This window comes from Micromonospora palythoicola (genome assembly GCF_036689795.1).
GTDB classification, from domain to species: Bacteria; Actinomycetota; Actinomycetes; order Mycobacteriales; family Micromonosporaceae; genus Micromonospora; species Micromonospora palythoicola.
On record NZ_JBAGKI010000007.1, the window covers coordinates 56793 to 138528 of the forward strand.

Genomic DNA, 81736 nt, shown 5'->3' on the forward strand with positions numbered 1-81736 from the left:
CCTGGCTGGCGGCGACCGCCACGCCGTACCCCTCCATGGCCTCGGCCACCGCCTCCGGGTGGCGCCGGACCAGCTCGTCGGCGCTGGCGGCGGTGCCGGTGACGGTGCTGACGGTCAGCACCGGTCCGACGGTCGCGGCCGGCAGCACCCTGCGCAGGGTGGCCAGCAACTCCGGATCGGCGTCGAGGGCCGGACCGCCGCCGAGCAGTTCGGCCGGCATGCCGAGTTCGTCGATCGGCACGAAGCCGTCGGGTGACTCCGCGCCCAGATCGGCGGCGACGGCCCGGCTGCCGAGCACGGTGCCACCGACCGCGACCCGGCCGGCGAAGCCGCCGGCCACCCCCGCACTGACCACTGCCCGGTACGGGCGGCCGGCCATCTCGGCGAGCGCCAGCAGCCGGGCGGTCGCCGCACCGGCGACCGCCGGGCCCACCCCGACCGGCAGCACCGCCACGGTCGGGTCGGCCAGGCCGGCCTGGATCGCCTCCGCCTCGGCGGGAACGGCGGTCACCACGAGCAGACCGCTCACGCGAGCGAACCCGGTGAGCTGCGGCGCGTCTCGTCGTCGCCACCACCGGAACCGGTGACGGTCGAGGAGGGCCGGTAGATGTGGAAGCCGGGGGGTGCCAGCCCCGGCTCCTCCGGACCACGCCCGCCCTGGAAGGGGGCCGGAGACGTGGGGGTGGATTCAGAGCCGCTGTCCGTCTCGGCGCTCTCCGTCGCAGCGGTGTCTGTCTCGGCCGGCTTCTCGGCGGCCAGCTCGTCGTCGGTGAGTGGCCGTCCGTGCAGCTTTTCGGCCCGCAACCGCCGGGCCATCACCAGGCCCCGGGCGGCGGCGAGGGCTCCGACACCGGCGGCGACGGCGATGCCGATCCGGCCGTCGAAGGGTACGAGTCCGAGACCGCCACCGGCGACGAAGGCGAGCATCAGCACCGTCTCGGAATGGGCGAAGGAACTGGCCCGCAGCCGCTCCGGGATGCGTTCCTGGATCGAGGCGTCCACGGCCAGCTTGGCGATGCCGCTCATCATGGCCGTGACCACACAGAGCAGGGCGACCATCGGCAGCGAGAAGCTCAGCACGGTGAGCACGGCCACCCCGGCGACGATCACCATGCCGCTGGACTGGAGGGCGGCCGGACGGTGGATGCGCAGCCGGGTACCGATCGCGGTGGCCAGGAAGGTGCCGACGGCCAGCGCGCCGCCGACCAGGCCGAGTGATCCCTCGTCCCCCAGGTCACGCCCGAACACCACGGTGGTCAGGTCGCCCGCCTTGATGGTGAAGGCCAGGAACAGCAGCAGGAAACCGTAGACCGCGCGCAGCGTGGCCGCACCGACCAGGGTCGAGATCACCAACCGTCCGGCGGGTCTGCCCCGGCCCAGTGGTCGCTCGTCCGTGCCCCGCCGCAGCGCCCGCAGCGGTCGCGGTACCCGTTCCGGTGGTTCGGAGTCGGCCTTCGGTGGCAGCCGGAGGGAGATCACCATGCCGACCAGGAAGATCACCGAGGCGACCCGTAGCGGCCACTGCGGGCCGAACCAGAAGGCGGCGAGGCCGATCGGGGCGACCAGCGCTCCCGCGACCGTGCCGTAGACGCTGGCCCGGGCACCCACCTGGGACAGACCGAGCCCTTCCGGCAACAACCGGGGTACGGCCGCGGAACGGGCCACTCCGTACGCCCGGGAGAGCGCCAGCACGCCGAAGGCCGCCGGATAGAGCCCGAAGCCGTGGATGTAGTCGGAGATCAGCCAGGCCAGGAACGCCCGACCCAGCATGGTGGTGGCCAGGGCGTACCGCCGGCCGTGCCGGAAGTGGTCGAGCAGCGGACCGACCACGGGAGCGAGCATCGCGAAGGGCACCATGGTCACCAGCAGGTAGAGCGCGACCTTGCTCCGCGCCTCGCCGAGCGGCACGTTGAAGAAGATCGTCCCGGCCAGCCCGATGGCGATCAGCGTGTCACCGGCGCAGGAGATCGCGTGCAGGTCGAACAGGCGGACCATGCCGGTCTCCCCACCGGCACCCCGGGCCCGGGCCCGGGCGGCACTGCGGGTCACCCAGCGACCGCTGGTCAGTGAGCCCCGCAGCATCAGCCGGGTGGCGCGGATGCCGGTGCCGACGGTCCGCCCGAGGAGGGACCGCTCAGAGCGGGAGAACAGCGGCATGGCACCCATCCTGACCCATCGGCGCGGGCGATGCTGCGCCACCGGCGGAGAACACCTCTGGGGAGTGCCTCACAGTCGACCCACCCGATGGGGAACAATGGTCGGGTGACCAGGCCCGCCTCCGCCCGCGCCGCTCGTCTCGACCAGGTCTGCGCCGCCGCCGTCGAGGTGGCGCGCGCCGGCATCACCGAGGTGGGCCCCGACGACGTCGGCGATCACCTCCAGGTCGTCGCCGAAGGTGATCGACTCGTCACGCACTACTTCGAGTGTCGGCTGGCCGGTTACCGCGGTTGGCGGTGGGCGGTCACCGTGACGCGGGTTCCGCGCAGTCGTACGGTGACGCTCTGTGAGACGGTGCTGCTGCCCGGGCCGGACGCGCTGCTCGCCCCCGGCTGGCTGCCCTGGCAGGAGCGACTCAAGCCCGGCGACCTGGGCCCCGGCGATCTGCTGCCGACCCCGTCCGACGACGAGCGACTTCAACCCGGCTACCTGCTCTCCGACGACCCGGCGGTCGAGGAGACCGCCTGGGAGCTGGGGCTCGGCCGTCCCCGGGTGATGTCGCGGGAGGGCCGGATCGAGACGGCCCAGCGCTGGTACGACGGTGATCACGGTCCCTCGGCGCCGATCTCCGCCTCCGCGCCGCCCGCTGCCCGCTGCGGCACCTGCGGCTTCTACCTGCCACTCGCGGGCAAGCTGCGGCAGTGCTTCGGCGTCTGCGGCAACTTCTACGCGCCGGACGACGGCCGGGTGGTCAGCGCCGACCACGGCTGTGGTGCCCACTCGGAGACGCTTGTCGAGGCGGACACGGCGGTCGACGAGATGCCCACCGTCTACGACGACAGTGCGGTGGAGCCGATGGCGGTCAGCCGGGCCGCCGGGTCCGTCGAGAGCGGCGAACCGGCGGAGCCGTACGGGCACTCCTGACCGTGTCCGGCCGCCGACGGCTCAACCGGCGGCGCGACGGCGGCGGCGGTTGGCGTCGTGCCGCATCATCACCGCGAGACCGGGAAAGCCCCACAGGAACCCGGCCAGGCAGATCCAGAGCCAGTTCTCGTGGCCACTGGCGACCAGCCGGTCGCGGAAGATCAGCAGCACCAGTCCGGCGACGGCCCAGGCTGCCATCCCGGCGAGGGCGAACGGCACCATCGGCGGGTCGAGCGGCTCGGGGCGGGGTGGCGGGGTGGGCACCCGGTCAGCGTACGTGACCCTGCTTTCCGTCAGCCCGGCCATCTGCGACGATGCGCGCGACAACCCGATGATCCGCTGTGAGGTTCCTGATGGCAGTAGCGCCGCCCGACAACGGCACCCCACCCGATTCCCGCCAGCCGCGCAACGGCTTCGACCGGTACTTCGAGATCTCGGCCCGTGGTTCCACGCTCAGCCGGGAGGTGCGCGGCGGCCTGGCCACCTTCTTCACGATGGCGTACATCGTGGTGCTCAACCCGCTCATCCTGGGCAGTGCCGTCGACGGTGACGGCAACACCCTGCCGATCCCCGCGATCGCGGCGGCCACCGCCCTGATCGCGGGTCTGATGACCATCCTGATGGGCGTGGTCGGCCGCTTCCCGCTGGCGGTCGCCGCCGGCCTCGGCGTCAACGCCCTGGTGGCGTACGAGATCGCGCCCGAGATGACCTGGGCGGACGCGATGGGCCTGGTGGTGATCGAAGGTGTGATCATCGCGGTGCTGGTGCTGACCGGGCTGCGTACCGCCGTGTTCCGTTCGGTGCCGACCCAGATGAAGACCGCGATCGGCGTCGGCATCGGCCTGTTCCTCACCATCATCGGCCTGGTGGACGCCGGCTTCGTCCGGCGAATCCCGGACGAGGCGAACACCACCGTGCCGGTCGGTCTCGGCATCGGCGGCAAACTCGTCAGCTGGCCGATGCTGGTCTTCGTGGTGGGCCTGCTGGTGACCCTGGTGCTCGTGGTACGCCGGGTCAAGGGCGCCATCCTGGTCGGCATCCTCGCCTCAACGGCGCTGGCCATGCTGGTGGAGGCGGTTGGTGACATCGGTCCGTCCTTCGTCGACGGGGTGCCGAACCCGAAGGGCTGGTCGCTGAACGTTCCGACGCTGCCGAGCAACCCGTTCGACGTGCCGGACCTGTCGCTGCTCGGGCAGTTCAACGTGTTGGACTCCTGGGGGCGGGCCGGCTGGCTGGTCGTGCTGATGTTCATCTTCACGCTGCTCATCACCGACTTCTTCGACACGATGGGCACGATGGTGGCCGTCGGTCAGGAAGGCGGCATGCTCGACGAGCAGGGCACTCCGCCGCGTACCCGGGAGATCCTGCTCGTCGACTCGATCGCGGCGGCCAGCGGTGGTGCGGCGAGCGTCTCCAGCAACACGTCGTACATCGAGAGTGCCGCAGGTGTCGCGGAGGGCGCCCGGACCGGGGTGGCGAACCTGGTCACCGGCGTGCTCTTCCTGCTGGCCATGTTCCTGGCGCCGCTGGTGGTGGTCGTCCCGTTCGAGGCGGCGTCCGTCGCGCTGGTGGTGGTCGGCTTCCTGATGATGACGGCGGTCCGGACGATCGACTGGTCCGACTACGAGATCGCCATCCCGGCCTTCCTCACCATCGTGCTGATGCCGTTCACCTACTCGATCTCGAACGGGATCGGCGCGGGCCTGATCGTGTACGTGGTGATCAAACTGGCCAAGGGGAAGTCCCGGGAGATCCATCCGCTGCTGTACGCGGTGGCGGCGCTGTTCGTGGTGTACTTCCTGCGCGGTCCGATCGAGACGCTGCTCTTCTGACAGCCGCCGGGCCGGGCGCGTGTGATCCGCGTGACGTGATCGCCGTGCCCGGCCTGGAGCAGGAGAAACGTCGGGGTGAGCATGGTCATATCCGCTGCGGCTCGGTCAGCTAATTAGTTAGGCTAACTATCGTGACGGAGCGGACGGTGACGGCTCAGAGCATGCCACCGGCGCAGCTGGCCCTCCAGTTGCGTGATGCGATCACCCGGTTGAACCGGCGGGTCCGCCAGGCCCGGCCGGTTGGTGACCTCACGGTCACCCAACTGTCCGCGCTCACCAGCCTTCGGCTGGCGGGCGCGCTCACGCCGCGGGAACTCGCCGACGTCGAACGGGTGCAGCCACCGACGATGACGAAGATCGTCGCGAAGCTGGAGGAGCGCGGCCTCGTGCAGCGCACCCCGCACCCGACCGACGGCCGGCAGGTCATCCTCGCGACGACCGAGGGGGGCCGGGCCGTGCTCGACCAGTTCGAGCGGGTCCGGGACGAGTGGCTGGCCCGCCGGCTGGCCGAGCTGAGTGACACCGATCGGGAGACCCTGCACCGGGCCGCGGAGATCCTGCAACGAATCTCCCGCGCCTGACGCCGCGCACACCGGGTGTGCGCCCCGCGCCGTGCCGTCCGTCGTTGACGACGCGTACGACCGCGAGGAGGCGCACCAAGAGTGCAGGCACGACTGAGCACGATGTTCCAGTCCCTACAGGTCCGCAACTACCGGCTCTTCGCATTCGGGCAACTGGTCAAGCTGATCGGTGTCTGGATGATGTTCATCGCCCAGGACTGGCTGGTCCTCGAGCTTTCCGGCGACTCGGCCACCGCCCTCGGCGTGGTCGTCGCGCTGCAGTTCACGCCCGTGCTGCTGCTCACCCTGCTCTCCGGGCGGCTCGCCGACCGGTACGACAAACGGCTGCTGCTCTTCGTCGCCAACGCGTTCTGGACCGTGCTCTCGCTGGCCATGAGCGTGCTGGTGCTGACCGACCTGGTCCAGCTCTGGCACGTCTTCGTCTTCGCCGCCCTGCTCGGCGTCGCCAACGCGATGGAGACCCCGGTACGCCAGGCGTTCGTCTCCGAACTGGTCGGTACGGCGCTGCTGCCCAACGCGCTCTCCCTCAACGCGGCCGTGTTCAACTCGGCCCGGATCGTCGGACCGGCCGTGGCCGGCCTGGCCATCGCCGTCTTCGACGTCGGGCCGGTCTTCCTCGTCACCGCGCTCAGCTCGATCGCGCCGCTGGTCACGGTGATCCGGATGCGGTCGACCGAACTGCACCGGGAGCCGCTGCCGGCGCGTGGCGAGCGGGCCGCGGCGACCGTGCTCGACGGGCTGCGCTACGTCGCCCGCCGTCCCGACCTGCTGCTCCCGATGGTGGTGATGTCGGTGATCGGGATGTCGCTGTTCAACTTCCAGCTGACGCTGGCGGCGCTGGCCAAGACGGTCTTCAACACCGGGGCGGCCTCGTTCGGCCTGTTCAGCACCACGCTCGCGGCCGGTGCGCTGGTCGGTGCGCTGGCCGGAACCGGGCGGCGGAGCCGCCCGTCGGTGTGGCTGGTGCTGGGCGCCGCGATCGGTTGCGCCACCTTCGGCACGCTCGTCGGGTTGGCCCCGGCGTACTGGATGGTGGTCGCCCTGTTGCCGCCGACCGGCTTCTTCATGGTCTATTTCGCCCAGGCGGCGAACCAGCGGGTGCAACTCGGCACCGACGCCGCCTTCCGTGGGCGGGTGATGGCACTGTGGGTGCTGGTGTTCCTCGGCACCAACCCGGTCGGCGCCCCGATCATCGGCTGGGTCGCGGAGACCTTCGGCGCCGGTGCCAGCATCTGGGCCGGTGGCCTGCTCTCGCTGACCACCGCGCTGCTGGCGTTGGCCTGGCAGCTGCGCCGGGCGGGTGCCCGACTGCGGTTCCGCGTCCTGCCACTGCCCCGCTTCTACGTCACCGAGATCTGACGTGTTCCAATGGCCGGCCGCGCCCGCTGCCTGGTCGGTCCGACACTCAGGTGACACCGGCGGTTGGACAGCGCATCGCGACACGCGTGGAATGCGGAAAATCGGTTACCTGACGCTATGCAGCGGCATAGCTTCGATGGGTGGAGATCCTACGCTTACTGTTGCTGGCCGTGGCGCTGGCCGCCGTGGTCTTCGTCCCGGTGCTGATCGCGCTCGTCATCTGCGCCGACGAGGTCGTCGACCGGTTGACCTGCCGGTACGGCGAGTGGCGGCAGCGGCGCCGCGAACGACGTCTGATCGCCCGGCTGAACGAGGCCGCCGACGCCGTCGCGATCGCCGACCGGATCGACCTGGGCGCGCTCGACCGGCTGGACCGGCGACCGCTGGAACAGATCGCCGCCGACCTGCGGTGCCTGCGCCGGGACCGGACCGGCGGCAGCAGACCGGCGGTGTGGCACAGTGACGTGCTCGACGCGTACGACGATCGGCTCCGGCTGGCCTGCCGGGCGTTGGGCATCGCCGAGCATCTCGCCGAGTTGACCGGCCTGGACCGGCAGATCGAGCGGGTACGGGTCGAGGCCGAGTTGGACGCCGCCGGCCTACTGCTGCCGGCCACCCGCCCCGAGCAACCCGAGCGGAACCACTGACTGCCATCCTGTGACAGGTGCGGCTCTTCATCGCGATCTACCCACCGGTCGAGGCCATCGCGCACCTGAGCACCCGGTTGGCCGGGTTGCGCCTGGCGGCGGCCTCGGCCGCCGGCACGAACGTCCGGCTGGTCGACCCGGCCACGGCCCATCTCACCCTCGCCTTCCTCGGCGAGGTCGATCCCGTACGGCTGGCCGAGCTGCGGCGGCTACTCCCACGCGCCGTGCAGGCTGCCCACGGTGGTGCTGCGGCGGAGGTGCCCGCCGGGTGCAACGGCCCGCCGGTGCTGCGGCTGGGCGGCGGTGGTCGATTCGGCTGGGGCCGCAGCACCGTGCTCTGGGTCGACGTGCACGGCGACGTCAACCGTCTGGGAGCGTTGGCCGGTGCCGTCCGGACCGCGCTGACCGCCGCCGGGTTACCCGGCGACGAGAGGCCGTTCCGGCCGCACCTGACCATCGCCCGTCCGGGTGACCGGCTGCCACCCGCCGACATCGAGGCGGACCTGGCAACCCTCCACGACTACCTCGGCCCGCCCTGGCCGGCCGAGGAACTGGTGCTGGTGCAGAGCCGGCCCGGACCCCCGTCGCGCTACCACCGTCTCGCCGCCTGGCCCCTCTGAATCCGGCACCGCCCCGCTGACTCTCGCCGATCTTGCACTTCTGGTCGCTGAAACGTCCGTTATCAGACTGATGTCCCGACAGAAAGTGCAAGATCGGCGTGGCGACGGAGGTACGGCGAGGCGCGGCGTGCGGCGCGGGTGGGTCAGGAGGACTCGCGGGCTGCCGGGCCGCTGCCGAAGAGGACGTCGTCCCAGCTGGGCAGCCGCTTGCGCGGCTTGCCGCCGGTCTCGCCGGTCTCGGTGGCACCAGCGGCCGGCGCGTTGGTCCGGCGTGGACGCAGCACCGCCAACGAGGGCACGGCCGGAACCTCCTTGGGCGCGTCCGCGTCGTCGTCGAAAGCCGAGCCCTGACCGCCGCCGAGCAGCGCCGCGGCGCCCCCGCCAACCGCCCGCTGGCGTTGCGTGTCCGGACCGCCGGCGAGCGCGGCCGGCGTGCGCGGTTCGAGCCCACGGCCCGTGGTCGAACCGAGTGGCCGGTCGAGGGAGGCGAGCAGCGCGTCGCGGCCGGCGCGGATCGGGTCACGACCTGCGCGACCCGACTCGGCGGGCGAGGGCAGCCCGTGTCCACCGCGACTCGGCTCGCCGCGCGACGGGCCGGGCAGGGCGTGGCCGCCCCGCTCCGGTGCCGGCTCCTGGCCCAGGATCGGCGTCGGGCGCTCGGCGCACAGGTACTGCGCCATGTCGTCGTGCGGGGCGACCGACTGCCGGGTCTTGTCCAGATCCCAGACCGCCTGGGCGGTGGCCTTGCCGGACGGCCAGGTCGCCACGATCCGCCAGGTGCCGTCGTCGCGACGCCAGGCGTCCCAGGAGATTTTCTCGGTGTCGATCCCGTGCTGGGCGAGCCGCCCGTTGACCACCTCGGCCAGCGGCGTCGGCTTCTCGGCACCCTTGAGCCGGGTGCGCCGGGCGTGCTGGGCGAGCATCGCGCGCTCCTGGAGCACCGGCCCGGCGTAGCGGAGCACCCGATCGACCGGGACTCCGGCGATCCGGGCGACGTCCTCGGCGGACTCACCGGAGCGGATCCGGGCCTGGATGTCCCGAGGAGAAAGCGAGGGCACCGGGTCGGCGGCGGCCGGTGCCACCGCGAGCGTGGGCGTGCCCGGCTCGGCGTGCAGCGCTCCGGCGATACGCTCGTCCAACGGCAGGGCGAGCAGTCGCCCGACCTCGTCGGCGAGCACCAGGGCCTGGCCGTCCTCGGAGAGGGCGACGAAGCGTACTGGGCGCATCGCGTTGCCTCCGTCCCGCTTCGCTGGCCGTACGCCACGAGCCGGCCACCCGGGGCGTTGCGCTCCACGGTACGCCCATCCGTCCCCGGGCGGGAGACGCCACGCCCGGACAAGCGGCGGATCCGCCTGCTCCGCCGCTGTGTGACGGGTCAGCTGTCGACGGCGGACAGTGCTGTGGCGCCCGGTCCGAAGTGGTGCCGGAATCAGTCGGGTGCCGGAGGCCGGCCGAGGCATCCTACGGCGCGGACCCGACACCCCGATCGGGTGCCGGGCCCGTGGGAGGCCGGGTCGGCGGTCCTACAGCCGCTCGACGACGTAGTCGATGGACGCGGTGAGCGCCTCGACGTCGGCTGGCTCGACGGCCGGGAAGAGTGCCACCCGCAGCTGGTTGCGGCCCAGCTTGCGGTACGGCTCGGTGTCGACGATGCCGTTGGCGCGCAGCGCCTTGGCGATCGCACCGGCATCCACCCCGTCGGCGAAGTCGATGGTGGCGACCACGTTGGAGCGCAGTGCCGGGTCGGTGACGAACGGCGTGGCGACGGACGAGCGCTCGGCCCAGCCGTACACGATGGCGGCGCTCTCGGCGGTGCGCTTGGCCGCCCAGGCCAGACCACCCTGGGAGTTCATCCAGTCGGTCTGCTCCGCGGCCAGGAAGATGGTCGCCAGCGCCGGAGTGTTGTAGGTCTGCTCTAGTCGCGAGTTGTCGATCGCGGTGACCAGGTCGAGGAACGCCGGAATGTACCGCCCCGAGGCCTTGACCTCGGCGGCCCGCTCGAGCGCGGCCGGTGACATCAGGGCCAGCCAGAGCCCGCCGTCGGAGCCGAAGCACTTCTGCGGGGCGAAGTAGTACACGTCGGTCTCGCCCACGTTGACCTCCAGCCCGCCGGCACCGGAGGTGGCGTCGACCAGCAGCAGCGCGCCAGGGTCCGCGCCGGCCACCCGGCCGATCGGCACCGCCACGCCGGTCGAGGTCTCGTTGTGCGGGGTGGCGTAGACGTCCACGCCCGCCTCGGCGACCAGGGCCGGGGCGCTGCCCGCGTCCGACTTGCGGACCGTGGGCTCACCGAGGAACGGCGCGTCCTTGACGGCCTTGGCGAACTTCGCGCCGAACTCGCCGAAGCTGGCGAACTGCGCGCGGTCGCGGATCAGGCCGAACGCGGCGACCTCCCAGAAGGCGGTGGTGCCACCGTTGCCGATGATCACCTCGTAGCCCTCGGGGAGGGAGAAGAACTGGGCGATGCCGGAGCGCAACCGGGCCACCTGGTCGCGGACGGTCTTCTGCCGGTGCGAGGTGCCCAGGTAGCTGGTGGTCACCTCGGCGAGCGCGGAGACCGCCGCCGGACGGACCTTGGACGGCCCGCAGCCGAATCGGCCGTCGGCGGGCTTGATCTCGTCGGGAATCCGGATGGTCGGTGCGTCAGCCACGGTGTTCAAGATCCTTCCGCATGGGTCGGGGCCCGGGTGAGCAGAATGGGCGTGGACCGACGGCGGACGCGTGCGCGGTCGCACGGCGTTGCCGGGTCGGAGCCCGTCCGGCAGCGCTGCCGGACTTCATCCTCGCACCCGTCGCCGCCGGTCCGGGCGCTGGTCCCATGCCGAACCGTGAGGCGTCCGCCACAGCCCGCCGTCCGGCCTGCCTGCTGACCCGGCCTGCGAGGCGCAGCCCGCCGGCGGGTCGTGGCGCAGGCGACACCGGCGCTTCGCCGAGCCGGGGCATCGCGAGCCGGGGCATCGTCGAGCCGGCGCATCGCGAAGGGCCCCCGCCGGGCGGCGGGGGCCCTTCGCGGGCGACCTAGACGTCGTGCGGGACGGCGTCCCAGCCGTCGACCTCGTGCGGCTTGCGGGTGCCGGGACCGACGTAGCGGGCCGAAGGACGGACCAGCCGCTGGAGCTTCTTCTGCTCCAGGATGTGCGCACTCCAACCGCCCATCCGGGCGCAGGTGAACATGGAGGTGAACATGTGCGCCGGTACCTCGGCGAAGTCGAGCACCACGGCGGACCAGAACTCGACGTTCGTGGCGAGCACCCGGTCCGGCCGGCGGGCCTGCAACTCGGCGAGGGCCGCCTTCTCCAGGGCCTCGGCGACCTCGAAACGCGGGGCACCCAGCTCCCGGGCGGTGCGACGGAGCACCCGGGCGCGCGGATCCTCGGCCCGGTAGACCCGGTGGCCGAAGCCCATCAGCCGCTCACCCCGGTCGAGCACCCCCTTGACGTAGCCCTCCGCGTCGCCGCTGCGCTCGACCGCCTCAAGCATGGTCAGCACCCGCGACGGCGCACCGCCGTGCAACGGGCCGGAGAGTGCGCCGATGCCCGAGGAGATGCAGGCGGCGGCGTCGGCCCCGGTGGAGGCGACGATCCGGGCGGTGAAGGTGGAGGCGTTCAGGCCGTGCTCGGCGGCCGAGATGAAGTAGGCGTCGACGGCCTTGACGTGCCGAGGGTCGGGCTCCCCGCGCCACCGCTTCATGAAGCGCTCGACGACCGTCTCCGCCTTGTCGATCTCCTTCTGCGGGACCGCCGGCAGGCCGAGGCCGCGAGCCGACTGGGCGACGAAGGAGAGTGCGGTGACCGAAACCCGGGCAAGGTCCTCGCGGGCCTGCTCGTCGGAGATGTCCAGCAACTGCTGCAAACCCCAGTAGGGAGCGAGCATGGCGACGGCGGACTGCACGTCGACCCGGATGTCGCCGGAGTGCACCGGCACCGGGAACGGCTCGGCCGGCGGCAGGCCCGGGCCGAAGCGACCGTCGACAAGCAGCGCCCAGACGTTGCCGAAGGAGACCTGGCCGATCAGGTCCTCGATGTCGACCCCGCGATAGCGCAGCGCACCGCCCTCGCGGTCGGGCTCGGCGATCTCGGTTTCGAAGGCCACGACGCCCTCAAGTCCGGGTTTGAAATCGGCCATCTCACTACTCCTGGTGTGTGGTCGGTGCGCCCGCCCGGGCTCGGTGCCCCGGCCCCGGCCGGGTGAGCGCCTTAGGCGACCCTCAGGGATGTGTTCGTGACATCTTGCCTGCTGGGGGCCGGGTGCGCGAGACGCTGTCAATGTGCTGCTGGCGACATCCCGCTTGCCGGGCCCCATCCGGCATCGACGAGACTGGGCCGGACGGGCTGGTCGCCGGGTGCGTACCGGCTCCACGGGGGAGGAGCGGGAGCGTGATGGGGGACACACCGGTGCCGGCCGGGATGCGGCACGAATACGCCGCCGAGTCCGGTCTGACGGAGAGCGGACTGGCCGCCGACTGGCACGCCCAGTTCGACAGGTGGTTCGCCGACGCGGTCGCCGCCGAACTGCCGGAGCCGAACGCCATGGTGTTCGGCACCGCCGACGCCGCCGGGCGGCCGAGCGCACGGACGGTGCTGCTCAAGGGGTACGACCCGGAGGGTTTCGTCCTGTTCACCAACTACGGTTCCCGCAAGGGCGCCGAGGTGGCCGCCAACCCGTACGCCAGCCTGCTGTTCCCCTGGTTCCCGATGCAACGGCAGGTGATCGTCGCCGGCCCGGTGGAACGACTCGACCGGGCCGAGACGGAGACGTACTTCGCCAGCCGGCCGCGTGGCTCGCAGCTCGGCGCCTGGGCCAGCGCCCAGTCGTCGGTGCTGCCGGACCGGGCCACCCTCGATGAGGCGTACCGGGCCGCGGCGGAGCGCTTCGCAGACGTGGACCCGATCCCCGCGCCGCCGCACTGGGGTGGGCTGCGGGTGCGCCCGGACTCGGTGGAGTTCTGGCAGGGCCGGGCCAGCCGGCTGCACGACCGGCTGCGGTTCCGGCGTACCGAGGCGGGCTGGGTCGTGGAGCGGCTGGCACCGTGACGGTCAGCAGCACCGACCGGCCGCGCGAGCAGCGCCGCTGGGCGATCGACCTACGCCCGCTGCGGGTGCCGGCGTACCGGCGGCTCTGGCTCGGCAACGCCATCGCGATGTTCGGTTTCCAGTTCACCGCCGTCGCGGTGCCGGTGGAGATGTACGCACTGACCCAGGATTCCCTCTGGGTCGGTCTGCTCGGCGTCGCCGCCTTCGTACCGCTGCTGGTCTTCGGGCTCTGGGGCGGTGCGGTCGCCGACGCCATCGACCGGCGGCGGGTGCTGCTGGGCGGCTCCGTCCTGCTCTGGGTGGCGGTGCTGGGGCTGCTGGCCCAGGCGCTGCTCGACATCGGCAACCCGATCCTGCTGCTGGCCCTGGTGGCGCTGAGTTCGGTGGCGTTCGCCATTTCCGGGCCGGCCCGGGGTGCGCTGGTGGCCCGGCTGGTGCCGACCGACCTGGTGCCGGCGGCCACCACGTTGAACTTCACCACCGCCATGGCCACCGCGGTCCTCGGGCCGCTGGCCGCCGGCCTGATCCTGGCGATCTGGGACCTCGGGGTGGCACTGCCGGTCGCGTACGCGGTGGACGCGACGCTGCTCACCGCGCTGGTCTGGGCGGCGGTGCGGCTGCCGGCCATGCCGCCGGAGCCCGACCCCGACGGCGGGCCCCGGCAGGCGGGGTTGCGCAGCATCGTCGACGGGGTCCGGTACCTGGCCGGCAGCCCGGTGCTGCTGCTCTCCTTCGCCATCGACCTGATCGCGATGGTGTTCGCCTTCCCTCGGGCCCTCTTTCCCGAGGTGGCGACCGAGCGGTTCGGTGGCGGCGCGGCGGTGGGCTGGCTCTACAGCTCCATCGCGATCGGCTCGCTGCTCGCCGGTCTGGTGTCGGGTTGGATCGGCCAGGTCCGCCGGCAGGGGCTGGTGCTGGTGCTGGCCGTGGTGGGCTGGGGCGTCGCGGTGGCGTTGGCCGGGCTCGCCGGCCAACTCTGGCTGGTGGTCGTGCTGCTGATCCTGGCCGGCGCCGCCGACCTGGTCAGCTCGGTGGTACGGCAGTCGCTGCTGCTGGTCTACGCGCCGGACCGGATGCGCGGCCGACTCCAGGGCGTCAACACCGTGGTGGTGGCCGGCGGCCCGCGCCTGGGTGACCTACGAGCCGGTGCGATGGCGGCCGGGTTCGGCGGTGGGGTGGCCTGGGTCGGCGGCGGGGTCGCGGCGGCGGTGCTCGCGGTGCTGCTCGCCGTGGCGTTCCCGGCGCTGACCCGCTACCGGCCACCGACCGGGGACGGCGGGCACGAGCCCGACGCCGGCCGCCGACCGCGGCGAGCGGACAACGGCGTCGGCGGCTAGGGTCTGGCGACATGGACAGCCGCGATCCGCTTCCCCTCTCGGGAGCCCAGTGGAGCATCTCGGCCGCCGGTCACGAGGCGGTCATCGTCGAGGTGGGCGGCGGGCTCCGCGCCTACCGCCAGGACGGGGTCGAGCACCTCGACGGGTACGCCACCGACGAGGTGTGCCCGGGCTCGGCGGGGCAGGTGCTGGCACCCTGGCCGAACCGGATCCGCGACGGCGTCTACACCTTCGGCGGGCAGTCTCGGCAGCTGAACCTGACCGAGCCGGAGCGGCACAACGCCATCCACGGCCTGGTGAACTGGGCGTCGTGGCACCTGATCGAGCAGAAACCCGACGAGGTCACGGTCGGCTACGACCTGCTGCCGCAGCCCGGGTACCCGTGGCCGCTGCGGCTGCGTACCAGGTGGAGCGTGGGCGCCGACGGGCTGCGCGCCGAGCACGAGGTCACGAACGTCGGCACCGAGGCGGTGCCCTTCGGCTTCTCCGTGCACCCGTACCTGCGACTGCCGGGGGTGTCCGTGGAGGACATCGCCCTGCGCGTACCCGGCCGTACCCGGCTGTTGTTGGACGGTCGGCTGCTGCCGGTCGGTGCGGCCGTGGTGGCCGGCACCGAGTACGACTACACCGAGCCGCGGCGCATCGGTGACGCCGTCCTGGACCTCGCCTTCGGGCAGGTGAACCGGGACGACGACGGTGGCTCCTCGGTGACGCTGACCGGGCCGGACCCCGAGGCCGGGCTGCGGATCTGGGCCGACGAGCAGTTCGGCTGGTGGCAGGTCTTCACCGGTGACACCCTCACCGGCGAGCGGTTTCGCCGGTCGGTGGCGGTGGAGCCGATGACCTGCCCGCCGGACGCGTTCCGGTCGGGTCGGGATCTCATCACCCTGGCGCCGGGCGACACCTGGCGCGGGAGCTGGGGCATCCGGCCCGGTGTCTGACGTCCGGTCGTCGACCGGGCGGGCAAGTGAGGAGTACGGCGTGGAGTTCGCGGAGGTGGTCCGGCGACGCCGGATGGTGCGCAACTACGACCCGGACCGGCCGGTCCCGCCGGAGGTGCTGGAACGGCTGCTGGAGCACGCGGTGCGCGCCCCGTCGGCCGGGTTCTCGCAGGGCTGGGGCTTCCTGGTGCTGGAGTCGCCGGAGGACCGGGAGCGGTTCTGGGCGGCCAGCACCCCGCAGGGCGGTGGGATGCAGCGCTGGCTGACCGGGATGCGCCGGGCCCCGCTGATCGTGGTGCCGCACGCCAACCGCTCGGTCTACCTGGAGCGGTACGCGGAGCCCGACAAGGGCTGGGCGGACCGGTCGACTGATCGTTGGCCGGTGCCCTACTGGTTCGTCGACACCGGCTTCGCCGCGCTGCTGATGATGCTCACCGCGGTGGACGAGGGGCTGGGTTCCTGTTTCTTCGGCATCCCACCGCAGCGACTGGATTCCTACCGGGAGGCGTTCGGTGTGCCGGAGGCGTACCACCCGATCGGTGCCCTCACGGTCGGTTATCGAGCGGCTGACCACCGGTCACCGTCGCTGCGTCGGGGACGCCGTCCGGTGGACGAGGTCGTCCGACGGGGACGGTGGAGCTGACCCGAAGCGGTGGTTTCGTCCGGTTGAGAACCGGACGACCGGTCGCGAAACTGGCATCAGGGAACAGAACGTGGGGTGCGGGGTCCGGCTACGCTGGCACGGTCATCGGCGCCGCAGGTCGCGGCGCCGTACCGCGACCCGGCCCGGTGTCGCGGTACCGGCCCGGCCGGGGGAGGGGAGCGTCCGTCGTGATCTTCAGAGCGGTCCGGGACGGGCGTCCCTATCCGGAACACAATCTGACCCTGAAGCAGTGGGCGGAGATTCCGCCCCGCCCACTGCGCCTGGACCAGCTCATCACCACCAAGCGCGAGCTGGCGTTGGACAAGCTCCTCGCCGAGGACTCCACCTTCTACGGTGACCTGTTTCCGCACGTCGTGCAGTGGAACGGCGGTCTCTACCTGGAGGACGGCCTGCACCGGGCACTGCGGGCCGCGCTGCAGCAGCGCAACCAGATCCACGCCCGGGTGTTCGTGCTCGCCGAGGCGGTCGAGTGACCCCCGTCGACCTGCTCGACCTGGATGGGTCGCTGACCGAGGAGGAGCGACAGATCCGCGCCGTCGTGCGCCGGGTGGTCGACGATCTGGTCCGTCCGCACGTCGCCGGCTGGTACGAGGCCGGCCAGGTGCCGGCCCGCGACCTGGCCCGCGAGTTCGGCAAGCTCGGCCTGCTCGGCATGCACCTGACCGGGTACGGCTGCGCCGGCTCGACGGCCGTCGCGTACGGGTTGGCCTGTCTGGAACTGGAGGCCGGTGACTCGGGTGTCCGGTCGCTGGTCTCGGTGCAGGGTTCGCTGGCCATGTACGCGATCTGGCGCTACGGCAGCGAGGAGCAGAAGCAGCGCTGGCTGCCGGCGATGGCGGCCGGGGAGGCGATCGGCTCGTTCGGGCTGACCGAGCCCGATCACGGCTCCGACCCGGCCTCGATGGCCACCCGGGCCCGCCGCGACGGCGACGACTGGGTGCTCGACGGCAGCAAGATGTGGATCACCAACGCGCCGATCGCCGACGTGGCGGTGATCTGGGCCCGCACCGACGACGGCGTGCGGGGTTTCGTCGTACCGATGGACACCCCGGGAGTGACGGCGCGGGAGATCACCCGGAAGATGTCGCTGCGCGCCTCGTCGACCGGGGAGATCGCCCTCGACGAGGTCCGCCTGCCGGCGGACGCGCGGCTGCCCGACGCGACCGGCTTGAAGGCGCCGCTGAGCTGCCTCACCGAGGCCCGGCACGGCATCGTGTGGGGCGCGCTCGGCGCGGCGCGCGACTGCCTGGAGACCGCCCTGACGTACGCGACGACCCGTACCCAGTTCGGTCGACCGCTGGCCGGTTTCCAGCTCACTCAGGCGAAGCTCGCCGACATGGCGGTCGAGTGGAACAAGGGCTACCTGCTGGCGCTTCAGCTCGGCCGGCTGGCCGACGGCGGAAAACTGCGCCCGGAGCAGGTGAGCGTCGGCAAGCTGAACAACGTGCGGGAGGCGTTGGCGATCGCCCGGCAGTGCCGGACCATCCTCGGCGCCAACGGGGTCTCCGGGGACTATCCGGTGATGCGGCACGCCAACAACCTGGAGAGCGTGCTGACCTACGAGGGCACCTCGGAGATCCATCAGCTGGTGGTCGGGCAGAGGCTCACCGGCGTCTCGGCGTTCACCTGAACCTGGCCCGTTCATCTGACGGGCTCGGCGAGCGGCTGTCGTAGGTTGGGCTTACCGTCATCACCAGAGACGGCGTCTGACGAGGACGGTGAGGGCGATGGCACGCGACGGCGACATCAACGAGCCCACCAGCAGGTTTACCGACCACCGGTCGGGCGATGTGCTCACGGACGACCCGGACACACCACCGCCGGCTCCGCGCTCGGGCGGCGGAGCGGTCCGCGCCCTGCTCTGGGTGCTCGGCGCCGCTGCGCTCGCGGTGGTGGTGCTGCTCGGCGTGCAGACCACCGGGATCCTGCCCGAGTTCCGCAACCCGTTCGCCAAGGAACAGACCGACCGCACGCAGCCCGCGCTGCTGGAGTCGATGCAGGACCTCAGCCGCTACGTGGCCGCCGAGGGCAACTTCCAGGTCGTGGTCGACCTGCAGAACGACCGGCGCAACGTGCCGGACTGGCTGCTCAACCAGCGGACCTTGTTCGTCGGGTCGGGCAGCGTCGAGGCGTATGTCGACTTCACCACCCTCACCGAGGGGGCGATCGTGCAGTCGGCCGACGGCAAGTCGGTCGAGATCAAGCTGCCGGCGCCGCAACTCGCCGAGACCAACCTCGACCTGGAGAAGAGCTACGTCTTCGCGGAGGAGCGCGGCCTGCTCAACCGCGTCGGTGACCTGATCGGCGGTGACCCGAACCGGCAGCAGGAGGTCTACCGGCTGGCCGAGGACCGGATCACCGCGGCGGCGCGGGACAGCGGCCTGAACGCCCGCGCCGAGGAGAACACCCGCAAGATGCTGGAGGGGCTGCTCCGTTCGCTCGGCTTCGAACAGGTCACCGTCACCTACACCGCACCCTGACCCCCACCCCACCCCCCACCCCCCACCCCACCTCCACCCCCACCCCGCCGCGCGCCCGCCAGGCGGCAGCAACTTCAGGGTTGTTGTCGCCTGCCGCGCGCCGGATACAGCAACAACCCTGAAGTTGCGCTCTCGACGGCGGCGGTGGGGTGGGTGTGGGTGGGTGGGGGTCAGTGGCTGGTGGCCAGGTGGCGGTCCTCGTTGGGCATGATGATCCAGAGCGCCAGGTAGACGATCACCTGGGTGCCCGGGAGCAGTAGCGACAGCAGGAACAGCAGCCGGATCATCCCGGCCGAGGTGCCGAACCGGCGGGCCAGGCCGGCGCAGACGCCAGCGAGCATGCGCCCCTGGCGGGGCCGGACGAGTTTGCGGCTCATTTCTTGTCACTTCCCCTCTGCGGCGTTCCGCCGCTGCTGGAGTCAACGCTAGGGACGGATGGCCGCCCGGCCCTCGGTCGGGAGGAGGAAGGCCACCCCGCTGACCCGTAGGTGCTTACCCGCGTGGGTTCCACGCGACGCCTCCCGTCGGGATCAGGGGTCGCTGCGACGCCGAGGGTGGAGAGCAGATCTACTCCGGCGGACGCTGCCGAGTTGAACCTCCGCGCCGTCACGGGGGTGATTCGGCTACCCCGTCAGCTCGACAGCGCGCAGGTCGGAATGGTCGCGGACCGGGTAGTAGGCTCGCTGGTCGGACGCCCCCACCCGGGCGTTCACCAGGGCCGGACCGCACCGGAGACCGGCCACGACCGGGCCGGCTCCGCAGCACGGAGCCGACCACGACCGGCCGCTGACCGGTAACCCCGGCGACGGCGAGAAGGCACAGTAATGATCAGCGTGTTCGACCTGTTCAGTGTGGGTATCGGGCCGTCCAGCTCGCACACGGTGGGGCCGATGCGGGCGGCGCGTACCTTCGTCGCCGGACTCAAGGCCGACGGTCTGCTCACCGACACCGCCCGGATACGGGCCGAGCTGTTCGGTTCCCTCGGCGCCACCGGGCACGGGCACGGCAGCGACCGGGCGGTGCTGCTCGGCCTGGCGGGCGAGGCGCCCGAGACGGTCGACACGGACCGCGTCGAGGGGCGGGTCGGCCGGATCCGGGCGGAGCAGCGGCTGTCCCTGCTGGGTACGCACGAGATCGACTTTGACCCGGAACGGGACCTGACGCTGCACCGTCGCCGGTCGTTGCCGTACCACCCGAACGGGATGATCTTCTCGGCGTACGACGCGGGTGGGGCCGAGGTGCGGACGCGCACCTACTACTCCGTGGGTGGCGGGTTCGTGGTGGACGAGGCGGCGGCCGGGGCGGACCGGATCAAGCCGGACAGCACGCCGGTCCGGTACCCGTTCCTCACCGGCGCGCAGCTGCTCGACGTGACCGCCGCGACCGGGCTGTCCATCAGCGAGGTCATGCTCGCCAACGAGGTGTCCCGGCGGGCCGAGGCGGACGTCCGGGCCGGGCTGCTGGACATCTGGCGGGTGATGCGGGAATGCGTCGAGCGCGGCTGCAGCCGGGACGGCACCCTGCCCGGTGGCCTGAAGGTGCGTCGCCGCGCCGCCGAGCTCCGGCGCAGCCTGGAGGCCGACGCCATCGCCCCGCCCGCGGCTGCGCCCGCCGGTGCGGCGCTGACCGGTGGGGTGCTCGCCGGCCCGGTAGCCGGCGCCGGTGCCGACCCGTTGCACGTGATGGACTGGGTGACGCTGTTCGCGCTGGCGGTCAACGAGGAGAACGCGGCCGGTGGTCGGGTGGTGACCGCGCCGACCAACGGGGCGGCCGGAATCATCCCGGCGGTGCTGCACTACTACACGCGGTTCGTGCCGGGCGCCTCCGACGAGGGGGTGGTGCGGTTCCTGCTGGCGGCCGGTGCCATCGGGGTGCTGTTCAAGGAGAACGCCTCGATCTCCGGCGCGGAGGTGGGTTGCCAGGGCGAGGTCGGTTCGGCCTGCTCGATGGCCGCCGCCGGCCTGGCCGAGGCGCTCGGCGGCACGCCGGCCCAGGTGGAGAACGCCGCCGAGATCGGCATGGAGCACAACCTGGGCCTGACCTGCGACCCGGTCGGTGGCCTGGTGCAGATCCCGTGCATCGAGCGCAACGCGGTGGCTAGCATCAAGGCGATCACCGCCGCCCGGCTCGCGCTGCGCGGGGACGGCGTGCACGCCGTCTCGCTCGACAAGGTCATCAAGACCATGCGGGAGACCGGTGCCGACATGAAAATCAAGTACAAGGAGACGGCGCGCGGTGGCCTGGCCGTCAACGTGATCGAGTGCTGAGTGCTCGTCGGGCGGCGTTCACCGGCTGCTAACCTGTCGTCCGTTCAGCAGGCGGGAGGCGGCGGTGACCTCTGGCGTCGGGGCGTTGTGGTCGCACCGCGGCTCGCTGCGCATCCTGGTCCGGCGCGACCTCGCGGTGAAGTATCAGCAGTCGGTGCTGGGCTACCTCTGGTCGTTGATCGAGCCGCTGGGCATGGGCGCGATCTACTGGTTCGTCTTCGGCGTGCTCTACTCCCGCGACACCAACCGGCATCTCGGCGAGGCCGCCGGGTCGTACCCGCTGTTCCTGATCACCGGGATCTTCGCCTGGATGTGGACCAGCTCGGCGTTGAGTGAGGCCACCCACGCACTCACCGGCCAGGCCCGGCTGATCACCACGATGAACGTGCCCCGGCAGGTCTTCCCGATCGGCCGCGTGGTCGGTCGCTTCGCCGAGTACGCCGCCGGCCTGCCGATCCTCGTCGCCATCGCGATCTGGTACGCGGCACAGGGCCGGATCGAACCGGGCTGGTCGCTGCTCGCCCTGCCGCTCGCGGTGCTGGTGCAGGCGATCCTGCTGATCGGGCTGGCGTTGCTGCTGTCCGCGTTCAACGTGCTGATGCGCGACGTGGAGCGGTTCATGCGCCTGGTCATCCGGGTGCTCTTCTACGCCACGCCGATCATCTACCCGCTGAGCCTGGTCCGCGACTCCGGTCTGCCGGGCTGGCTCCGGGTGAGCTACGAACTCAACCCTCTTGTCGGCATCTTCCAGCTGCACCACGCGGTGTGGTACCCGGACGAGTTCCCGGGTGCCCGGTTGCTCGCCACCACCATCGGCACCAGCCTGCTGCTGCTCGTGGCCGGCTGGTGGGCGTTCCGCCGGCTCGAACCCGCCGTGCTCAAGGAACTCTGATGGCTGAGCCGATCATCGAGGCGGAGGGCCTCGGCATCCGGTTCGTCCGCAACCGCCGCCGGCAGCTGCGGCTGCGGGAGCTGTTCATCCACCGGGGTACGCGGGGCGCCTCCGACGGCCGGTTCTGGCCGCTGCGCGACGTCTCCTTCTCGGTCACGCCGGGGGAGACCGTCGGGGTGATCGGCCGCAACGGCACCGGCAAGAGCACCCTGCTCCGGCTGATCGCCGGGGTGCTGATCCCCGACGAGGGACGGATCCGGGTCTCGGGCGACGTCGCGCCGCTGCTGGAACTCTCCGCCGGCTTCTCCAACGACCTGACCGGGCGGGAGAACCTGTACCTGGTGGGCGGCCTGCACGGGCTGTCGTCGGGCTACCTGAAACGGCACTTCGACGAGATCGTCTCCTTCGCCGGTGAGCAGGTGGAACGCGCCATCGACACCTCGGTGCGGCACTACTCGTCCGGGATGAAGGTGCGGCTCGGTTTCGCGATCATCTCGCACCTGCCGCACCCGATCCTGCTGATGGACGAGGTGACGGCGGTCGGCGACGCCGAGTTCCGCAAGAAGTGCTACACGACCATCGACCGTCTGCTCGGGGAGGGGCGCACTCTGGTGCTGGTGTCACACAACGAAAAGGATCTGACCCGGTTCTGCCGTCGGGGGCTCTTCCTCGACGCGGGCCGGCTGAGCGTCGACGGCACGATCGCCGAGGCGCTGGCCGCGTACCACGACGCGGTTCCCCGGTGACCCTCGCGATCGTGCTCGCCGCCGCATCACCGGCCGCGAGCCTGCCGACAGGTACCGGCGAGACGATTGGTGAACGGCTGGCCAGCCAGTGGCGCCGGGCCGGCGCGAGCGAGGTACGGGTGGTCGCCGACCTCGACGAGCTGGCCGATCTGGCGGGCTCGGCCGACGGTCCGGTGGTGGTCAGCGGGGCCGACCTGGTCGCGCACACGGCCGTCCTACGGCACCTGCTGACCAGCCCGGTCGGGCCGACCGTGGCGCTGGTGCTGACCGATCCGCCCACCGAGGGTCGGACGGTGCTGCGCGAGGAGCGCGGCCAGGTGGTCGAGGCGGGCCGCGCCGAGCAGTTGGCCGGGGGCGCGGCCACCGGCACCTTCGGCGGCGCGGTGCGGGTGGGCCGGGAGGACGTACCGGCGCTGGTGGCCGCCGCCCGTGCGGTAGCCGCCGGTCGGCTACCGGCCGGAGCCGTCCCGGTCGACCTGTTCGAGCCGGCCCGGCCGGTCGACCGGCCGGACGCGGCGGCCGGGCCCGCCGTGGACCGGCTCTTCGCCGCCCTCACCGGGCAGGGTGCGCTCGTCTTCGCGCACCGGGTACGCCTGCTCGTCGCGCACCGGGTCGATGAGGCCACCGGCCTGGCCCGGGCGGAGGCGGCGGTGGCCGCGGTCGACGAGGACCGGGCCGAGCTGCGGCTGTCGGTGAAGGAGAAGGACGACTTCTTCACCACCTACTTCGTCAGCACCTGGTCGCCGTACGTCACGAAGGTCTGCGCCCGGTTGGGGTTGAGCCCGACGGCGGTGACCATGGTGTCGGTGGCCTTCGCGGTGGCCGCGGCGGCGCTGTTCGCCGCGGGTGGCCGGCCGTTGCTGGTGGTCGGTGCGGTGCTGCTCTACCTCGGGTTCGTGTTGGACTGCGTGGACGGTCAGCTGGCGCGGTACACCCGCAACTTCAGCGCCTGGGGTGGCTGGCTGGACACCATGGCCGACCGGGCCAAGGAGTACCTCGTCTACGCCGGGCTCGGCCTCGGCGCGACCCAGGCCGGGTTCCGGTACGGCTGGGCCCTCGCGATCGCCGCGATGACCATGCAGACGGTGCGGCACATGACCGACGCGTGGTACGGCGTGCTGCACGACGAGGCGGCGCGCCGGCCGAAGAGCGTCGGTGGCGGTGGCGGTGGCATCGGTGACCGGCTGAACGCGGCGTCGACCCGGGTGCAGGCGGACACCGGCTCGGTGTCGTACTGGCTCAAGCGCACGGTGGTCTTCCCGATCGGGGAGCGGTGGGCGTTGATCTCGCTGGCGGTGGCGCTCTTCGACCAGCGGATCGCGCTGTTGGCGGTGCTGACCTGGGGCGCGCTGGCGTTCGCGTACACCGGTGGGCTGCGTACGCTGCGGGCCCGGTGGATGTGGGTGCCGGTGCTGGACACCCTGGACGCGACCCTGCACCGCGACGACGGTCCGCTGGCCGCCCGGCTACCGGTGCTGCGGCGGCCGGGGCCGCTGGCGCTCGCGGTGGTGGCGGCGCTCGGCGCGGCGATCCTGCTCCTGCTCGGGCTGGTGCTCCGCCTGCCGGCGTCGTCCGTGGACCTGTTCGGGGCCGGCGGCGCGGCCGGGGAGATCGATTCGGCGGACTGGTGGCGGTGGACGGCCGTGCCGGCGGTGTCGTGGGTCGCGGTGCCGGTGGCGCTGCTGGTGCTGCTGGTCGGCGCGGCCGGGGCGCGGGCGGCACACAACGGGCCGCTGGACTGGCTGGTGCCGGCGGCGCTGCGGGCGGCCGAGTTCCTGTTCGCCATCGCGGTCGGGCTGATCGGCGGAGCGCCCCTCTGGCTGATCTTCGGGTACCTCTTCGTGCTCACCCTGCACCACTACGATCTGGTCGCCCGGCTGGAGAAGCGGCAACCGGCGCCGCCGCTGCACGCGGCCACCCTGGGCTGGGAGGGGCGATCGGTGGTGCTGGCATTGGCGACGATCGCCGGAATCGTGAGTATTGGTCTGGCTACACTCGGTTCTTACCTTCTGGTGCTCTTCGTGGCGAGCGTGGTGCTGGCCTGGTTCGTCCGGCCGGCCCGGGCCACGCGGGTGCCGGCGGGTGCCGGAGGTCGCGCGACGCGCTGAGGAGGGGCCGGGACGATGACGCTTGTCAGCTTCGTCGTCCCGGCCTTTCGGGTGCAGGGCTACCTGCGGGAATGCCTGGACTCGATCCTCGCCCAACCGGTCGCCGACATCGAGGTGATCGGGATCGACGACTGCTCGCCCGACGGCAGCGGCGACATCCTCGCCGAGTACGCCGAGCGCGACGAGCGGGTGACCGCCGTACGACTGGAGCGCAACGTCGGGCTGGGACCGGCGCGCAACGTCGGGTTGGACCGGGCGGCCGGCGAGTACGTCTGGTTCGTCGACGGCGACGACTGGCTGGCGGCGGACTGCCTGGTCGAGGTGGCCGCCCGACTCCGCCAGACCCGGCCGGACGTGCTGCTGGTCGACCACGTACGCGCGCACTGGGACGACACGGTGACCCGCAGCGCGATGGCCGAGGTCTTTCCCGTACCGCCGGGGCCGGTGACGTTCCGGCTGGTCGAGCGGCCGGAGACGGTGAACCTGCTGCACACCGCGTGGAACCGGCTGGTCCGCCGGCAGTTCCTGGCGGACGTGGGGCTGCGCTTCGCACCCGGCTGGTACGAGGACGTCTCGTTCAGCTATCCGGTGCTGCTGGCCGCCGACCGGATCGGCGTGCTGGACCAGGTCTGCGTGAACTACCGGCAGCGGCGGGCGGGGGCGATCACGAGAACCCGCGGTGAGCGTCACTTCGACGTGTTCGAGCAGTGGCACCGGGTGTTCCGGGAACTCGACCGGCTCAGGGCCGAGGAGCTGCGGCCGGCGATCTTCGAGCGGATGATGTGGCACTACCTGGTGGTGCTCGGCAACGGTGACCGGATCGGGCCGGAGCTGCGGCCGACCTTCTTCGCCCGGGTCGCCATCGAGCACGCCCGGTTCCGGCCGCTCGACGGGCATCGGGTGCCGAGCGGGGTCGAAGGGCTCAAGCACCGGCTGGTGGCGGCCGGCCGATGGCGTACGTTCAGCGCGTTGCGAGCCGCGAGCCGGGCGGGGGAAGCCACCCGCCGGCTGGCCGGCCGGACCCGCCGACGGGTGCTGCCACCGGCCCGGCTCGGCGTGCGGCGGGCCCGTGACGTGGCGCTGCGCCAGTACCAGCGGGCCGAGCGACGCCGGCCGGTCGAGGACAACCTGGCCGTCTACGCCGCGTACTGGTACCGCGGCTACGCCTGCAATCCCGCCGCGATCTACGAAGCGGCCCGCCGGCTGGCACCGCAGGTCCGGGGCGTGTGGATCGTCCGGCGGGACCGGGTGCACACCCTGCCCGAGGGGGTCGAGTACGTGGTCGCGGGCACGCCCGCGTACCACCGGACGCTGGCGCGGGCCCGATGGCTGATCAACAACGTCAACTTCCCGGACTCGGTACGCAAACGGCCCGGCACGGTGCACGTGCAGACCCACCACGGCACCCCGGTCAAGGTGATGGGGCTGGACCAGCAGCGCTATCCGCTGGGTGCGGGCGGGATGGACTTCGTCGGCCTGCTGCGCCGGGTGGACCGGTGGGACTACAGCGTCACCTCGAACAGCTTCTCCACCCAGATGTGGGAACGCGCCTATCCGGCCGGATACGCCACGCTGGAGGTGGGCTACCCGCGCAACGACCGGCTGGTCACCGCGACCGCCGAGGAGGTGCTGCGGCTGCGCGCGGAGTTCGACGCCGGCCTCGGTGAGCAGGTCGTGCTGTACGCGCCGACCCACCGGGAGCATCTGCCCCGGTACCGGCCGCCGTTCGACCCGGAGCGCTTCCTGGACGCGCTGGGCCCCGCCGGCCTGCTGCTGATGCGCAGCCACTACTTCCACGACCGGGACCGGCGGCGGCCACCCGCGGCGGCCCGTGGTCGGGTCCTGGACGTCAGTGCCCATCCCCGGGTCGAGGATCTCTACCTCGCCGCCGACGTGCTGGTCACCGACTACTCGTCGGCGATGTTCGACTACGCCGTACTGGACCGGCCGATCGTCATCTACGCGCCGGACTGGGACGCCTACCGGTTGACCCGGGGCGTCTACCTGGACATCGTCGCCGAGCCGCCCGGCCCGGTGGCCCGGAACCTCACCGAACTGCTCGACGTGTTCCGCTCGGGTGCGCTGCGCTCAGCCGACGCCGAGCGGGCCCGGGCGCGCTTCCGGGAGCGGTTCTGCGCCCTGGAGGACGGGCGCGCCGCCGACCGGGTGGTGCGCCGGGTGTTCCTCGGCGAGAACCCGGCCTGAGTTGGAAGTTCCGCACAATCGCCGCTAATCGATGGAACGTAATAGGTCTGTCACGTTTCAAACATGGCACGTTTACCCGATGTGCCATCCGCATGATCCTGGCCACAGTCATTCGGGGTTCCGTGGACGAGGTGGGGAGGAGACGGTGACCACCGTCGCACTCAAGGACGTCACAAAGGTCTTCCGAGACGGCACGGTCGCGGTCGACAGCATCAACCTGGACGTGAACGACGGTGAGTTCATGGTGCTGCTCGGGCCGTCCGGCTGTGGGAAGTCGACGGTGCTGCGGATGGTCGCGGGCCTGGAGGACCCGACCTCCGGCGCGGTGATGCTCAACGGGGAACTGGCCAACGACCTGCCGCCCCGGGAGCGGAAGATCGCCATGGTCTTCCAGGACTTCGCGCTCTACCCGCACATGAGCGTCAACGACAACATCGCCTTCCCGCTCAAGCTGGCCGGGGTCGAGTCGACCCCACGCGGCGAGCGGGTCACCGACGTGGCCAGCGCGCTGGGCATCGGTGACGTGCTGGCCCGGCGTCCCAGCCAGCTCTCCGGTGGGCAGCGGCAGCGGGTCGCGATGGGCCGGGCGATCGTCCGCCGGCCGGGGCTGTTCCTGATGGACGAGCCGCTGTCCAACCTGGACAGTGGCCTGCGGGCGGAGCTGCGGGCGGAGATCTCCGGCCTGACCCGCGAGCTTGGGGTCACCACCATCTACGTGACGCACGACCAGGCCGAGGCGCTGACCATGGCCGACCGGGTCGCCATCATGCGCAAGGGTGTGCTCCAGGACGTGGGCACACCGACCCAGGTGTACGGCCGGCCGGCGACCCTCTACGTGGCCGCGTTCCTGGGCAGCCCCCGGATGAACCTGCTGGAGGCGTCGGTCTACGTCCACCTCGATCGTTACGTCACGCTCACCCTCGGGGAACAGGCGCTCTACCTGCCCTGGGACGACATCCGCAGCCGGGCCGTGGCGCACTACCACGGCGAGCGGATCGTGGTCGGGATGCGTGCCGAGGCGCTCACCCCGGTCGCCCCGGACACCCCCGGTGACGTGCTCCAGGGCCGCATCCGCTACCTGGAGCACCACGGCCACGAGTCGCTCGCCTTCCTCGACATCGGTGCGACCGCCATCATGGTGGACGACATCGGCGCCCCGGCGGACGCGGACGCGCCGCCCGGCCAGCGCGGCCTGCGCCGGTTCGGCCAGGTGATGCAGCGGATCACCGGCCGGGCCGGCGAGTCGACGACACCGGCGACGAACGGCACCCGGGCCAGCGTGCTGCACGACCCGGGCCGGCACCACCGCCGCCCGGCCGAACTCGCGGTCCGGCTCGCCCCGTACCCCGCCGTCACCGCCGGCCACCCGCTCGCGGTCCAGGTACGCATGGACGCCCTGCACTTCTTCGACGAGCGCGGCGACCGCATCGACGTCGGCTGGCGCTGACCCCCTGCTCCGCGGATCCCCTGCTCCGCGGATCATGCAGTCGTGGCACTCGATATGCGGCAGAAATGCCCTTTGTCACGTGCCACAACCGCATGATCAGCGCGGTGCGGGGAGCGGGCGGCGGTACGGGGACCAGGCCACGAAGCGGGTGAACAATTGCCGTGGGGTGGGGCCGTCGTGGGGGTTGAGCCGGTAGAGGTCGCGGGTGGCCTCGTAGAAGAGGCCGGAGAGGTAGATCGACAGGCCGATCTCGTTGCGGCCGTACTCGACCTTGAGCAGTAGGCGGGCCATCGAGCAGGGCCACGGATGGCCGCAGGCCCGGCAGCACCACAGCGGACGCAGCGGGGTGTGCGGCGTCTCGTGGACCGGGTACGCCCGGGGGCGGTCGGGGGCTGGTCCGCCGCCTGGCTGCGGTAGTTGATGGCTGATCACCGGTCGGTTCGGCACAGGGCTGGTCATGTCCGCTCGCTCCGATCCACTGTCTCCGATTGCCGCCGTCGGGTCCGGGGTCCGTCTCGGCGGGGGAGGCCGGACGGACCCCGGGTACGGAAACCCCACAGCCTGCCGCAACTCGGGGTATCCGCTACGTGACAGTCTGGTGAGGACACCACTAGCTTCGGAAGGCGATCACCCCCGACCAGCCCGGCCGTACGACACGGCGGGCACCGACGTGCAGAGGTGTGCAGATGGATCGGATGCCCTTGCTCGATCTGTTCGCCGGCGAGTTGCGCCGGCTGCGGACGAAGGCCGGCCTCTCCCAGGAGGCGCTCGGCGAGCAGATCAACTATTCGGCGTCGCTGGTGGCCTCCGTCGAACAGTGCCGCCGCGCGCCCCGGGAGGAGTTCACCCAGCGCTGCGACGACGCGCTGCACGGCGAGGGGCTGCTGCTGCGCATCCGGGAGGCGATCCTCAAGGAGAGCCTGATGCCGTGGTTCCGGGAGTGGGTGACGATCGAGCAGGAGGCCACCGCGCTGTGCAGCTTCGAGCCGCTGGTGGTGCCCGGCCTGCTCCAGACCGAGGACTACACCCGCGCGCTCTACGAGGGTGCCAGCCACCTGGTCGGCGACCAGGTCGAGCAGCCGCTGGCCGCCCGGCTCGACCGGCAGAAGGTGCTCGACCGGCCGAGACCGCCGCTGCTGGTGGCGGTGCTCGACTACACGGTGCTGGAGCGACCGGTGGGCGGCCCGAAGGTGATGCGGGAGCAGTTGCGGCACCTGGTGGCGGTGGGCGACCGGACACGGGTGCACCTGCACGTGGTGCCCCGGGGTGTGGGCGCCTATCCCGGGCTCAACGGTGCCTTCGTGATCGCCACGCCGCCCGAGGGCGACGATCTCGCCTACCTCGACAACCAGTTGAAGGGCACCATCGTGGAGCGCACTGTGGACGTAAACTCCCTGCGGCAGCACTGGGAGTCCGTCCGGGCCGAGGCGCTGCCGCACGGGGCCACCCTCAAGATGATCTCGGAGGCGGCGGAATCATGGACCTGACCGGCGCGATCTGGCGCAAGAGCAGCCGCAGCAGCGGCAACCAGGGCAACTGCGTCGAGGTCGCCGACAACCTGCCCGGTGTGGTTGGCGTGCGCGACAGCAAGCACCCCCACGGCCCGGCGCTCACCTTCACCCCCGACACCTGGCGCTCCTTCCTGGCGTACGCCAAGCGGAGCTGACCCGATCCGTGGCAGTGCGGGTGCGCCGGAGTCGGCGTGTCGGCCGCCTGCGCTGCCACGGTTCGCTCTCCTTGCCTAGGGAAGTTACTGGCGGGTAGCTTGATGGTATGACTATCGACTCGCGGCAGGTGGCGGCCGGCATGCTCGAGGCGGTGCCCTTCGCCCGTACGCTCGGCTTCGAATTCGTCGAGGTGGCCCCGGAGGCGGAGGGTTCGGTGCGGGCGGTGGTCCGGCTGCCCGACTCGCCGGCCACCCACAACCACATCGGTGGCCCGCACGCCGGGGCCATGTTCACCCTCGGGGAGACCGCCTCCGGTGCGGTCGTGCTCGCCGCCTTCGGTCACCTGCTCGACCGGGCAACGCCGCTGGCGGTGCGGGCGGAGATCGCGTACCGCAAGCTCGCCCTGGGCCCGGTGCGGGCGACGGCGCGGCTCGGCCGCCCGCCGGCCGAGGTGGTCGCGGAGCTGGAGGCCGGCGAGCGACCCGAGTTTCCGGTACGCGTGGAGATCGCCACCGAGGAGGGCAAGCCGACCGCGGAGATGACCGTCATCTGGACCCTCCGCCCGCACTGACCCGACCCGCTGCACCCGGATTCCAGGTGCCTGGGAATGATCCAGGTCATGGCCGCACAATGCGGTAATCCGACCGACGGCTCAAGGTCTCCCATACAGGGGCCATGCCCGCACGGTGGCCGGATGCGCTTGGGGGATCTGACATGTCGGCAATGGGTCGGGAGCTGCTCGACGTCGGGCTGGTGATCGCCGCTCGGGGCGGAGATCGGCGTGCGCTCGACGAGGTCGTGGCGGCCTCGCTTCCCCTCGTCTACAACATCGTGGGCCGGGCCCTACGTGGTGACGCCGACGTGGACGATGTGGTGCAGGAGACCCTGGTACGGGTGGTTCGTCACCTGTCCGACCTGCACGACCCGGCGGCGTTCCGATCATGGCTGGTGGCGATCACCGTCCGGCAGGTGCGTGACTGGGAGCAGCGCCGCCGCATCGCGTTGGGGCGTTTCGCCGAGCTGGACGCCGCCGAGGACCTACCCGACCCCCGAGCCGACTTCGCCGGGCTGACCATCCTCCGGCTCGGCCTGACCGACCAGCGGCGGGAAGTCGCCGAGGCGACCCGATGGCTGGACGAGGGCGACCAGGAACTGTTGGCGCTCTGGTGGCTGGAGGAGACCGGCGACCTGATCCGGGCGGACCTGGCCGAGGCTCTCGGCCTGCCTGTCGGTCACGTGGCCGTGCGGGTGCACCGGATGAAGGAGCAGTTGCAGGCCGCCCGCCTGGTGGTACGTGCGCTGCGGGCGCAACCGGGGTGCTCGGACCTGCACGCGCTCACCGGAGGATGGAACGGCGTCCCGACGCCGCTGTGGCGCAAGCGTCTGATCCGACACGTCCGCGACTGCGCGTCCTGCCGGCGGGCGAGTGGCGTCCTGGTGCCGATCGACCGGCTGCTCGCCGGCCTGCCGCTGCTGCCGCTGCCTCCCGGTCTCGGTGTCGAGCTACCGACCGCAGCCGTGCCCGCCACTGGTGTCGCCGCGCATCATCCCCTCGTACCCGCCGCGCCCGGTGCCGGCGGTCACCAGCCCACCCTTGCCGGCGGGCAGGGGCTTCCGGCGGCACCGCCCGGCGGTGAGACAGGTGCGGGAATGATCGACCTGGTCACGAGTGCCCCGCGCGGACTGGTCGGGGCGATCGCCGCCGGGGTGGTGGCGTTGGTCGTCGGCACCGCCGCCGTGGTGGTCACCCGGCCGGACGAGGCACCGCCGTCGTTCGCGGCGCCACCGCCGGCACCGATCGCCGTCACCACCTCGCCGACTCCGTCCGCAGCCCCGGCGAGCCCGTCCCCCAGCCCGCGGGTCACCTCTCGAAAGCCGCCGGTGACCGTGGTGTCGTCGGCGCGTACGGGGGTGGGGGTGTGGAACTTCGAGGGTGCGGGCCAGGCGTTGGCGAATTCGGGGGCGGGTTGGTTCTACACCTGGGGCACGGGGCATCCAGGCATCACCGCACCTCGGGGGGCCGACTTCGTGCCGATGATCCGCGCCGAGGAGAACGTGACGCCGACCGAGTTGGCTCGGGCGAAGTCGGCCGGGAAGCACCTGCTGACCTTCAACGAGCCGGACATGGCGGAGCAGGCGGACATGAGTGTGGAGCGGGCGTTGGAGTTGTGGCCTCGGTTGATGGCCACGGGCAGCAGGTTGGGTAGTCCGGCGGTGGCCTGGGGTGGTGCGGATCCGGGTGGTTGGTTGGATCGTTTCATGGCCGGGGCGAAGGAGCGGGGTTACCGGGTCGATTTCATCACGCTGCACTGGTACGGCGGTGACTTCACCACGGCGAATGCGGTGGACCAGTTGCGGCGGTACGTGGAGGCGGTGCATCGGCGGTACGGCAAGCCGATCTGGTTGACCGAGTTCGCGTTGATCCGGTTCGATGGTGGTGGTCAGCAGTTTCCGTCGCAGGCGCAGCAGGCGGCGTTTCTGAGCGCGGCGACGAAGATGTTGGCCGGGTTGTCGTACGTGCAGCGTTACGCCTGGTTCGGGCTGCCGGCCACTGATCGGGATCGTTCTGGGTTGTTCCGTACCGGCACTCAGGCCACGGCGGTGGGCCGCGCCTTCCAAGCCGCCCGCTGAGGCCGACTCGCTCCAGGGGCCCGATATTACGGTTTCCGGGCGACCCGATCAGTGACATTGATTTCACCCCCCGCTCGCTATTTCGGCATCGACGGTCGCGCGGTTTCTGTAATTAAGCCAGAGATAAGTCAGGGAGGTCGAGAATCGGGTGCCGGCGGACGTATGGTCCGTTGCGGTACAAGGGAGGTGCGCCGCAAATGGCCAAGCCGGTTGTCCACCGGACCTATCGATCGCTTACCGTCGCGTTGCTGTCCAGCGCGCTACTGCTCACCGCCTGCGCGCAGTCGGCGGAGCCGCGCGGGCAGTCAGCCGCAGCACCCGTGTTGCCTGATCCGCCGGGCGCTACCGCGAGCCCGAGCATCGCCGCCCCGAACGTCTCCGCCGGTGCGGACATCTCTGCCACCTCCGCCAGCACACCCACCCCGTCGCGGGCGGACGCGTCCTCCACATCGGATGCCTCGACGGATCGGTCACCCAGCTCGCAGGCGACTCCCCGGAAGCCGGTGACCGTGGTGTCGTCGGCGCGTAAGGGGGTGGGGGTGTGGAACTTCGAAGGTGCGGGCCAGGCGTTGGCGAATTCGGGGGCGGGTTGGTTCTACACCTGGGGTACGGGGTATCCGGGTGTCACCGCGCCCCGGGGTGCCAGCTTCGTACCGATGATCTGGGGCGCGGCCAGCGTCACCACGGAGGAGTTGGCCCGTGCCAAGGCCGCCGGCCCGTACCTGCTCGGATTCAACGAGCCGGACATGGCGGAGCAGTCGAACATGAGTGTGGAGCGGGCGTTGGAGTTGTGGCCTCGGTTGATGGCCACGGGCAGCACGTTGGGCAGTCCGGCGGTGGCCTGGGGTGGTGCGGATCCGGGTGGTTGGTTGGACCGTTTCATGGCCGGGGCGAAGGAGCGGGGTTACCGGGTGGACTTCATCACGCTGCACTGGTACGGCGGTGACTTCACCACGGCGAATGCGGTGGACCAGTTGCGGCGGTACGTGGAGGCGGTGCATCGGCGGTACGGCAAGCCGATCTGGTTGACCGAGTTCGCGTTGATCCGGTTCGATGGTGGTGGTCAGCAGTTTCCGTCGCAGGCGCAGCAGGCGGCGTTTCTGAGCGCGGCGACGAAGATGTTGGCCGGGTTGTCGTACGTGCAGCGTTACGCCTGGTTCGGGCTGCCGGCCACTGATCGGGATCGTTCTGGGTTGTTCCGTACCGGCACTCAGGCCACGGCGGTGGGCCGCGCCTTCCAAGCCGCCCGCTGAGGCGCCCACTGTTCGCTGGCAGCAGTGACCGTGAGTCGGTCCACGTCAACTTTCCGGCATTCGCTGAACGCACCGAACCGTCGCTGGATTACCGATTTCGGGTGACGAAAAATCACGCTGGAAAGCCGAAGAAAGAACCGGCGCAGCCATTTCGGAAGTACTTCCTCAAGGCATAATCGTCACGCCCATCAGAAAGGTTCTACCTCGCATGCCCCTGCGTCCCCTATCGAAGAGGTTGCGCCCGGCGACCGCTGTCGTGCTGCTCGGCTCGGTGCTGTTGGCCGGTTGCCGAGAAGTGCCCTCCGTGCCGGATGCCGCCGGTCCGACCGGACAGCCGGCCTCGACCGCGCCGGAGACCACCGAAGGTCTCGGCGGTGCGTCCGACCGACAGTCGCCGAGCGCCAGCGCCGGCAGCGCCAGCCCGAGCGCGAGCGGCAGTGGGTCGGACACCACAGCGAGCACGCCACCATCGTCGTCCGGCGGCACGGAGGTGGCGGCGGCCGTGCCGCCGGTGCCGGCGGCCGGCACGAAGCCGATTCCGGGCAACGCGGTACGGATCGCCGAGTTCGTCGCGGAGTGCAAGTTCAGCCACCGGCTGCCGGACGATCCGATCGTGGTCCCCGGCCTGCCCGGCGGTTCCCACTCGCACGACTTCTTCGGCAACAACGTCACCGACGCGATGACGAACCTCGGCGACCTAAGGGGCGGCAAAACCAACTGTGCGCCGAAGGTGGACCTGTCGTCGTACTGGGCCCCCACCCTGATGGCCGACGGGAAGGCGGTGCCACCGGACAGCGCGACCTTCTACTACCTGGGTGAAGGGGTGTCGCGGGACATCACGGCGAAGATCCGGCCGATGCCGGTCGGGCTCAAGATGGTCGCCGGCAACGCCAAGGCCACCAGCGAGGCGGACAGCCGGTCCCGCTGGTCCTGCCTGCACGCGGGACACGTCGGCGCCTCGAAGGACTTCGTCAACTGCCCGGCCGGCACCAAGTTGGAGACGTACCTGGACTTCCCGCAGTGCTGGGACGGCAAGAACCTGTACCGGGTCAACTCGGCCCACATGGCGTACCCGCAGGCCGACAGGTGTCCGTCAAGTCACCCGATCGCGGTCCCGAAGATCCGGATGGTGCTGCGCTACCCGGTCTCGGGTGACCCGGCGAAACTTCGGCTCTCCTCCGGAGACGGTCTGACCATGCACGCCGACTTCATGAACGCGTGGAACGAGCAGGAGTTGACCCGGCGGGTGCGCGACTGCATCAACCGGATCGTCAAGTGCGGACCGGACGGCGAGTACTAGCCGATGAGCACCGTGGGTCGTCCGGCCACAGCCCGTACCCGGCGGGTCGCCAGCGTCGTCGTGGCTCTGACCACGACGGCGCTGGCCGTCGGCGTACTACAAGGGTTGGGCCGGGCGGACCACAGGTCGCCGCCCGCTCCGCCCGTGCCGTCGGCAGCGGTCGTGTTCAACGGCACCGACAACGCCTTCGTGCAACTGCTCATCCCGATGAACGAGGGGGCACTGGCGCTCTTCGAGCATCTCGACGCCAGGGCCGTTGGCATCGACCCGGATCTGATCGCCCTCACCAAGCGTCTCCGAGCCACCCATCGCGCGGAGTTGCGCGAGCTGCGGTCGCTGCTCGCCGCCGGCGACCTCGCCGAGGAGAACGTCCACGAAGGCCACCAGATGCCCGGCATGGTGACCGCACTCCGCCTGGTCGAACTGCGGGCCGCACCCGTCGCTGAGACAACGGCGCTGGCGACCACCCTGCTTCGCGCGCATCTGGCGCAGACCCTACTGCTGTGCCAGGGCCAGCAGAGATCCGGCCACAGCCCGCCGCTGCAGGCGCTCACCGCTCGCATGCACCGGGACCGCACGGCTGAGCTGGCGGAGCTGGACGCCCTCGTCGGTGCGCTGTCTACCGCCGCCGATGGCTGACCTGACCCAGCACGCTGTGGACATGGAACGCTCACCGGCCACGGCCCCTCCGCCGTTGAGGGCTGTCGATGTTGCCGGGAGGGGGTCAGGCGTGCTGGAATGACCTCATATCGCCGCAGCGCGGGGGCAAACGCGCTGAGCACGGCCAGCACGGGAGCAACAGCACCGGCAGCGCGCCACCCTGGGAACGCCGCGCGCCGCTTCATCGGGCCACGTCACCACGACGGTCGCACCTGTCTGGGCAGGGTGTCCCGCCGTACGTACCACCGGCACGTGTTTGCGTCACGACCGACGCAGTCGAGCGTCGACGCGCCGGAGGCGTCCCAGCGGTCCGCAACGCACAGAACCGGCGACGAGGTGAGAAGCGATCATGATTTCCCGGGAGAGTTTCGCAAGGTGGCTCCGGCACCGCTACGTGTGGGCGGCGGCGATCCTGCTGGTGGTGTCGACCGGTGCCGTCGTGCTGGTCAACTCGGCCACGTCGAAATCGCAGCCGCCGGACCTGCACGGGCAGATCATGAACTGGATGCGTACCACGCTGGAGCAGGCGGACCCGGAGCAGCACAACCACGCCGGACATGACATCCAGCAGGTGACGAACGGGGAAGAGACAAAGCCCGCGGTGATCTGCGGGGTGCACGTCTACGGCTACGAGCCGGCCGAGGTCACCGTGCTCGCCGACGTGCGGACGGTCTACGGCTTCCACCTCTGCGGGGTCGCCGAGCAGGGTCGCCCCTGGGACTGGGCGGTCAAACTGGCCGGCCCGGTGATCATCGACATGTCCACCGAACCCGCGGGCATCCAGGTGGTCGAGGCGACCGAGGACACCAGGTTCATCGACCGGCTGCACCAGATGTTCCCGGCCAAGTACGCGCAGCTGGCGGAGCGGGAGGCACTGGAGGCGTCGGAGATGGCCGATCTGCGCCGCCGGTACGACTCCGCGGCCGGACTCTGATCACCCCGGGGCCGCGTCGGTATCAGCGGAAGTACGTTTGCCGGTCCGCATCGGCGGATAGATTGATACGATGCTCGGCCTGCCTGATCATGTGACCGCTGTGCTGTTCGACCTCGACGGTGTGCTCACGCAGACCGCCCGGGTGCACAATGCCGCCTGGACCGAGACCTTCGACGACTACCTGCGCCGGCGCTCGGCCACCACCGGTGAGCCGTACCGGCCGTTCGATCCGGGGCCGGACTATCACCGATACGTCGACGGCCGCCCCCGGCTCGACGGGGTGCGCACCTTCCTCGCCTCCCGCGGCATCACGCTGCCGGAGGGGGCACCGGAGGATCCACCGGGCGCCCAGACCGTGCACGGCCTCGGCAACCAGAAGAACACCATGGTGCTGGAGCGGATCCGCACGATCGGGGTGGATGTCTATCCCGGCTCGGTCGCGTACCTCAGGGCGGTGGCTGCGGCGGGGCTGCGGCGGGCGGTCGTCACGGCCAGCGCCAACGGCCGCGAGGTGGTCGCCGCCGCCGGCCTGGAGCCGCTGTTGGAGGCACGGGTGGACGGCCTCACCGCCCGAGCCGAGGGGCTACGCGGCAAGCCGTATCCGGACACCTTCCTCGCCGGAGCGAAACTGCTCGACGTGGTGCCGGAGAAGGCAGCCGTGGTCGAGGACGCGTTGGCCGGCGTCGAAGCCGGCCGGGCCGGCGGTTTCGGGTACGTGATCGGCGTGGACCGGGCCGGCCATGCCGACGAGCTGCGCGCGCACGGTGCCGACGTGGTGGTCGACGACCTCGCCGAACTGCTCGACACCGGGCGGCCCGAGTGATCCGGGAACGGGCGTACCCGGTCGAACCGTGGCACGTCCGGGAGACCCGGCTGGACATGGACGTGCTCGCCCAGTCCGAATCGGTGTTCGCGCTGTCCAACGGACACGTCGGTCTGCGCGGAAACCTGGACGAGGGTGAGCCGCACGGGTTGCCCGGCACCTACCTCAACTCGTTCTACGAGTTGCGGCCCCTGCCGTACGCGGAGGCCGGGTTCGGCTTCCCCGAGTCCGGCCAGACCATCGTCAACGTCACGAACGGCAAGCTCATCCGACTGATGGTCGACGACGAGCCGCTCGACGTGCGCTACGGCGAGGTGCTCGCCCACGAGCGGATCCTCGACATGCGCGCCGGCACCCTGCACCGGTCGCTGCACTGGCGTTCGCCGGCCGGCCGCGAGGTCCGGGTGAACACCACCCGGCTGGTCTCCTTCCGGCAGCGCTCGGTGGCCGCGATCCGCTACGAGGTGGAGGTGGCCGACGACAAGCCGCTGCGGTTGATCATCCAGTCGGAGCTGGTGGCCAACGAGACGTTGCCGCCGCAGAGCCGCGACCCGCGCGTCGCCGCCGTGCTGGAGTCGCCGTTGCAGGCGGAGGAGGAGCTGACCACTCCCGCCGGTGGGCTGCTGATCCACCAGACCAAGGTCTCCGGGCTGCGGGTCGCCGCCGCGATGGACCACGAGGTGGCCTCGCCGGCCCGGACGTCCGTCGGCTCCGAAGGCTATGAGGACTGGGTCCGTACCACCGTGGCCTGCGTACTGGAGCCGGGGCAGAAGCTCCAGGTGGTCAAGTACCTGACCTACGGTTGGTCCAGTCGGCGTTCCCTGCCGGCACTGCGCGACCAGGTCGGTGCCGCGTTGGCCGCGGCGAAGCTGGACGGCTGGGACGGGCTGGTTCGTGAGCAGCGGGAGTACCTGGACGAGTTCTGGGACGCCGCCGACGTCGTGGTGGACGGGGATCCGGAGGTGCAGCAGGCGGTCCGGTTCGGCCTGTTCCACGTGCTCCAGGCAGGCGCGCGGGCGGAGCGCCGGCCCATCTCGGCCAAGGGGCTCACCGGTCCCGGGTACGACGGGCACGCCTTCTGGGACACCGAGATGTTCGTCCTGCCGGTGCTGACATACACCCACCCGGCCGCCGTTCGGGACGCGCTGTACTGGCGTTTCTCCACGCTGGAGCAGGCCCGGGAACGGGCGCGCACGCTGAATCTGGCCGGTGCCGCCTTTCCGTGGCGCACCATCGAGGGGCCGGAGTCGTCGGGGTACTGGCCGGCGGGCACCGCCGCGTTCCACATCGCGGCGGGCATCGCCGACGCGCTGCGGCGCTACGTGCTGGTGACCGGCGATCGGCAGCTGGAGCGGGAGATCGGGCTGGAGCTGCTGGTGGAGACCGCGCGGCTGTGGCGCTCGCTCGGGCACCACGACCGTGCCGGCAACTTCCACGTCGACGGGGTCACCGGTCCCGACGAGTACACCGCCGTCAAGAACGACAACATCTACACGAACCTGATGGCCCAGCGGAACCTGCTGACCGCCGCCGAGGCGGCGTCGCGGTACCGCGACGAGGCGTTCCACCTCCGGGTGACCGACGAGGAGGCCGCCGCGTGGCGGGACGCCGCCGCCGCCATGCACATCCCGTACGACGAGGAGTTGCGCGTCCACCAGCAGGTGGAGGGTTTCACCCGGTTGCAGGAGTGGGACTTCGAGCAGACCCCACCGGACAAGTACCCGTTGCTGTTGCACTATCCGTACTTCGACCTGTACCGCAAGCAGGTGATCAAGCAGGCCGACCTGGAGTTGGCCATGCACTGGCGGGGCGACGCCTTCACCAGCGAGGAGAAGTTGCGCAACTTCCTCTACTACGAGCGCCGTACGGTCCGCGACTCGTCGCTGTCGGCCTGCACCCAGGCGGTGCTGGCGGCGGAGGTCGGCTACGCCGATCTGGCGCACAGCTACCTGCGTGAGGCCGCGCTGATGGACCTGCACGACCTGAACGAGAACACCCGGGACGGGGTGCACATGGCCTCGCTCGCGGGTGCCTGGATCGCACTGGTCGCCGGGTTCGGCGGCCTGCGGGACCATGACGGGACGCTGTCGTTCGCGCCGTGCCTGTCCAGCCGGCTCAACGCCCTGTCCTTCTCGCTCCAGTGGTGCGGCATGCGGCTGCGGGTCGACGTACGCGGCCACGACACGACGTACGCCCTGCACCATGCCGCCCCGGACGCGGTCATCGAGTTGCGCCACCACGGCAAGCCGGTGCGCGTCACCTGCGACGAGCCGGTGACCGTACCGAATCCACCGCCGCGTACGGACCTGCCGACGCCGGAGCAGGCGCCCGGTAGGGCACCCCTGCTCCGGCTGCCGGAGAACCCGGCCTGACCCCGCTACCGCATCGTCAGATGGGCTCGCCCTGGGAAGGGCGACCGGTGGCGTCGTGGGGCGTTCTCGCCCGGGGATCGTCGGCCGAACGTGCCTGGGCCGCGTCGTCCGCCCAGTCCCGTCCGCGCCGGTCGTCCTGTTCCCGCCGGTCACGTTCGGCGGCGGACTGCACGGGCTCGCGCTGGTGATGCGCCATGACGGTCCTCGCGATCTGTCGGCGGCGCCGGTGACGCCGGTCCGTCTCTGGTCACCCGTCGGCTACCCGGCGCCCCCCGGCGCAAACCCACTCGCCGGACGCCCGGGGCGTGTTGTCGGTCGGGCCGGGTATCCGGGCCGGTGAGACAGCCCAGGGGAGGCGCGATGGACGTGCGTGGCGAAGCGGCGACGATCCCGGCGGGTGGGGTCCTGCTCCCGGCGGACCTGCTGGTGCCGGCGGAGCCGGCCGGTGCGGTGCTGTTCGCGCACGGCAGTGGCAGCTCCCGGCACAGTCCGCGCAACGCGGCGGTGGCGCACCAGCTCAACGGGGCGGGGCTCGGCACTGTCCTGGTGGATCTACTGACTCCGGCCGAGGACGAACTGGACGCGGTCACCGCCGAGCTGCGCTTCGACATCGGTCTGCTGGCCGACCGTCTCGCCGGAATCGTGGACTGGCTGACCACCGAGCGGCCGTTCGGGCCGAGCCCGGTGGGCCTCTTCGGCGCGAGCACGGGAGCCGCCGCCGCGCTTGTCGCCGCCGCGCGACGACCGGATCTGGTACGCGCGGTGGTGTCCCGCGGTGGTCGTCCCGACCTGGCCGGCTCCGCGCTGGGTCAGGTGCGGGCCGCCACCCTGCTGCTCGTCGGCGGTCTCGACGAGCAGGTGATCACGCTCAACGAACACGCGCTCGGTCAACTGACGTCCCGATCCGAGCTGCGCGTGATTCCCGGTGCGACGCACCTGTTCGAGGAGCCGGGCACGCTGGACCAGGTCGCCGAGGCGGCAACCGGCTGGTTCCACGACCACCTGCACCCGCAACCCGCCTCCGCCTGACATCCCCAGCCACCCGGTCCCCGGCCCCCTGGTCTCCCGCCACGGTGAGGGCGCGGTTTGCGGCATCTAGGGCTCTCACGTCCGTCTGATGGCACGACATGCCGCAAGTCGAGGAGGCCGACGACCGGCCGCCGTCAGGCGGGCTCGGGATCGGGTCCGGCCGGCGACGTCGACGGTCCGGAGGGCGACGATCCCGAGGGGTCGGTCGACGGGCGGGCCGGTGGTTTCTTCGATGGCGGCGAGTCGGGTGCCGGTGGGCCGGACGCCGAATCGGACGCGTTCGCGGCGGCCTGTCGTTGACGCTGGACGCTGTCGATGACCCGCCAGGCGACCGCAACGATCGGAACCGCGACGAAGGCGCCCGCGATGCCGGCGATGAGGGTGCCGGCGGTCACCGCGACCAGGATCACCACCGGATGCAGCCGTACCTGGCGCTTCATCACCAGCGGCTCCAGCAGGTTGCCCTCGATCTGCTGGACGGCGATCACAGCGGCCAGGGTGAGCAGGGCGGTGGTGGGCCCGTTGGCGGCCAGGGCCACCAGCACCGCGACCGCACCGGCCACGGTGGCACCGACGATCGGCACGAACCCGCCGATGAACGTGATCAACGCCAGCGGGAACGCCAGCGGCACCCTGAGCAGCACCAGCGCCAGGCCGATACCGATGGCGTCGATCGCCGCGATCAGCATGGTGCCCCGGCTGTACGAGCCCAGGGTGTGCCAGCCGGTGCGACCGGCCTCGGCGGCGATGTCCCGGTTGGGCCCGGCGGCCCGGCGCAACGTCCAGTGCCACATCTCCCGGCCGTCCTTGAGCAGGAAGAACAGCAGCACCAGGGCGAGCAGGATCGAGCCGACAACCTCGGCCACCGTGCGGGCGCTGGCGACCGGGTCCACCTGCTGCTGGCTGATCGCCTGGCGCAACTGGGCGAGCAGACTGTCCAGCTGCGTGTCGCTGACCGGCAGGGTGGAGGTGACGAAGTCCCGGGTGCGCTCCAGCCCCTGACGCAGTTCCTCGCCCAGTTCGCTGAACTGGTCGGCGGTCAGACTCCACACGAGCGCGCCGACGCCGCCCAGGATGCCGAGCAGGAGCAGGACGCTGAGCAGGGCGGCGAGCGCGGCCGGCAGCCGCAGGCGACGCAACGCCAGTTGCACCGGATCGAGCAGTGCGGCGAGGAAGAGGGTCGCGGCCACGGCGATGGCCAGCGGGGTGACCAGCAGCGTGATCCGGGCCAGCAGGTAGAGCCCGGCGGCGATCACCACCAGGCAGGCGCTCCACACCACCGCCGACCGGACCAGCCAGGGCAGGGCGGCCCAGGTCTGGCGCGGTCCGGCGCCCCGCACCGCCGTCTCGTCGGGCTGGTTCCCGCCATCGCTTGCGACCACGTCGGCCCTCCTCAATGTCCGGCGAGGTCCGTACCCGGTCGACGTCCTTCCGACACTAGTTGCCGGCGACCGGCCCGGAGGGCGTTCGGCTCGCGAGACCCGACTCAGTACGCCGCGACCGGTGCCCGGCCGACGACCGCCGGGATCTCCCGGGTCTGCTCGGCGGCGCCGGGTGCGGTCAGCGGCAGGACCGACTCGCGCTCCTCCACCACCGGCACCAGGGCGGCAGCCGCTTCCTCGCGCAGGGTGCGGGCCGCCGCGGCGGCGAGTTCCGCGGCCCGCCAGGTGGCCTGCTCCCGTTCCCGGGCCGCCCGTTGCCGGGCCAGGAGGTGGTCGCGTACCGCCCGGCGGAGCATCAACTCCTGCTCCACCGGGTGCAACCGGGGGTCCCAGCCGCGATGCGCGAAGACGTCGCTGAGCTGCTCCACCGACAGCTCCCGCCGCCAGTACGCGTCCAGGGCGGCCCGGTGCAGCCAGCGCTCCCGGTCGGCGTACTCGGCGGGGGTGCGGTCGGTCTGCGGCAACGGCATGCCGGCGGCGCGGGAGAGCCGGCGTACGTCCGCCTCGGCCGCCTCGTACGACCGCCACGCCCGCTCGGCCTCGTCCTGTGCGGCGAGCCACTCGTCGCGCCGGTGCCGGGCGGTGGCGTCGGCCCGGTCCGCCGCGATCGTGACCTCCTCGGCCCAGCGCTCCTGGTCACGTCGGTGCTCGGCGAGGTCGGACGGGCTCGGCAGAGCGGCCTCGCGGATGCGGACGCCGGCGTCGAAGCGGAAGAGCCGGGGTCGTAGCAGCAGGCCGGTGACGGCGAGGGTCACCACGCCGAGCAGGCCCAGCCAGATGGCCGCGGCCCGGGGCGCGTCGAGCAGGACGGAGGACAGGGCGGTACGCATCATCAACACCTCGCGGTCGGGATGAGTCGTCGACTGTGGTGGACGCGGGTCGTGACGGCGGGGCAGTTGCCCGGGACGCGGCTGATGCCGTTCCGGGCCGGCCGGATCGGGCTCGCCGGGATGGTCCCGGCATCACCGTGGCAGTGACGCGGTGAGTCGGCTGGTCGCCTGGATCCGCCTGGCGTCTGGCCAGCGCGGCGGCGTCACCTGCTCGATCGGTCGGCCGGACCGCCGTCGGTCAGCCGGTGGGTGGGCCGCGTCGGGTCGATTCGCCCGCGCGAACGGCGGGCACCGGGGCAACGGGGTGACCGACCCGGGCGGCGGCAGCGGATGTGCCGTCGGTGCCTGCGGGCCGGACCGGAGCACTGGTGGCCGGCTCTCGCCACTGGCCGGCGTCGGCCGCCCGCACGGGCTCGACGGTGGGCCGGATGGCCGGCATCGCGGTGGACGGCGAGCCGAGGGCGACGGTGGCGGTCGGTGGTGACACTGCGGTGGCCCTGGCCGGCGGATCGGCCGCGACGGCCCCGCCGAGGCCGACGGCGAGCACCAGTGACGCCAGCGCCAGTCGGGTCAGCTCGCGCAGTGCGCGCAGCGTCGCCGGCCACAGTGGACGGGCGAACGCGGGAGACGGCACGGCACCCAACCTATCCCGCCTTCGGTGGGATCGCAGCGCCGCGTTCGTCCGGGGTGGGTGAAGCACGCCACGTCGTCCGATCAGGAGGGCCGTCGACTCACCCCTCGGCGGTGCCGGTGGCCTGTTCCTTGGTGAAGAGGGCCAGCAGGTCGCCGACCTCGTGGTCGGCCTCCGCCGGGTGACGGAACCGTCCGGCGGGGTTCAGGGTGTACTCGTTGCGCCGCCCCACCCGGGTGCGGTGCAGGTAGCCGCCGGCCTCCAGGTCGGCGACGATCGCCTGGGCGGCACGCTCCGTGACGCCGACCTCGGTCGCGACGTCCCGTAGCCGGGCGGTGGGGTTACGGGCGATGGCGAGCAGGACGTGCGCGTGGTTCGTGAGAAAGGTCCAGTTCCGCGCGTTTTCCCGTGCGTCAGTGCTCGCCATGTCCGCCATCGTATGACCTGCCGTTCGGCTACCTCGGCTCGCGCCGTCGCCGACATCGGCCCGGCCGAGCGCAAGCGTCGACTGATGCATGAAATACATATCACGTATAGGTTGACGTGCGTTATGCCGCGTGTGACCGTGATGGCAGCCCGTGACCAGCGTCGGCCGGGATGACCAGGCATTCCTCCCAGAGATGAGGTGCAGCTGGATGAGTCGACCCGGAACGCCCGGTCCGCAACCAGGGCCGGACCGCGAGGCGCTCAGCGCGGATCATGCCGGTGCCCCGCAGCGCGCCCTCGCCGAACTGCTCGCCGGCAACCACCGATTCGTCACCGACGCGCTGCGGCATCCCAATCAGGACGCCGGGCGTCGGGCCGCCGTCGCGACCGGGCAGCATCCCTTCGCGGTGATCGTCGGCTGCTCCGACTCCCGGCTCGCCGCCGAGATCATCTTCGATCGCGGGCTGGGCGACCTCTTCGTGGTCCGCACCGCCGGGCACACCGTCGGGCCGGAGGTGCTGGGCAGCGTGGAGTACGCGGTGGCCGTGCTGGGCACGCCGCTGGTGGTGGTGCTGGGCCACGACTCGTGCGGTGCCGTCCAGGCGGCCCGCGAGGCACTGGCCACCGACACCACGCCCCCGGGGCATCTGGGTGCCGTGGTCGACGCGGTGGTGCCGAGCCTACGCCGAGCGCAGGACGCCGGGGTGCAGGAGCTGGACGAGATCGTGGACATCCACATCGCGCGAACCGTCGAGACGATGCTGGACTCGTCGGCGACCCTCGCGGCGGAGGTGGCTGCCGGGCGGTGCGCGGTGGTCGGCATGTCGTACCGACTGGCCGCCGGTGAGGTGCGGGCGGTCGCCGCGGAACCCGCCGAACTGGCCGGCGCGATGGCGACCGCGCCCTGATCCGCGACCGACGACGACGTCCGGAACGACGAGGGCCGTTCCGCCACGGTTGGCGGAACGGCCCTCGGTGCGTCGCGCCGGGCGATCAGAGCAGTGACACGTGCACGTGGTCGGTGTGGTTGGACGGGCCGCTGTAGGAACTCCAGCGTTCCGTCGCCGCGAACCAGATCTGGCGGTTCCAGATCACGTAGTAGACGCCCAGCCGGTCGGCGTTGCGGACCAGGAAGGCCGCCAGGTTGTTGCCGTAGATCCGGGTGTCGTTGTTGTGCCACGGGCTGAAGCCGCTGTTCTGCAACGACCAGTCACAGGCCCGACCCTTGGGGTGCTCGAACTTGTCACCCGGCCGGAAGCAGCCGACGAACCGGTTGAACCCGGCCCGCTTGACCTCCTTGTACATGTGCAGCGTCCGGGGCGTGATGCAGCCCGACGTGGTGGGGTCGTTCTGACTGCACGACTCGGGCTTCCACCCGCCGTCCGAGGAGCGGTTCGGCCCGATCCGGGCCACCGGCGAGGTGGCGTCCACCAGTCCGCCGGTCAGGCCGACGCCGCCGACCAGCCGGAGGGACTTCTCCGCCTCGCTCTTCTTGCGCGCCATGTCGTTGGTCAGCTTCTTCTGCTCGCGCACCTCGGCGTCGAGCGCGAGCTTGGCCTGCTCGGCGCGGAGCTTTATCGCGTTGACCTCGCCCAGCTTCTTGTCGTTCACCAGGTTCAGCTCGTCGAGCGCCGAGGCCCGGTTGATGAACGAGTCCGGTGCGCCGCTCTGCAACAACATGGCGATCGCGCCGACCCGGCCGGTCCGGTAGGACTGGGTGGCGATCTCGGCGACCTGGGGAGCGAGCGCGTCCAGGTCGGCCTGCGCGGCACGGACCTCGACCGCCAGCTGGAGCTGGCGCTTCTTGGACTTCTCCAGCTTGGCCTTGGCCTTGGAGTAGTCCCGGGTGGTCGCCTCGATCAGATCGTTGAGCATCGGCGGGTCGTCGTCGTGCTCCGCCGGTTTGGGGTCGTTCGGTGCGGCCGTGGCCGGCATCGGGCCGGCGAACACGGCGAACGCGGCGAACACGGCCACCACGGGTGTCAACCAGCGGCGTAGGGGTGCCGTCACTGTTTTCCCTTCCATCGACCGCCGACCGGGTTAGCTGACGGGTTCGGGACGGAAGTGGCCCCTACCGCTTTCGCGGATTCACCCCACCTACCTGGGTCCCCGGCTCGCCTGAGGGCGATTGGGCGGTGGCACCGCAGGCGCCGCTGCGCGCCTTCGGCGGTGACCGGCAGTGAGGTTACCCGACAGTCCATCTGTGCTTCTACGCCCCGAACCCGACTAGATGCGTCATTTCGTAATCGCTTTGAGTGACCAGCGACACGGTTTCGAGCCGCATCGGCAGGGGCGGTCACGTTGAGGAGTGTCACCATGTGGTGTCCGTGCTCCTGTCCGGGTCGGGCCACCCCGAGGGGGTGGCGGGGGACGTGTTTCGGGTGGGTGGGGTGCTCAGGGCGCGGAGCGCCTCGGCCCGGTCCGTCGCCGGCCGGGGGACCAGGGGGGTGGGTTCACCGGTGCGGGCACCGGCCTCGCCGCGTCCGGCGGTGGTGACGACCGCCGCCAGCGCCGTGGTCAGCGGCACCGCGGCGATCAGCCCGAGCGTGGCCACCACGCTGCGGACGATCTCCGTGGTGAGGAACTCGCTGGTCACGATCTGGCCCAGCGCGCGGGAGTCCGCGGTCAGCAGGAGCAGCAGTGGCAGCGAGGCCCCGGCGTACGCCAGCACGATGGTGTTCACCACCGAGGCGATGTGGGCCCGCCCGACCCGGGTGGCCGAGCGGTACAGCTCCCGGCGGGAGAGGTTCGGGTTGGCGTGACGCAGTTCGTTGACCGCGGCGGCCTGGGTGACCGTGACGTCGTCGAGCACGCCCAGCGAGCCGATGATGATGCCGGCCAGCAGCAGGCCGTGCAGGTCGACATCCCCCCGGAACATGGACAGGGTGGTGGCGTCCTCGCTGCCGAATCCGGTCAGGTGGGTGGCCCCGGTGGCGGCCAGCCCGAGCAGCCCGGTGAGGACCAGACTGGCGAGCGTGCCGAGCACGGCCACCGAGGTCTGCGCGGAGATGCCGTGGGTCAGATACAGCACCACGAACATGATCAACGAGGCGCCGACGATGGCGACCGCGAGCGGCGGCCGGCCGGCGCTGATGCCGGGCAGCACGAAGGTCAGCAGGATCGCGAAGCTGGCCGCCAGGCCGCCCAGCGCCGCCAGGCCCCGTAGCCGCCCGAAGGCGACGATGGCGGCGGCGAAGAGCACGGCCAGCCACACCAGCGGCTTGCCGCGCTGGTGTTCGGCGATGTTGTAGGTGCTGATCGACGGATCCTCCGGGTCGATGAGCGAGACCAGGATGATGTCGTCGCCGACGTCGACGCGGGGTGCCCCCGGCCCGGCCGGGATGGGCGTCTGCACCTCCTGGCCGGCGTCCGGGCCGGTCTGCACCCGCACGGTGACCGTGCCGCAGGGGCCCGCCGCGGTTGTCGGGGTGCCCTCGGGCACTGCCGGGTTGGACGGGCAGGGCTCGCTCACCACCCGGGTGACCGTGCCGTGGTAGCGGGGGGCGTCGTCGGTGGCCTCGGGACGTGGGGCGTCCCGGGGCCAGAGCACGATCGCGGCGACCAGGGTGGCGAGGAAGAGGGGCACCACCGTCACGACGAGGATCCGCCGCACCCCGGGCGGGGTGGGCGGAGCGGAACGGGTGTGGTCGGCGCCCATTCAGTGTCTCCCAACGATTCCAGGGCTGAGTACGTGTCGATGGGCGAGACGGTTCAGTGCCGCCGGAGGACCGTGTCGAGGGGCAGCCCGAATGGCCGGAAGGTGGCGGGGCGGCTGCGTACCGTGAGCTGGGGAGGGGTTCGCGACGGCGGCGGGGGCGGGTGCCCGCCAGCGACCTCGGGCCGCGCGGCACGGATTTCGGCTGGCCATCGTGTGCGAATGGTAACCAGCCCGACCTCCCGACGCCGCTCGCGAGGGTATGTCGGCGGGTCGGGTCAGCCGCGCTTCATGAGCCGGCCCACGGCGGCCATCATCTCGGACGCCATCTCGTCGGCGCGCCCCTCGGCGGCACCTTCGTGCATGCAGTGCCGGGCGTGCCCGTCGAGCAGGCCGAGGGCGACCTTGTCCAGCGCGGCCTGGATGGCGGAGATCTGGGTGAGCACGTCGATGCAGTAGCGATCGTCGTCGACCATCTTCTCGATGCCGCGCACCTGGCCCTCCACGCGGCGCAACCGGGCCAGGAGTTGGTCCTTGCTGGCGGTGTAGCCACGGACCGGCGCGGGTGTGCTCATGCCGACAAGAATAACCTACCCCCAGGGGGTATGGTACGGTCGATGCCGGAGATACCCCCGGTGGGTATCGGGTGGTGGCCCACCCTGGCGAACTGGTGAGGAGAGTCGCATGGTCAGCACGACGTACCAGGTGCAGGGCATGACCTGCGGGCACTGTGTCAACGCGGTCAGCACCGAGCTCGGTGCGATCGAGGGAGTCAGCGACGTCCAGGTCGACCTGGCCACCGGTCAGGTGACCGTCACCAGCGACCAACCGCTCTCCGGCGACGCGGTGCGTGCCGCCGTGGACGAGGCCGGATACGAGCTGGTCGGCGTCTGAGCCGGCCGACAGGCGGAACCGAGGAGTCGACCATGAACACGGCGACGAAGCTGAGCGGCTTCGCGCTCGGCCTGGCGGCGGTCTTCGGCGCGGCGTACGGGGTGGGGCAGCTGACCGGCCCGGTGAACGTGCTCGCCGCCGACCACGACAGTGCGGGCACCGGTCACGGGGGCGACGTCCGCGCCCAGGGCGACACCGGGCGAGCGGCGGGGACGGTCGGGGAAGGGGAGGCTGGGCACCTGCCCGGCGGCCTGCTCGTCTCCGACCGTGGCTACACCCTGGTGCCGGTCGACGCGCCGCCGGGTGAGTTCGCGTTCCGGATCACCGGCCCCGACGGCCGGCCGGTGACCGGATTCGACGTCAGCCACGACGAACGGATGCACCTCATCGTGGCCCGCCGCGACCTGTCCGGCTTCCGGCACGTGCATCCGGAGCTGGCCGGAGACGGTACCTGGCGGATCGCCTCGCCGCTGGACTCCCCGGGTGTGTGGCGGGCCTTCGCGGACTTCACCCAGACCGGCGGTGACCCCATGACGCTCGGCGTCGACGTGACCGTCCCCGGGACGTTGACCGAGCGTGAGCTGCCCGCTCCGGCGAGCAGCGCCACCGTCGACGGTTACACGGTCACCCTCGCCGGCACCCCACGGCCCGGGCACCCCACCACGCTGACGCTCACCGTCAGCCGCGACGGCACGCCGGTGACCGATCTGGAGCCGTATCTCGGCGCGTACGGTCACCTGGTCGCGCTGCGCCGGGGCGACCTGGCCTACCTGCACGTACACCCCGAGGGCACCCCGGGAGACGGGCGGACCGCCTCCGGACCTCGGGTCAGCTTCGCCACCGAGTTCCCCTCGGCCGGGGCGTACCGGCTCTACCTCGACTTCCGGCACCGGGGCGTGGTGCATACCGCCGAGTTCACGGTGCGGGTCGGTGACCCGGGCGGTGCCGCAGCGCCGACCGACGGGCACGCCACCCCCGGTCCCGAGGACGGGCACGGCAGCCCCGGGCACGGGCACGACTGACGGGACGAACCATGAGCACGAGCCGACCCCTGACCGCCGCGCCGCACCTGATCGAGCTGGCCATCGGCGGGATGACCTGCGCGTCCTGCGCCGCCCGGATCGAGAAGAAGCTCAACCGGATGGACGGCGTACGGGCCACCGTCAACTACGCCACCGAGAAGGCGACGGTCTCCTACGCCGCCCCGGTCACCCCGGACGACCTGGTCGCCACGGTCGAGAAGACCGGCTACCAGGCCAGCCTGCCGCCACCGCCCACCCCGGCCGGGCCGGCAGTCGCCGAACCGGTGGACCCGCTGCCCGCCCTGCGTACCCGGTTGTGGGTCTCGGTGGCGCTGAGCGTCCCGGTGATCGTGTTGGCCATGGTGCCGGCCTGGCAGTTCACCTACTGGCAGTGGCTGTCGCTGACCCTGGCCGCCCCGGTGGTGGTCTACGGCGGGCTGCCCTTCCACCGGGCCGCGCTGGTCAACCTGCGGCACGGCGCCGCGACCATGGACACCCTGGTGTCGCTGGGCACGCTGGCCGCCCTGGGCTGGTCGGTGTGGGCGCTGTTCCTCGGCACCGCCGGCACCCCGGGAATGACCCATCCGTTCAGTTTCGACATCGGCCGCACCGACGGCTCCGGCAACATCTATCTGGAGGCGGCCGCCGGGGTGACCACATTCATCCTCGCCGGCCGTTACTTCGAGGCGCGGGCGAAGCGAACCGCCGGGGCGGCCCTGCGGGCGCTGCTGGAACTGGGCGCCCGGGACGTGTCCGTGCTCCGTGACGGGGTGGAGACCCGGATACCGGTGGACCAGCTCGTGGTGGGCGACCGCTTCGTGGTGCGGCCCGGCGAGAAGATCGCCACCGACGGGACGGTGGAGGAGGGCTCCTCGGCGGTCGACGCCAGCCTGGTCACCGGCGAGTCGGTACCGGTCGAGGTGGCAACTGGTGACGCGGTGATCGGCGGCTGCGTCAACGCCGGTGGGCGACTGGTGGTCACCGCGACCCGGGTCGGTGCCGACACCCAGCTCGCCCAGATGGCCCGCCTGGTCGAGCAGGCGCAGAGCGGCAAGGCCGCCGCCCAGCGGCTCGCCGATCGGATCTCCGGGGTCTTCGTGCCGGTCGTGATCGCGCTGGCCGCCGGCACGCTCGGCTGGTGGCTGGGTGCCGGTGCCGGACCGGCCGCCGCGTTCACCGCCGCCGTGGCAGTGCTGATCATCGCCTGTCCGTGCGCCCTCGGTCTGGCCACACCGACCGCGTTGCTGGTCGGCACCGGCCGTGGCGCACAGCTCGGCGTACTGATCAAGGGGCCCGAGGCGCTGGAGTCCACCCGGCGGTTGGACACCGTGGTGCTCGACAAGACCGGCACCGTGACCACCGGCCGGATGAGTCTGCTCGCGGTGACCCCGGCCGGCGGCGAGCGACGCGACGAGGTGCTGCGGTTGGCCGCCGCCCTGGAGAGCGGCTCGGAGCACCCGGTCGCCCGGGCGGTGGTGGCCGGGGCCGCCGAGGTCGGCGCGCTGCCGCCGGTCACCGACTTCGCCAACGTGGCCGGACTGGGCGTCTCCGGCACCGTGGACGGCCGTCAGGTGCTGCTCGGCCGGGGCCGGCTGCTGCGCGAGCGGGGTCTGGTCGTACCGGACGACCTTGCCGGGGCGGCGACCGACGCGGAGGCGGCGGGGCGTACGGCGGTGCTGGTGGGCTGGGACGGCCGGGCCCGGGGCCTGCTCGCCGTCGCCGACCAGGTGAAGCCGACCAGTCGGGAGGCGGTACGGCGGCTGCGCGCGCTCGGCCTGTCACCGGTGCTGCTCACCGGTGACAACGCCACGGTCGCCCGGGCGGTGGCCGCCGAGGTGGGCGTCGACGAGGTGATCGCGGAGGTGCTGCCGACGGAGAAGGTCGAGGTGGTCGCCCGGTTGCAGGGCGAGGGCCGGGTGGTCGCGATGGTCGGCGACGGGGTCAACGATGCCGCCGCGCTGGCCCGGGCGGATCTCGGCCTGGCGATGGGCACCGGCACCGACGTGGCGATCGAGGCGTCCGACCTGACTCTCGTCCGGGACGACCTGCTGGCCGCGGTGGACGCCATCCGGCTGGCCCGCAACACCCTCGGCACCATCAAGGGCAACCTGTTCTGGGCGTTCGCCTACAACGTGGCGGCCCTGCCGCTGGCCGCCGCCGGGCTGCTCAACCCGATGATCGCGGGAGCGGCGATGGCGTTCTCGTCGGTGTTCGTGGTGGCCAACAGCCTCCGGCTGCGCCGGTTCCGCGCGGTTTCCTGAATTTCCGGTTGGTTACCGCCCGGCTGGGTACCTGACTGCACGTAGCGACAGGCACCCCCGGGAGGCTGACATGGGCGTCGAGGACAAGTTCAACAACACCGCCGAGAACACCGGTGGCAAGATCAAGGAAGGCGTGGGTCGCGCCACCGACGACGAGCAGCTGGAGGCCGAGGGTCGTGGCGACCAGATGAGCGCCAACCTCAAGCAGGCCGGCGAGAAGATCAAGGACGCGTTCCGCAAGTAGTCAGGTACGCGGCACGGACGCCGGGTCGGCTCACGCCGGCCCGGCGTCGCACTGTGCTCAGGCGCCCAACGGCCGGCCGCCGGTGAGTCGCAGGGTGAACCCCTCGGCGTCGCGATGGTAGGTGACGTGGTTGCAGGACTGGTGGGTGATCCACAGGCCCAACCCGCCCGGCGTCCCGTTGACCGACGGCAGCAGCCCGGCGTACGGATCCTGCGGCCCGGTACCGGCATCGCTGACGGTGGCCACGATCCGGTCCGCGCCCAGCCACAACCGGAACCGGACCGGGGGACGGCCGTGCCGCAGCCCATTGGTGACGGTTTCGCTGACGGCGACGACGAAGTCGTCGAACTCGTCGTCGGGTAGCCCGCCCTGGCCGGCCTGGTGCACGGCCGCGCGAGCCTGCGCCGCCGTCGGGTCGAGCAGATCGACAAGGGGCGGGGCCGCCTGGATCGGGTCGGGTGGCATCGGGCGCACCTGGCGGAGGAACGTCTCCGGGGCGACGTAGTCGCCACTCGGCACGTGCCGCCCGTCCGGGGTGGCGAAGCAGGGGTGGGTGGCGGCGACGTCGGCCAGCACGCCGGGTGCGGTGGTCCGGGTGTCGTACGCGCACATGCTCCACAACGGCCAGTCGTCGTATGCGCGGTTGATCGCCGACTCGTACCGGGCCCACCAGTCCCAGGTGGGGCCGAGACCGAGCGACGGCACCTCACCGATGATCCGGATCTGGGTGGCGCCGTCGGCGACCAGGTCGGCGAGGAGTTGGCGGTACATCCGGATGGCGGCGGTGGGCCGGCCGTAGACGTCACCGCCGGACAGGAACTCGACCTTCGTGTCGGCGGGCAACGCGGCGCGGACCAGGTTGCCGGTGCGTTCGCCGAGGGCGACGAACGTGGGCTCGTTCGCCTCGACGCCGCCGACCAGGAACGGCACCACGACGGCCAGCAGTTCCGCGTCGGAGCCGTAACAGACAGCCTCGTGGAGATAGCCGGTGTGCCCGGCGGCCGCACCGGTCCTCACCGGGCCACCTCCACCCGCAGGTCGGGCAGGTCCAGCAGGGCGGCGAGCCGGGCCACCCCGGGGCGGGCGGCCCGCAGCACGACGGTCGCGTGCCGGTCCCGGGCGTACTCGCTCAGGTGGATGAGCGCCCGATGGTCGAGGAAGCGGAGCCCGTGGGCGTCCAGCACCAGTTCGTTGTCGACGGGTCGCAGGTCCGCGCGGTCGAGGGCGGTGCGGAACAGGTCGTGGTTGGACGGGTCCAGCTCACCGGCGAGCGCGGTCTGTCCCTGGCTCAGCGGCACGGCGTACAACCGGAACAGCAGCTGGCCGAGGTTGTGTTCCGGGTGCAGGCAGGCCAGCTCGGCGACCGCCGGCTCACCCAGCCGCGAGCGGTCGTACGCGCACATGGCCCGGAACGCCTCGGTGCGCATCATCTCGTTCACCCGATGCTCGTAACGGGCGAACGCGTCGCGCTGAGCGGGGGTGCGGACCAGTTCGGTGGCGTCGGCGGCCACCCGCAGGCCGGTGTATCCGTCGGCCACCGCCTCCCGGGTGGCGTTGCGGTAGGCCGCGACCTGACTCGCCGGGTCGATCGTCGCCGTGCTGCCGTACGCCCCGTCGAGGGAGCGGACCTGGGCGGCACCCGTCAGCAGCGCGTCGGCGAAATCCCGGGCACCGAGCAACTGGTCCCGGACCGGCTCGGCGGGACCGGAGACGATGAGCCACACCCGCTCGCCGGCCGCCAAACCGTCGCGTAGGAACTCCACGGCATGGGTCACGAACCCGGCCGGGTCGTCATAGGCCCAGCACAGGTGCCGGTACCGCGGCTGCTGGTCAGTCAGCACGGCACTCCGCTCGCTCACGTGAGGTGCCCCATCAGTGCAGTCTACGGCGTCGTCCGAGGCGGGTCCGAACTGCGACTCCTCCGATTGTCGGTCCGGCCGGGAACCAACCGGCGGTTTCGACCGACCAATACGGCGATGACAGCCGTGACCGACGACATCAGCGAACATGCGCTTGCCGCGGGCCGGGGCGACCAAGCCGCCGCGGCGGCTTTCGTGCGGGCCACGCAGCACGACGTACGGCGGTTCCTGTCCCACCTGCCCGGCGTCCGGGAGGTCGACGACCTGGTCCAGGAGACGTACCTGCGGGCCTGGCGGGCACTGCCGTCGTTCGCGGGTCGGTCCACGGCACGGACCTGGCTGCTGGCCATCGCCCGCCGGGTCGCGGTGGACCAGGTACGCGCCGCCACCTGCCGGCCACGGACCGCGAACCTCGGCGACTGGCAGGCCGCCGCCGAGAGCACCCCGACCGGAGTGCGCGCCGGGGTGGACGAGCAGGTGGTGCTGCGTCGGCTGCTCGACGGCCTCGCGCCCGAGCGTCGGGAGGCGTTCGTGACGACCCAACTGCTCGGCCTGTCGTACGCCGAGGCCGCGAAGGTGTGTGACGTGCCGGTCGGCACCATCCGGTCCCGCGTGGCCCGGGCCCGGGAGGACCTGGTCACGGCGTTCAGGTCGGCCGAGCAGCCGACCGACCGCCCCGGTGCCGCCAGCTGAGCCGTTCGTCGTCAGGCGGCCCGCCGCTGGTCATGGCTGCCGTCGCCCCGGCCGGCACCGCTGCCGGACCAGGCCGGCCCGTGGTGCGCCTGAGCCGAGTACGGCGGCAGCAGCCGCAGCGGAGCGGGCTCGTCGATCTCGTCGAGGCGTAGCCGCCAGCGGGACCGCTCCGGTTGGTGCCGGTCGCCCGGTTCGCCGGGCTGGCGGGAGCTGCGCGCCAGCAGCACCGTGATCAGGTAACCGACCACCAGGAAACCGTGGCTCACCAGCCGTTGCACCTCGACCTGCGAGGCGACGAGGTCGTTGACCGACAGCAGCACCAGGGTCACCACGAAGGCGCCGAGCATCGGCAGCAGCCCGGACGGCGAGGTGCGGCGCAACGCGACGAAGAGGAACCCCGCGCCGACCGCGACGTTCCAGGCGGCGGACTCGTGCCACAGGTGCTGGCCGGTGGAGTGCAGGTGCTCGGCGGCCCCGGTCCGGCCGATCTGCGCCAGCCCGAGCACCAGTTGCACGGCACCGAGCAGCCCCAGGGCGGCGCGCAGCGCGTTGACCAGGGTGAGCCGCCGGCTGGCTGCCGACCACAAGCGTCCCGGCATCCCGATGCGGGCGAGCCTGCGACGCCCTCGCTCTGGCGGCGGCGCGGCGGCGAGGATCGCCTCGGTCAGATCCGGCTGCGCGGTCACCACCCGGGTACGCGCCCGGCGGGTCACTCTCGCCGCCGAGTCCAGCCAGGTCCGGCAACCGGCGCACGTCTCCAGGTGCTCGCCGACCCTGCGCTGCTCGTCCGCCGTGACCTCACCGTCCAACTCCGCCGACAGAATCTCCCGCCACTGCTCACACCGCATGTACCAATAGTCGCTCCCCGGGCCGGCATGGTTCCCGGCCGGGATCGACGGAACCGGCCGACGCCGAGGTCAGCGCCGCTCAGGTGCTGCTCGGTGCGGTGCGAGGTCTTTCGTCGACGTCATCGACCGGGCAGGCTGCCGAGCAGCACGGCCCGCGTCGACCGGTGGCTGAGACCCTCGGCGACGCTGCCGAGCAAGCGGTCACCGATCCCGTGTCCGTGTCGGCCGACCACCAGCAGGTCCACCTCTCGGTCGTCGGCGACCGTGAGCAGGGCGTCGACGGGATGGCCGGTGACGATCACGGTGGTGGGCCGAGGCAGCCCCTCGGGCAGCCCGGCGGCCCGCTCGTCGATCATGCGGCGGGCCCGCTCGTGCTCCCGCCGGGACTCGGCGTCGGACAGGTCTGGGCTGGTGACGGTGACCAGGACGAGTTCGCTGGTGCTTCCGGTGAGGGCGCGGGCGATGGCACGCAGCGCCCGGTCGGAGTGCTCGGAGCCGTCCACGCCGACCAGCACGCGCAGCCCGGTGCCGACCGCCTCGGACGGTCGGTGGCGTACGTCGACCACGTGCGGACGGGCCCGGCCCCGCTCGACGGCGATCGGCACGAACAGCGGCCCGAGCAGCGCACCCACCAGATACCAGAGCGGGCTGCGGTGCCCGCCACGAGTGACGAAGAGCGCCGCCGTGCCCAGACCGACGGCCAGCCACAACACCGCCACCAGCCCCAGATACCACCACTCAGACACGGCACACCTCGCCGAGGATTCGGCGCGTGGACGCGGTCAGGACGGCCATACCCAGGACTACCCCACCAGACCGCGGGTAAGCGCACGATTCGTCCGCCGCGAGGAGGTTGCCGGGGTGCCGCGTCCGTTCGTCAACTGGTCCGGCAGTCTGACCTTCACCCCGTCCGGCTACGCCGAGCCGGCCGACGAGGACGAGGTACGCGAGCTGGTGTTACGGGCCCGCGAGTCGGGACACACGCTGCGCCCGGTCGGCTCTGGCCACTCGTCGAGCCCGCTGGTGCGTACCGACGGCACCCTGGTCAGCCTGCATCGGATGGCCGGTGTGATCGACAAGGCCGGCGACCGGGCCACCGTCCGGGGCGGTAGCCGACTCAAGGAACTGGGCGAGGGCCTCTACAAGGCCGGGCTGGCGATGGAGAACCTCGGCGACGTGGACTACCAGTCGATCGCCGGGGCCACCGCCACCGGTACCCACGGCACCGGCCTCGGCTTCGGCAACCTCTCCACCCAGGTGTCGGAGGTACGTCTCGTCACGGGCACCGGCGAGGTGCTGAACGTCTCCGCCACGAGCAACAGTGAGCTGCTGCCCGCCGCCCGGCTCTCCCTCGGCGCACTGGGCGTGATCACCCAGCTCACCCTCGACCTGGAGGCCAGCTACGAGTTGCGCCGACGCTCCTGGTGCGCCCCGATCGAGTGGACCCTCGACCACCTGGCCGAGTTGCAGCACACCAACCGCAACATCGACTTCTACTGGTACCCGCGCAGCGACCTCACCCAGATCCGCACCATGAACCGGGTCGACGGGGTGGCCGCGCGGTCGACGTGGGCGGCCCGTCGGGTGCCGGAGTGGAACGGGTGGCAGGAGCCCAGGGAACTGGAGGTCGGACCGACCCACGACACCATCCCGCAGCACCGGGATCTGCGCTTCGAGGAGATCGAGTACATGCTCCCGTCGGAGGCGTTCCCGGCCTGCTTCGCGGAAGTCCGGCGCCGGATCCTGAACCGACACCGGCGGACCGTCGGCTGGCGGGTACTGGTCCGCAGCATCGCCGCCGACGACATCTGGCTCAGCAACGCGTACGGTCGCACCACCACCACCATCGCCTGCCTGCACAACGCCGCACTGCCGTACGAGGAGTACTTCCGGGACATGGAGGCCGTCTTCCGGCAGTACGGCGGACGACCGCACTGGGGCAAGAAGCACTGGATGACCGCCGGCGACCTGCGCCCACTCTTTCCCCGATGGGACGACTTCCAGGTGGCCCGCCGCCGCCTCGACCCGGACGGAGTGTTCCTCACCCCGGACCTGGCCCGACTGCTGGAGGAGGCGTGATGTCCCAGGTGTGGGCGGTGCCGGGTGGCCACGTGCCGTTCGGTGGCACCGGCGGCGAGCCGCAGTTCACCAGCTTCGACAAGTTGTGCGTGTTGAACACCACCGACTCGGTGGCGGAGGTGAGCCTGCACTTCTACTACGAGGACGCCGAACCGGTCGGGCCGTACCGGTTCGCCGTCGGTGCCCGACGGATCCGGCACGTACGGATCAACGACCTGATCGATCCGGAAGCCGTCCGCCTCGATCGCCCGTACGGCTGCGTGCTCACCTCACCGGTGCCGGTGGTGGTGCAGTTCCTTCGGCAGGACACCCGCTTGCCGGGCACGGTGGCCCTCACCGGGACCATGGCCCACCCCGTCGGCTAGCCGAGGAACGTCTCGGCGTCCGGTGGGCGCGCCAAGGCCGGCTGCGGCGCGGTCATCCCAGCAGGTCGCGACGGCGGTTGCCGAGCCGGCCGAGGGCGGCGGCGGCGATCGCGATCGCGATCATGACGCCCGCCGCCGTCCAGTCGGGTGACTCGGCCGGAACCGCCGCCAGGTGGGCGAACGGTGAGCTGGCGGCCACCCATCCGGGCAGGTCGACACTGTCGGCGAGCACGTGGAGCAGGAAGCCGCCGACAGCGGGTAGCACGCCGACGGCCGCGGTGGCCCGGGGCAGCCAACCGAGCGCGAGTGTCGCCGCACCGAGGCAGAGCAGTACGACCGGCAGCACGTTCCAGGTGCCGGCCAGGGCCGCGGTCAGCGGCAGCGGAGCGTTCACCAGAGCGGCACCGAGCCAGGTCGCCGTCGCCGCCACGGTGACGAGGACGGCCACCCCGGCGAAGGTGGCCAGCGTCTCGGCGGTCAGCAGCCGGTTGCGGCGGACCGGCTGTGCGTACAGCGACGTCAACCGGCCGTCCGTCTCGGCGGCCACGAACTCGGCGAGCCGGGACGCGGCGAAGACCCCGACCGGCACGGCGAGCAGGACGAACAGGGATGAGGTGTAGCCGCGTACGCTGCCCAACTCGGTGAAGCCGGCCTGGGCGGCCAGTTCGGCGAAGCGCGGATTGTCCGCCAGGAAGCGGCTCATCGACGTCGCCAGCAGCCCGATCAGCAGGAAGTACGCGCCGATGCCGGCGGACCAGCCGGCCAGCGGGCGCGCCATCCGGCGTACCGCGAAACCGTCGATCGTGCCCAGCAGCAGCGTGCGGGGCGGCCGGCCGGCCGGCGGGGCGACCAGCCCGGCCCGCACGTCGCGGCGTCCGGCCAGCGTCATCGCCGCCGCACCGAGCAGGAGCGCGGCACCGGCGAGCACGAGCAGCGGCAGCAGCCGGTCGTCGTGGTAGGGGCGGACGAGGGCGAGCAGCCCGTACGGCGACAGCCAGCGCAACCACCCCAGCGCGGCGACGCCGTCGCCGACCATCCGGGCCAGCAGCCCGACGCCGAGCACGGCCAGGGCCGACCCGCTCGCCCCGGCCCGGGTGGGCATCACCTGCGCGCTCACCAACGCGGTCGACACGGCGAACAGGGCGACCAGCACGAGACCGGCCGCGTACCGGAGAGCGCCACCCGGTGGTGTGCCGGCCGCGACGAGCACGACGCCCGCCGCGCCGCCGGCGGTCACCACGGCGGCGGCCAGGACGGCGAGGTGCCGACCGAGCACGGTCGGCACCGCCAACCGGCCGGCCAGCAGGAGGTCCCACCGGCCGCTCTCCTCCTCGCCCCGGGTGACCCGGGTGGTGGCGAGCACCCCCCACACCGAGAGCAGGACGGCCAGTACGGTGCCGGTCCGCCAGACGGTGAACCCACCGGGGGTGTCCAGCGCGAACGGTTCGCCGAAGAGAGTGCGGACCGCCGGGTTCTCGGCGAGGGTGGCCAGCGCGGCGGCGTCGAGCGCGGTGCCGGCCGTGCTCTCGTACCCGGCGACGACGACGGCGGTGACGCCGGCCGCCACCGCGGACACGACGAGCGTGGGTCGGCGGACCTGGCGCAGCGCGAGCCGGGTGACGGCGGCCCGGGCGGCACCCGCGTCACCGGCTCCGATGGCGCTCATCGGCCCTCCTCGCCGTAGTAGTCGAGGAAGATCTCCTCCAGCGTGGGCTCGCGCATGGTGAGCGTGGTGACGTCCGCCGCCGCCAGGGCCCGCAGGGCCGGGCCGGGCGGCCCGGTGAGGGTGAACCGCAGCGCGGCCCCGTCGGCCTGAACGCCGTCGACCCCTGCCACGTCGGTCAACTCGGGCACGGGACCGGCGAACCGCACCAGCACCTCGGTGCGGTGCAGCCGACGCAACTCGGGCATGGTGGCGACCTCGACGAGGCGTCCGGCCCGCAGGATGCCCACCCGGTCGCAGACGGCCTCCACCTCCGCCAGTTGATGGGAGGAGAGGAACACCGTGCTCCCGGCGTCGCGGGCCTCGACCACGGCGCGGCGGAACTCGCGCTCCATCAGCGGGTCCAGACCAGCGGTCGGTTCGTCCAGCACGAGCAGCGGCGCGCGGGTGGCGAACGCGGCGACCAGCGCCACCTTCTGCCGGTTGCCGGTGGAGTAGGCCCGCCCCGGCTTCGACAGGTCGAGTGCGAACCGCGCCACCAGTTCGTCGCGGTAGGCGACGTCGACGCCGGGGCCGGTCGAGCCGAGCAGCTCCAGGATCTCCGCGCCGGTCAGCTGCGGCCACAGCGTCACATCGGCCGGAACGTAGGCGATCCGCTGGTGTGCCGTGGCCACCGCGGCGGCGGGAGTTCCGAAGATCTGCGCCTGTCCGGCGGTCGGACGAGCCAGGCCGAGCAGCAGCCGGATGGTGGTGGACTTGCCCGCGCCGTTGGGACCCAGGAAGCCGAACACCTCGCCGGCGGTGACGGTCAGGTTCAGATCGTCGAGGGCGAGCAGCGAACCGTAGCGCTTGGTCAGGTGCTCGGTGCGGATGGCGGGCGGCTGCACGGCGGCCTCCGTGGGATGAGGGACACGACCGCCGACCAGGCTTCCCGGCACACCAGCCTCACCGTAGGGCCCGTGTCAATGCCCCGACCCGATCAGCCAGCCGACCGGACGAGGACCGGCGGCGATTCGTCACCGGTGTCCGGCGGTGGTGCCGGGGGCAGGGCAGCCGTGGGGGCGTCCGGGTGGCGCCGAGTCCTGGCCCGCCGCTCCGGGTCACCGGTCTCGCCGCGCCAGTGGGCCAGCCGACCGGCGCGGGCGACCGCCCGCAGCCGACGTTCCGCACGGTCCCGGACGTGTGGCGTGGTGACCACGAGCAACTGGTCACCACGACGTAGTCGGGTGTCCGGCTCGGGTACGAAGGCGGTGCCGTCGCGGACCACGAGGGTGATCGCGGCCGGCGGAGGCAGCCGCAGTTCGCGGATGTGCACGCCGTGCATCCGGGAGTCGGCCTCGACGGTGAGGTGCAGCAGGTCCGCGTCGATGGCGTCCAGCGGTGCGGACTCGACCTGAAGGTCCGGGCCGATCCCGGCCGAGCTGAGCCGCAGCCGCTTGGCCAGCCACGGCAGCGTCGGAGCCTGGACCAGCGTGAACACCACCACCAGCACGAACACGATGTTGAACAGCTGCCCGCTGCCACCGACCCCGGCCACGACGGGGATGGTGGCCAGCACGATGGGTACGGCACCACGCAGACCGGCCCAGGACAGCAGCACCTGTTCGCGGAGCGGGATCCGGAACGGCAGCAGGGTGATCAGCACCGACATCGGCCGGGCGAGCAGCAGCAGCACCAGGCCGACGGCGAGGGCGGGCAGGATCGCGGCGGGCAGCTCGCTGGGATTGGCCAACAGGCCGAGCATGACGAACAGCCCGATCTGCGCGATCCAGCCGAGTCCCTCGGCCACCGACACGGTGGCCCGGCGGTGCGCCAGCCGGGCGTTGCCCAGGAGCAACGCGGCGAGGTACGCGGCGAGGAAGCCACTGGCCTGAGCGAGCCCCGCGGCGGCGAAGGCCAGGATGCCGCAGGAGAAGGTGGCGATCGGGTAGAGGCCGGAGGCGGGCAGGGTGAGCCGGCGCAGGAACCACACTCCGGCGATGCCGATCACGATGCCGATCGCGCCACCGACGCCGAGCTGATAGATCATCTGGACCAGCAGTTCCAGCGGACTGGTGACGGCCAGCCCGGTGGCGCTCAGGGCGAGGACCAGGATGACGGTGGGCGCGTCGTTGAGCCCCGACTCGGCCTCGACCAGCCCGGCCAGCCGCCGGGGCAGCGGCAGGGTACGCAGCACCGAGAAGACCGCCGCCGCGTCGGTGGAGGACACCACGGCACCCAGCAGCAGGGCCAACTGCCACGAGACGTCGAGCAGCAGGTGCGCGCCGAGGGCGGTGACCCCGACGCTTATCAGCACTCCGGCGGTGGCGAGCGCGGTGGCCGGCGCCAGCACCGGCCGGATGTCGGAGAACCGGGTGGTCAGGCCACCCTCCACCAGGATCACCGCGAGCGCCGCCGTGCCCAGGGCCTGTGCCATGGCGGCGTCGTCGAAGCGGAGACCGAGCCCGTTCTCGCCGAGCAGCAGCCCGATGCCGAGGTAGGCCAGCAGCATCGGCACGCCGACCCGGGTGGCCAGCCGGGCGGCCGTGACGCTGACCAGCACCGTCGCCGCTGCGGCGATCATCAGCAGGTAGACCTGATGCAGGGTCATGCCGGAACCCGTCCCAGCCGCCGTCGACCCATGCTTCGCTCCCTCACGCTCGCGCCCGGTGCGGGGTACGACGCCGACACCCGCCCCCACGGGTCGCACAGCCGGCACGCCCTGCTCTACCAGCCGGGCCTGCCGGCTGTGCCACGGTGTGTCCCCGCGCTCACGTTACCGGGTGAGCAGCCATCGAATGCCGAGCGTGACGGTGACGCACTGCCCGGACGATCCGCGGACCACCTGTGGGGGCCGGTTCTCGACTACGCGACCATGGCCCGGTCACGCGTACGACGACGGAGCAGACGGGAGCCGGCTCATGAGCGGCGGGACAGCACCGCGGACCGATCGACTGCAGGCGTGGGAGCGGGTCAGCGCCGCGCCGCTCACCGTACTGTCGGTGGTGTTCCTGGTGGTGTACGCGGTACCGATCCTCGACCCGGACCTCAGTCCGCAGTGGCGGGCGGCCTGCGCCGCCACGACGGTCGTCGTCTGGGTGCTGTTCTGGGCCGACATCCTCGTGCGGCTGCGGCTGGCCCCGGACCGGCGGAGGTTCCTCCGGGAGCACCTGTTCGACCTGGTGGTGCTGACGTTGCCGATGCTGCGACCACTACGCGCGGTACGGCTGGTCATGGTGGTGCTGACCATCAACCGCCGCACCGAGGTGTGGGCGCGCGGCCGGCTGGCCGTCTACGTCGCCGCCACCACGGCGCTGCTCGTGCTGGTCTCCGCGCTGGCCGTGCTGGACGCCGAACGACTCGCACCGGACGCCAACATCACCGCCTTCGACGACGCGCTGTGGTGGTCGACGGTCACCATCACCACCGTCGGCTACGGCGATTTCTATCCGGTGACCACCGCGGGCCGATTCGTCGCCCTCGGTCTGATGATCGGTGGGATCGGCCTGATCGGTTTCGTCACGGGGTCGCTGGCGACCTGGATCGTCGACCGCGTGTCGGCCTCCGCCGACAAGCCGGCGGAGGTCACCGGCGACGATGTGGCGGCCCTGCGCGCCGAGATCGCCGCCCTGCGACGGCTTCTCGATCCCGACGTGGCGGAGCACACCGGTGGGCGCCCCGACCCGGCCGAGCGGCCCGCCGACTGAACGACGCCGGCCGGCGGTGCGTGATCGGGCGTTCCGGCCTGCCGGACGGAGTTCGTCCCGGAAGATGGTGGGCGCGGCGTCCGGCCGGCCGTCGGTACGCGGGCGGCGACCCGGGCCGGCGGTCGCGGATCCGGTCTTCTGATCGTCGGCGGGGTGACGGTGACGCTCGAACAGCCAGCGGGGACGTCGCGGTCCAACGAACACCACGGCATGTCCACCCACGAGGTGGTGCTGCTGCTGGAGACGGATCCGCAGCGTGGTCTCAGCGGTGCCGAGGCCGCCCGGCGGCTGGAACGCTACGGACCCAACGTGCTGCCCGCCGCCGGCGGTGACGGGCTGCTGCGCCGGATCCTGCGGCAGTTCCACAACCCGCTGATCTACGTGCTGATCGCGGCCGGCTTGGTCACCGCGGTCCTCGGCGAGTACGTCGACTCCGCGGTGATCTTCGCGGTGGTGCTGATCAACGCCGCGATCGGGTACGCCCAGGAGTCGCGGGCCGAGGCGGCCCTGGACAGTCTGCGCTCGATGGTGCGTACCGAGGCGCGCGTGATCCGCGACGGTGAACTGCGGGCGATCTCCTCCGACGACCTGGTCCCCGGTGACCTGGTGGTGCTGGAGGCCGGCGACAAGGTGCCGGTGGATCTGCGGTTGGTCCGGCTGGCCGAACTGCGGGTCGACGAGTCGGCGCTTACCGGTGAGTCCGTTCCGGTGGACAAGCTGGAGGCGGAACTGCCGGTGGGCACCCCGGTGGCCGACCGGCGCAACATGGTCTGGTCGGGCACGCTCATCGCGGCGGGCGGTGGTGCCGGTATCGCGGTGGCCACCGGAGCCGAGACCGAACTCGGCCAGATCCACCGTCTGGTCGGCACTGCGGAGGCGCTCGCCACCCCGCTGACCCGCAAGCTGGCCCGGTTCAGCAAGGTGCTGACCGTGATCATCCTGGTGCTCGCGGCGGTGACATTCGCGGTCGGCCTGCTCCGTGGCCAGGACGCGGTCGAGACGTTCACGGCGGCCGTGGCGCTCGCCGTCGGTGCGATCCCCGAGGGGCTGCCGGCGGCGGTCACCATCACCCTGGCCATCGGGGTGACCCGGATGGCCCGGCGACGGGCGGTGATCCGTCGGCTGCCGGCGATCGAGACGCTCGGCAGCACGACCGTCGTCTGCTCCGACAAGACCGGAACCCTCACCGAGAACCAGATGACGGTCCGCGCGCTGTGGACCCCGGACGCCGGGTTCGAGGTGACCGGGTCCGGCTACCGGCCGGACGGGGAGGTCCGCGACGACGGCCGGGGCGGCGAGGCACTGCGCTGGTCCCTGCTGGCCGGTGCCGGATGCAACGACGCACGGGTACGCGAGCAGGACGGCGAGTGGCTGCTGGCCGGCGATCCGACCGAGGGCGCGATGCAGGTGGTCGCGGCCAAGGTCGGGATCGATCACGGTCGGCTGTCGGCGGACTATCCGCGCCGGGACACCATCCCCTTCGACTCGAAGCGGCAGTACATGGCGACGTTGCACGACGAGCGCGCCACGGGCCGGACGGTGGTCCTGGCCAAGGGCGGCGTCGAGCGAATCGTGTCGATGTGTCGGGGTGAGATGGGCGCCGACGGGCAGATCCGCCCGCTCCGCGCCGAGGCCGCTCTGCGGGCCGCCGAGGAGCTGGCTGGTCAGGGGCTGCGGGTGCTGGCCACCGCCGTACGCCCTCCGGACGGTCCGGACGACGGCTTCGACGAGGTCGCGCTGCCCGGCACCCTGGTCCTCACCGGGTTGCAGGCCATGCTCGACCCGCCCCGCCGCGCGGCGGCCCCGGCGGTCCGGGCATGTCACACCGCGGGGATCGACGTCAAGATGATCACAGGGGATCATGCGGCGACGGCCGGCGCCATCGCCGGCCAGCTCGGGCTGCTCGACGCCGACCGACCGGACCGGGTGGTCACCGGCGCGGATCTCGAGGAGTTGCCCGCCGAGGGGTTCGCCGAGGCGGTGGACCGGGCCGCCGTCTTCGCCCGGGTCTCCCCGGAACAGAAACTCCGGCTGGTCGAGACGCTGCAGCAACGCGGTCACGTGGTCGCGGTGACCGGCGACGGGGTCAACGACGCCCCCGCGTTGCGGCAGGCGAACATCGGCATCGCCATGGCCCGCTCCGGTACCGAGGTGGCCAAGGAAGCGGCCGACATGGTCCTGACCGATGACGACTTCGCCACCATCGAGGCCGCGGTGGAGGAGGGTCGGGGGGTCTTCGACAACATCACCAAGTTCATCGTCTGGACGCTGCCGACGAATCTCGGCGAAGGACTGGTGGTGCTGGTCGCCATCGTGCTCGGGGCCACCCTGCCGCTGCTGCCCACCCAGATCCTCTGGATCAACATGACCACCGCCGTCCTGCTCGGCCTGATGCTGGCCTTCGAGCCGAAGGAACGCGGCATCATGCGTCGGCCGCCCCGTGACCCGGCCCGGCCGCTGCTGACCGGTGCGCTGGTGCTGCGGATCCTGCTGGTGGCCGCGCTGCTGGTGGCCGGCGCGTGGTGGGTGTTCCAGTGGGAGCGGTCCAACGGCGCCGACGTCGCGCAGGCGCGTACCGCCGCCATGAACGTCTTCGTCGTGGTCGAGACCTTCTACCTGTTCAGCTGCCGGTCACTGACCCGTTCGGCCTGGCGGATCGGCTTCTTCACCAACCGCCTGCTGTTGCTCGGTGTCGCCGCTCAGGCCCTCTGTCAACTCGCCATCACGTACCTGCCACCGATGAACGCGATCTTCGACACGGCGCCGATCGGGCCCGACGTGTGGTTGCGCATCCTGGCCGTCGGGGCGGTCTCCGCCGTCGTGGTCGCCGTCGACAAGCGACTGCGCCACAACCTCGGCTGAACGGTCCCACTTCGGCAAGCTCTCCGCCATCGCGGGACCGCGCCGGGTCAGGCCCACATCGTCTCGGCGAGGGTGACGCCGAGGAACGCGGCACCCAGCGCGGCGACGACGCTGACGACGGCGTTGAGCAGCGCGGGGAGACGGGCACCGTCCTCGAATAGCCGGACCGTCTCGTAGCCGAAGGTCGAGTAGGTGGTCAGCGCGCCGCACAGCCCGACGCCGAGCAGGGCGACCAGGGAACCGGGCACCGCGCCCGCCCCACCGATCAGGACACCCAGCAGCAGCGAGCCGACCACGTTGACCACGAAGGTGCCCCACGGAAAGACGGACTCGTGACGTGCCTGCACCGCCCGGTCGACGAGGTAGCGCAGCGGCGCGCCGACAGCGGCGCCGAGCGCCACCAGGAGGACGGTCATCCGGCGCTCCGGTTCCGGTGCACGCCGGTCGCAAGCCGGGTCAGGGTCACGCCCAGCCGGACGGCCACGAGGGCGGCGACGAGGGTGCCGGCGAGATACAGCAGGCCGGTGCGCGCCGCGCCGGTCGTCACCGCCTGCTGCACCTCGACCGCGTACGTCGAGAAGGTGGTGAAACCGCCGAGCACGCCGACGCCGAGGAAGGGCCGGACCAGTCGGTGCGCGGTCCACGCCTCGGTGATCAGCACCATCAGCGCCCCGATGAGCAGGCAGCCGGAGACGTTGACGGCGAAGGTGGCCCAGGGAAAGCCGTGCGGCGGGTGCGGGAAGGCCACGGTCAGCCCGTATCGTGCCAGCGCGCCGACCATCCCGCCGACGGCGATCGCGGCGAGCAGGCTGGTCGTTCCGCCCCGCAGCTCCGCGCGCTGACGCGGAACACGGAGGTCGACATCCGGATCGACGGGTGGTCGCCGCGCTCCCACGGTCACCCCCTACCGGTACGCGTGGACCCTGGCAGGACCGTTGGCGGCGGGCGCCGCGGTTGTCCCGCACGGTCCGGTGGCGGGTCCCACCGCCACCGGGCGCCTTCAACGGGCACCCTGTGCCGAGGATAACGCCGCTCGCCGCACGTCAACCGGGGTGTGCCGGCCGGCGGCGGTAGGGTGCGGCGGGTGACCGTGCTGCGTTCCGTCCTGCTGTTCGCCCTGGCCGCGATCGCCGAGATCGGCGGGGCCTGGCTGGTGTGGCAGGGCTGGCGGGAGCACCGGGGGCTGTGGTTCGTCGCCGCCGGGGTGCTCGCCCTCGGCGGGTACGGTTTCGTCGCCACCTTCCAGCCCGACCCGAACTTCGGTCGCATCCTGGCCGCGTACGGCGGGGTTTTCGTCGCCGGCTCGCTGGCCTGGGGGATGATCTTCGACGGCTTCCGTCCGGACCGCTGGGACCTCACCGGTGCCGCGATCTGCCTGCTCGGCGTCGCCGTCATCATGTACGCCCCGCGCGGTGCCTGACGTCGCGGAGCATGTCCGCCGGCTGCCGGAGTTCGCCGAGCGGCGGTGACCGGACCGGCCGGGCGGGTCGGCGCGCCGACAGGGCTGGACCTCGGTCGCATCGACGGTGACTATAGGTAGCTGGTCGAATGCTCCCGGCTACGACTGGCGGTTGCCCCGCTCCGCATCGAGGTGCCGCCGCCCGGCCGGGAGACGGCGGCCACGTGTCCCCGACCAGGAGGTGTGCCATGGCCGCCACGTCGACCCGGCGTCGTGACCGAGCGGAGCAGGCCGGGTCGACGGCCGGGGAGTCGGTGCTCCCCGAGATGCGGGCCATGTGGTGGGAGACGGGCATGCGGGCGCGGACCCAGGCCGGTCTGCTCGCCGTCTTCGCCGAACTGCCCCGGCTGATCTGGGCGGCCTTGCGGATCAGCTGGCGGGCCGACCGGCTGCGCACCTCGGTGGTCGCCGTGGCGACGGTCGGTGCCGGCGTGATGTCGGCGTTCGGGCTGCTCGCGACGCAGCGGGTGCTGGTGGAGCTGTTCGCCGGTGGGCCGACCGGGGAGAAGGTGGTGGCCGCGCTGCCGGCGCTGGCGGTGCTGGCCGCCGCGACGGCGACGCGCTCCGGCATGGCGATCGCCACCGGTTACGCCCTGAACGGGCTGACGCCCAGGGTCAGTCGCGAGGTGGAGCGCGGGCTGTTCGAGGTGACCACGGCCGTACGGCTGGAGGCCTTCGACGCCGACGCCTTCGCCGACGACATGGAGCGCGCCTCGCGGGGCACCGATTCCGCGGTCGACCTGGTGCCCGCCTCGATGAACCTGCTCGCCGGGCTGGTGGGGGTGGTCGCGGTGACCGTGGCCGTGGCGGTGATCCATCCGTTGCTGCTGCCGGCGCTGCTGGTCGCGACCGTGCCGAACGCGTGGGCGTCGCTGCGGGCGGGGCACCTGCGGTACCAGACCTACATCGCCGGCTCGGTGCGGCGACGCCGGATGTGGTTGCTGCACCGGCTGATGGCCGAACGGGCCTCGGCACCGGAACTGCGCTCGTACGGCCTGCGCCGGTTCCTGCTGGACCAGTACGACCGGGTGATGGCGGTGGAGACCGACATCGAGCTGGCCCTGGCGCGTCGGGTGACCACGACGGTCACGGTGGGCTCGATGATCGGGGGCGTCGCCACCGCCGTGGTCTACGTGCTGCTCGGGCTGCTGCTCGTCGACGGCCAGATTCCGCTCGCGGCGGCGGCCACCTGTGTGATCGCGGTGCAGGCGGCGCAGCGTTCGTTGGCCGTGGTGACCTTCCAGATGGACCGCGTCTACACCGAGGGCCAGCACTTCCGGGACTACACCGGGTTCATGACCCGCGCCGCCGCCTACCTGCCGGAGCAGTTGGTGGCGGCCGCACCCGACCGGCTGCGGGTGCTGACCGTGGAGGCGGTGAGCCTGCGTTACCCGGATCGCGACGTCCCGGCGGTGGATAGCGTGACGTTGGCCGTCGAGGCGGGGCAGACGGTGGCCTTGGTCGGGGAGAACGGATCCGGCAAGAGCAGCCTGGCCGCGATGATCGCGGCCCTGCGCACGCCCAGCGACGGGGTGATCCGCTGGAACGGGCGGCCCCTGTCCGAGCTGGACCGCGACGAGTTGCGGGGTCGCATCGCCGTGGTCACCCAGGAGTACCACAAGTGGCCGTTCACCGCCGCCACGAACATCGCCATCGGGGACATCGACACCGAGGCCCGGCAGGACCGGATCGAGGCCGCCGCCGCCCGGGCGGTCGCCGACGAGATGATCCGCGAGCTGCCGCACGGGTACGAGACGCTGCTCGACCGCACGTTCGCCAAGGGGCAGGACCTCTCCGGCGGCCAGTGGCAGCGGATCACCGCGGCCCGTGGTTTCCTCCGCGACGCCGAGCTGTTGGTGATGGACGAGCCGTCCTCGGCGCTCGACCCGCGGGCCGAGGACGCGCTGTTCCAGGCCATCCGCGACCGGCGTGGCCGGGCCACCACGATCCTGATCACGCACCGGCTGGCCAACGTCCGGCACGCCGACCGGATCTTCGTGCTGCACCACGGTCGTCTGATCGAGCAGGGCACCCACGACGAACTCGTCGCCGCCGGTGGCCGGTACGCCGACCTGTTCACCCTTCAAGCCGCCGGTTACGCGGACACCGACCGCCCACCCGCGCCCCGGCAACGTCCGCACCCGGCCGCCGGCTGACACCGGCCCCTGCGGGTCGGGCGGAGCAGCCGCACGGTCACGTTTGCCTCGTCCGACGACGGGAACGGCTGGGCCCAGGCCGTCTCCGGCAGGACTCGGGACGGGGCGGAAGCTGTGTGGCCCGACGGCAGGAGCAGTAGATGAGCGAGCCCGTGTCCGACGAGCCCGTCGGCGAGCTGGAACTCGTGCACGCCTTCACCGGGCCGATGCCCACCGGCGTCAGCGTGTCGCACACCGGCCGGATCTTCGTCAACTTTCCCCGCTGGGGCGACGAGGTGCCCGCCACCGTGGTCGAGCTGCGCGACGGCGCCGAGGTGCCGTACCCGGACGAGCGGTGGAACCGGCCGGCCGGCGACGACGACCCGGGTGCCTTCGTCTCGGTGCAGAGCGTCGTGGTGGACCCCGTCGACCGGCTCTGGGTGCTCGACACCGGCAGCCCGATGTTCCAGCCGACCCGACCGGGCGGCCCCAAACTGGTCCGGATCGACCTGGGCAGCGACACCGTCGCCCAGGTGATCACCTTTCCGCCGGACGTGGCGCTGCCCACCACGTACCTCAACGACGTGCGCTTCGACCTGCGGCGCGGCGCGGCGGGCCTCGCGTACATCACCGACTCAGCGGTCGCCGGGCCGAACGGGATCATCGTGGTCGACCTGGCCACCGGGACCTCCTGGCGACGGCTGCACGACCATCGGTCGACCAAGGCGGAGCCACTGTCCCGGTTCCGGCCGGTGGTGGAGGGCAGACCGCTTCTGCAACGGCCGGCCGACGGGCCGCCGGGTCCGTTGACGATCGGCGCCGACGGGATAGCCATCTCCGCCGACGGTGCCCGGCTGCACTACTGTCCGTTGGCCTCGCGCCAGTGGTACAGCGTCGCCACCGACGGGCTCGCCGACGTCTCGGCCAGCGCGGACGAGGTAGCCGCGACGGTGCTCCACGAGGGCGACAAGGGCACCGGCTCCGACGGCCTGGAGGCCGACGACGCCGGGCGGATCTACCTCACCGCGTACGAGCACAACGCGGTGCTGCGGCGACGTCCGGACGGCGGGTACGAGACGGTCGTCCACGATCCGCGGCTGCTCTGGCCGGACACCCTGTCGGTGGCGGTGGACGGGCACCTCTACGTCACCGCGAACCAGTTGCACCGGCAGCCCAGCTTCCAGCGGGGCCAGGATCTGCGCCGCAAGCCGTACGCGCTGTTCCGGACCCGGATCGACGCCGGACCGGTGCTGCTGCGCTGAGCCCGCCCGGGTCGCCGGCCGGCAGCCCGGTGCGGCCGCACCGCGCCGGGTCGCTGCCGGTACGGCTCACCGCGCCGGATCGCCTCCGGCGGCGGACCGGCGCCGTAGCAGCAGCACCGTTGCGGCGGCCACCAGGACCAGCACGATCCCGCCGCCGGCCAGCAGTGCCGTCGTGCCGGGACCGTCGGAGGAATCACTCGCGACCGGACTGGTCGAGGCGGTCGGTTCGGCGCTCGGGGTTGCCGACGGGGTCGGTGCCGGCTCGCTCGCGGCCGGGCTGGGGCTCGGTTCGGCGGTGGCCGTCGGGTCGGCGACGGTGAATTTGTACGACCCCTGCACCGGGTGTCCGTCTTTGGAGACCACCCGGTACGCGACGGTGTAGACGCCGTTGGCAAGCGGCGGCTCGATGGTGATCGTGCCCTTGGCGCCGCTGACTTCCGGCTCGCCGGTGGTCACCTGCTGCTTGTCGGCGTCGCTGAGGGTGATCGTGGTGAACGACGGATTCAGTGTCTGCAGGAACTCCAGGGTGATCCTGGTCGGTGCCTTCTTCAGCTTGGCGTCCTGTGCGGGAGTGGCCTTGCGCAGCACGTTGTGGGCGTACGCCGGGGAGACCGGCCCGAGCAGCAGGGCGGTGGCGGCCAGCGCGGCGGCGAGGGCGGCGGCGAGGGGCCGATGCGGGTGGCGGGACATGACGGTCATTCTCCTCGTCAGTCGAGCAGTTGCTGACCGACCCAACCACCTTCCGGGCAGCCGGGCGGGACGGCGAAGACGGCGGAGCCGATCGGGGTGGTCCACTCGTTGAGCAGGTCCCGCTCGGCGAGCCGCCGCTGGATGGGCAGGAACTGGGTGGCGATGTCGGCCTGGTACGCCGCGAAGATCAGCCCACTGTCCGCGGTGCCGTCGGCGGCGGGCACGCCGTCGTAATTGTAGGGACGGCGCAGGATCCGGAACCGGTCGTCGGTGACATGCGCCCGGGTGAGATGGGAGAAGTCCGGGATGACCGTGAGCCCGTCGGGGCCGAGGGCGGCGAAGTCGGGCTCGTCGTGTTCGCGTGTGCCGGTCAACGGGGCACCGGTGTCCAACCGCCGCCCCACGGACAGTTCCCGGTCGGTACGACCGAGCAGGTCCCAGGTCTCCAGGTTCATGCTGATCCGCCGGACCACCAGGGTGGTGCTGTCCCGCAGCCAGTCCGGCCCGTCGGTGACCCAGACCGCCGTCTCCACCGGTACGCCGGGCTTCGGGTTGGCGGTGCCGTCGAGTTGGCCGAAGAGGTTGCGCTGCGTCCGGCCCGGCTCGGCGCCGGCCGCCCGCCGGAAGCCCTGCTGGACCCAGCGCACGGTGGCGAAGGGCCGGCTGTCCTTGACCAGGACCCGCTGGGCGTGTGCCACGGTGATCGGGTCGTCGGCGCAGATCTGCACCAGCAGGTCTCCACCGGACCAGCGGGGTTGCAGCCGGTCGATGCGGAACGCGGGCAGGTCGACCACCGAGGGCGGGCGGCGGTCGTCGAGACCGGCGGCGGCGTACAGGCCCGGTCCGGAACCGAAGGTGACCGTGAGTCGGGCCGGCAGCAGCCCCAACTCGGGTTCGGTGTCGGCGAGTGCGGGTCGACCCTGGGTGAGGCGGGCGGCGTCGTCGGAGAGCAGTCGCAGCAGCCGCCCGAGGCCGGCCCGGTCGGTGCCGGGGCGCAGGGTGAAGGCGACGAACGCGGCATGTGCCTGCGGCTCGTCGACGATCCCCGCCTGCCGGACGCCGTGGAACGGTTCGACCGCCTCGCCGACCTCCGCCACCGGCGTCCGCTCCGGCGGACGTCCGACCGGCTCGCCGCGGGCGCCGGCCACCGCGGCGGCCCCGACCACCGTGCCACCGGCGGCCAGCGCGCCGCCGGTGAGCAGGCCGCGCCGGCTCACCGGCCGGCTGGTGGGCCTCACGGTGCCGGGCTGTGGCTCGTCGGCATGTCCGGCATCGGCTCGCCATGCCCGGGGGCGTAGCTCTCCTGCGCTCCGGTGAACGGCTTGGCGACCGCGCGGAACGTCTGGGTCCGCCCGTCGGCGAAGGTGAGCGTGAAGGCCAGCTCGTCACCGGCCCGCACCGGCTTGGCGAGGTCCATCAACATCAGGTGGTCGCCGCCCGGTTCCAGCTTGTACTCGCTCTTCGCCTTGATCACCACGCCATCCTGCTTGGCCCGCATCACCATCTTCCCGTCCGCCATCGCCATCTCGTGCAGCTCCATCGGCGAGACCTCGGTGGCGGCACCGGTGATCGTGACGTCGGTGTCGCTGTCGTTGACGAGCGTGGCGAACGCCGCCGTCATCCCCTCGTCCGCGGCCTTCACCCACGGATCGCGTACGCCCAGCACCCCGGCCTCGACGGTGGCTGCGGCCGACGCCGTGGCGGACGTGGTGGGCGTGGCCGACGACTCCTCGGTCGATCCGCAGGCGGCCAGGGACACGACGAGCGTGGCCCCGGCGAGCAGGACCGCCGGGCGCAGGAACCGGCGAGGCAGGGTGCTGGGCATGTAGTTCCCCTCGAAGATCGACGTCACAGGGTTTGTCGTCCGGCGCGGCCCGGAAGTTCCGCCGGCGGCAGTTGCCCCGGTCACGCGCGCTGGTGGTGGCCGCTGGCGGAGCGGTTACAGTTCCGCCGTGTCCCGGCGTCAGCAGGTACGCGTGTGGTCCCCGGCGGTCAGCGGGATCACCGAGGTGCTCCACGCGCGATTCACCGACCACGCCTACCCGATGCACACCCATGACAGCTGGGCGCTGCTCGTGGTCGACGAGGGAGTCGTCCGGTACGACCTGGATCGCCACGAGCACGGCGCGTTCCGGCGGGTGGTCACGCTGTTGCCGCCGAACGTGCCGCACAACGGCTCCCCGGTCACCGCGCAGGGGTTCCGCAAGCGGGTGCTCTATCTCGACCCCGGGCAGTTCGACGAACACCTGGCCGGTCGGGCGGTGGACCGACCGACCTTCGACGACGAAGCCCTGCGGCGGCGGATCGATCTGCTGCACGCGCGGCTGGCCGAGCCGGGTGACGAGTTCGCCGTCGAGGTGCATCTCGCACTCGTCGTCGAGCGGCTGCGGGCGCGACTGGCCCGCCGTACCCCGGCGGCGACCCCGCTGCGGGATCCACGGATCGCCCGGCGGCTACGTGACCTGCTCGACGAGCGCTTCGTGGCGGGACTCACCCTGGCGGAGGCCGCCGGCCTGGTGCACGCTCACCCGACCCACCTCGTGCGGGCCTTCTCCGCGGCCTTCGGGATCGGCCCGCACCAGTATCTGATCTCCCGCCGGGTGGATCTGGCCCGACGACTGCTGCGCGAGGGCGTACCGGCCCGGGAGGCGGCCGCGGCGGCAGGCTTCCACGACCAGTCACACCTGAGCCGGCACTTCAAGCGGATCCTCGGCTTCAATCCCGGCCAGTACACCCGTCACCGCCGGGTCACGGGTGCATCCGAGCCCCTTTGAGGATCTTGTCCACGGCGTTCTTCGGGCCGTACACGGCCAGCCCGGTGAGGTCGAGGTGGTCGCGGCCGACGGCGCGTACCGCCGCCCGGTTGTCCCGGTCGTTGCCGGTCCGGAACAGGTCCGAGGTGAAGACGGCCAGCGGCAGCCCGCGGGCCACGGCGCGCTGGTGGGCGGCGGTCACCGTCTCCTTCGTACCGGCGAACACCAGCACCGGCTGCCGGAACATGGGCAGGTAGGGCGTGTCGTCGGCGTCGGCGTACGGCTGACCGATCACCTCTGGCACGGCCTGACCGATGCCGCTGACCAGGAACGCGGTCATGTTGAGTCGCTGCCAGGTCGGCAGGTCGTCGCGGACCAGGACCGCGATCCTGGTGTCGAAGCGTACGGGCTCGGTGACGGTTTCCATGCGGCCGAGTCTGGGCCCTTGGGCGGGCCGGGGTCTTGTACGAAGCTGCCCTGACGGGTGTTCAATCCGTCGGGCGCAGCTCGACGCGGCGCAGCAGTTGGGCGTTGAGCGCGACCACGATGGTGGAGGCCGACATCAGCACGGCGGCGACCGCCGGGCTCAGCGCCACGCCGGCCCAGGCCAGAATCCCGGCGGCGAGTGGCAGCGCGACCACGTTGTAGCCGGCGGCCCAGGCCAGGTTCTGGAGCATCTTCCGGTAGGTGGCCCGGGACAACCGGATCACGCCGCTCACGCCGCGCGGGTCGGAGGAGGCGAGCACCACCCCTGCCGACTCGATGGCCACGTCGGTGCCGGCGCCGATCGCGATGCCCACGTTCGCCCGGGCCAGGGCCGGTGCGTCGTTGACCCCGTCGCCCACCATGGCGACCCGCAGCCCGCGCCGCTGCAGTCCCGTCACGGTGTCGTCCTTCTCCGCCGGTAGCACCTCGGCGAACACCTCGTCTTCCGCGGTGAATCCGAGATCGGCGGCGACCGCCTCGGCGACCGGACGCGCATCACCGGTGATCATCACGATCTTCCGGATGCCCTGCGACCGCAGGTCGGCGATGGCCTGCCGGGCCTCCGGCCGAACCTGGTCGGCCAACGCGAGGGCACCGAGGACACCAGCCTGGTCGTCGTGAAGCCGCAGCAGGTAGAGCACCGCCGCGCCCCGACGTGACCAGTCGTGCCGGTGCTCGTCGAGGTCGTCCGGCACGGCGACGTCGAGTTCCCGTAGCAGCGCCGGCCCGCCGACGGCGTAGGTCACCCCGTCCACCTCGGCGCGTACCCCGCGTCCGGTCATCGAGTGGAAGCCGGCGGCCACCCGCCTGTCGTTCTGGTCGGCGGCGGCGGTCACGATCGCCCGGGCGAGGGGGTGCTCGCTGTCGGCCTCCACCGCCGCCGCGATGGCGAGTACCTCCCGTTCGGTCGAACCGCTGGTGGCGGCGACATCGGTGAGGACGTGCTCGCCCCGGGTCAGGGTGCCGGTCTTGTCGAACAGCACCGTGTCGACCGTGCGCATCCGCTCCAGGGCCAACCGGTCCTTGACCAGGATGCCGCCCTTCGCGGCGACCGCCGTGGACAGCGCGACGACCAGCGGAATGGCCAGCCCGAGCGCGTGCGGGCAGGCGATGACCAGCACGGTCACCGTACGTACGACCGCCTCGTCCACATTGCCGAGCAGCGACCAGACCGCGAGGGTCAGCACGGCGGTCGCGGTGGCGATGTAGAACAGCCAGGCGGCGAACCGGTCGGCCAGCACCTGCGCCCGGCCGCTGGACTGCTGGGCCTCGCTCACCAGCCGTTGGATGCCGGCCAGCGCGGTGTCCTCCCCGACCGCCTCGATCCGTACCCGTAGCGCCGCGTCGGTGGCCACCGTGCCGGCCACCACGCGGTCGCCGGTGGAGCGGGCCACCGGCCGGGACTCACCCGTGATCATCGACTCGTCCATCTCGGCGCGACCGTCGACCACGGTGCCGTCGGCCGGCACCCGGGCACCCGGACGGACCAGGACCACGTCACCGACGCCCAGGTCGGTCACCGGCACCCGCTGCGGTGCCCCGTCCGGGTCGAGCCGCTCGGCGTCGTCGGGCAGCAGCGCGGCGAGCGCCGACAGGGCACCCCGGGCCTGGCCGATCGCCTTCATCTCCTGCCAGTGGCCGAGCAGCATGATGGTCACCAACGCCGCGAGTTCCCACCAGAAGTCCAGGTCGAAGGCGCCGAACGAGGTGGCCAGCGACGCCACGTAGGCAACCGTGATCGCCATCGCGATCAGCAGCATCATGCCCGGCGCCCGGTCCCGGACCTCGCGCACCGCTCCCTGGAGGAAGGGCCAGCCGCCGTAGCCGAAGACCACCGTGCCGAGCACCGGTCCGACCAGACCGATTCCGGAAAATTCGAGTTCGTAGCCGAGCCAGTCCATCACCATGTGGCTGGTGGCCACGATCGGGACGGTCAGCGCCAGGCTGATCCAGAACTTGCGGCGGAACGCCGCCGGATCGTGCCCGGCGTGCTTGTCGTGCCCGCCATGCCCGTGCTGATCCGGGTGGTCTTTCGTGCCGACGTGGGACATGTCATCGCCTCCGGACCCCACCCTATACCCCGTGGGGGTATAGATGGCTCCATAACAAGATCGAGCCGAACCGAGCCTCGCCCTTTCCGCCATTGGTCCACGACGATTGGCCGAACAAGTTTCGCTGTCGTGCTTTCGGTTCATGTCCAAGCCGTCAGTCAACCCGGGAGCGAGCGATTAGGGATCTAGAGGTGAACCGATACATCGTGGTAGGAATGGCGCTCTGACGTGGGCAGGCATGCCCACCCTCCACCATGTAGCCGGCGTGGACGCCGGTTCCTGCTGAGATCAACGTCGATGAGGCAAGGGGGCGGAGTACGCCGGTGACACGTGCTACAGCGGCAGCCGCGGTGCGTACCCATGCCGAAGCGCGCCGGGGGTGGCTGGCCCGGGGCAGCATCGTCCGCCTGCTACGGCTGCTGGTCGCCGTACCACTGATCGCCGTGGTGGCGTTCGCCGGCCTGGCCCTTGAGGGCACCGTCCGGCAGGTGCTCAACGCGGGCACCGTGCACGACGTCGTCACCCTGTCCACCCAGGCCGGTGCGCTGGCCCGCGCCCTGCAGGCCGAACGGGTGATCGCGGCGGTCGAAGTGACCACCCAGAGTCAGGCCGCCAGCGCCACCTTCGACGACCAGGTGGCGAAGACCGACGCCGAGATCGTCGAGTTCCAACGACGCCGGGCCGAGGTGTCGGCCGAGAACTCGGCCCTGCAACGGATCGACGCCGGCCTGACGGCGCTCGGCTCGGTACGCGAGCAGGTCCGGTCGAGCCCGCGGGCCACCCTGTCCGCGATCGCCTTCAGCTACCGGATCCTCGTCGCGGACCTGCTCACCTTCCGCGCGTCGGTGGCCACCGACACCTCGACGAACATCGCCGACGACGTGCGGGCCGCGGTGGCGGTCTCCGAGGCGGGTGAGGCGATCGGTCAGCTTCAGGTGATCGTGCTGCGCAGCCTCGCCGGAGGCGAACTGACCCCGGCCGGGCAGCAGGAGATCGTCGGTGCCCAGGCCCGGTACGCCGAGGCCACCAACGCCTTCCTGGCCCTCGCCGAACCAGGGTGGGCGGCCAGCTGGGAGCAGATCGGCACCGATCCTCAGGTCGTCGCAGCGCAACGGCTTCAGGATCAGGTCGGCCGGACCCTTCCCGGCGGCCGGCTCACCGTCGACGCGGACGACTGGGTCGAGGCCACCGACGGCTGGGTCAGCCAGATGTTCCGGATCCAGAGCGACGTGGATGCCGCCGTCGCCGACCGGGTGTCGACCGAGCGGGGACAACTGCTGCGCGACGCACTGCTGCAGGGCGTCGGCATCTTCCTGGTCCTGGCGCTCACCGCCGTCCTCACCGGTGTGGTGGCGCGCCGGATCACCCGCCGGCTGCGGTCCCTGCGTAACACGGTGACCAAGGTGGCGTACGACCGGCTTCCGGCGGTTGTCCGGGAACTCAGCGCGGCCCCACCGGGCAGCGTGCAGCCCGACGAGGTGGCGGACCGATCTGTCTCGGAGTTCCGGATCACCGGTTCCGACGAGATCGCCGAGGTGGCCACCGCGACCCGGGCCCTGCACCGGGAGGCGGTCCGGATCGCCGGCGAGCAGGCGGTGATGCGCGCCAACATCGCGGAGATCTTCGTCCACCTGTCCCGACGTGAGCAGCGGCTGGTGGACGCGATGCTCGCCCAGGTCGACGACGTGGAACGCGATGAGGCCGACCCCGAACGTCTCCAGCAGCTGTACCAACTGGACCATCTCGCGACCCGGATGGCCCGGATCAACCAGAGCCTGCTGGTGCTCGGTGGTTCCGGCATCTCCCGGGTACGTCAGGAACCGGTCCCGCTCGACCATGTGATCCAGGCCGCGCTGTCCCAGATCGAGCACTACACCCGGGTCCGGATCGGCACGGTGGACAAGGAGCTGGCGATCGCCGGCAACGCGGTCGACGAGATCGTGCACCTGGTCGCGGAACTGCTGGACAACGCGACCGGATACTCCCCGCCAGAGGCGGAGGTGCTGGTCACCGGGCACGCGCTCTCGGACCGGGCCATCGTGCAGGTGGTGGACCAGGGCGTCGGGCTGTCCCCGCAGCGGTGCGCGCAGTTGAACGCGGCGCTCGCCAACCCGGCGTCGGTCGACGTGTCGGGAGTGCGGGCCATGGGTCTGTCCGTGGTCGCCCGGCTCGCCGCCCGGCACGCGGTGCGGGTCGAGCTGCGGCCCGGACCGACGGGCGGCACGGTAGCCGAGATCACGCTGCCGGCACCGATCGTGGTACGCCGGCCGGCGCAGCAGTTGCCGCCGGTGGAGCCCGAACTGGGCCGAGGTCGACCCTCCGCCGCCGGGAGACGCCCGGCCGTGGCCTCGGCGAGCCGCGCCACCGTCCCGGTGGCCGGTCCCGACAACCAGGTGCCGAGCGCCGGGCGGATCCCGGCCGGTGTCGGCACGGCGGGCGCGGTACGGGCGAGCGCGCCGGCACCGAACGGCTCGGTCGCCCCACCGGTGCCGGCACCGCTGTTCCAGCCGGCAGCTCAGCCCCAGCCCGTAGGGGTCGGGATGCCGGCCGGGCCCACGGTGAACGGCTGGTTCAAGACTGCCTTCGACGGCGACTCGGTGGCCGTCATCTGGCCGGTCGACGACGGTGAGAAGTGGGCGACCGCCACTCCAGCGCCCGCCACCCAGGTCGGTCTGCCGCGCCGGGTCCCGCAGCCGCACCTCGTACCCGAGGCACAGCAACCGAGCGCGGACCCGCGGCGGAAGCTGGATCCGGCCGCCGTGTCGGCGGCGATGTCGGCCTACGCCAAGGGCGTCGCCGGACGCCGGTCCACCACCTCCTTCTGACGCTGACCGTCCACCCCTCCCCGATCTGGAGCGACGTCGTGACAAGCCCGAACGACCTGAGCTGGCTGTTGCAGAACTTCGTGAACCGCACTCCCGAGGTCAGTCATGCCCTCGCGATCTCCACCGACGGGCTGGTCCTGGCGCACAACCACAGCCTGCCCCGGGACCGGGCGGATCAGCTCGCCGCCACCGGCAGCGGACTGATCGCCCTGCTCGTCGGGGCTGCCCGGTTCTTCCAGGCGGGCTCGGTGATCTCCAATGTGACCCAGATGGACGGCGGCTTCATGTTCTGCATGTCGTTCAGCGACGGGGCCTCGCTGCTCGTGCTGGCGTCCCCGGTCTGCGACGTGGGTCAGGTCTCGTACGAGATGACCGACCTGGCGAACCGGATGGGTGAGGTGCTGACCCCGGCGGTGCGGTCCCAGTTGCTGGGGATGCTGTGACCGTCAGCCACTCCGCCCGTCGACTCGTCGCGGCCATGCTGACCGGCGTGCTGGTCGCCGCCACCGCCGCCTGTGACGGCGGGTCGGAGCCGCAACGTCAGACCATCCGGATCGGGATGATCACCGCCCTGGCCGGGTCGCTCGAGGCACCCGGCTCCGAGCTGCGCGACGGCTTCCAGCTCTACCTGGACATGCGCGGCCGGCAGTTGGGCGGCCACCCGGCCGAGCTGATCGTCGCCGACGAGGGATACGAACGCGACGTGACGGTCGAGTCCGCCACGAAACTGCTGGAGCAGGATCGCGTCTCGGCGATCACCGGCATCATCAACGGCGGCAGCGTGGCCGCCATCCTGCCGCTCATCGACAAGCACAAGGTTCCGCTCGTCGGTGCCCTGGGGCGGCCGGCGCTGACCGACGTGACGTACATCTGGCACACCAACCTGATCTCCGTGGAGCCGGGTGTGGCCATGGCGCCGTTCGTCAAGCAGGAGGTGGGGCAGGGCCGGGTCTACGCCATCGGGCCGGACTTCCAGAGCGGACGCGACGAGTTGCGCGGCTTCGTCGAGACGTTCACCGACCTCGGCGGCCGGCTGGCCAACCCCGGCGGCAAGGCCGTCTTCAGCCCGTTCCCGGTCACCGAGGACTTCGGGCCGTACCTGGACGAGATCGCCGAGTCCGGCGCCGACGCGGTCTACTGCTTCTTCGACGCGCAGAACGCCATCACCTTCGTCAAGCAGTTCGCCGCATCCCCCGTCGCCGACCTGCCGCTCTACGCGGCGGGCTTCGTGACCGAGCCGGCGAGCCTGGTCGAGCAGGGCGACGCGGCCGAGGGCATCTACAACGGCCTGAACTACTCACCCGACCTCGACAACGCGGCCAACCGGGAATTCGTCGCCGCCTGGAACGCGGCCTACCCGGGGCGGGTACCCACCTCGATCGTCATGGCGTCGTACGACGCGGCGGCCGTACTGGACCGGGCGATCGCCGCAGCGGGTGTGAACCCCACCCCGGAGCAGATCAACGCCGCGATCGCCGGCCTCGGGCAGCTCAACAGCCCCCGTGGGCCCTGGCAGTTCGCCAGGACCACGCATGCGCCGATCCAGAAGTGGTATCTGCGCCAGGTCCGCCGCGACGGCCGGGCACTGACGAACGTGGTCGTGTCGGAACTGGCCACCCTCGGCGGCTGATCCCGGCGGTTCCCGTCGTGGGGGGGGGGGGGGGGGCGGCGCCCCCCCCCCCCCCCCCCCAGCGGGGAGCGGGCGG

At 71.9% G+C, this 81736-nt stretch carries 75 protein-coding genes, 2 pseudogenes and 1 riboswitch (1 of these 78 running past the window's edge); of the genes and pseudogenes, 47 read left to right on the forward strand and 30 right to left on the reverse strand.

From position 1 onward, the window contains the following. Positions 1-529 carry the 5' portion of a futalosine hydrolase gene (locus V5O40_RS05105; protein WP_332904376.1) on the reverse strand. It extends 122 nt beyond the left edge of the window, so only the first 529 of its 651 coding nucleotides appear in the window; it begins with the start codon at positions 527-529; the stop codon falls past the left edge of the window. Beyond that, positions 526-2157: an MFS transporter gene (locus V5O40_RS05110; protein WP_332904377.1), complete on the reverse strand. Its 1632-nt coding sequence runs from the start codon at positions 2155-2157 to the stop codon at positions 526-528. Before V5O40_RS05110 ends, V5O40_RS05105 begins: the two co-directional genes overlap by 4 nt. A gap of 87 nt (positions 2158-2244) precedes the next feature. On the opposite strand from V5O40_RS05110, the gene V5O40_RS05115 reads away from it, so the two are divergent. After that, positions 2245-3081 carry a DUF3027 domain-containing protein gene (locus V5O40_RS05115; RefSeq protein WP_332904378.1) on the forward strand — a complete coding sequence of 279 codons (837 nt, stop codon included), beginning with the start codon at positions 2245-2247 and terminating at the stop codon, positions 3079-3081. A gap of 21 nt (positions 3082-3102) precedes the next feature. Here the strand turns inward: V5O40_RS05115 and V5O40_RS05120 are convergent, their stop codons facing one another. After that, the gene (locus tag V5O40_RS05120; RefSeq protein ID WP_332904379.1) at positions 3103-3345 is read right to left on the reverse strand and encodes a DUF2530 domain-containing protein; all 243 of its coding nucleotides are present in this window, start codon (positions 3343-3345) and stop codon (positions 3103-3105) included. A gap of 89 nt (positions 3346-3434) precedes the next feature. Here V5O40_RS05120 and V5O40_RS05125 point away from each other — a divergent pair, with 89 nt between their 5' ends. From V5O40_RS05125 to thpR, 5 genes are all read left to right on the forward strand, one after another. After that, positions 3435-4913: an NCS2 family permease gene (locus V5O40_RS05125; RefSeq protein ID WP_269740181.1), complete on the forward strand. Its 1479-nt coding sequence runs from the start codon at positions 3435-3437 to the stop codon at positions 4911-4913. A gap of 131 nt (positions 4914-5044) precedes the next feature. Further along, the gene (locus V5O40_RS05130) at positions 5045-5494 is read left to right on the forward strand and encodes a MarR family winged helix-turn-helix transcriptional regulator (protein ID WP_216592721.1); all 450 of its coding nucleotides are present in this window, start codon (positions 5045-5047) and stop codon (positions 5492-5494) included. 81 nt (positions 5495-5575) lie between these two features. Further along, positions 5576-6853 carry an MFS transporter gene (locus V5O40_RS05135; protein ID WP_332904380.1) on the forward strand — a complete coding sequence of 426 codons (1278 nt, stop codon included), beginning with the start codon at positions 5576-5578 and terminating at the stop codon, positions 6851-6853. Positions 6854-6993: 140 nt separating this feature from the next. Continuing rightward, complete coding sequence (locus V5O40_RS05140; RefSeq protein ID WP_332904381.1) at positions 6994-7500, forward strand: hypothetical protein; 507 nt, start codon at positions 6994-6996, stop codon at positions 7498-7500. A 17-nt stretch (positions 7501-7517) separates the two neighbouring features. Further along, positions 7518-8120 carry an RNA 2',3'-cyclic phosphodiesterase gene (thpR, locus tag V5O40_RS05145; protein ID WP_332904382.1) on the forward strand — a complete coding sequence of 201 codons (603 nt, stop codon included), beginning with the start codon at positions 7518-7520 and terminating at the stop codon, positions 8118-8120. Positions 8121-8263: 143 nt separating this feature from the next. On the opposite strand, the gene sepH is transcribed toward thpR, so the two are convergent. The 3 genes from sepH to V5O40_RS05160 all read right to left on the reverse strand — a co-directional run bounded on the left by sepH (position 8264) and on the right by V5O40_RS05160 (position 12245). Then, complete coding sequence (gene sepH, locus V5O40_RS05150; protein WP_332904383.1) at positions 8264-9346, reverse strand: septation protein SepH; 1083 nt, start codon at positions 9344-9346, stop codon at positions 8264-8266. Between the two features lie 297 nt (positions 9347-9643). Further along, the gene (gene serC / locus V5O40_RS05155) at positions 9644-10771 is read right to left on the reverse strand and encodes a phosphoserine transaminase (RefSeq protein ID WP_332904384.1); all 1128 of its coding nucleotides are present in this window, start codon (positions 10769-10771) and stop codon (positions 9644-9646) included. Positions 10772-11138: 367 nt separating this feature from the next. Beyond that, positions 11139-12245, reverse strand: a complete 1107-nt coding sequence (locus V5O40_RS05160; RefSeq protein ID WP_093404137.1) for a citrate synthase 2 — start codon at positions 12243-12245, stop codon at positions 11139-11141. Between the two features lie 254 nt (positions 12246-12499). On the opposite strand from V5O40_RS05160, the gene pdxH reads away from it, so the two are divergent. The 7 genes from pdxH to V5O40_RS05195 all read left to right on the forward strand — a co-directional run bounded on the left by pdxH (position 12500) and on the right by V5O40_RS05195 (position 18575). Further along, the gene (pdxH, locus tag V5O40_RS05165) at positions 12500-13153 is read left to right on the forward strand and encodes a pyridoxamine 5'-phosphate oxidase (protein WP_332904385.1); all 654 of its coding nucleotides are present in this window, start codon (positions 12500-12502) and stop codon (positions 13151-13153) included. After that, positions 13150-14490 carry an MFS transporter gene (locus V5O40_RS05170; protein ID WP_332904386.1) on the forward strand — a complete coding sequence of 447 codons (1341 nt, stop codon included), beginning with the start codon at positions 13150-13152 and terminating at the stop codon, positions 14488-14490. Before pdxH ends, V5O40_RS05170 begins: the two co-directional genes overlap by 4 nt. An 11-nt stretch (positions 14491-14501) precedes the next feature. Then, positions 14502-15431, forward strand: coding sequence for an aldose 1-epimerase family protein (locus V5O40_RS05175; RefSeq protein WP_332904387.1), 930 nt, complete (start codon positions 14502-14504; stop codon positions 15429-15431). A 40-nt stretch (positions 15432-15471) separates the two neighbouring features. Continuing rightward, positions 15472-16074 carry a nitroreductase family protein gene (locus tag V5O40_RS05180; RefSeq protein WP_332904388.1) on the forward strand — a complete coding sequence of 201 codons (603 nt, stop codon included), beginning with the start codon at positions 15472-15474 and terminating at the stop codon, positions 16072-16074. 188 nt (positions 16075-16262) lie between these two features. Next, entirely contained in the window at positions 16263-16568 is a 306-nt protein-coding gene (locus tag V5O40_RS05185; protein ID WP_093404142.1) for a type II toxin-antitoxin system VapB family antitoxin, read from the forward strand. Then, positions 16565-17725, forward strand: a complete 1161-nt coding sequence (locus V5O40_RS05190; RefSeq protein WP_332904389.1) for an acyl-CoA dehydrogenase family protein — start codon at positions 16565-16567, stop codon at positions 17723-17725. The genes V5O40_RS05185 and V5O40_RS05190 overlap by 4 nt, the downstream gene beginning before the upstream one ends. A 97-nt stretch (positions 17726-17822) precedes the next feature. Next, positions 17823-18575 (forward strand): DUF4230 domain-containing protein, encoded by a 753-nt coding sequence (locus tag V5O40_RS05195; RefSeq protein WP_332904390.1) that lies wholly within the window; start codon positions 17823-17825, stop codon positions 18573-18575. A gap of 170 nt (positions 18576-18745) precedes the next feature. On the opposite strand, the gene V5O40_RS05200 is transcribed toward V5O40_RS05195, so the two are convergent. After that, entirely contained in the window at positions 18746-18952 is a 207-nt protein-coding gene (locus V5O40_RS05200; protein ID WP_164446398.1) for a PspC domain-containing protein, read from the reverse strand. Between the two features lie 447 nt (positions 18953-19399). Here V5O40_RS05200 and V5O40_RS05205 point away from each other — a divergent pair, with 447 nt between their 5' ends. The 6 genes and pseudogenes from V5O40_RS05205 (at position 19400) to V5O40_RS05230 (ending at position 28240) form a co-directional block, all read left to right on the forward strand. Continuing rightward, positions 19400-20842, forward strand: coding sequence for an L-serine ammonia-lyase (locus V5O40_RS05205; protein ID WP_332904391.1), 1443 nt, complete (start codon positions 19400-19402; stop codon positions 20840-20842). A 64-nt stretch (positions 20843-20906) separates the two neighbouring features. After that, complete coding sequence (locus V5O40_RS05210; RefSeq protein ID WP_281582911.1) at positions 20907-21734, forward strand: ABC transporter permease; 828 nt, start codon at positions 20907-20909, stop codon at positions 21732-21734. A 140-nt stretch (positions 21735-21874) separates the two neighbouring features. Next, positions 21875-22480: pseudogene (locus V5O40_RS05215) on the forward strand (ABC transporter ATP-binding protein); the annotation flags it as partial. Continuing rightward, positions 22477-24588 carry a DUF5941 domain-containing protein gene (locus V5O40_RS05220; protein WP_408631829.1) on the forward strand — a complete coding sequence of 704 codons (2112 nt, stop codon included), beginning with the start codon at positions 22477-22479 and terminating at the stop codon, positions 24586-24588. The pseudogene V5O40_RS05215 and the gene V5O40_RS05220, both read left to right, overlap by 4 nt. A 15-nt stretch (positions 24589-24603) precedes the next feature. Continuing rightward, positions 24604-26793: a bifunctional glycosyltransferase/CDP-glycerol:glycerophosphate glycerophosphotransferase gene (locus V5O40_RS05225; protein ID WP_332904393.1), complete on the forward strand. Its 2190-nt coding sequence runs from the start codon at positions 24604-24606 to the stop codon at positions 26791-26793. 145 nt (positions 26794-26938) lie between these two features. Next, the gene (locus V5O40_RS05230) at positions 26939-28240 is read left to right on the forward strand and encodes an ABC transporter ATP-binding protein (RefSeq protein ID WP_332904394.1); all 1302 of its coding nucleotides are present in this window, start codon (positions 26939-26941) and stop codon (positions 28238-28240) included. 96 nt (positions 28241-28336) lie between these two features. On the opposite strand, the gene V5O40_RS05235 is transcribed toward V5O40_RS05230, so the two are convergent. Then, positions 28337-28672: a hypothetical protein gene (locus tag V5O40_RS05235; protein ID WP_281583252.1), complete on the reverse strand. Its 336-nt coding sequence runs from the start codon at positions 28670-28672 to the stop codon at positions 28337-28339. Positions 28673-28926: 254 nt separating this feature from the next. Here V5O40_RS05235 and V5O40_RS05240 point away from each other — a divergent pair, with 254 nt between their 5' ends. The 10 genes from V5O40_RS05240 to V5O40_RS05285 all read left to right on the forward strand — a co-directional run bounded on the left by V5O40_RS05240 (position 28927) and on the right by V5O40_RS05285 (position 39880). Continuing rightward, positions 28927-29727 (forward strand): helix-turn-helix domain-containing protein, encoded by an 801-nt coding sequence (locus V5O40_RS05240; protein ID WP_332904395.1) that lies wholly within the window; start codon positions 28927-28929, stop codon positions 29725-29727. Further along, positions 29718-29906, forward strand: a complete 189-nt coding sequence (locus V5O40_RS05245) for a DUF397 domain-containing protein (protein ID WP_332904396.1) — start codon at positions 29718-29720, stop codon at positions 29904-29906. Before V5O40_RS05240 ends, V5O40_RS05245 begins: the two co-directional genes overlap by 10 nt. 107 nt (positions 29907-30013) lie before the next feature. After that, positions 30014-30478, forward strand: coding sequence for a DUF4442 domain-containing protein (locus V5O40_RS05250; RefSeq protein ID WP_332904397.1), 465 nt, complete (start codon positions 30014-30016; stop codon positions 30476-30478). A gap of 143 nt (positions 30479-30621) precedes the next feature. Continuing rightward, positions 30622-32538, forward strand: a complete 1917-nt coding sequence (locus tag V5O40_RS05255) for a sigma-70 family RNA polymerase sigma factor (RefSeq protein WP_332904398.1) — start codon at positions 30622-30624, stop codon at positions 32536-32538. Positions 32539-32735: 197 nt separating this feature from the next. Continuing rightward, the gene (locus V5O40_RS05260) at positions 32736-33791 is read left to right on the forward strand and encodes a glycosyl hydrolase (protein WP_332904399.1); all 1056 of its coding nucleotides are present in this window, start codon (positions 32736-32738) and stop codon (positions 33789-33791) included. A 208-nt stretch (positions 33792-33999) separates the two neighbouring features. Then, positions 34000-35091, forward strand: a complete 1092-nt coding sequence (locus tag V5O40_RS05265) for a DUF1996 domain-containing protein (protein WP_332904400.1) — start codon at positions 34000-34002, stop codon at positions 35089-35091. A gap of 162 nt (positions 35092-35253) precedes the next feature. After that, positions 35254-35730: a DUF305 domain-containing protein gene (locus V5O40_RS05270; RefSeq protein ID WP_332904401.1), complete on the forward strand. Its 477-nt coding sequence runs from the start codon at positions 35254-35256 to the stop codon at positions 35728-35730. 370 nt (positions 35731-36100) lie between these two features. Further along, positions 36101-36685, forward strand: a complete 585-nt coding sequence (locus V5O40_RS05275; RefSeq protein WP_332904402.1) for a hypothetical protein — start codon at positions 36101-36103, stop codon at positions 36683-36685. A gap of 70 nt (positions 36686-36755) precedes the next feature. Further along, a complete protein-coding gene (locus tag V5O40_RS05280) occupies positions 36756-37508 on the forward strand; it encodes an HAD family hydrolase (protein ID WP_332904403.1) in 753 nt (250 codons plus the stop codon). After that, positions 37505-39880 (forward strand): glycoside hydrolase family 65 protein, encoded by a 2376-nt coding sequence (locus V5O40_RS05285; RefSeq protein ID WP_332904404.1) that lies wholly within the window; start codon positions 37505-37507, stop codon positions 39878-39880. The genes V5O40_RS05280 and V5O40_RS05285 overlap by 4 nt, the downstream gene beginning before the upstream one ends. Before the next feature lie 16 nt (positions 39881-39896). On the opposite strand, the gene V5O40_RS05290 is transcribed toward V5O40_RS05285, so the two are convergent. Then, positions 39897-40076 carry a hypothetical protein gene (locus V5O40_RS05290; protein ID WP_164446387.1) on the reverse strand — a complete coding sequence of 60 codons (180 nt, stop codon included), beginning with the start codon at positions 40074-40076 and terminating at the stop codon, positions 39897-39899. 164 nt (positions 40077-40240) lie between these two features. Here V5O40_RS05290 and V5O40_RS05295 point away from each other — a divergent pair, with 164 nt between their 5' ends. Continuing rightward, positions 40241-40909 (forward strand): dienelactone hydrolase family protein, encoded by a 669-nt coding sequence (locus V5O40_RS05295; RefSeq protein ID WP_332904405.1) that lies wholly within the window; start codon positions 40241-40243, stop codon positions 40907-40909. 134 nt (positions 40910-41043) lie between these two features. On the opposite strand, the gene V5O40_RS05300 is transcribed toward V5O40_RS05295, so the two are convergent. The 4 genes from V5O40_RS05300 to V5O40_RS05315 all read right to left on the reverse strand — a co-directional run bounded on the left by V5O40_RS05300 (position 41044) and on the right by V5O40_RS05315 (position 44248). Beyond that, positions 41044-42291 carry an AI-2E family transporter gene (locus V5O40_RS05300; RefSeq protein WP_332904406.1) on the reverse strand — a complete coding sequence of 416 codons (1248 nt, stop codon included), beginning with the start codon at positions 42289-42291 and terminating at the stop codon, positions 41044-41046. Positions 42292-42395: 104 nt separating this feature from the next. After that, positions 42396-43181: a hypothetical protein gene (locus tag V5O40_RS05305; protein WP_332904407.1), complete on the reverse strand. Its 786-nt coding sequence runs from the start codon at positions 43179-43181 to the stop codon at positions 42396-42398. A gap of 238 nt (positions 43182-43419) precedes the next feature. Then, positions 43420-43815 carry a hypothetical protein gene (locus V5O40_RS05310; protein WP_332904408.1) on the reverse strand — a complete coding sequence of 132 codons (396 nt, stop codon included), beginning with the start codon at positions 43813-43815 and terminating at the stop codon, positions 43420-43422. A gap of 97 nt (positions 43816-43912) precedes the next feature. Further along, on the reverse strand, positions 43913-44248 hold the full coding sequence (locus V5O40_RS05315; protein WP_332904409.1) for a helix-turn-helix transcriptional regulator: 336 nt from the start codon (positions 44246-44248) through the stop codon (positions 43913-43915). Between the two features lie 199 nt (positions 44249-44447). Here V5O40_RS05315 and V5O40_RS05320 point away from each other — a divergent pair, with 199 nt between their 5' ends. Next, on the forward strand, positions 44448-45146 hold the full coding sequence (locus V5O40_RS05320; protein WP_332904410.1) for a carbonic anhydrase: 699 nt from the start codon (positions 44448-44450) through the stop codon (positions 45144-45146). A gap of 85 nt (positions 45147-45231) precedes the next feature. Here the strand turns inward: V5O40_RS05320 and V5O40_RS05325 are convergent, their stop codons facing one another. The 3 genes from V5O40_RS05325 to V5O40_RS05335 all read right to left on the reverse strand — a co-directional run bounded on the left by V5O40_RS05325 (position 45232) and on the right by V5O40_RS05335 (position 48468). Further along, positions 45232-46248: a coiled-coil domain-containing protein gene (locus tag V5O40_RS05325; protein ID WP_269740156.1), complete on the reverse strand. Its 1017-nt coding sequence runs from the start codon at positions 46246-46248 to the stop codon at positions 45232-45234. Between the two features lie 4 nt (positions 46249-46252). Beyond that, positions 46253-46383: riboswitch (cyclic di-AMP (ydaO/yuaA leader) on the reverse strand. Positions 46384-46549: 166 nt separating this feature from the next. After that, positions 46550-47896, reverse strand: coding sequence for a YibE/F family protein (locus V5O40_RS05330; RefSeq protein ID WP_332904411.1), 1347 nt, complete (start codon positions 47894-47896; stop codon positions 46550-46552). Positions 47897-48171: 275 nt separating this feature from the next. Then, entirely contained in the window at positions 48172-48468 is a 297-nt protein-coding gene (locus V5O40_RS05335; RefSeq protein ID WP_332904412.1) for a metal-sensitive transcriptional regulator, read from the reverse strand. A gap of 109 nt (positions 48469-48577) precedes the next feature. Here V5O40_RS05335 and V5O40_RS05340 point away from each other — a divergent pair, with 109 nt between their 5' ends. The 4 genes from V5O40_RS05340 to V5O40_RS05355 all read left to right on the forward strand — a co-directional run bounded on the left by V5O40_RS05340 (position 48578) and on the right by V5O40_RS05355 (position 52314). Continuing rightward, entirely contained in the window at positions 48578-48787 is a 210-nt protein-coding gene (locus V5O40_RS05340; protein ID WP_332904413.1) for a heavy-metal-associated domain-containing protein, read from the forward strand. A gap of 32 nt (positions 48788-48819) precedes the next feature. Beyond that, complete coding sequence (locus tag V5O40_RS05345) at positions 48820-49809, forward strand: hypothetical protein (protein ID WP_332904414.1); 990 nt, start codon at positions 48820-48822, stop codon at positions 49807-49809. 11 nt (positions 49810-49820) lie between these two features. Next, complete coding sequence (locus tag V5O40_RS05350) at positions 49821-52070, forward strand: heavy metal translocating P-type ATPase (protein ID WP_332904415.1); 2250 nt, start codon at positions 49821-49823, stop codon at positions 52068-52070. A gap of 70 nt (positions 52071-52140) precedes the next feature. Then, a complete protein-coding gene (locus V5O40_RS05355) occupies positions 52141-52314 on the forward strand; it encodes a CsbD family protein (protein WP_269740151.1) in 174 nt (57 codons plus the stop codon). 57 nt (positions 52315-52371) lie between these two features. Here V5O40_RS05355 and V5O40_RS05360 read toward each other — a convergent pair whose 3' ends face one another. Both V5O40_RS05360 and V5O40_RS05365 read right to left on the reverse strand, forming a co-directional pair. Then, on the reverse strand, positions 52372-53331 hold the full coding sequence (locus tag V5O40_RS05360; protein WP_332904416.1) for a sensor histidine kinase: 960 nt from the start codon (positions 53329-53331) through the stop codon (positions 52372-52374). Then, positions 53328-54173 carry an MEDS domain-containing protein gene (locus V5O40_RS05365; RefSeq protein WP_332904417.1) on the reverse strand — a complete coding sequence of 282 codons (846 nt, stop codon included), beginning with the start codon at positions 54171-54173 and terminating at the stop codon, positions 53328-53330. Before V5O40_RS05365 ends, V5O40_RS05360 begins: the two co-directional genes overlap by 4 nt. A gap of 117 nt (positions 54174-54290) precedes the next feature. Here V5O40_RS05365 and V5O40_RS05370 point away from each other — a divergent pair, with 117 nt between their 5' ends. After that, positions 54291-54866, forward strand: a complete 576-nt coding sequence (locus V5O40_RS05370) for a sigma-70 family RNA polymerase sigma factor (RefSeq protein WP_332904418.1) — start codon at positions 54291-54293, stop codon at positions 54864-54866. An 11-nt stretch (positions 54867-54877) separates the two neighbouring features. On the opposite strand, the gene V5O40_RS05375 is transcribed toward V5O40_RS05370, so the two are convergent. Both V5O40_RS05375 and V5O40_RS05380 read right to left on the reverse strand, forming a co-directional pair. Continuing rightward, positions 54878-55714, reverse strand: a complete 837-nt coding sequence (locus tag V5O40_RS05375; protein WP_332904419.1) for a zf-HC2 domain-containing protein — start codon at positions 55712-55714, stop codon at positions 54878-54880. Positions 55715-55833: 119 nt separating this feature from the next. Further along, positions 55834-56460 (reverse strand): universal stress protein, encoded by a 627-nt coding sequence (locus V5O40_RS05380; protein WP_332904420.1) that lies wholly within the window; start codon positions 56458-56460, stop codon positions 55834-55836. A gap of 115 nt (positions 56461-56575) precedes the next feature. On the opposite strand from V5O40_RS05380, the gene V5O40_RS05385 reads away from it, so the two are divergent. Both V5O40_RS05385 and V5O40_RS05390 read left to right on the forward strand, forming a co-directional pair. Continuing rightward, positions 56576-57793, forward strand: a complete 1218-nt coding sequence (locus tag V5O40_RS05385) for a D-arabinono-1,4-lactone oxidase (protein ID WP_332904421.1) — start codon at positions 56576-56578, stop codon at positions 57791-57793. Continuing rightward, positions 57793-58158 carry a sensory rhodopsin transducer gene (locus V5O40_RS05390; RefSeq protein ID WP_332904422.1) on the forward strand — a complete coding sequence of 122 codons (366 nt, stop codon included), beginning with the start codon at positions 57793-57795 and terminating at the stop codon, positions 58156-58158. The genes V5O40_RS05385 and V5O40_RS05390 overlap by 1 nt, the downstream gene beginning before the upstream one ends. A 52-nt stretch (positions 58159-58210) precedes the next feature. Here the strand turns inward: V5O40_RS05390 and V5O40_RS05395 are convergent, their stop codons facing one another. The 3 genes from V5O40_RS05395 to V5O40_RS05405 all read right to left on the reverse strand — a co-directional run bounded on the left by V5O40_RS05395 (position 58211) and on the right by V5O40_RS05405 (position 62411). Next, the gene (locus V5O40_RS05395) at positions 58211-59824 is read right to left on the reverse strand and encodes an ABC transporter permease (RefSeq protein WP_332904423.1); all 1614 of its coding nucleotides are present in this window, start codon (positions 59822-59824) and stop codon (positions 58211-58213) included. After that, positions 59821-60708, reverse strand: coding sequence for an ABC transporter ATP-binding protein (locus tag V5O40_RS05400; protein WP_332904424.1), 888 nt, complete (start codon positions 60706-60708; stop codon positions 59821-59823). The genes V5O40_RS05395 and V5O40_RS05400 overlap by 4 nt, the downstream gene beginning before the upstream one ends. Positions 60709-60800: 92 nt before the next feature. Beyond that, on the reverse strand, positions 60801-62411 hold the full coding sequence (locus V5O40_RS05405; protein WP_332904425.1) for a potassium/proton antiporter: 1611 nt from the start codon (positions 62409-62411) through the stop codon (positions 60801-60803). Positions 62412-62721: 310 nt separating this feature from the next. Between V5O40_RS05405 and V5O40_RS05410 the strand changes: the two genes are divergently transcribed. Beyond that, positions 62722-63507, forward strand: coding sequence for a potassium channel family protein (locus tag V5O40_RS05410; protein WP_332904426.1), 786 nt, complete (start codon positions 62722-62724; stop codon positions 63505-63507). A gap of 210 nt (positions 63508-63717) precedes the next feature. Continuing rightward, complete coding sequence (locus tag V5O40_RS05415) at positions 63718-66369, forward strand: HAD-IC family P-type ATPase (RefSeq protein ID WP_332904443.1); 2652 nt, start codon at positions 63718-63720, stop codon at positions 66367-66369. Positions 66370-66416: 47 nt separating this feature from the next. Here V5O40_RS05415 and crcB (V5O40_RS05420) read toward each other — a convergent pair whose 3' ends face one another. Next, positions 66417-66785, reverse strand: coding sequence for a fluoride efflux transporter CrcB (gene crcB, locus V5O40_RS05420; protein ID WP_332904427.1), 369 nt, complete (start codon positions 66783-66785; stop codon positions 66417-66419). Further along, positions 66766-67264: pseudogene (gene crcB, locus V5O40_RS05425) on the reverse strand (fluoride efflux transporter CrcB); the annotation flags it as partial. The pseudogene crcB (V5O40_RS05425) and the gene crcB (V5O40_RS05420), both read right to left, overlap by 20 nt. A 189-nt stretch (positions 67265-67453) precedes the next feature. Between crcB (V5O40_RS05425) and V5O40_RS05430 the strand changes: the two are divergent. From V5O40_RS05430 to V5O40_RS05440, 3 genes are all read left to right on the forward strand, one after another. Beyond that, entirely contained in the window at positions 67454-67789 is a 336-nt protein-coding gene (locus V5O40_RS05430; protein WP_332904429.1) for a YnfA family protein, read from the forward strand. Between the two features lie 227 nt (positions 67790-68016). Next, entirely contained in the window at positions 68017-69984 is a 1968-nt protein-coding gene (locus V5O40_RS05435; RefSeq protein ID WP_332904430.1) for an ABC transporter ATP-binding protein, read from the forward strand. 140 nt (positions 69985-70124) lie between these two features. Further along, a complete protein-coding gene (locus tag V5O40_RS05440) occupies positions 70125-71225 on the forward strand; it encodes an L-dopachrome tautomerase-related protein (RefSeq protein WP_332904431.1) in 1101 nt (366 codons plus the stop codon). A gap of 66 nt (positions 71226-71291) precedes the next feature. On the opposite strand, the gene V5O40_RS05445 is transcribed toward V5O40_RS05440, so the two are convergent. The 3 genes from V5O40_RS05445 to V5O40_RS05455 are packed head-to-tail and all read right to left on the reverse strand — an operon-like array spanning position 71292 to position 73740. Continuing rightward, a complete protein-coding gene (locus tag V5O40_RS05445; RefSeq protein ID WP_332904432.1) occupies positions 71292-71915 on the reverse strand; it encodes a copper resistance protein CopC in 624 nt (207 codons plus the stop codon). Between the two features lie 17 nt (positions 71916-71932). Further along, positions 71933-73132, reverse strand: coding sequence for a Dyp-type peroxidase (locus tag V5O40_RS05450; protein WP_332904433.1), 1200 nt, complete (start codon positions 73130-73132; stop codon positions 71933-71935). A 17-nt stretch (positions 73133-73149) separates the two neighbouring features. Then, positions 73150-73740 carry a copper chaperone PCu(A)C gene (locus V5O40_RS05455; protein ID WP_332904434.1) on the reverse strand — a complete coding sequence of 197 codons (591 nt, stop codon included), beginning with the start codon at positions 73738-73740 and terminating at the stop codon, positions 73150-73152. A gap of 127 nt (positions 73741-73867) precedes the next feature. On the opposite strand from V5O40_RS05455, the gene V5O40_RS05460 reads away from it, so the two are divergent. Beyond that, a complete protein-coding gene (locus tag V5O40_RS05460) occupies positions 73868-74689 on the forward strand; it encodes a helix-turn-helix transcriptional regulator (protein ID WP_332904435.1) in 822 nt (273 codons plus the stop codon). Here V5O40_RS05460 and V5O40_RS05465 read toward each other — a convergent pair. Beyond that, a complete protein-coding gene (locus tag V5O40_RS05465; RefSeq protein WP_332904436.1) occupies positions 74664-75095 on the reverse strand; it encodes a DUF2000 domain-containing protein in 432 nt (143 codons plus the stop codon). The two genes, V5O40_RS05460 and V5O40_RS05465, sit on opposite strands and share 26 nt — an antisense overlap. Positions 75096-75156: 61 nt before the next feature. Further along, positions 75157-77205, reverse strand: coding sequence for a copper-translocating P-type ATPase (locus V5O40_RS05470; protein ID WP_332904437.1), 2049 nt, complete (start codon positions 77203-77205; stop codon positions 75157-75159). Positions 77206-77528: 323 nt separating this feature from the next. Between V5O40_RS05470 and V5O40_RS05475 the strand changes: the two genes are divergently transcribed. From V5O40_RS05475 to V5O40_RS05485, 3 genes are read left to right on the forward strand one after another with little or no spacing between them, the layout of a single operon-like run. Beyond that, the gene (locus V5O40_RS05475) at positions 77529-80030 is read left to right on the forward strand and encodes a sensor histidine kinase (RefSeq protein WP_332904438.1); all 2502 of its coding nucleotides are present in this window, start codon (positions 77529-77531) and stop codon (positions 80028-80030) included. A gap of 38 nt (positions 80031-80068) precedes the next feature. After that, positions 80069-80473: a roadblock/LC7 domain-containing protein gene (locus V5O40_RS05480; protein WP_099847772.1), complete on the forward strand. Its 405-nt coding sequence runs from the start codon at positions 80069-80071 to the stop codon at positions 80471-80473. Beyond that, entirely contained in the window at positions 80470-81660 is a 1191-nt protein-coding gene (locus V5O40_RS05485) for an ABC transporter substrate-binding protein (RefSeq protein ID WP_332904439.1), read from the forward strand. Before V5O40_RS05480 ends, V5O40_RS05485 begins: the two co-directional genes overlap by 4 nt. Positions 81661-81736: the final 76 nt, after the last annotated feature.

Excerpts from the sequence above, each read along its gene's own strand:
- V5O40_RS05335 (WP_332904412.1), bottom strand. The coding sequence starts at position 48,468 with ATGAGCACACCCGCGCCGGTCCGTGGCTACACCGCCAGCAAGGACCAA.
- V5O40_RS05350 (WP_332904415.1), top strand. The coding sequence starts at position 49,821 with ATGAGCACGAGCCGACCCCTGACCGCCGCGCCGCACCTGATCGAGCTG.
- V5O40_RS05245 (WP_332904396.1), top strand. The coding sequence starts at position 29,718 with ATGGACCTGACCGGCGCGATCTGGCGCAAGAGCAGCCGCAGCAGCGGC.
- V5O40_RS05290 (WP_164446387.1), bottom strand. The coding sequence starts at position 40,076 with ATGGCGCATCACCAGCGCGAGCCCGTGCAGTCCGCCGCCGAACGTGAC.
- V5O40_RS05435 (WP_332904430.1), top strand. The coding sequence starts at position 68,017 with ATGGCCGCCACGTCGACCCGGCGTCGTGACCGAGCGGAGCAGGCCGGG.
- V5O40_RS05250 (WP_332904397.1), top strand. The coding sequence starts at position 30,014 with ATGACTATCGACTCGCGGCAGGTGGCGGCCGGCATGCTCGAGGCGGTG.
- V5O40_RS05160 (WP_093404137.1), bottom strand. The coding sequence starts at position 12,245 with ATGGCCGATTTCAAACCCGGACTTGAGGGCGTCGTGGCCTTCGAAACC.
- V5O40_RS05315 (WP_332904409.1), bottom strand. The coding sequence starts at position 44,248 with ATGGCGGACATGGCGAGCACTGACGCACGGGAAAACGCGCGGAACTGG.
- V5O40_RS05115 (WP_332904378.1), top strand. The coding sequence starts at position 2,245 with ATGGGGAACAATGGTCGGGTGACCAGGCCCGCCTCCGCCCGCGCCGCT.
- V5O40_RS05395 (WP_332904423.1), bottom strand. The coding sequence starts at position 59,824 with ATGAGCGCCATCGGAGCCGGTGACGCGGGTGCCGCCCGGGCCGCCGTC.
- V5O40_RS05455 (WP_332904434.1), bottom strand. The coding sequence starts at position 73,740 with ATGCCCAGCACCCTGCCTCGCCGGTTCCTGCGCCCGGCGGTCCTGCTC.
- V5O40_RS05440 (WP_332904431.1), top strand. The coding sequence starts at position 70,125 with ATGAGCGAGCCCGTGTCCGACGAGCCCGTCGGCGAGCTGGAACTCGTG.
- V5O40_RS05260 (WP_332904399.1), top strand. The coding sequence starts at position 32,736 with ATGGCCAAGCCGGTTGTCCACCGGACCTATCGATCGCTTACCGTCGCG.
- sepH (WP_332904383.1), bottom strand. The coding sequence starts at position 9,346 with ATGCGCCCAGTACGCTTCGTCGCCCTCTCCGAGGACGGCCAGGCCCTG.
- V5O40_RS05330 (WP_332904411.1), bottom strand. The coding sequence starts at position 47,896 with ATGGGCGCCGACCACACCCGTTCCGCTCCGCCCACCCCGCCCGGGGTG.
- V5O40_RS05125 (WP_269740181.1), top strand. The coding sequence starts at position 3,435 with ATGGCAGTAGCGCCGCCCGACAACGGCACCCCACCCGATTCCCGCCAG.
- V5O40_RS05320 (WP_332904410.1), top strand. The coding sequence starts at position 44,448 with ATGAGTCGACCCGGAACGCCCGGTCCGCAACCAGGGCCGGACCGCGAG.
- V5O40_RS05445 (WP_332904432.1), bottom strand. The coding sequence starts at position 71,915 with ATGTCCCGCCACCCGCATCGGCCCCTCGCCGCCGCCCTCGCCGCCGCG.
- V5O40_RS05415 (WP_332904443.1), top strand. The coding sequence starts at position 63,718 with ATGTCCACCCACGAGGTGGTGCTGCTGCTGGAGACGGATCCGCAGCGT.
- V5O40_RS05470 (WP_332904437.1), bottom strand. The coding sequence starts at position 77,205 with ATGTCCCACGTCGGCACGAAAGACCACCCGGATCAGCACGGGCATGGC.
- V5O40_RS05370 (WP_332904418.1), top strand. The coding sequence starts at position 54,291 with ATGACAGCCGTGACCGACGACATCAGCGAACATGCGCTTGCCGCGGGC.
- V5O40_RS05390 (WP_332904422.1), top strand. The coding sequence starts at position 57,793 with ATGTCCCAGGTGTGGGCGGTGCCGGGTGGCCACGTGCCGTTCGGTGGC.
- V5O40_RS05465 (WP_332904436.1), bottom strand. The coding sequence starts at position 75,095 with ATGGAAACCGTCACCGAGCCCGTACGCTTCGACACCAGGATCGCGGTC.
- V5O40_RS05340 (WP_332904413.1), top strand. The coding sequence starts at position 48,578 with ATGGTCAGCACGACGTACCAGGTGCAGGGCATGACCTGCGGGCACTGT.
- V5O40_RS05345 (WP_332904414.1), top strand. The coding sequence starts at position 48,820 with ATGAACACGGCGACGAAGCTGAGCGGCTTCGCGCTCGGCCTGGCGGCG.
- V5O40_RS05275 (WP_332904402.1), top strand. The coding sequence starts at position 36,101 with ATGATTTCCCGGGAGAGTTTCGCAAGGTGGCTCCGGCACCGCTACGTG.
- V5O40_RS05280 (WP_332904403.1), top strand. The coding sequence starts at position 36,756 with ATGCTCGGCCTGCCTGATCATGTGACCGCTGTGCTGTTCGACCTCGAC.
- V5O40_RS05175 (WP_332904387.1), top strand. The coding sequence starts at position 14,502 with ATGGACAGCCGCGATCCGCTTCCCCTCTCGGGAGCCCAGTGGAGCATC.
- V5O40_RS05255 (WP_332904398.1), top strand. The coding sequence starts at position 30,622 with ATGTCGGCAATGGGTCGGGAGCTGCTCGACGTCGGGCTGGTGATCGCC.
- crcB (WP_332904427.1), bottom strand. The coding sequence starts at position 66,785 with ATGACCGTCCTCCTGGTGGCGCTCGGCGCCGCTGTCGGCGCGCCGCTG.
- V5O40_RS05265 (WP_332904400.1), top strand. The coding sequence starts at position 34,000 with ATGCCCCTGCGTCCCCTATCGAAGAGGTTGCGCCCGGCGACCGCTGTC.
- V5O40_RS05110 (WP_332904377.1), bottom strand. The coding sequence starts at position 2,157 with ATGCCGCTGTTCTCCCGCTCTGAGCGGTCCCTCCTCGGGCGGACCGTC.
- pdxH (WP_332904385.1), top strand. The coding sequence starts at position 12,500 with ATGGGGGACACACCGGTGCCGGCCGGGATGCGGCACGAATACGCCGCC.
- V5O40_RS05355 (WP_269740151.1), top strand. The coding sequence starts at position 52,141 with ATGGGCGTCGAGGACAAGTTCAACAACACCGCCGAGAACACCGGTGGC.
- V5O40_RS05405 (WP_332904425.1), bottom strand. The coding sequence starts at position 62,411 with ATGACCCTGCATCAGGTCTACCTGCTGATGATCGCCGCAGCGGCGACG.
- V5O40_RS05410 (WP_332904426.1), top strand. The coding sequence starts at position 62,722 with ATGAGCGGCGGGACAGCACCGCGGACCGATCGACTGCAGGCGTGGGAG.
- V5O40_RS05305 (WP_332904407.1), bottom strand. The coding sequence starts at position 43,181 with ATGCGTACCGCCCTGTCCTCCGTCCTGCTCGACGCGCCCCGGGCCGCG.
- V5O40_RS05240 (WP_332904395.1), top strand. The coding sequence starts at position 28,927 with ATGGATCGGATGCCCTTGCTCGATCTGTTCGCCGGCGAGTTGCGCCGG.
- V5O40_RS05205 (WP_332904391.1), top strand. The coding sequence starts at position 19,400 with ATGATCAGCGTGTTCGACCTGTTCAGTGTGGGTATCGGGCCGTCCAGC.
- V5O40_RS05200 (WP_164446398.1), bottom strand. The coding sequence starts at position 18,952 with ATGAGCCGCAAACTCGTCCGGCCCCGCCAGGGGCGCATGCTCGCTGGC.
- V5O40_RS05195 (WP_332904390.1), top strand. The coding sequence starts at position 17,823 with ATGGCACGCGACGGCGACATCAACGAGCCCACCAGCAGGTTTACCGAC.
- V5O40_RS05225 (WP_332904393.1), top strand. The coding sequence starts at position 24,604 with ATGACGCTTGTCAGCTTCGTCGTCCCGGCCTTTCGGGTGCAGGGCTAC.
- V5O40_RS05375 (WP_332904419.1), bottom strand. The coding sequence starts at position 55,714 with ATGCGGTGTGAGCAGTGGCGGGAGATTCTGTCGGCGGAGTTGGACGGT.
- V5O40_RS05295 (WP_332904405.1), top strand. The coding sequence starts at position 40,241 with ATGGACGTGCGTGGCGAAGCGGCGACGATCCCGGCGGGTGGGGTCCTG.